The 115343-nt window shown below is 28.5% G+C and carries 86 protein-coding genes and 1 tRNA gene (1 of these 87 running past the window's edge); 27 read left to right on the top strand and 60 right to left on the bottom strand.

Features of this window, described 5'->3' with window-relative positions:
* On the bottom strand, window positions 1-483 hold the 5' portion of the coding sequence (locus CRU95_RS00435) for an HD domain-containing phosphohydrolase (protein ID WP_164969688.1). It extends 1305 nt beyond the left edge of the window; only the first 483 of its 1788 coding nucleotides appear in the window; the start codon lies at window positions 481-483; its stop codon lies beyond the left edge, outside the window.
* A 111-nt stretch (window positions 484-594) separates the two neighbouring features.
* Between CRU95_RS00435 and CRU95_RS00430 the strand changes: the two genes are divergently transcribed.
* The 3 genes from CRU95_RS00430 to CRU95_RS00420 all read left to right on the top strand — a co-directional run bounded on the left by CRU95_RS00430 (window position 595) and on the right by CRU95_RS00420 (window position 4660).
* A complete protein-coding gene (locus CRU95_RS00430) occupies window positions 595-1878 on the top strand; it encodes a M20/M25/M40 family metallo-hydrolase (RefSeq protein WP_129099180.1) in 1284 nt (427 codons plus the stop codon).
* Window positions 1879-1970: 92 nt separating this feature from the next.
* A complete protein-coding gene (locus CRU95_RS00425; RefSeq protein ID WP_164969687.1) occupies window positions 1971-4268 on the top strand; it encodes a methyl-accepting chemotaxis protein in 2298 nt (765 codons plus the stop codon).
* Between the two features lie 2 nt (window positions 4269-4270).
* On the top strand, window positions 4271-4660 hold the full coding sequence (locus CRU95_RS00420) for a PAS domain-containing protein (protein ID WP_129099178.1): 390 nt from the start codon (window positions 4271-4273) through the stop codon (window positions 4658-4660).
* 5 nt (window positions 4661-4665) lie between these two features.
* Here CRU95_RS00420 and CRU95_RS00415 read toward each other — a convergent pair whose 3' ends face one another.
* Both CRU95_RS00415 and CRU95_RS00410 read right to left on the bottom strand, forming a co-directional pair.
* Entirely contained in the window at window positions 4666-5043 is a 378-nt protein-coding gene (locus CRU95_RS00415; protein ID WP_129099177.1) for a DUF302 domain-containing protein, read from the bottom strand.
* A 9-nt stretch (window positions 5044-5052) separates the two neighbouring features.
* Window positions 5053-7236, bottom strand: a complete 2184-nt coding sequence (locus CRU95_RS00410) for a cache domain-containing protein (protein WP_164969686.1) — start codon at window positions 7234-7236, stop codon at window positions 5053-5055.
* Between the two features lie 139 nt (window positions 7237-7375).
* On the opposite strand from CRU95_RS00410, the gene CRU95_RS00405 reads away from it, so the two are divergent.
* From CRU95_RS00405 to CRU95_RS00390, 4 genes are all read left to right on the top strand, one after another.
* Window positions 7376-8374 (top strand): tripartite tricarboxylate transporter substrate binding protein, encoded by a 999-nt coding sequence (locus CRU95_RS00405; RefSeq protein WP_129099175.1) that lies wholly within the window; start codon window positions 7376-7378, stop codon window positions 8372-8374.
* 8 nt (window positions 8375-8382) lie between these two features.
* Complete coding sequence (locus CRU95_RS00400) at window positions 8383-8823, top strand: tripartite tricarboxylate transporter TctB family protein (RefSeq protein WP_129099174.1); 441 nt, start codon at window positions 8383-8385, stop codon at window positions 8821-8823.
* Window positions 8824-8831: 8 nt separating this feature from the next.
* Entirely contained in the window at window positions 8832-10334 is a 1503-nt protein-coding gene (locus CRU95_RS00395) for a tripartite tricarboxylate transporter permease (RefSeq protein ID WP_129099173.1), read from the top strand.
* 143 nt (window positions 10335-10477) lie between these two features.
* A complete protein-coding gene (locus tag CRU95_RS00390) occupies window positions 10478-11476 on the top strand; it encodes a tripartite tricarboxylate transporter substrate binding protein (RefSeq protein ID WP_129099172.1) in 999 nt (332 codons plus the stop codon).
* On the opposite strand, the gene CRU95_RS00385 is transcribed toward CRU95_RS00390, so the two are convergent.
* The 5 genes from CRU95_RS00385 to CRU95_RS00365 all read right to left on the bottom strand — a co-directional run bounded on the left by CRU95_RS00385 (window position 11477) and on the right by CRU95_RS00365 (window position 14914).
* A complete protein-coding gene (locus tag CRU95_RS00385; protein WP_129099171.1) occupies window positions 11477-12841 on the bottom strand; it encodes a sensor histidine kinase in 1365 nt (454 codons plus the stop codon). It lies immediately after the preceding gene.
* Window positions 12841-13500, bottom strand: a complete 660-nt coding sequence (locus tag CRU95_RS00380) for a response regulator transcription factor (protein ID WP_129099170.1) — start codon at window positions 13498-13500, stop codon at window positions 12841-12843. Before CRU95_RS00380 ends, CRU95_RS00385 begins: the two co-directional genes overlap by 1 nt.
* A 19-nt stretch (window positions 13501-13519) precedes the next feature.
* Window positions 13520-14368, bottom strand: coding sequence for a universal stress protein (locus CRU95_RS00375; protein WP_129099169.1), 849 nt, complete (start codon window positions 14366-14368; stop codon window positions 13520-13522).
* A gap of 99 nt (window positions 14369-14467) precedes the next feature.
* Window positions 14468-14543: transfer RNA gene (locus CRU95_RS00370), tRNA-Val, on the bottom strand.
* A 29-nt stretch (window positions 14544-14572) separates the two neighbouring features.
* Window positions 14573-14914, bottom strand: coding sequence for a hypothetical protein (locus CRU95_RS00365; RefSeq protein WP_129099168.1), 342 nt, complete (start codon window positions 14912-14914; stop codon window positions 14573-14575).
* 62 nt (window positions 14915-14976) lie between these two features.
* Between CRU95_RS00365 and CRU95_RS00360 the strand changes: the two genes are divergently transcribed.
* From CRU95_RS00360 to CRU95_RS00350, 3 genes are all read left to right on the top strand, one after another.
* Window positions 14977-15681, top strand: coding sequence for a class I SAM-dependent methyltransferase (locus CRU95_RS00360; RefSeq protein WP_129099167.1), 705 nt, complete (start codon window positions 14977-14979; stop codon window positions 15679-15681).
* A gap of 10 nt (window positions 15682-15691) precedes the next feature.
* A complete protein-coding gene (gene ligA / locus CRU95_RS00355) occupies window positions 15692-17638 on the top strand; it encodes an NAD-dependent DNA ligase LigA (protein WP_129099166.1) in 1947 nt (648 codons plus the stop codon).
* Window positions 17639-17759: 121 nt separating this feature from the next.
* Complete coding sequence (locus CRU95_RS00350) at window positions 17760-18245, top strand: acyl-CoA thioesterase (protein WP_129099165.1); 486 nt, start codon at window positions 17760-17762, stop codon at window positions 18243-18245.
* A gap of 18 nt (window positions 18246-18263) precedes the next feature.
* Here CRU95_RS00350 and CRU95_RS00345 read toward each other — a convergent pair whose 3' ends face one another.
* The 3 genes from CRU95_RS00345 to thiI all read right to left on the bottom strand — a co-directional run bounded on the left by CRU95_RS00345 (window position 18264) and on the right by thiI (window position 23004).
* A complete protein-coding gene (locus CRU95_RS00345) occupies window positions 18264-19853 on the bottom strand; it encodes an ABC-F family ATP-binding cassette domain-containing protein (RefSeq protein ID WP_129099164.1) in 1590 nt (529 codons plus the stop codon).
* Window positions 19854-19924: 71 nt separating this feature from the next.
* Window positions 19925-21421 (bottom strand): hypothetical protein, encoded by a 1497-nt coding sequence (locus CRU95_RS00340; RefSeq protein ID WP_129099163.1) that lies wholly within the window; start codon window positions 21419-21421, stop codon window positions 19925-19927.
* A gap of 110 nt (window positions 21422-21531) precedes the next feature.
* Window positions 21532-23004: a tRNA uracil 4-sulfurtransferase ThiI gene (thiI, locus tag CRU95_RS00335; protein ID WP_129099162.1), complete on the bottom strand. Its 1473-nt coding sequence runs from the start codon at window positions 23002-23004 to the stop codon at window positions 21532-21534.
* A gap of 221 nt (window positions 23005-23225) precedes the next feature.
* On the opposite strand from thiI, the gene CRU95_RS00330 reads away from it, so the two are divergent.
* Entirely contained in the window at window positions 23226-24149 is a 924-nt protein-coding gene (locus CRU95_RS00330) for an AEC family transporter (protein ID WP_129099161.1), read from the top strand.
* Here the strand turns inward: CRU95_RS00330 and CRU95_RS00325 are convergent.
* The 9 genes from CRU95_RS00325 to CRU95_RS00285 all read right to left on the bottom strand — a co-directional run bounded on the left by CRU95_RS00325 (window position 24146) and on the right by CRU95_RS00285 (window position 30200).
* Window positions 24146-24337: a hypothetical protein gene (locus CRU95_RS00325; protein WP_129099160.1), complete on the bottom strand. Its 192-nt coding sequence runs from the start codon at window positions 24335-24337 to the stop codon at window positions 24146-24148. The genes CRU95_RS00330 and CRU95_RS00325 overlap by 4 nt on opposite strands.
* Before the next feature lie 46 nt (window positions 24338-24383).
* A complete protein-coding gene (locus CRU95_RS00320; protein ID WP_129099159.1) occupies window positions 24384-25013 on the bottom strand; it encodes an NAD(P)H-dependent oxidoreductase in 630 nt (209 codons plus the stop codon).
* A 70-nt stretch (window positions 25014-25083) separates the two neighbouring features.
* On the bottom strand, window positions 25084-26004 hold the full coding sequence (locus CRU95_RS00315) for a DMT family transporter (protein WP_258238574.1): 921 nt from the start codon (window positions 26002-26004) through the stop codon (window positions 25084-25086).
* Window positions 26004-27032 carry an NADH:flavin oxidoreductase/NADH oxidase gene (locus tag CRU95_RS00310; RefSeq protein ID WP_129099158.1) on the bottom strand — a complete coding sequence of 343 codons (1029 nt, stop codon included), beginning with the start codon at window positions 27030-27032 and terminating at the stop codon, window positions 26004-26006. The genes CRU95_RS00315 and CRU95_RS00310 overlap by 1 nt, the downstream gene beginning before the upstream one ends.
* 19 nt (window positions 27033-27051) lie before the next feature.
* On the bottom strand, window positions 27052-27354 hold the full coding sequence (locus CRU95_RS00305; RefSeq protein WP_129099157.1) for a putative quinol monooxygenase: 303 nt from the start codon (window positions 27352-27354) through the stop codon (window positions 27052-27054).
* 1 nt (window position 27355) lies between these two features.
* Complete coding sequence (locus tag CRU95_RS00300; protein WP_129099156.1) at window positions 27356-27652, bottom strand: putative quinol monooxygenase; 297 nt, start codon at window positions 27650-27652, stop codon at window positions 27356-27358.
* A 12-nt stretch (window positions 27653-27664) separates the two neighbouring features.
* Window positions 27665-28414 (bottom strand): nitroreductase family protein, encoded by a 750-nt coding sequence (locus CRU95_RS00295; RefSeq protein WP_129099155.1) that lies wholly within the window; start codon window positions 28412-28414, stop codon window positions 27665-27667.
* A 12-nt stretch (window positions 28415-28426) separates the two neighbouring features.
* A complete protein-coding gene (locus tag CRU95_RS00290; RefSeq protein WP_129099154.1) occupies window positions 28427-29605 on the bottom strand; it encodes an MFS transporter in 1179 nt (392 codons plus the stop codon).
* A 13-nt stretch (window positions 29606-29618) separates the two neighbouring features.
* On the bottom strand, window positions 29619-30200 hold the full coding sequence (locus tag CRU95_RS00285; protein ID WP_129099153.1) for an NAD(P)H-dependent oxidoreductase: 582 nt from the start codon (window positions 30198-30200) through the stop codon (window positions 29619-29621).
* A 126-nt stretch (window positions 30201-30326) separates the two neighbouring features.
* Between CRU95_RS00285 and CRU95_RS00280 the strand changes: the two genes are divergently transcribed.
* Genes CRU95_RS00280 through CRU95_RS00270 form a run of 3 tightly spaced genes read left to right on the top strand, consistent with a single transcriptional unit; the run spans window position 30327 to window position 32130 of the window.
* Entirely contained in the window at window positions 30327-30698 is a 372-nt protein-coding gene (locus CRU95_RS00280) for a helix-turn-helix domain-containing protein (protein WP_129099152.1), read from the top strand.
* Between the two features lie 5 nt (window positions 30699-30703).
* Complete coding sequence (locus CRU95_RS00275; protein ID WP_129099151.1) at window positions 30704-31858, top strand: DUF3095 domain-containing protein; 1155 nt, start codon at window positions 30704-30706, stop codon at window positions 31856-31858.
* A gap of 41 nt (window positions 31859-31899) precedes the next feature.
* Window positions 31900-32130 carry a hypothetical protein gene (locus tag CRU95_RS00270; RefSeq protein ID WP_129099150.1) on the top strand — a complete coding sequence of 77 codons (231 nt, stop codon included), beginning with the start codon at window positions 31900-31902 and terminating at the stop codon, window positions 32128-32130.
* A 7-nt stretch (window positions 32131-32137) separates the two neighbouring features.
* Here the strand turns inward: CRU95_RS00270 and CRU95_RS00265 are convergent, their stop codons facing one another.
* Both CRU95_RS00265 and CRU95_RS00260 read right to left on the bottom strand, forming a co-directional pair.
* A complete protein-coding gene (locus CRU95_RS00265) occupies window positions 32138-32791 on the bottom strand; it encodes an MOSC domain-containing protein (RefSeq protein WP_129099149.1) in 654 nt (217 codons plus the stop codon).
* A 15-nt stretch (window positions 32792-32806) separates the two neighbouring features.
* Window positions 32807-33499: an aspartate/glutamate racemase family protein gene (locus CRU95_RS00260; RefSeq protein ID WP_129099148.1), complete on the bottom strand. Its 693-nt coding sequence runs from the start codon at window positions 33497-33499 to the stop codon at window positions 32807-32809.
* A 96-nt stretch (window positions 33500-33595) separates the two neighbouring features.
* Here CRU95_RS00260 and CRU95_RS00255 point away from each other — a divergent pair, with 96 nt between their 5' ends.
* Complete coding sequence (locus tag CRU95_RS00255) at window positions 33596-34537, top strand: multidrug resistance efflux transporter family protein (protein ID WP_129099147.1); 942 nt, start codon at window positions 33596-33598, stop codon at window positions 34535-34537.
* A gap of 40 nt (window positions 34538-34577) precedes the next feature.
* On the opposite strand, the gene nhaD is transcribed toward CRU95_RS00255, so the two are convergent.
* The 8 genes from nhaD to CRU95_RS00215 form a co-directional block, all read right to left on the bottom strand.
* Window positions 34578-35945 carry a sodium:proton antiporter NhaD gene (nhaD, locus tag CRU95_RS00250; protein ID WP_129099146.1) on the bottom strand — a complete coding sequence of 456 codons (1368 nt, stop codon included), beginning with the start codon at window positions 35943-35945 and terminating at the stop codon, window positions 34578-34580.
* A 97-nt stretch (window positions 35946-36042) separates the two neighbouring features.
* The gene (locus CRU95_RS00245; RefSeq protein WP_129099145.1) at window positions 36043-36486 is read right to left on the bottom strand and encodes a GyrI-like domain-containing protein; all 444 of its coding nucleotides are present in this window, start codon (window positions 36484-36486) and stop codon (window positions 36043-36045) included.
* Between the two features lie 96 nt (window positions 36487-36582).
* Window positions 36583-39066 carry a molybdopterin guanine dinucleotide-containing S/N-oxide reductase gene (locus CRU95_RS00240; RefSeq protein WP_129099144.1) on the bottom strand — a complete coding sequence of 828 codons (2484 nt, stop codon included), beginning with the start codon at window positions 39064-39066 and terminating at the stop codon, window positions 36583-36585.
* A gap of 1 nt (window position 39067) precedes the next feature.
* Window positions 39068-39655, bottom strand: a complete 588-nt coding sequence (locus CRU95_RS00235) for a cytochrome C (RefSeq protein WP_129099143.1) — start codon at window positions 39653-39655, stop codon at window positions 39068-39070.
* A gap of 86 nt (window positions 39656-39741) precedes the next feature.
* Window positions 39742-41394: a sensor histidine kinase gene (locus CRU95_RS00230; protein WP_129099142.1), complete on the bottom strand. Its 1653-nt coding sequence runs from the start codon at window positions 41392-41394 to the stop codon at window positions 39742-39744.
* Window positions 41387-43015: an ABC transporter substrate-binding protein gene (locus CRU95_RS00225; RefSeq protein ID WP_129099141.1), complete on the bottom strand. Its 1629-nt coding sequence runs from the start codon at window positions 43013-43015 to the stop codon at window positions 41387-41389. Before CRU95_RS00225 ends, CRU95_RS00230 begins: the two co-directional genes overlap by 8 nt.
* Window positions 43008-43685, bottom strand: a complete 678-nt coding sequence (locus CRU95_RS00220; protein WP_129099140.1) for a response regulator transcription factor — start codon at window positions 43683-43685, stop codon at window positions 43008-43010. Before CRU95_RS00220 ends, CRU95_RS00225 begins: the two co-directional genes overlap by 8 nt.
* A 32-nt stretch (window positions 43686-43717) precedes the next feature.
* The gene (locus CRU95_RS00215; RefSeq protein ID WP_129099139.1) at window positions 43718-44347 is read right to left on the bottom strand and encodes a hypothetical protein; all 630 of its coding nucleotides are present in this window, start codon (window positions 44345-44347) and stop codon (window positions 43718-43720) included.
* A gap of 187 nt (window positions 44348-44534) precedes the next feature.
* Between CRU95_RS00215 and CRU95_RS00210 the strand changes: the two genes are divergently transcribed.
* A complete protein-coding gene (locus tag CRU95_RS00210; RefSeq protein ID WP_129099138.1) occupies window positions 44535-45890 on the top strand; it encodes an SLC13 family permease in 1356 nt (451 codons plus the stop codon).
* Between the two features lie 20 nt (window positions 45891-45910).
* Here CRU95_RS00210 and CRU95_RS00205 read toward each other — a convergent pair whose 3' ends face one another.
* The gene (locus CRU95_RS00205; protein WP_129099137.1) at window positions 45911-46627 is read right to left on the bottom strand and encodes an SIMPL domain-containing protein; all 717 of its coding nucleotides are present in this window, start codon (window positions 46625-46627) and stop codon (window positions 45911-45913) included.
* A gap of 29 nt (window positions 46628-46656) precedes the next feature.
* The gene (locus tag CRU95_RS16530) at window positions 46657-47661 is read right to left on the bottom strand and encodes a GNAT family N-acetyltransferase (RefSeq protein ID WP_164969685.1); all 1005 of its coding nucleotides are present in this window, start codon (window positions 47659-47661) and stop codon (window positions 46657-46659) included.
* A 138-nt stretch (window positions 47662-47799) separates the two neighbouring features.
* On the opposite strand from CRU95_RS16530, the gene CRU95_RS00195 reads away from it, so the two are divergent.
* Window positions 47800-48312, top strand: coding sequence for a hypothetical protein (locus CRU95_RS00195; protein ID WP_129099136.1), 513 nt, complete (start codon window positions 47800-47802; stop codon window positions 48310-48312).
* Between the two features lie 21 nt (window positions 48313-48333).
* Here CRU95_RS00195 and CRU95_RS00190 read toward each other — a convergent pair whose 3' ends face one another.
* From CRU95_RS00190 to dapE, 6 genes are all read right to left on the bottom strand, one after another.
* A complete protein-coding gene (locus CRU95_RS00190) occupies window positions 48334-48813 on the bottom strand; it encodes an ATP-binding protein (RefSeq protein WP_129099135.1) in 480 nt (159 codons plus the stop codon).
* Window positions 48803-49270, bottom strand: a complete 468-nt coding sequence (locus CRU95_RS00185; protein ID WP_129099134.1) for a GNAT family N-acetyltransferase — start codon at window positions 49268-49270, stop codon at window positions 48803-48805. The genes CRU95_RS00190 and CRU95_RS00185 overlap by 11 nt, the downstream gene beginning before the upstream one ends.
* Window positions 49251-50756 (bottom strand): ATP-binding cassette domain-containing protein, encoded by a 1506-nt coding sequence (locus CRU95_RS00180; protein WP_129099133.1) that lies wholly within the window; start codon window positions 50754-50756, stop codon window positions 49251-49253. Before CRU95_RS00180 ends, CRU95_RS00185 begins: the two co-directional genes overlap by 20 nt.
* Window positions 50757-50884: 128 nt before the next feature.
* A complete protein-coding gene (locus CRU95_RS00175; protein WP_129099132.1) occupies window positions 50885-51241 on the bottom strand; it encodes an MmcQ/YjbR family DNA-binding protein in 357 nt (118 codons plus the stop codon).
* On the bottom strand, window positions 51241-51510 hold the full coding sequence (locus CRU95_RS00170; protein ID WP_129099131.1) for a helix-hairpin-helix domain-containing protein: 270 nt from the start codon (window positions 51508-51510) through the stop codon (window positions 51241-51243). Before CRU95_RS00170 ends, CRU95_RS00175 begins: the two co-directional genes overlap by 1 nt.
* A gap of 414 nt (window positions 51511-51924) precedes the next feature.
* On the bottom strand, window positions 51925-53025 hold the full coding sequence (dapE, locus tag CRU95_RS00165) for a succinyl-diaminopimelate desuccinylase (RefSeq protein WP_129099130.1): 1101 nt from the start codon (window positions 53023-53025) through the stop codon (window positions 51925-51927).
* 81 nt (window positions 53026-53106) lie between these two features.
* Between dapE and CRU95_RS00160 the strand changes: the two genes are divergently transcribed.
* Window positions 53107-55710: a DUF748 domain-containing protein gene (locus CRU95_RS00160; RefSeq protein WP_129099129.1), complete on the top strand. Its 2604-nt coding sequence runs from the start codon at window positions 53107-53109 to the stop codon at window positions 55708-55710.
* Between the two features lie 8 nt (window positions 55711-55718).
* Here CRU95_RS00160 and CRU95_RS00155 read toward each other — a convergent pair whose 3' ends face one another.
* The 11 genes from CRU95_RS00155 to CRU95_RS00105 form a co-directional block, all read right to left on the bottom strand.
* Window positions 55719-56537, bottom strand: a complete 819-nt coding sequence (locus tag CRU95_RS00155) for a mechanosensitive ion channel family protein (protein ID WP_129099128.1) — start codon at window positions 56535-56537, stop codon at window positions 55719-55721.
* Between the two features lie 14 nt (window positions 56538-56551).
* The gene (locus CRU95_RS00150) at window positions 56552-58753 is read right to left on the bottom strand and encodes an endonuclease MutS2 (RefSeq protein WP_129099127.1); all 2202 of its coding nucleotides are present in this window, start codon (window positions 58751-58753) and stop codon (window positions 56552-56554) included.
* Window positions 58754-58756: 3 nt separating this feature from the next.
* Complete coding sequence (locus CRU95_RS00145) at window positions 58757-59488, bottom strand: DsbC family protein (RefSeq protein ID WP_129099126.1); 732 nt, start codon at window positions 59486-59488, stop codon at window positions 58757-58759.
* A 55-nt stretch (window positions 59489-59543) separates the two neighbouring features.
* Window positions 59544-60878 carry a DASS family sodium-coupled anion symporter gene (locus CRU95_RS00140; RefSeq protein ID WP_129099125.1) on the bottom strand — a complete coding sequence of 445 codons (1335 nt, stop codon included), beginning with the start codon at window positions 60876-60878 and terminating at the stop codon, window positions 59544-59546.
* Between the two features lie 19 nt (window positions 60879-60897).
* A complete protein-coding gene (gene mog / locus CRU95_RS00135; RefSeq protein WP_258238573.1) occupies window positions 60898-61428 on the bottom strand; it encodes a molybdopterin adenylyltransferase in 531 nt (176 codons plus the stop codon).
* The gene (bioV, locus tag CRU95_RS00130) at window positions 61428-61949 is read right to left on the bottom strand and encodes a pimelyl-ACP methyl ester esterase BioV (protein ID WP_129099123.1); all 522 of its coding nucleotides are present in this window, start codon (window positions 61947-61949) and stop codon (window positions 61428-61430) included. Before bioV ends, mog begins: the two co-directional genes overlap by 1 nt.
* Window positions 61939-63420 carry an AAA family ATPase gene (locus CRU95_RS00125; RefSeq protein ID WP_129099122.1) on the bottom strand — a complete coding sequence of 494 codons (1482 nt, stop codon included), beginning with the start codon at window positions 63418-63420 and terminating at the stop codon, window positions 61939-61941. The genes bioV and CRU95_RS00125 overlap by 11 nt, the downstream gene beginning before the upstream one ends.
* A complete protein-coding gene (gene mtaB / locus CRU95_RS00120; RefSeq protein WP_129099121.1) occupies window positions 63404-64669 on the bottom strand; it encodes a tRNA (N(6)-L-threonylcarbamoyladenosine(37)-C(2))-methylthiotransferase MtaB in 1266 nt (421 codons plus the stop codon). Before mtaB ends, CRU95_RS00125 begins: the two co-directional genes overlap by 17 nt.
* 3 nt (window positions 64670-64672) lie before the next feature.
* Entirely contained in the window at window positions 64673-66328 is a 1656-nt protein-coding gene (locus CRU95_RS00115; RefSeq protein WP_129099120.1) for a mechanosensitive ion channel family protein, read from the bottom strand.
* On the bottom strand, window positions 66329-67363 hold the full coding sequence (aroB, locus tag CRU95_RS00110) for a 3-dehydroquinate synthase (RefSeq protein ID WP_129099119.1): 1035 nt from the start codon (window positions 67361-67363) through the stop codon (window positions 66329-66331).
* A gap of 81 nt (window positions 67364-67444) precedes the next feature.
* Window positions 67445-67813, bottom strand: a complete 369-nt coding sequence (locus CRU95_RS00105; protein WP_129099118.1) for a helix-turn-helix domain-containing protein — start codon at window positions 67811-67813, stop codon at window positions 67445-67447.
* Window positions 67814-68011: 198 nt separating this feature from the next.
* Between CRU95_RS00105 and CRU95_RS00100 the strand changes: the two genes are divergently transcribed.
* The gene (locus CRU95_RS00100) at window positions 68012-68239 is read left to right on the top strand and encodes a hypothetical protein (RefSeq protein ID WP_129099117.1); all 228 of its coding nucleotides are present in this window, start codon (window positions 68012-68014) and stop codon (window positions 68237-68239) included.
* Here the strand turns inward: CRU95_RS00100 and CRU95_RS00095 are convergent.
* On the bottom strand, window positions 68225-68863 hold the full coding sequence (locus CRU95_RS00095) for a Crp/Fnr family transcriptional regulator (protein ID WP_129099116.1): 639 nt from the start codon (window positions 68861-68863) through the stop codon (window positions 68225-68227). The genes CRU95_RS00100 and CRU95_RS00095 overlap by 15 nt on opposite strands.
* An 86-nt stretch (window positions 68864-68949) precedes the next feature.
* Here CRU95_RS00095 and CRU95_RS00090 point away from each other — a divergent pair, with 86 nt between their 5' ends.
* The 3 genes from CRU95_RS00090 to CRU95_RS00080 are packed head-to-tail and all read left to right on the top strand — an operon-like array spanning window position 68950 to window position 70851.
* Complete coding sequence (locus CRU95_RS00090) at window positions 68950-69393, top strand: hemerythrin domain-containing protein (RefSeq protein ID WP_129099115.1); 444 nt, start codon at window positions 68950-68952, stop codon at window positions 69391-69393.
* Window positions 69380-69613 carry a sulfurtransferase TusA family protein gene (locus CRU95_RS00085; RefSeq protein WP_129099114.1) on the top strand — a complete coding sequence of 78 codons (234 nt, stop codon included), beginning with the start codon at window positions 69380-69382 and terminating at the stop codon, window positions 69611-69613. The genes CRU95_RS00090 and CRU95_RS00085 overlap by 14 nt, the downstream gene beginning before the upstream one ends.
* Window positions 69610-70851, top strand: a complete 1242-nt coding sequence (locus CRU95_RS00080; RefSeq protein ID WP_129099113.1) for a hypothetical protein — start codon at window positions 69610-69612, stop codon at window positions 70849-70851. The genes CRU95_RS00085 and CRU95_RS00080 overlap by 4 nt, the downstream gene beginning before the upstream one ends.
* Here CRU95_RS00080 and CRU95_RS00075 read toward each other — a convergent pair.
* The 3 genes from CRU95_RS00075 to CRU95_RS00065 form a co-directional block, all read right to left on the bottom strand.
* Window positions 70844-72277: a mechanosensitive ion channel domain-containing protein gene (locus CRU95_RS00075; RefSeq protein ID WP_129099112.1), complete on the bottom strand. Its 1434-nt coding sequence runs from the start codon at window positions 72275-72277 to the stop codon at window positions 70844-70846. The two genes, CRU95_RS00080 and CRU95_RS00075, sit on opposite strands and share 8 nt — an antisense overlap.
* Window positions 72278-72329: 52 nt before the next feature.
* Window positions 72330-72983 carry a hypothetical protein gene (locus CRU95_RS00070; RefSeq protein WP_129099111.1) on the bottom strand — a complete coding sequence of 218 codons (654 nt, stop codon included), beginning with the start codon at window positions 72981-72983 and terminating at the stop codon, window positions 72330-72332.
* A 63-nt stretch (window positions 72984-73046) separates the two neighbouring features.
* Entirely contained in the window at window positions 73047-73655 is a 609-nt protein-coding gene (locus CRU95_RS00065) for a TetR/AcrR family transcriptional regulator (protein WP_129099110.1), read from the bottom strand.
* A gap of 118 nt (window positions 73656-73773) precedes the next feature.
* On the opposite strand from CRU95_RS00065, the gene CRU95_RS00060 reads away from it, so the two are divergent.
* Genes CRU95_RS00060 through CRU95_RS00045 form a run of 4 tightly spaced genes read left to right on the top strand, consistent with a single transcriptional unit; the run spans window position 73774 to window position 77831 of the window.
* On the top strand, window positions 73774-74229 hold the full coding sequence (locus tag CRU95_RS00060) for a (2Fe-2S)-binding protein (protein ID WP_129099109.1): 456 nt from the start codon (window positions 73774-73776) through the stop codon (window positions 74227-74229).
* Window position 74230: 1 nt separating this feature from the next.
* A complete protein-coding gene (locus tag CRU95_RS00055) occupies window positions 74231-76366 on the top strand; it encodes a molybdopterin cofactor-binding domain-containing protein (RefSeq protein WP_129099108.1) in 2136 nt (711 codons plus the stop codon).
* Between the two features lie 6 nt (window positions 76367-76372).
* Complete coding sequence (locus CRU95_RS00050; RefSeq protein ID WP_129099107.1) at window positions 76373-77266, top strand: XdhC family protein; 894 nt, start codon at window positions 76373-76375, stop codon at window positions 77264-77266.
* A complete protein-coding gene (locus CRU95_RS00045) occupies window positions 77250-77831 on the top strand; it encodes a nucleotidyltransferase family protein (protein ID WP_129099106.1) in 582 nt (193 codons plus the stop codon). The genes CRU95_RS00050 and CRU95_RS00045 overlap by 17 nt, the downstream gene beginning before the upstream one ends.
* On the opposite strand, the gene rlmF is transcribed toward CRU95_RS00045, so the two are convergent.
* Entirely contained in the window at window positions 77828-78778 is a 951-nt protein-coding gene (rlmF, locus tag CRU95_RS00040; protein WP_129099105.1) for a 23S rRNA (adenine(1618)-N(6))-methyltransferase RlmF, read from the bottom strand. The genes CRU95_RS00045 and rlmF overlap by 4 nt on opposite strands.
* A 182-nt stretch (window positions 78779-78960) precedes the next feature.
* Between rlmF and CRU95_RS00035 the strand changes: the two genes are divergently transcribed.
* Window positions 78961-81000 carry a TonB-dependent siderophore receptor gene (locus CRU95_RS00035; RefSeq protein ID WP_129099104.1) on the top strand — a complete coding sequence of 680 codons (2040 nt, stop codon included), beginning with the start codon at window positions 78961-78963 and terminating at the stop codon, window positions 80998-81000.
* Window positions 81001-81057: 57 nt separating this feature from the next.
* Here the strand turns inward: CRU95_RS00035 and CRU95_RS00030 are convergent, their stop codons facing one another.
* The 6 genes from CRU95_RS00030 to CRU95_RS00005 form a co-directional block, all read right to left on the bottom strand.
* On the bottom strand, window positions 81058-83601 hold the full coding sequence (locus CRU95_RS00030; RefSeq protein WP_129099103.1) for an FkbM family methyltransferase: 2544 nt from the start codon (window positions 83599-83601) through the stop codon (window positions 81058-81060).
* 101 nt (window positions 83602-83702) lie between these two features.
* Complete coding sequence (locus CRU95_RS00025; RefSeq protein ID WP_129099102.1) at window positions 83703-84389, bottom strand: SapC family protein; 687 nt, start codon at window positions 84387-84389, stop codon at window positions 83703-83705.
* Between the two features lie 63 nt (window positions 84390-84452).
* Entirely contained in the window at window positions 84453-111923 is a 27471-nt protein-coding gene (locus CRU95_RS16915; protein ID WP_129099101.1) for a hypothetical protein, read from the bottom strand.
* 141 nt (window positions 111924-112064) lie between these two features.
* Complete coding sequence (locus tag CRU95_RS00015; protein WP_164969684.1) at window positions 112065-113015, bottom strand: tetratricopeptide repeat protein; 951 nt, start codon at window positions 113013-113015, stop codon at window positions 112065-112067.
* On the bottom strand, window positions 113002-113580 hold the full coding sequence (locus CRU95_RS00010; RefSeq protein WP_129099099.1) for a hypothetical protein: 579 nt from the start codon (window positions 113578-113580) through the stop codon (window positions 113002-113004). The genes CRU95_RS00015 and CRU95_RS00010 overlap by 14 nt, the downstream gene beginning before the upstream one ends.
* A gap of 14 nt (window positions 113581-113594) precedes the next feature.
* Window positions 113595-115343, bottom strand: a 1749-nt coding sequence (locus tag CRU95_RS00005; RefSeq protein WP_129099098.1) for an EAL domain-containing protein, incomplete at its 5' end; no start/stop codon positions are given.

The raw sequence follows: 115343 nt of genomic DNA, 5'->3' as shown, positions 1-115343 counted from the left end.
TGGTTCATATTTGTCATTAGGAAGTATTTCTTCTTTTTCTAAATTCATATTTTTATCATTATGGGAAAGTGTAACTACTCTTTTTTGTTCATCGTTAAAATAAATCTTTTTCTTTAAATATCCATTTTTATCTTTTAAAAGCATCAAAAATTTTCCATCAGTAGAAGCGTAATAAAGTCCTGAAAAATATTGATTTATAGCCATTTGTTCAAAGAAATAACTAACTAGTTTTTTTTCATTATTCATATTTATTACATGTTTATTTTCTAAGTTTCTAGTCAAATTAGAAGCATCAGTTGCAACATTCATATATGTTTTTGATTTATCAACTGCAAAGTCTGATATATTTTGCATTATCTTATATGATTGTTCTGCCATATTGGCTTTTGTAGAATAATATGACATCATTGATATAATACTCATTGATATAACAATAATAAAAGAAAAAGAAATTAAAAGAAGTGTTTTTAATGATAGTTTCATAGTCATTCCTAAAAATTATATGTTTACAATTATTATATCTTAAAAAGAAATAAAATAATAATGATGTATTTAAATCTTTTTGATATAATTATAAAAAAATAAAGGTCTATTTTGAATTTAGTATTAGATATATTTAAAGAAATAACAACCATACCAAGATGCAGTGGCACACACAATGAATTTATAAATTATGTTAAAAATCACGCTTTAGAATATGATTATGAGTGTTTTGTTGATGAAGTTAATAATATCCTTTGTAAAAAGAAAAACTCAAAATCAAAGATTTGTTTACAATCACACTATGATATTGTTTGTTTAATAGATAACACTATTCCTAAAATAATAGAAGACAATGGCTTTTTTAAGGCAGAGAATTCAACTTTAGGTGCAGATAATGGTATTGGATGTTCTTACATGCTAGCACTTATGGCTGAAAATAAAGATTTAGAGTACCTTTTTACTTCTGATGAAGAAGTTGGCTTAATTGGTGCAAATGACATAAAGCTTGAAATAAAATCTCCTTTTATGTTAAATCTTGATTCAGAAGAAGAAGGAGAAATTTGCATAGGATGTGCAGGAGGTGTTGATATAATAGCTAAACACTCTTCTCATAAATTGATTGCCAATAATGATAAGTTAAAAATGTATGAAATAACTATTTCAAAACTAAGAGGTGGTCATAGTGGTGTAAATATCCATGAAAATATACCAAATGCCTTAAAACTAATTGCAAAATCAATTAAAGAATGTGGTGGTAAATTATTAGATTTAAATGGAGGGGAAAGAATTAATTCAATTCCTGCAAATGCAAAAGCAATAATTGCAGCTAAAACTCCACCACTAATAAACCATGAAAATATGAGCATAACAGAAGTAAAAGATATACCTGAACACTTTAATATATATAGTGATGAAATAATTGATTTCATTTATAATTTTGAAAATGGAGTAAGAGAGTTTAATCCTGAACTAAATGTAGTAGAAACTTCAATTAACTTAGCAATTGCAAAAACTCAACTTAATGAAATAGTTGTCAAGTTAAGTGCTAGATCTATGGATAATGATAAATTATATACTATAAAAAAAGAGACAAAAGAAACATTAGAAAAATATAACTTTGAAGTTGAAACAAAAGGTAAATATCCAGCATGGAAGCCAGATAAAAATGAATTTACACAAACAGTATATGAAATATATAAAAAACATAATGAAAAAGCAGAATTTAGAGCTATTCATGCAGGATTAGAGTGTGCTATTTTTAAAGAGAAATTTCCGCATTTAAAAGTTGCATCAATAGGACCAAATATCTATAATCCACACTCATATGATGAAAAAGTAAGTATTAGTTCTATTAATAATCTATTTCAAATTGTAAAAGAAGTTATTGAATTATAAATTAATTTAAAATAAAATTTTTTTATTAATATAATTATGTAAATATTTATATTATTTCTAATACAATGTCACTTTATAAAAAAGGTGGACTTATGAAAATTAGAAGTAAATCTAATATTTTAATTACGATATTTACTATTGTACTTATTCTTAATGGTGCTGGGTTATTTGTGTCTTTGTCAAAAATAGAGAATGCAAATAAACATTTAATTGAAGGGACAAAACTAACTTCATTATTTAAGGAAATGAAGTTTTTAATAAAAAGTATACAAGAATTAAGTACAGATATTTCACTTATGGGTGACAAAAATGGATTTAAAGAAATAGATATTATTGTAAAGAAATACAGACTTATTAGAGAAAATATTAGTAATAAAAATATAGATGCTAAAAATGATATTTTTTTAAAAAATATAGATAAGGTTTTCGATAATTATGTATTTTCATTAAGGAAAATGGCTCAAAATGGTATATTAGCTGTAGAAAATAGAGATATATTAATAAAAAACTTTTCAAATACAAATGAAATATCACAAGAAGATAAAGAAACTTTTACTAAATTTATAAACTTTTCAATTGATGTTGAAAAAAACATGGAAGATGTTGATACTTTTACAACAACACTTGAAGAAAATCTTGAAAACCTTGTAACTTTGCAAAAAGATAATTTAACAAAATCAATTGAGGAAGATATCGAAATAATTAATACATTTCGATTAGTTTCTATATTTCTATCAATTATTTTTATAAGTTCTGTTATCTATTTATTCTTTGTTATTAATAATATATTAAGAAGTATTCAAAAACTTGATTTGGGAGTTAAAAAACTTGCAAATAGTAATGAAATTACAAAAATTGAACTTCACACAAATGATGAACTTGGCAATATCGCTAATAATTTTAATCTTTATATTAATAAAGTTGAACAAAATATTATCCAAGATAAGCTAGCCATAGACAATGTTAAAGATGTTATTGGAAAAGTTAATGTTGGATTATTTAATGATAAAGTATTAATAAAAGGTGCAACTAGTGAGTTAAATGATTTAATTGATGAAATTAATGGAATGATAGAAACAACAAAAAATAATCTGATTATTTTATCTGATTCCTTAATTGAATTATCAAAAGCAAATTATACTTATAAGATACCAGAAATTCCTAATATAACAGGTCTTGTTTCATCATTATTTGGTGGGACAAAAATTACACAAACAGCTATTAATGAAGTTATCTCAATAATAGATAATTCAACTAAAAGATTAGCCTTTAGTGCAGATGAACTTTCTAGTGCTTCATTTGAATTAAGTAGATCTTCAAATGAACAAGCAGCTGCTTTAGAAGAAACAGCTGCAGCAATTGAAGAGGTAACATCTACAATAAAAAGTGGGAATGTAAATACTTCTAAAATGCTTGAATATTCAGCTAAAGTTGCTAATTCTAGTAATGCAGGTATTGAATTGGCTAAGAAAACCTCTGATTCTATGGAAGAACTTAGTGTAGAAGTAACTACAATAAATGAAGCAATTACAATAATTGACCAAATAGCATTTCAAACAAATATTTTGAGTCTAAATGCAGCAGTTGAAGCAGCAACTGCTGGTGAAGCTGGAAAAGGATTTGCTGTTGTTGCAGCAGAAGTGCGAAATTTAGCAACAAGAAGTGCAGAAGCGGCAAATGAAATTAAAAGATTAGTTGAAAGCGCTAATGCAAAATCAAAAGAAGGTAAAGAAGTTGCCTCTAAAATGATAACTGGTTTTAAAGATCTTAATGAAAATATTGCACAATCTGAAAAAATAATTAACGAAGTAGCAACTTCAACAAAAGAGCAAGAGTCTGCAATGATTCAAATAAATGACACGGTTAATGCACTTGATCAAGCAACACAAAAAAATGCATCTTTAGCTAATCAAATCAATGAAATGGCTGCTAATACAAAATCTTTATCAAAACAGTTACAAGAAGCAGTTGATTCAACAACTTTTGATATAAATGCAAAAAGAAGAGTCTGTGATACAGCTTTTGTATTTAAACTAAATAAACTCAAGACTGATCATGTTTCATTTAAAAATGATGCATTTAGCCAATGCATTTCTGGTGGAGAGAGAATAATTGTTAAAAATCATAATGAATGTGATTTAGGTAAATGGTTGAATTCAACAAAAGAGACACAACTAGCAAAATCTAAAGAGTGGCAAACTTTATATGAAGAACATAAAAAAGTTCATGTTATGGTTCAAGATTCTGCTGATTTATATGCTGGAAATTATAAAAATGGTCAAATCATTTCAGTAGCACAAAATTTAGAAGAATCTATGAAAGATGTATTTACATTAATGGATAAGATGAAAGAAATACATTGTGATAATTTATTTAAGAAAAAGGATTAATTATGGGTTTAAATAAAGAAACTGTATTAAAAGATAATGCTTTTTTAGTAAGTGAAACAGACTCTAAAGGAAACATTATTTTTGCAAATGAAGAGTTTTGTAGTATTGCAGAGTATGAACTTAATGATTTAATTGGAAAACCACATAATATAATACGACATGATGATATGCCAAAAGCAGCATTTAAAGACCTATGGGAAACAGTAAAAAATAATAAAGTTTGGCAAGGTTTTGTAAAAAATAAAACAAAATCTGGAGGGTTTTATTGGGTTTGTGCCACTATTTATCCCTATAAAAATGAAAAAGGAGAACAGTGTTTTATGTCATGTAGAAGAAAGCCTCCTCAAGGTGAAATTACTAAATATGAAGCATTATATAAAACAATGCAATAAAGAGGTTATTTAACCTCTTTAATAAGTTCTAAAATAGTTTTTTGAGTACTTTGTGCTAGATCAATTAAATCTGGATTTATATCATCTACTAATTGAACAATAGAGTTTAATGCAATTATAGTTTGTCCATCTTCTTTATAGATTGAAATTTTACAAGGCATTATTGAACTCAGACTCATATCTGCAGTTAAAAACTCATTTGCAACATTAGGATTACATACATCTAATACTTGACAATCATTCTTAAAATCTATTCCTTTTGAAATCAAAGTCTCTTTTAATTTATGAATATGTTGAACTCCAAATTTATAATTTGAACATATTTCTTGTATTTTATCTACTACTTCTTGTACACTTTTTTCACTTTTTTCAATATATAACATTTTGTCCTCTTATTTAATATTTGTAGGAATAGTAATTATAAATTCTGCCCCAATTAATTCTAGATTTTGATGTGTAAAATTAACATTTTTTACCTCAATAAAACCTTTTAAATGCTTGTTTATAATTTGACTAACCATATATAATCCAATTCCCGTACCCATATTTCTATGTTTTGTTGTAAAATAAGGATCAAATATTTTATCAATAATATTGCTATTAATTCCCCCTGCACTATCTTTTATACAAATTATAAGAATATTTTTTTCTTTATTAAAAGTTGTGCTTAAACTTATGATTTTATTTTTAACAGATGAACTTTCAAAGGCATCTTTAGCATTATTAATTATATTAATAAATAATTGAATTATATCGTTTTCATATGATGTTAATTCAACATCTTCAATATCTTGAAGAATTTCAATATCTTTATTTTTTAATTCTGCTGATAAAAGAACTAAAGTCTTATCCACAACTTCTTTTATGTAAAATTTAGACTTATTTTCACTCGGTTTAAAAAAATCTTTAAAATAATCAATTGTTTGAGATAAATATTGTGTTGATTTTGTAATTGATTCTAATGAATCGTTAAAATAACTATCACTTAGGTTATCAAGTTCTTTTTGAAGTTTAAGACCAGAAGATAATGTACTAATCATACTTAAAGGCTGTCTCCATTGATGTGCAATATTTGCTATCATTTCTCCCATTGAAGCCATTTTTGATTGTTGAAAAAGCAAATTATCTTTTTCTTTTATTTCTGTAATATCAGTAATTGAAAATAAAATATATTTTATTTTATTGTTTTCTTTAAATAAGTTTGCATTAATCAAGATATCTATTTTTCGTTCATCAGCTTTATTTGTGAAAACTTTTTCAAGACTATAATTAGATATTTTTTCTTCTAAAAGCTTATTATAAAAATATAATTCTTTATCGTCTTGCTTTATATTTGACAATTCGTGCCAGAATCTATTTTCAATCTCTTCTGAAGAGTTGTAGCCTAAGATTTCTGAGAATTTTGAATTTACATTTAAGAGTTTACCTGTGCTACTACTTATTGCTAAACCTATATTACTATTTTCAAATAAATTTCTAAACTCTTTTTCTTCATCTTTTATTTTTAATTTGTAGTTTAATAAAATGTCTTCTATATATTTACTAATAAAAATTGAAATAATTAATAAAAGAGTTGTAATAAAAATACCAAAATATAAAATATTGTAATAGTTATTTTTATTCATTATTTGTAACTGTTTATTTGCATCTTCAATTAAATTATTTAATTCATCATCTCCATATCCACTTCCTAATATCCAATTCCATTTTTTAGATATTTTTATAAATGAAGTTTTTTTAAAAGATTCTCCTTCGTTATATTTTTCATAATTAAATAGTCCTTCATCTTTATTAAACATGTCTTTTAATTTCAATGCTAAATCCAGATTAACTTGTTTTCCAACTCTTTTTTCGTCATTACTCGCTAAAATAATACCATTTGAATTTATTATAAAGATGTACTTTTTAATATTTAAATTATGATTTTGTATAGATTTAATAATCTCTTTTTTTAAATTATTTTCAAAAGTGTCTAAGTACTCTCCTTTTCCAATATAGATATTCAAGGGTTCAAATTTTTTATAAAAACTTATTTTTTCAGAAGGTGTTTCTTTAGAATTTTTATAATTAGAATAAGTAATAATTCCTTCTTTATTGTCATTTATGGAGTTTAAAATCATTTTAAGACTTTGAGTATCTTTTATTTTTTCATTTGAAGCTTGTAATAAAAAATGTTTTCCTTTAATAATAAAATATTGACCTTTCCCTATACTTTTAAGAGTAATTTTTATTAACTCAAGAATCTCTTTTTTTGTTCTTCTATTTTTATTATCTGAATAAATTTTTGTTGCTATTGTATAAGCATCATAAACTTGTAGTTTTAAAGATTTTTTTAAATTATCTAAAGCATTTTTATCTTCTGTTTTAATGTACTCATTGACTTTATGTACAATCTGTTTAATTTCATTATTATTATAATCCCTATAAAATTTTGTTATTCTTTTAGTTTCATCATTAAATTGTTTTGTATTTGATTTTTCCACAAAATAAGTAGTAATTAAAAATAAAATTATAATTAAAATTATTGGAGCATATTTGATTGTATCTATTAATTTTTTTTCGTTTTTATAAAACATTATCATCCTGATAGCAGTAGTTAAATTAATTAAGAGTGTGATTATACAGGCAAATTACTTAATCCTAGTTGGTATTTATTGCAAGTTTCATGACAGCTTTGTATGTTAAGATGCTCAAATAAATAAACAAGGAGTAATCATGTATACAAGTATTATGAAGTCAGCAATAAAAATTGCTGCAATTTCAGTATTAGGATTAGGGCTTTTAACTACAAGCTCACAAGCAAAAGAATATCCATCTAAGCCAGTAAACTTAGTAGTTGGATTTGGTATTGGGGGAAGTGCGGATAGGATGGCTAGATCTATGTCAACATTTTTATCTGATGAGTTAGGTGGTATCATAAAAGTTATCAATAAAAAAGGTGCGGGTACACAAATTGCTGCAAATTATATATTAAATAGACCTGCAGATGGTTATACAGTATTTGCTTCAACTTTTTCACCTTATTTAGCTAATACAATTTTAACAGGTGGTGCTAAATACAAAATGACTGATTTTGACTTTATTAATATTCAATGGTTTGATTATGAATTATTTGCTGTTAATAAAAATTCAAAATACAATAATATGGTAGAAGTTTTAAATGCAATTAAAGAACACCCAAAAACAGTAAAAGCTGCTGTGGTTCAAGGTTCTGGTGGACATTTAATTTTAAAATTATTGTTAGAAAAATATAACATTCCTCAAGAAAATTTAAATCTTGTTACATACAGTAGTGGTGGAAAAGCTAGAACAGCAGTTGCTGGTGGACAAGTTGACTTAATAGCAATTTCAGCAGAAGGAAGTGAAAATATTAGAGAATTTATTAAGCCACTTGCAATATTAAAAAATGAAAGAATAAAACAATGGGATGTTCCAACATTAAATGAAGCGGTTAAACCTTTAGGATTCCAGGTTCCAGTATTTAGTGGTTCGATGAGAGGATTTGCTGTTAAAAAAGAGTTTAAGGAAAAATATCCAAAAAGATATACAGAATTAACTGATGCAATAAAAAGAACTTTGGATAATAAAGATGTTCAAAAATTCTTAAAATCAAATCAAATTGGTTATGATTGGACTGGACCAGAAGAATCAAATAAATTAATAGATGAATCGTATCAATTCTTTAAACAATACGGTTACTTATTGAACGACTAGGTTAAGAGATGGCTTTATCAAAAGAAAAAATAGCTAATAGCATAGTAATCCTATGCTTAGCTGCATTTGTACTATGGTATGCATTAAATGCACATAATGCATCTAGTAGCTTAGAAAATATGATTCTTATTCTTCCTATTGCTGCTATTACACTTTGCTTATGCATTTTTGAGTTTTTTACTCAAAAGGAAGATTTAGAAAAAAAAGATGATTTTATTACTGTACTTCCAATAATGGTTCTATTTGCTATATATGTTTTTACTTTAGAATACTTAGGTTTTGACCTTGGAACAGTTTTATTTTTAGCCGTATCTTTATATATACATGGTGAGAAAAGATTACCATGGGTAATTGGTTATAGTTTGGTTTATGGTTTTGTTATTGCATACTTTTTTTCAATGATGCTTCCTTATCCAATGCCTATGACATTTTTGCCAACTGATTATTAGGAAGAAAAATGGATATAGTTAATTTAGATTCAGCGCAACAAGCAGTTGCCCTACTCTTTTCAGAACCTCAATACTGGTTAGTTGTAATACCTGGTATTATCATTGGATTGTTTTTTGGAGCAACACCTGGATTACAAACATCAATGGCAATGGCGATATTTTTGCCAATGACAATGTATATGGATTTTTTACAAGCAATGTTATTTTTAACTGCAATATTTACAGGTAGTGGGTTTGGAGCTGGTGTTCCTGCTATATTGATGAATATACCGGGGACTTCCTCAGCTATTGCTACATCTTTTGATGGTTATCCAATGGCAAGAAAAGGTGAACATAATGAAGCTTTAGGTCTAGCACTTGGGTCTTCTACTTTTGGTGTATTACTTGGATATGTTTTACTTTTCTTTTTAATAAAACCAATGTCTCTTTTTGTTTTAAAATTAGGTCCTTCTGAAATGTTTATTGTTATTTTGTGGGGTCTTACTTTAATTGCCAGTTTAACAGGGAAACATGTTGTAAAAGGTCTTATTGCAGGACTTGTAGGTTTATTAGTTGGTACTATAGGATTTAGTGATAATGGTATTTTAAGAGGAACAATGGGCTTAGAAATCTTAGCAGATGGTATTCCTGTTATTCCAGCAATGATGGGGATGTTTGCAGCTTCTGAATTATTTAAACTTGTTAAATCTGAATTTTTAGTTGAAGATGAAAGCCAAAGAAGAGTAAGAATTTCATACATAGTAAAAGGCTTTAAAAAAGCATTTTCTTATCCTGTTATTTTGATAAGAGGAAGTTTAATTGGTGTAATTATCGGTGCAGTTCCAGGTGTTGGTTCATCAGTATCAAATCTTTTATCTTATATAGAAACTAAAAGAAGAGATAAAGATCCCGATAGTTATGGAAAAGGAAATCCAAAAGGTGTTATTGCTTCAGAATCTGCAAATAGCACATCTGAAGCTGGTTCTATGGCTACACTTTTAGCTCTTGGTATTCCAGGTGGTGGTGCAACGGCTGTTATGTTAGCTGCCTTTGCTATGCATAATATTACAGGTGGTCCACAATTTATTAGAGAACAAATGGATGTTGTATATGCAATTATATTTGCAAACTTTGCACAAGCATTTTTATTAATAATATTAGGACTTTTATTAATACCTATATTAGCATCAATCATTAAAGTCAAGATGACATATCTTGTACCATCTGTTTTAATTTTAGCAACAGCTGGGGCATTTGGATTGACAGGAAATATGTCCGGTCCTGCTACTGTTTTAGTATTTGCATTGCTTGGTTGGGTATTTAGAAGATATAATTTTTCTGTGCCAGCAGCAGTTATTGGTATGTTATTAGGAAAAATGGCAGAAGGTTCACTAGTTCAAACCTTACAGATATCAGGTGGTGATTTTTCATATATTTTCCAAAGACCAATTACCATTGCTATTATAGTTTTATTAATTTTCTCTTTATTTGGTTCTTCATTAATTGAAAAATTAACTAAAAAAGCTAAATAAATATAAACTTTTATTTTGTACAGTTACTTCATGTAACTGTACAAACTCCCCTACTTCTTTCTTTTGTTTATACTAATTTTATATGCAAGTTTCATGACAGCTTTGTTAGTTAAAATTTCTTATACTAATAATAAAGGAGTTACATGTATACAAGCATGTTTAAATCAGCAATTAAATCTGCTTTAATTTTTGTATTAGGAATAAGTTTATTTACTATAAATTTACAAGCAGATGAATATCCTAATAAACCAATTAATTTTGTTGTAGGTTTCGGTATTGGGGGCAGTGCCGATAGAATGACAAGATCAATGTCTACTTTTTTATCAGATGAGTTAAATACTCCCATAAAAGTATTCAATAAAAAAGGAGCTAGTACTCAAATTGCTGCTAATTATGTGTTAAAAAAGCCTGCAGATGGATATACAATATTTGCTTCAACTTTTTCACCATTTTTGGCTAATTCAATTTTAACAGGTGGTGCTAAATTTAAAATAAGTGATTTTGATTTTATCAATGTACAATGGCTTGATTTTGAATTATTTGCTGTCAATAAAGATTCAAAATACAATAATATGGTAGAAATTTTAAATGCAATTAAAAATCACCCAAAAACAGTAAAAGCTGCTGTTTTTCAGGGGTCAGTAGGACAATTACTTTTAAAACTTATGTTAGATAAATATAATATTCCTCAAGAAAATTTAAATCTTGTTGTATACAATAGTGGAGGTAAAGCAAGAACAGCAATTGCAGGTGGACAAGTTGACTTAATAGCAATTTCAGCGCAAGGAAGTGAAACTATTAAAGAATTTATAAAACCTTTGGCTATCGTAAAAGATAAGAGAGTAAAACAATGGGATGCTCCAACACTAAATGAAGCAATTGAACCTTTAGGTTTTCAAGTTCCAGTATTCACTGGTTCTACAAGAGGTTTTGCAGTTAGAAAAGAATTTAAAGAAAAATATCCAGAGAGATATGAGAAATTGACTAATGCAATAAAAAGAACTTTAGCTAGAAAAGATGTTCAAAAGTTCTTAAAATCAAATGACATTGGCTACACTTGGACAGGACCAGAAGAATCAAATCATTTGATTCAAGAATCATATGATATTTTCAAATCTTATTCATATTTAGTAAAAGAATAATTATATAGGGAAAACTATAGAAATAACCAAACCTTCATCATTTGAAGCTTGTACAGTTGCATTATGTAACTGTGCAATTTGTTTAACAATGCTCAGTCCTAATCCATTACCTTTTTTATTTGAATCCACTCTATAAAATCTATCAAAAATATGATTTAAATCTTTAGTATTTAAACCATAACCCTCATCTTTTACATTTAACCAAATAGTATTATTATGTCTTTTTATATTTACACTTATAGTTCCCATTGGATTATTTTTTTCATCAACTGCATAATATAAGGCATTATTAATAATGTTATCTAACATACTTTCTAGTAAAATTGAATCAGCATTAATAAATACATCTTTATCAAAACTCTCATATGCAAATTCAAAACCTTTTGCATAGACTCTTGGCGCAGTTTTAAGACAATAATCCTTACACATTTGAGTTAAATTTATTTTTTTAAATCTATTAATATTTATTGAATTTGGATTTGTTTTAGCATATAAAAGAAGTTGTTCCGTAATATGACTCATAGAATCAATAATTTTCATGAAAGTAATATATTCTTTTTCATCTTTTTTATATAACACTTCTATTTTAACTTTTAATTCTGCTAAAGGAGTTCTTAATTGATGAGAAACATCTGAATTGAAGTGTTCTATGTACTTAATATTGTCTCTACTTCTTTCTAATAAAATATTAATACTATTTAATACTTCTTCAATTTCTTTTGGTGCATTAAAACTTATAGGAGATAAATCTTTTAAATCTCGTTTTTTTATTATTTTTTGTAAATTATATAAAGGTCTAAGTCCTTTTCTAACTGCAATTAAAGATATGATTAGTGTAGAAATAATAACTACACCAATTAAAACAATTAATACTATTAAAATATCATTAATTGCAGAAATTCTTCCTTCTAGAGTTTCTGCAACAGTTATTATTGCTTTATGTTTTTTACCAAAATTATTAATAGATACATTAAAAGATACAGCTCTCAATTGTGCAGCTGCAAATGATGTATTATAAAAAACTTTATCTTTTTTTTCTAAGACTTTTTTATTAACTAAACCTTTATATCCAACAAGCAATTTATTATTTTCATCTACTATAGAGTAAAAAACTGAACCTTCATTATTAGAAGATAATAAATCAATGGCAAAGTAAGGTAAGTCAACAAGTAAATGTCCATTTCTAATGCCAATACTATCTTCCATACTTTTACCAGTTGCATATAGATTATTATCATAAAATTTATTTACTTTTTCATTTACAAAAAAATATATAACAGAAAATAATAAAATAGAAAATATAATTAAAGGAATGGTTAGCCAAATGACTAAACGATAACTAATAGATTGTGTATTTTTAGCCATTATGAATTAAGTATATACCCTAAGCCTCTAACTGTTTTTAAGTTAATAGAATTACCTAGCTTTTTTCTTAGTCTGGAAACATAAGTTTCAACAGCGGTTGGGTTAAAATCATCATCAAAAGATGTAATATGTTCTACAATATTTTCTTTGCTAACTACATTATTTAAATTTAATAACATATGTTCAAAGACATTTATCTCTCTTTTACTTAATTCTATAACAATATCATCTTTAGTTAAAGTTTTTGATAAAGAATTATATTCTAAATCTTTATACTTAATCAACTTAGAGATTTGATTTTTACTTCGTCTTAATAATGCTTGAACTCTAGCGATAACTTCATCAAGTTCAAAAGGCTTACACAAATAATCATCTGCTCCACTATCTAATCCTAATATTCGTTGGTCAAGTTTATCTCTAGCGGAAATGATTAAGATGGGAATATTCTTTTGAGAGTTTCTTAAGTCTTTTATAATATCAATTCCATCTAAACTTGGTAACCCTAAGTCTAAAATAAGAAGATCATAAGTAGAAGTATTTAAAGAGTATAGACCCTCTTCTCCATCATAGAAGAGGTCTACTACATAACCATGTTGCACTAATTTATTAAATATTCCTTTTGCTAATGTTTTATTATCTTCAAGTAATAATATCTTCATAGCAATATTTTACATTAATCTAGTGAGACATAAATACTGGTAAAGTAGAATGTTCTAATAAATATCTAGTAGCACCACCAAACATAAGTTCTCTCAATCCTTTATGACCATAAGCACCTGCAACTATTAAGTCAAAGTTTCCATCAAGTGCAGCATTTAATAACGCTTGACCTGGGATTCTTGTAGTTTCTACAATTTTATAACTTGCATCAATTCCATGAAATTTAAGATATTCAATTAATTGGTTAATTTTTACCATATCACCACTATATTCATCAGAAGATACTATTTGTACTCTTTGAGCTTGTTTTAACAATTCAACAGATGAAGTTATAGCTCGTGATGACTCAACTGTATTATTCCATCCAATAAGTATTGATTTTGTATTAAAAGTTTTCATTTTTCTTGGGAACATAAGAACAGGTTTTCCACTTTTTAAAACTGATGTTTCAAATGTTGCAGTTGCTATTCCAGATGGAGGAGCAGCAGCAATTACTATATCACAAAATTTAGATTCTTCTTCAACTAAAAGGCTTCTATTTCCCTCTTTTACAGTTAAAAGAGCATGAACTTTATTTGGAATTGGAGTAGTTGATACGTCCATCCCAACAATTTTTCCAATTTCTATAAGAGCTTTCTCAAATTCAATTGATTCTTCTTGAGCTTTTAGAGCAATTACATCATCAATTTCTTTCATTATATGACTAGAAATACCCAAATTTTTGTACATTTTTTTGCCAGTATCATGTAAACATTTTAAAATTTCTAAGTTTGCATCAAAATATTTTGCAATTAATAATGCTGCAAATAATCTCTCTTTTAACTCTTCACCACCACCAATAGGAAAAAACATTTTTTTGTAAATCATAAAAAATCCTTTAAGAAAATATATTATTAAATTATAGCACGAAAGACTGTCATAAAACTTGCAAAAAAGACTTTTAAGAAATTTTATAACTAATTTGTATGGTGGCCACAATAGGACTTGAACCTACGACCACCACCATGTCAAGGTGGTGCTCTACCAACTGAGCTATGCGACCATTTTAAAGAATGAGATAATAGCTAAATATTATTTTGATTTAGCTTTTTGGATGTCATAAGAATATTTATAAACCATAAAATCATACATTGTAGTATTTTTATTTCTTGTGAAAAAGAAGAACATTTCTAAAATTCTTAAAGTCATTCTAAAAAATGCAGTAAATGGAACAATATATGAAATACTCACTTCAACTTTTCGATTTGGGTAATATTTATCAAATTCAAATTTTAATTCTTCTAATAATCTAGTTTGTTCTTGTATTACTTCAACATCTGTTGCTTTTATTACTTTTATAGCAAGAAATAAATTAATGACAAACATTAAAGCATTTAAGTTCCAACCCAGTATACAAATATCTAAATAACTCATATTTTCTCCATAGTGCAGAATTATATCAAAAAAAATATTAGTTTAAAATGATATAATTTCTTATGGAATTAATTCAATCAAATATACAACAAGAGTTAAATGAAGATTATCTTATTGAAACTCTGAATTTAAACAATAAAACAATACTAGAATTAGGCTGTGGCAAGGCATCAAAGACTATTGATATTGCTACAAATGGATTTGATAGGAAAATTATCGCTTGTGAAGTAGATAAAATACAACATCAAAAAAATCTTCAAAAATCTTATGAAAATATAGAATTTAAACTCTGTGGTGCAGAAGATATTCATTTGGAAGAGGAAAGTGTGGATATGGTTTTTATGTTTAAATCTTTTCACCATGTACCTATAAATCTTATGCCAAAAGCTCTAAGTGAAATAAAAAGAGTACTAAAACCAAATGGTTTAGCTTATATATCTGAACCTCTTTTTACAGGTGAATTAAGTGACATGATTGCAATGTTTCATAATGAAGAACTTGTTCGAAGTGAAGCTTTTAATGCAATAAAAAAAGCTGTAGAAAATGAAGAATTTAAACTATTCCAAGAGATATTTTTCTATTCATTGGATACATACAGAGATTTTGAAGAGTTTAAATCAAGACATATGAGTGCAACCTTTAACAATTACAATATCACAAAAGAACTTGAAAAAGAAGTTGAAAAGAAATTTAATCAATATGCACAAAAAAATAATCCAATAACATTTAAAAAACCTTTCAGGGTTGATATTTTACAAAAAATTTAAGAAGAGAATAATGACACAAAACGAATACAATGAAAAAATAAATATTTTAATATCGTGGGCAAAAGCCTATTATGTTGATGATAATCCCCAAGCTAGTGATGAAGAGTATGATAAATTATCAAGAGAGTGTTTAGCATATGAGCAAGAAAACCCTACTCTTTCCCATCCAAACTCACCAAATAAAAGAGTTGGTGGTTTTGTTTTAGAAGGCTTTGAAAAAGCTTCTCACCTCTCACGTATGTGGTCACAAGAAGATGTTTTTAATACAATTGAATTAGAAGATTGGATAAAAAGAGCACATAAAGTAAATACAAATCTAGAGTTTTATTGTGAACCAAAATTTGATGGGGCAAGTTTAAACTTAATCTATGAAAACGGGGTATTAAAACAAGCAATAACAAGAGGTGATGGAAGTATTGGAGAAGATGTTACGAATAATGTAAAAACAATACACTCTATTCCCCTACAAATAAAAGAACAATCTCTTATAGAAATAAGAGGTGAAATAGTTATCAAAAAAGCTGATTTTGAAAAGATTAATGAAGAGCGAGCAAAAAATGGTGAACAACTATTTGCAAACCCTAGAAATGCAGCAGCTGGAAGTTTAAGACAATTAGATCCAAGTATTACAGCAAAGAGAAAACTATTTTTTAATGTTTGGGGAGTAGGACAAAACTCTTTAGACTTTACTAAATACTCAGATATGATGGAATATATTTATTCCCTTGGATTTGTTCATCCTCCAATGACTACAAAAACTACAACAGTCAAAGGTATAGAAGAGTTATATCATAAAATAATTGCTTCAAGAAATAGTATTGAAATGATGCTTGATGGAATGGTAATAAAAATCAATGATATAGAAACACAAGAGGAGTTAGGATATACAGTAAAATTTCCTAGATGGTCTTGTGCATATAAGTTTCCAGCTGTCGAAAAAACAACTACAATTAAAGATATCATCCAACAAGTTGGAAGAACAGGTGTTATAACTCCTGTAGCAGTTGTTGAACCTACACTTATAGATGGTTCAACTGTTGAGAGAGCTAGTTTACACAACTATGATGAAATAGCAAGACTTGATTTAAGAATAAATGACCAAGTTATTATTATAAAAAGTGGTGATATTATTCCTAAAATAACAAAAGTCTTTACAGATAGAAGAGATGGAACACAAGAGCAGATAAGTCGCCCTACTTTATGTCCAAAGTGTCAAAGTGAACTTTTAGATGAAGGTACACTAATAAAGTGTCAAAATCTTGATTGCCCTTCAATTATTGTAAACTCAATAATCTATTTTGCAAGTAAGAATTGTATGAATATAGATGGACTTGGAAATAAAATAGTTGAGACTTTAGTAAGAGAAAAAAAGATATATGACATACTTGACTTATATTCACTTAAATATGAAGATTTAGAAAATCTTGAAGGATTTAAAGCCAAAAAGATAAATAACCTTTTAAATGCAATAACAAATACAAAAAACAGTTCACTTCATAGAGTTATAAATGCACTTGGAATTGAACATATTGGAGAAGTAGCCTCTAAACAAATATGTCTAGAGTTTGGACTTGATGTACTAAAAATAGATTTTGATTCTCTTGTAGCTCTTGATGGTATAGGTGAACAAATGGCAAACTCATTTGTTGAATTTATGAGAGTAAATGAAGAACTTGTCACAAAATTAATAGATACTATAAACCCAACAGTTGAAGAAAAAGTAGAAGTAAGTGAAAATGCTTTTAAAGGCAAAACTGTAGTAATAACTGGAACTATGAGTGTAAGTCGTGGTGAGATAAAAAAACAACTTGAAACTTTAGGAGCAAAAGTTAGCTCTAGTGTATCTAAAAAGACAGATTATGTAATATATGGGGAAGAAGCTGGAAGTAAATATGATAAAGCAGTTGAACTCAATGTTAAAACTATAAATGAAGATGAAATGAATGCAATGATTTAAAATATTTATCAAGTGTTACTTTTTAATAAATTTCAAATTTTGCACTCCTTTAAAATAAGTTTTTATAATGTATTTATATATATTTAGTCTATAATTAAAAGATATTTTACAAAGGTTATATATGAGCAATACAGTAAAAGGTGAAAAATCTCTTACAATGACGATGTTGATGACACCAGATAAAGCAAATTTTAGTGGTAAAAATGTACATGGCGGAGAAATTTTAAAAATGTTAGATCATGTAGCATATGCATGTGCTGCAAGATATTCAGGAGGATATGCTGTAACACTTTCTGTTGATATGGTTTTATTTAAAGACCCTATTAAAATTGGTTCTCTAGTTACATTTCATGCATCAGTAAATTATGTTGGAAGAACTTCAATGGAAATTGGTATAAAAGTCATTTCTGAAGATATAAAAGACCATACAATAAAAAACACAAATGTTTGTTATTTTACAATGGTAGCAGTTAATGAAAATTGGGAGCCATTACCAGTTCCAAAATTAGAACCAGTAACTGAAGATGAAAAAAGAAGATATAACGATGCTATCAAAAGAAGAGAGCAAAGAATGTCTTCAAAACATGCATTAAAGACTATTTATTAGTTTTTTTACAAAAGAAGCTTAGGCTTCTTTTGATTCAATATATTCTTCGTAAGTACCTTTAAAATCTACAATAGAACCATCATTTTGAATGGCAATAATTCTATTTGCATAAGCATCAAGTAATTCCCTATCGTGCGATACACAAATTACAGAACCTGGATATTCTAAAAGTCCTTCACCTAATGCAATAATTGCTTCAAGGTCTAAATGGTTTGTTGGTTCATCTAATATCATAAAGTTTGGTTGTTCTAGCATGATTTTAGAAAGCCACATTCTATGTTTTTCTCCACCACTACAAGCACTAACTTTTTTCTCTTGTTCTTGACCATTAAATAACATTCTACCAAGACAATTTCTTATTTCAGAGATATCTGCATCCCTATCAAAATCTCGTAACCAATCGTATAATGTCATTTCACCTTTGATAATATCTGTTGCATTTTGAGGAAAGTATCCATTTTGAATTGTAGCACCCCAAAAAACTTCACCACTATCTGGTTTTACTTTTTCCATCATGATTTCACATAAAGTTGTTTTACCAATACCATTTGGTCCAATAAGTGCAATCTTATCACCTTTTTCAACAGTAAAAGAGATATCATTTAAAACTTGTTCACCATCATATGATTTAGAGATATTTTTAACAGTAAGTAATTCTTTACCCACTTCTCTTTTTTGTCTAAAAATAATAGAAGGGTCTCTTCTACTTGAGACTTGAATAGAACCAACATCTAATTTATCAAGTTGTTTTTGTCTTGATGTTGCTTGTCTAGCTTTTGATGCATTTGCACTAAATCTAGCAATAAATTTTTCTAACTCGTCTTTTTCTTTAAGTTTTTTGTTTACATCAGCTTGTTGTTGTTTAGCCATTAAAGTTGAAGCAATATACCAATCATCATAAGTACCACTAAACTCTCTAATTTGTTTATAATCCACATCTAAGATATGAGTACATACTGCATTTAAGAAGTGTCTATCATGTGAAATAACTACCATTGTACCATCATGGTGTTGCAATTGATTTTCTAACCAACCAATTGTTTCTATATCAAGGTTATTTGTGGGCTCATCTAAAAATAACACATCTGGTTTTGGATATAAAACTTGAGCTAGTAAAACTTTAAATTTATTTCCACCAGTAAGAGTTGACATTAAATCATTGTGAGTTGATGCAGGGAAACCTAATTCTTCTAATATTTTAGTAATTTTAACATCATATTCATATGTTGGGTCTTCTTCACAACATATGATTTCTAGTTCACCTAGCTTTTCACCAATTTCATCAGTATACTCTTCCATATAAAGTTTTTCTTTTTCTTTAATAGCATCGTATAATCTTCTATTTCCAAGTAAAACTGTATCAAATAAACTATATGTTTCATAAGCAAATTGATTTTGACTTAAAGTTCCAACTTTTTTACCATTTTGAACTTGTACTTCACCTTCTGTTGCTTCTTCTTCTCCAGATAAAATTTTCAAGAATGTAGTTTTTCCAGCACCATTAGCACCAATTAACCCATATCTTTTACCAGCATCTAGTTTCAGATTTATTTCTTGAAATAAAACTCTTGCACCAAATGATTTTTTTAAATTGACTGTTTGAACCATATATTTTCCCTACTTGTTGTTTTAGTAATTCGCGATTTTAACTAAAGTAAACTAAACCGAAAGTAAAACGATTAAAGCTCTTGATCAAAAGCTAACTTTAAAAGTTCTTTTTCTGATAGTTCTTTTTCTTTTTCAGTATCACTTGGATTTCGGATACAAAGCACTTTTTCTCTTAAATCATTTAAATTATATTTTGTTAAATTTTTAAGTAAAGTATCTGTTACCATCTCTTTTTTTAATCCATTTGTATTGATTAATCTTGTGATTCCATTATGAAGTTTTTTTCTTGTATTTTCAAAAATTTTCTCTTCATCTGTTAATGTTACATATATTCTATCTAAATATTCACATACCAAATCACCAGAATATTTATAAGTTGTTATTTTATTATAAACAAATTTTTGTGACTTTAAATCAGGAAGTGAAACATTAGTGAAGATTGAACCTTGAACTAAATTTAATCCTTCTAAACTATCTATTGGATTATGAGAACAGATAAAATCATCTTTAACAATTGTTGGTGCATATTTTAAATTTGTAATATTATTTTTTAAAATAACATAATTTCCATGAACTTCTTTAGGTCCACCTTTTAAAGAATAAATTTCATTTTTAAAAGCTAAAAAATCACCTTTTATAATACTTGGGCATCCTTCTAAGGAAGTTAATTCATTATCACTTATATCAAAATCACCATTTATTTCATTAAATTTCAATGGAAGTCTTGAAAGGTTTGCTAATCTATCATTTAATTTAACTCTTCCATTTACTGAAACTGAATTATCATCTGATATTTTATAATCTTTTATGTCATGCTTATGCAACCATCTTGCAATATCTTCTTTGTTTTGTAATGAAACAATTGGTTTATAAACATGCTCAACAACATCTTTACCTTTGTATCTCCAAGTAGTTGTAATTTCATCAAAACTATGTACTAAGTGATTTAATCTAACATCAGTAATTAAATCCCAACCAATTTCATCAGAAATACCATCTAAATCTTGTATTTCATTCCCATTACATATATAATCTTCACCAACAGTTATTGGTCCACCTTTTAATTCTCTTAAGATATTATGAGAACAATCAAAATATAAAGTTACATATTTAGGGCCACCTTTTAAGGTGTGTATCTTGTTTTCAGAACAATTAAAATACCCTCTTACTGTTCGAGGACTTCCTTTTATTGAACTAATTTCATTGTTTGAGCAATCTATATATCCTAATATCTCTTTTGGACAATAAGACAGTGTTGTTAATTTGTTATGAGAACAATTAAAATCAGCAACTGCTATTGGTGAACCATTTAAAGAGTCTATATTATTATAAGAACAATTAAAGTCTCCAGTTACTTTTTCTGGACACCCTTCTAATGAAGTTAATGTATTATGACTAATATCAAAATATCCATCAACAACATCAAACTTTACTGGTAATTTAAATTCTTTTATCTTGCCATTTAAGTTCACATTTCCATGAACAGTTACTTTTAAATCTTTTGAAATAAAATAATTACCAATTGAATGTCTTTCTAGCCATTTTTCAACATCAGCTGAATTTTTCATACTTTACCTTGTCTTTCTTTCTTCTTCTTATTTTATTATTTTTCTTTTTAAAAACGAATTTATATCTAAATATTCTTAATTATGTAATTAATTCTTTTATACATTTTTTATTATTTTATTGGTCTATATACTTTTATATTGTTAAAATTCTTTGCATCTTTTAAATACTGAGCATGTAATTGACTCAATATTCCTTTCTCACAATAAAACAAATATTCTTTATCTTGTGGAAGTTTTTCAAACTCTGTTTTTAATTTATAAAAAGGAATCTTTAAAGTCTCACAAGATGTCTCTATACACTCAGGTGTTTGTCGAATATCAATAATAACATATTTTCCATTTGAAATATCGCTTACAATCTCCATTTCTCCAATATCTTTTATATCTTCGTTAATTTCATCAACATTTATTTGAATAGCATTTTCAATTGCTTTGTCTAAAACTGAATAGTCAAATTTTTTAGATTCTTTTTCCATTCTGTCATAAGAGCCATGAATAGTTGGATTTTTTGAAATCACACCACAATATTCAGGCATAGTTTCTGCAAATCTTTTTGTACCAATTTCATTCGCTATATTTATAATATCTGGTTTATTCATAGTAGCAAGCGGTCTTAAAACTAATTTATTTGTTGATTGGTCAATTAAAGCTAAATTCCTTAATGTTTGACTAGAAACTTGAGCAACACTTTCACCTGTCAAAAGAGCATCTATTTTTAAATCATTTGCTATTTTCTCAGCTGCTTTTAGCATAAGTCTTTTTAGTGTTACACCCATGTATGTTTCATGTGTTGATTTAAATATCTCAGTAACAACATCATCAAAAGCAATAGAAGTAAATGTAACCCTATGGGAAGAACCAAACTTATTCCATAGATATAAAGCCACTTGTTTTACACCAATTTCATGTGCTACTCCACCAAGATTAAAAAATACAAAATGAGTTTTAATTCCTCTTTTCATAGTAAGATAAGAAGCAACAGTTGAGTCAAATCCACCTGACATAAGAGATAAAATTTCACCTTGAGAGCCTAAAGGAAATCCACCAAGACCTTTGTGTCTAAGTGTTATGATATTTAGTTGATTATTTATAAGTTCAAGATTTATAGTAACTTCAGCATTTCTTAAATCAACACCTTTAGTTAAATCTCTATTTTCATTTAACATGTATCCACCAACAGTTTGTTCTATGTCAATAGATTTAAAATCATGCGTTCCTGAACGCTTAACTCTTATTACAAAAGACTTGTTTACTATCTCTTTTGCCATATGTGTATTTACTATCTCTTTTATTTCATCTATTGTATTTATTTTATCAAACTGCAATGCTTCTAAAACTAATTCAATACCTGGAGTATCCAAAAGTTTAATTCTTACTTCTGTTACAAATTCTATTGGACAAACTACTTCTATTTTATCAAAAAATTTTCTAATTGTAATATCTTCTGAAATTCGAGAAAAAAGTCTTTGTAAGTTTCCATGTAATCTAGCTACCATCTGCCTTTTTGCTGATGTTCCTTTTATCATTATTTCTGGAAAAAGTTTTATTATAAATTTTTGCGTCTTTATTGGAGAAATTTCCATTATTAGTTAAACCCTTATTTTTAATTAGTCGCAATTATATCATAAGAATAATAATTGAAAATTAATATTACATAAGAAGTAGATTAAGTAAAAAATATTTAATTATAAATAAACTAAGTGGAAAAGTAGATACTACAATTATAAGTTTTAATTTTGAAAAATTTAACTGTATTACAAGTGTATATTTGATAGCATCTATCATCACAATTGAAGGTCAATAATTGAGCATATTTTTAACCCTATTAGGAAAAATCTTACCCTTATACTTTAGTATTATACTAGGTATTTTAAGTACTTCTATTTTAAAATGTAACAAAGATACCGTTGCTAAAATTTTACTTTTTATTCTAGCTCCCTTGATAGTATTTAATGCAACAATAAATGTAAAACTTATCCCTTCAGTTTTATTTATGCCTATTTTCTTTTTTATTTTAAGTTCTATTATGGCTTTTGCTTTATTGACAATATTTAAAAATATGTGGAGTGATAACACTTCTAATTTATTAGCTTTTAGTACAGCTACTGGAAATACGGGAAATATTGGTATTCCTCTTGCTATATTATTTTTAGAACCAAAATTAGTAGATGTATTTATTTTCACAGTTTTAGCTTCTATTTTATATCAAAATTCTGTTGGATATTATATAACGGCAAAAGGCTCTTTTAGTGCAAAAGAAAGTTTAAAGAAGGTACTAAAACTACCTGTAATATATGCTTTTATTTTAGGTATAACATTTAATCTACTTGATATTAAAATGCCTTTGATGTTTGTGGATTATAGTAACTATTTAAAAGGTGCATATGCAATTTTAGGAATGATGCTTTTAGGTATGGGGATGGAAAATATAAAAACAGATAATTCTCTTGATAAAAAATTTATTACTTATACTTTGGCTATCAAATTCATACTTTGGCCACTACTTATTTTGATATTTATTTTTATAGACAAAAACTTTATACATTTTTTAAATGATGGATTTTATATGGTTATGTTTTTATTTTCTATTGTACCACTGGCAGGGAACACTGTAACAGTTGCTACTTTATTAAATGTAAAACCCCAAAAGATGTCTTTAGCAGTATTTATTTCTACCTTGGTATCTTTATTTTATATACCACTTATGATATTTTTTTATACTAATTAAAAATTTTTTAATAGTTTTGGCATCTCTTGTGCAATTTCGTGAAATCTGTATTTAAATCCTTCAACTACGATATTATACAGTTCATGATTTTTATACTTTTCATGCCATTTTGATTCTTTATTTTCATATAGGTTGTAATATTCAAATCTTAATCTATATGCTTCTTTTTCTAAATTATTTTCTTTCAAAGTACTTTCTTCTTTCCTGTAATAAAAAGCTAGTAAAACTAGCCTTTTATTTTATAAATTCAACTATATCTTCGAATTTTTCTCTTTGTTGTTTTGATTGTTCATTAATTCTATATCCAAAAGGAAGAACACAAGTTAGTTGGAATTTTGAAGTATCAAGACCTAATACACCTTCAACACCCTCTTTATCAAAACCTTCAATAGGACAAGAATCAATTCCTTTTATAGCAGCAGCTGTCATCATATTACCCAATGCAATAAATGATTGTCTTGCTGTCCAAGAGTAGATATTTTTGTCATTGCTTAAAGTCTCTTTTAAATGTTCTGCATAAAGATTTAAATAAAAATCCAATTTTTCTTTAGGCATTTCTCTTCTTGCAAATCTTTTTTCAGGAATTCCACTTTCTGGTTTAACACCTTCAATTCCTGCTAATACAATTACTAAATGAGAACAAGTTGTAATTTGAGCTTGATCCCAACAAAAAGGTTTTAATTTTGCTTTTAATTCTTCATTTGTTATAACTAAAAATTTCCAAGCTTCCATACCAAATGAAGATGGAGATTTTCTACCAGCTTCTAATATAAAGTGCATATCCTCATCACTAATCTTTTTTGTCTCATCAAAGATTTTACACGCATGTCTAAAATCCATAGCTTCCATAAATGTTTTTTCCATATTTTTCCTTTTATATTAAATTAAAACATCTTTAAAAGATGTTATTTTATCTTAAATTATTTAACAATTATTAAACAATTAGTTCTTCTTCTTTTAATCTCATTTTTTCTAATTTACTTTTTTTATTAAATAAAATTACTGCTACGAGAGACAACAAGCAACCAAGAATAGTAGACAAAGCAATTTTTTCATCATAAGCAAAATAACTAGATATAATAGCTCCAACTGGAACTATAAACATAAATACTCCAGTATTATGTGCACCAATTCTGCTTGCACTTGCAAAAAATATTGCCATTGCAAAAGTTCCTGAGAATAATCCTACAAATGATATATTTAACCAGAATATAGAATCATACAACCCTATTTCAAAAGGATGATGTGGTAAGGCGAAAATCATATTTGTAAAGGCAGTTACACCAAAGATTACTAAAGTATAAAACATAGGGTCAACTCTTTTTGACGCCTTTTGTGTTAAAACTGTAACAAAAGACCAAACAATAGCACAGACTAAAAAATATATACTATCAAGATTTAAAAAGCCTAATCCCTCCATTGGAATTTTCAATAATACAATAGCCCCAAATACACCAATACCCAAGGCAAATACTTGCTTAGCTGATACTTTTGTTCTAAATATAAGTATAGACAAAAAATAAGTGATTAAAGGAACCAATGAAGTTACCATAGTCCCTCCATATCCAGCTTCTCCATGGGCAAGACCTGCAAAAAAAAGATAACTAAAAGCTGCACTTAATAATCCTGCCAAAATCATATAAATATATCCTAGAAAGTCAGTTTTTAAAGATCTTTTCATATAAATCATAACTGGTATCATTCCTATAAAAGAAATTGTGTATCTCCAAAATGAAGCTACTTGTATATTTGAGTGTTCGACTGCTGCTTTTCCAGAAGTCCATGCAACTCCCCAAAGTAACATAGCTATCAACATACCAATAAAATATTTGGTTTTATTTTCTTCTTTATGCACTAAAATGCCCTCATATATGAAGAGTTTATTAACTCTTTTTCATTAAATTCATTTGCTGCAAGAAATGCAAAATTAGGAGAACGCAATAATTCTCTACCATATGCAACAAAATCACAATATCTTTCTTCTAAAAGTTTTTCACCCTCTTGTGCTGTTGTAATTAGTCCAACAGCAATCACAGGAATATTTACTTCTTCTTTTATATCTTTTGCAAAATCAGCTTGATACATAGGTTTTAATTCTATTGGTTTATTTGGTTTTTCTTGATTTCCACCAGATGAAACATGGATAGAATCAACTCCAACTTTTTCAAGTTCTTTTGATAGATAAATTGAATCAGCTATATTCCAACCTTCATTCATCCATTCATCAGCACTAAGTCTTACTATCAAAGGTAAATCAACTTTTTCTTTAAGTTCTTTTGCTATTTCTAAAAGTAATCTACATCTATTTTCTAAACTTCCACCATAAATATCATCTCTAAAATTACTTAAGGGCGATAAAAATTCACATATAAAATATCCATGTGCAGCATGTAGTTCGATTGCATCATAATCAGCTTCTTTTGCTCTAAGTGCAGTTTTAACAAATAATTCTTTTATATTTTTTATATCTTCTATTGTTGCAGCTTTTGGCATTTTAAAAGGTTTATTATCACTAAAGGCAATTGCACTTGGTGCAATTGGAGTTTCATCTTCAACATTACATTTTCTACCAGCATGGGCAATTTGAATAGCAGTTTTTGCTCCAAAAGAATGCATTTGTTCATTTAGTTTTTTATGAGCATCAATTAAAGAATCATCCCAAAGACCTAAGTCATTTGCAGATATTCTTCCTCTTGGTTCAATAGCTGTTGCTTCAACAATAATAAAACCAACACCACCAATGGCTCTTGATAAATAATGTCCCTTATGAAAAGTTTTTAATTCACCACTATTATCACTTGAATACATGCACATAGGAGGCATAACAATTCTATTTTTAAGTTTCAAATTCCCTATTTGTCCTTCTGTAAATAGTAAACTCATAAATTTCCTTTAAATCTTTTTATATTTTTACGAAAGAAACATCATCACTTTTTATAAATTGTACATCAAATGTTTCATCAACTACACACTCTCTTAACTTAGGTACATAAACTTTTACATGCTGGGCTTCAAGGTGCAAATCAAGTAATTCTTGAGAACTCCATCTTTCAATGGTAATAAAAGTATCACCATCAATAAATGATTCATATTGTTCACAACCTTCTTCTTTTACTGCATATTCATACTGCAAAATATTTGCTATTTTTCTTAGCTCATCATGTTTATTATTTTTTATTTTTGCTTTTACAATTGCAATAATCATATTAAGCTTCTACTTTTTCTAATTTTTGTATATCCATACTTTCTAATTTTCCATCTACAAACTGGGCAAATTTTAAAAAATGTTCTTTTTGCATATGCTCATCTAAAAGTTTTGCATTTTGCCAAGTTTCTACAAAAGTAAAACTATTTTCATCCTCTAAGTTTTTATGTAAATCATATTGAATACAACCCTCATCATTTTTATGAGTTGCTTCATGTAATTTTACAAGTTCATTATAAACTTCATCTTTAAATTCATATTTTACTTTAACGTTAGCTACGATTACTATATTTTTCATGATATATCCTTTTTAATCTTTAAATACAAAACCTTGTTTTGTATAGTTTTCTTCAATTTTTCTAAAATAGATATTTTTATAATAACCTGCAGTTTGCTCACAATATGATTGTAAATAGTTCATATTATTATCAACTCTGAATTTTTTCATTTGTTTTTCATATAATAAAACACCATCTTTTACTTTTTTATCATCATATTTATCTTCAAAAGCAAAGCTTTCAATTGGAATTCTAGGTTTAAGTGGAGCATCTTTTGCTTCTTTTGTAGGTACTCCAATAGTAGTTCCAACAATTGGAAATGTTTTTGGTGGAAGTCCTAATAACTCAATTATAGCAGCTGGTTGGTTTCTTACAGCTCCAATTGCAGTTGTTCCAAGACCAAGTGATTCTGCACTTATTTGTATTGCATTTAACATGATTCCAGCATCAACGGCACCCACAAGTACACCTTCAGCTGATTTATCAATTTGATGTTCTTCTCCAGTTTGCTCAACTGCAAAAATAGTTCTATTAAAGTCAACACATATAAAAATAAATACATCAGCTGTTGCCACTTGTTGTTGTCCACCACAAAGTTCTGCTATTTGTTTAATTTTATTTTTATCTCTTGTATACACTAAAGATATTTGTTGCCCATTTATAGAAGTGGGACATCTTTGTGCTGTTTTTATGATAAGTTCAAGGTCTTCATCACTTATAATTTCACCTGTAAATTGTCTTATTGATTTTCTATTACTTAATTGTTTTATAATTTCGTTCATAAATTCTCCTTTTTAATTTGTTTGTGATAATACTACTTTATTATTAATCATATATCCAATCCAGATTAAAAATAAAGATGAGAATACAACACCCGATGAAAATAAAATTGTTTGTACTAATCCCATGTTTGTAACTATTGCACCGCCTAAAAATGAAAACAATGAAATACCTACATTAAAAGCAGATATATTAAAACCTGATGCTACATCTACAGCATGAGGTTCATTTATTTTGGCTAATTTTACAACATTTGCTTGAAGAGCAGGACTACTTCCAAAGGCAAAGATTCCCCATAAAATCAAAATTACTATTGTGATATATTGGTTTTGAACAAAAAAATTAAAAGATAAAAGAACCATACTTAAACAAAAGTAAGCTCCAAATAAAACTTTATTTACTCCAAATACATCTGCAAGTTTTCCACCAATAAAATTTCCAACAACAGTTGATAAACCAAAAACTAATAAAATTATAGAAATAATACTAGGTGAAAATTTTGTAATATCTTGTAAAATGGGTACTAAAAAAGTAAAAGCTATAAAAGCTCCTCCAAATCCAAAAATTGTGATTAAATAAGCAATTAATAATCTTGGATTTCCCAATATTTTTAATTGTTGAAAAAATTTTGCAGGAGTTGTCGTTCTAACTTCTTTTGGTATTAAAAATGCCATACCAATAAAGGCAACACTTCCCAAAATAGAAATTAACATAAAAGTCTCTCTCCAACCAAAGTTTTGCCCAATAAAAGTACCTAAAGGAACTCCTGTCACCATTGCAACAGTTAAACCTCCAAACATCACAGCAATTGCACTTGCTTCTTTTTCTTTTGAAACTAAACTTGTTGCAATTGTAGCACCTAAAGAGAAAAATAAACCATGTGTTAGTCCTGTAACAATTCTTGCTATTAATAAAGTAGTAAAATTTGGTGCAAGAGCAGCAACAACATGACCCAAAGAAAAGACAACCATTGCACAAATCAAAATATATTTTTTATTATATTTACTTGTTAATGCTGTTAAAATAGGAGCACCAATAGCTACTCCTAAAGCATACATTGTTACTAAAAGACCAGTTGAAGGAACAGATATATTCAAATCACTTGATATAGTTGGAACCAATCCAACTGTAACAAATTCTGTTGTTCCTATTGCAAATGCACTTAAAGTTAATGCAAATAAAGCTATTGGCATAAAAAATTCCTTTTTATAAAAAGTTTTTAATCAAAACTTTTTCAAATTTTTCTAACTCTAACTCTAAATTTAAATCACCTTTGAAAATATCATGCACTGCATAAGTTTCAAGAGGTGTTAATCCACAAAATTGAAAAGTTTTATGAACTGCAACATGAGCTTCGTCTAAAGACATTCCATCAAATAAACTATTTTTATTATTAAATGCAGATTCAGGACAATTATATGTCAAAGATAGCATATATTTTTTGCCTGTTAGTAATCCACCACTTCCATATAATTTTGAAGCATCTTCTCTACTTCTCCCATCACTTGCATAATGTCGTCCATGAGTAAATGTCTCATCAATATATTTTTTTGCTATCCAAGGAAGGCCCATCCAATAAACTGGATATTGAAATAAAATATAATCAGCCCATTCAAACTTTTCTATCTCTTCTTCTGTTTCGTAGCCTTCTTCTATATTTGTATTTTTAACTTCAAATCCATTTTTAATAAAAAATTCATTTGCTTTATTTATAAAACTATTAGTTAAATTACCTTCTGCTATTCCATCATAATGCTGATGTCCATTTAAAATTAATATTTTTTTCATTTTCTCTCCTTGAGTATATTTGAGAATTATATATGCAATAAACTTAATTTACTCTTACTTACATAAAGTAAAGTAATGGTAATTTATAAACTTTATGATATAATGAAATTTATAAAAGGATTTATTATGTATTATATAAATGACAAAGAGTATAAATGTTCAGTTTCGGTTACTCTTGACATATTTAATGATAGATGGAAATTAGGAATAATTTGGCACCTCTTAGATGGTGACATGAGATTTAAAGATTTACATGAAACTGTATGTGAGATAACTCAAAAAACATTAACTATAAAATTAAAAGAACTAGAAGAGAAAAAGATTATTCACAGAGAGGTATATGCAGAAGTTCCACCAAAAGTAGTATATAGCTTAACAGAATGTGGAAAGAAATTAAAACCAGTACTTGAAGAAATGTACAAATGGGGAATATCATATGTTGAAGAATGTGGTGAGATAACTAGTGATGATCAATGCAAAACAAATCTTTGTAAATAGACTCTATGAACACAACAACTTTTTATAAAGAGATTAAAGAGATAAAAGATTTCTCTTTAATTATGGATAATGATAATTACCATAAAATTCCAGATGATTGGTTTGTAATAGTCTCTGATATTGTTGATTCTACAAAAGCAATAGAAGAAGGTATGTATAAAAAAGTAAATTTTGTGGCTGCTTTAACTATTATTGGTATATTAAATATTGATAAAAATTCAGAATTTCCATATATATTTGGAGGAGATGGTGCAAGTTTAATTATACCTCCCCATTTACTTGATAAGTCAAAAGTTGTTTTAATAGAAACTGCCAAAAAAGCAAAAGAATCATTTGATTTAGACCTAAGAGTGGGAGTTATAAGTATAAAAGAGATTGTTAAAAGAGGCTCTTTTATAGAAATCACCAAGTTTAAAGTTTCTAAAGATTTTACGCAAGCAATAGTTAGAGGAAATGGTCTAGAACTTGCAGAAAATTTACTAAAAAAAGAGTATACAAATTTTAAGATAGATGAAAACTTTACTTATGATTATACACCTGATTTTGTTGGATTAGAGTGTCGCTGGGAAGATATAAAAAGTCCAAAAGATGAAACAAGTTCCTTATTAATCAAAAGTACAAATCCTGAAAAATCAAATGAAATTTACCAAAATTCTTTGAATAAAATACATGAAATAGCAGGTTCATATTCACAAAGAAATCCTATAAAAGAGATAAATCAACTTGTTATTTCTTTTAATCCCATGGTTTTAAATGCAGAAGCTTCAGTTTTTTCTTCAAATATATTTTTTAGGTTTTTTTTAATATTACGATTACTCATTGAAAATTTATTGGGAGTTCTTCTTATGAAGTATTCTAGTGGACAATGGAGTGATTATAAAAATAGAGTTATAAGAACAACTGACACTGAAAAGTTTGATGATATGCTTAGAATGGTTATCTCTACAGATAAAAATCAAACAAAAGAGCTTGAAGAGTATTTAGAACAAGAATATCAAATAGGTAACTTAGCTTATGGTATTCATAAATCAGACTCTGCACTTATGACTTGTCTTATTTTTGAAAGACATGGAAAACATATTCACTTTGTGGATAGTTCAAATGGTGGTTATGCCCTTGCATCAAAAGAATTAAAGGCAAGATTAAAAGCAAAAGAATGAAAAATGCATACTAAATAAATATACTACAAATAAGGATATTTATGAATAAAAAAAGCAAAGCACCTTTTGATCCAAATAGTTTTGATAGTATTACAACTATTGGAAATATAATTGATAATTTTCCAAAGTTACTTTCAATGGACTTTTCAAAAATTAGTCTAAATGATGAACTAACAAGACTCAATTATGAGATAATTTCAAGTGAATATAAAGATTTTGAATATAGCAATATAAAAGAATGTTTTCATTATGAAGTAGATAAAATAGTTTAATACTATTTTATCTTAGATGTTTTGCTAAAGCCTCTTTAAAAGGTGCACCTAATACTTCACAAGATACAGCTTCTTGTATAAAGTCAAGATTATCTTTTGGGTTTGATTTTGCTTTATTTAGTTTTGCAATTGTTAGATTTGGAAATAATCTTTCAACAAGTTCTACATTATCGGTTTGTTTTACAACACCCTCTTCTAAAACTTTTGCATACCAACCTGTATATCCATATTTCATTACAGTTTTTAACATCTCTTTATTTTTTGTATTTATACTTAATACATTACATGGTTCTCTTGGTTGTGTTACTTGAACTATAGCCTCACCTAGCTTTAAGATATCTCCCACACAAATATCATCTTCAGTAATATCTGAGACAAGTATATTTTCACCCAAAGGTGAAATATCTTTATAATCTAGGTTTATATTTAATACTTCATTTACTTTTTCATAAGTTAAAGAAGAGTAAAAAAGTACCGCTTTATTTGGTCCACCATGGTATTTCTTATTAACTTGGTCATCACCTTTAAAACCTATATCTGTAAGATATGATTCTTCTACAGTAGTTTTATTTATAGCTGATTGCATTATTTTTTCTTTATTTATTAACTCTTTTGCTTTTCCAACTTTTAGTGATATTATTTTTGATAATATTTTGTTCATATTTTTCTCCTTATTTTAGTCTAAAGCTAAATTCACAGCTTCTATTGCATGTATTTTTGTAGTATCATAAAGTTTTACATCAGTATCATTTGATGAAATTAACATGCATATTTCTGTACAACCTAAGATAATTGCTTCTGCTCCATTTGATACTAATTTCCCAATGATTTTTAGATACTTTTTTCTTGATTCTTCTTTTATAATACCAAGACACAACTCTTCGTATATAACTTTATGTATGATTTTTATATCTTCTTCATTTGGTACAAGAACTTCTATACCAAAGTTTTCACTTATTCTATTTTTGTAAAAATCTTCTTTCATAGTAAAAGCAGTACCTAGTAAGCCAACTTTTTTTATATTATCTTTTTGTAAAACTTTTGCTGTTGCATCTGCAATATGAATTATTGGTATATTTATCTTAATTTGAATTTGAGGTACAACTTTATGCATAGTATTTGTACAAATCAAAAGAAAATCTGCACTTGCTTTTTCTATATTTTGGGCAGCAGTAGTTAAGATATCAGCTGTTTTATTCCACTGTTCAGTATGTTGTAACTTCTCAATTTCATCAAAATCAACACTATAAATAATTACTTTTGCTGAGTGTAAAGAGCCTAATCTATTTTTTATCTCTTCATTTATCTGTTTATAGTATAAAGCAGTACTTTCCCAACTCATACCACCTAATAAGCCTATTGTTTTCATTTTATAACCATTATCAAATTTTTTAGTACTATAACACAAAAAAGATAAAGTGACATTGTGTTAGACTTCATAAAAATTATTTTCTTGGATATGTTTATGTTTAAATTGATTGTTTTAGGAATTATTGCAGGTGCTTTTTTTAGTACAACTTTTGTTTTAAATGAACTTATGAGTGTATCGGGTGGACATTGGCTTTGGTCTGCAACTCTTAGATATTTTTTTATGATTTTGTTTTTGGCTTTAGTTTTATTATTTCAAGGTGGAATACAAAGAATTATAGATGTTTGTAAATTATATATTTCTAATTATATTTTTTGGACAATAAGTGGAACTATTGGTTTTGGATTCTTTTATGCTTTGATTTGTTTTAGTGCTGACTTTTCTCCTGGTTGGGTTATAGCTGCCACTTGGCAATTTACAGTTGTGGCTACACTTTTTGTATTGATGTTTTTTGGTAAAAAGTTTCCTAAGAAAATTTGGTTTTTTTCTGCACTTGTATTTATGGGGGTTTGTTTAGTAAATCTATCTCATATGGATCACTTTGATTTAAAAGCTCTATTATTAGGTGGTTTTCCCATTCTAATTGCTTCATTTTGTTATCCAATTGGAAATCAACTTGTTTGGGAAGCAAAAAATGGAAATCATAAAAATGTACCACAAATAAAATCAAAGTTATTAAATAATGCTTTTAATAAGGTCTTTTTACTATCTATTGGTTCTTTGCCTTTATGGTTTGTATTAGTAGCAATTATTCAACCCCATGCTCCAAGTGACTCTCAGATTTTTAATACTGCCCTTGTAGCTTTATTTTCTGGTGTTTTTGCTACTTCAATATTTTTATATACTAGAAACATAGCTAAAGATTCAAATGAAATAGCAGCAGTTGATGCCACTCAAGCTAGTGAAGTAGTATTTGCTTTAATTGGGGGAATAATATTTTTAGGAAGTGGATCATTAAATCTTACTTCATTTGTAGGACTCACACTTATTATGGTTGGTTTGTTTTTATTTACAAAATATCAAAATACCATTAAATAATCTATAGTTAAAGCTTTCTAAAAAAGAAAGCTTTAATATATTAATAAATTTTTAGCATCTCAAATTGAAAATACCAAATGCCTATAGAGATGAAATAACCAACTAATATCATCCAAGCATATTTCATGTGACTAGAAAAGGTATATATACCTTTTAGTTTTCCCATTACTCCAACACCAGCAGCACTTCCAAAAGATATTAAGGAACCACCAATACCAGCAGTTAGAGTAACTAATAACCAATTTGATAAATCCATATTTGGATTTGCTTTTAATATTGCAGACATTACAGGAACATTATCCACAATCGCTGATAAGAATCCAACAGCAATATTTGAATAAATAGGTCCTAAATAATTTGGCTCGTACACAATAGAAGCTAAAGTTAACCATCCTAAGAAATATAAAGCACCAACTGCTGATAAAATACCAAAAAAGAACATCAAAGTATTATTTTCAATTCTTGCCATTGAATGAAATACATCAAAGTGATTTTTACCAAATTTTTTTTGCAATTTAAATGAATATGCTTTTAATAATACTAAACCAAACATCATGCCCCACATTGCTGGGAAATCTAACACTTGGTGTGAAATAACTGCCATGACAATAGTTACAGCACCTAAAAAAATAATTGTTTTAGCACCCTCTTTCATTTGAGGAATTTCAACTTCACTATCAAAAGCAGGTTTTGTTTTTGGAACTACTAAAGATAATAAAAATGCCGTTGCTAAATAACCTAAAATAGATGAAGGGAATAAGTATAAAAAGTCTAAAAAGTTACCTTTCCCTGATGTCCACACCATAAGAGTGGTAATATCTCCAAAAGGGCTCCACGCACCACCTGCATTTGCAGCAACAACTATATTAATAGCTCCTGGGACTAAAAATTCTTTTTTATCTCTTTCAATTGTAAAAAGTACAGTTGATAAAATAAGGGCGGTAGTAAGGTTGTCAGCAAAGGGTGATATAAAAAATGATAATAGTCCAGTAAGCCAAAAAAGTTTTCTATAACTATAACCTTTTGATACAAGATTATATTTTAACCTATCAAAAACTCTCATATGTAGTAGTGATTCAATATATGTCATAGCAACAAATAAGAAAAAGAATATTTCAGCAATTTCTAAAATAACATTTTCTGCTTCTTCATGTACTAATTTTATATCTAAATTATTTGTGACAAAATAAATTGCGATTAATAAAAATGTAAAAATACCAACAAACAGTGCTGGAACAGATTTATCAATTCCATATTTTTCTTCATTTGCTATTACATAGTAACCAACAACAAATAAAAATAAAGAGATAATACCAACCCATGTATTTGTTAAATCTGGCTCGCCTAAATTAGTTGCATATGCAACATTTGATAAAAAAAGAGCTAAAATACCAAAAATTTTAAACATTATAATTTCTCCTGGAGTTTTGTGCCGTTATTGTATTCAATATTTATTTAAATAAGATAATACTTAATAAAAAATAATTAAATATTATCTCAAATAATTATTTAATTGAGATATAAATCTCTATTTCATCTTCTTTTACATACTTTTCAAAATCAATACTATATTTTCTCTCATATTCATTATTATTTTCAAAGTATTCCCAAATCTCAACCCAAGTTTCAACTACAACATCAGGTAGTTCACCTTTTTTTGAGAAAACTAAGTATCTTTCATCTTTTATTACTAAAGCATTTTTTGGTTTAGTAACTTCTACACCAACAGTTACTTTATAATCACCTGTTACATCACTTGTATAGTCACTATAAACACCATACATATATTTACTATTTGCTTTATTGAAAGTACTTCCATAAATATTCTTTTCAATATATTCATCCCATAATTGAGGTATTTTACCATTTTCAGATTCAAATTCAAGTTTATTGTTTGTGATTACACTAAGACCTGAAATCATTAAGTTTTTTACTTTTGTTACTTTCATATTCTCTCTTTTTTATTTTTATGAAAAAGATTATATAAAAACTTAACCGCTTTTAACTTGAAGTTAAAAAGTAGAGAAAGAATCTCTACTTTTATTTTAGTTAGGTTGAGTGAAGATTGTTAATTCTGGAGCAGCTTTTGTATATTTTTCAATATTTACTAAAGCTGTATTTGAGCTATTTCCATTAGCTAATTCTGAAGTTGGGATATCTTTTGTTAAAAGATTAGCAGAACCATTTTTACAAAGTGTTCCTTCTTTTCCTTTTTCCATTGGGTCATACCAAGCCCCTTCTTGAACTCTTACAACTCCTTCTATTAGTCCATCAGTTAAAATAGCACCTGTTAAGATTTGTCCTCTTTCATTAAATACTCTTACAATATCACCATTTTTAATACCTTTTGCTTTTGCATCTTTTGTATTAATCCAAATTGGTTCTCTATTAGATATAGCGTATTTTTCTCTTAAACTTGTATTATTAAGTTGAGAGTGTAATCTATGACTTGGGTGTGGACTAATAAGTGCAAATTCTGCTTTTTTTCCTTTCATCCCCAACCATTCTTCTGGTTCAAACCATGTTGGGTGAGCTTTACAATCTTCATAATTCATTTTTTCAATTGTTTCAGAATAAATCTCAATTTTTCCAGATGGAGTTCCAAGTGGATTTAAGATTGGATCTTCTCTAAAATCACCATATCTTATAAATTGTGTATTTTCATATGGAGCTTCAAAAGTTAATGGTTTGTTTTTGCTCCAAAATTCTCTAAAGTTTGGCATTTTAATACCCATTTTTTTTGCTTGTTCTAATGCACTATTATAAAACTCTTCTATCCATTGGATATCTGTTTTATTTTGAGTATACTCTTTATGTACTCCAAACTCTTTTGACAAGTCACTAAATATTTGATAATCATCTTTTGCTTCAAAGTGTTTTTTAACAGCTTGTTTCATAGGAACAATATTTAAATTAGAATAATCACCTGTCATTGTAATATCATTTCTCTCATAACTTGTAGTTGTTGGCATAACAATATCAGCCATTCTAGCTGTTGGTGTCCAATATAATTCATTTACTACAATTGTTCTTGGTTTTTTCCAAGCTTTAATTAATGTATTTGTATCTTGATGGTGAGCAAAAGGATTTCCTCCAACCCAATATATAAAATCGATTTCTGGGTATTCTATTTCTTTTCCATTAAATTGTAATTTTTTTCCAGGGTTTAATAATGCATCTGCAATTCTAGCAACTGGAAATGAATATTTAGCTGCATTTGATAACCATGAAGCACCACCTGTATATTTTCCAGGTTTAACATTAGCAGTTATTCCTCCAACAATTGGACCTTTTGCAGTTGGAACTCCACCATTTGAATAGTGATATGATAAACCAAATCCTCCACCTGGAAGTCCAATTTGTCCTATCACAGAAGCAAGAGTTACTAACATCCAATGAGGTTGTTCACCATGATGAGCTCGTTGCATACCCCATCCAGACATAAGCATTGTTCTATTATCATAAAATAAATCAGCAAGTTCTTTGATTGTAGATGCATCTACTCCACAAATTTTTGATGCCCAATTTACATCTTTAACAACTTTATCCTCTTTACCATACAAATACTCTTTAAATTTATCAAATCCTTCAGTACATTCATCTAAAAAGCTTTGATTGATTTTTTTTGATTCTATCAAATGATGAACCATACCCATCATCATAGCTGTATCTGTATTTGGTATTGGAGATATCCATTGTGCATCTAAATATTCACACGTTTCTGTTTTAAATGGGTCTATACAAATTATTTTTTTACCTGATTTTTTCAATTGTTCAAAATATTTGAAACCATTCTCATCAGTTGAAGTCCAAGAAATTTTTAAAGTAGCAAGTGGATTTGCACCCCAAATTACTACAACTTTTGAATGTTCAATTATAAGTGGCCAAGAAGTTTGTTGTTCATAAACTTCAATTGTCCCTAAAACATGAGGCATGATAACTTGTGATGCACCAGTTGAATAATCACCAACTGTTCCTGTAAAACCACCAGTTGCAGTCATAAATCTATGTAATAAAACTCTTGAGTTATGCATATTTCCACTACTTTTCCATCCATAACTTCCTGCAAAAACTCCCTTTGCACCTTTTTCTTTTCTTGTTTTTTTAAGTTCAGTAGATATAAGTTTTATAGCATCTTCATAAGATACTTTAACCCATTCATCATTGCCTCTTAATTCAGGTTTTGGATTATTTGGATCTTTTAAATAAGATTTTCTTACCATTGGATATTTTATTCTATCTTTTGCATAAATTAAATCATCTGTATAATGTTGTAAAGAATTTTCTATATTTGATGTTTTTTGATATGGTTGTGATTTTATAACTTTTCCATCTTTTATAGTTAGTTTTAACATACCCCAGTGAGCGGCAGTTAATACTTCTCCATTTTGTACAAGATTTGTAGAGAAATTAGCAATAGTACCCGCTACTAGTTCACCTCTTTTAGTAATAGTATCAATAAATGGAACAGCAGCAAATAATGCAGCAACTTTTAATAAACCTCTTCTTTTTTGATCAATAGTTTTCATATTATTTTCCTTTCATATCTTTTGCGTGTTTTTGTAAAAATTGAGTAACTAAATAGTTTTGTTCTTTTGTCATAGCAGTTCTTGAAATCATAGCTTTAATCATACTTGGCCATTGATTAGAAGTAAATTCAGTGGAAGCATGAATTGGATGGCACATAGAACAATTATCTTTGAAAATTTTGTTTGCTTCTTCATATAATACATTTAAATCTTTTGTTAGATTGTCATCAGTTGTATATGCCGTTAAAACAACTTTCTCCCATTGTGTACCATTTTTACCTGTACTTGTAGAAATCGTTTTAATATCAAATTTTCCACTTTTACTAAGTCCAGCAACCAAGATTCTTTTACCTTTTGCAAAATAAAGTGCATTTGAAACACCAGCTTTCATAAAACCTTCAATTTCAACTTTTACTTTGCCATCTTTTTTCTCTATTACTTTTACTTCTGAAGTAGGAAGAAGTCTCCCTTTTGAGGCATTACTATTTGAAGTTTCAAATAGATTTTTGACAGAACTTGTATACATTGTCTCACTTGCATACAAGGATATAGTTAAAAAAACTATACCAAATATAAAACTCTTTTTCATATCATTCCTTTTTTTCTATTTAAAAAATTATATAAGAAAAAAAAGTGCAATTAATTGAAAAAAAGTGTAGAAAAAGTGTGAAAAAATTATTTTACCTTTATTCTAAAAAGTGCCCCTACTTTTGTATTTTTTACATCTATAAATCCATGCATATTATCTTCAATAATTACTTTTGTCATATATAAACCTATGCCAGTACCTCTTTTTTCACCTTTAGTGGTAAAATAAGGCTCAAATACTAAATTGATATCTTTAAGCCTGATTCCTCCAGCATTATCTTCTATTTTAATTACAGTAAACTCTTTACCAACTTTTATGCTTAGAATTATTTTTGGATTTTTAATTTTTCTTGAGATAAGTGCATCTTTTGCATTTGAAATTATATTTAATATCGCATGGGAAAATTCGTTTGAATAACCTTCTATTTTATTATCTTCTTGAATATCAAAAATCAATTCTATATTATTGTTATTTAAAGACGCACTAATAATTGATACAGCTTTTTTACACACTTCTAATACTGAGAATTTATCTTTTTGTTTTGAGGGTTTAAAAAAGTTTTGAAAATCACTTATAGTAGTAGACATATGCTCTGCAATCTCATTACAAGTTTTTATACTTTTTAAAAGATGTTCTTCTTCTAATTTTCCATACCTAGTGATTGTTTCTATTTCCATCAATACTGCATTTATTTCACCAAGTGGTTGCCTCCATTGGTGGGCAATATTTCCTATCATCTCACCCATTGCAGCTAGTTTTGATTGTTGAATCATTAGTTTTTCTTGATTTGTTCTATGATTGATTTCTTCTAATATTTTATTTTCTAGATTTCCTATCATTTCGTTCATAACATTTTTTAAGACATTTAGTTCATTAGATTTTGCTTGCTTTTCTAATCTTTTACCAAATACACCCTCTTTTAAATAATCTAAGGTTAAAGTAGCTTCTTGTATCAACCTATAATCATCTTGTAAATTTTCTTTAATCAATTTTACCTTTGTATTAATAGCTTTTGCCATCAATCCAAGTTCATCTTTACTTTTTATATCAATATGCAATTGCTCTTTATACGCAGTAGGATTTGTTAAATATTTAAAAAACTTCTGTAAACCTTTTTCTACACTTTCAATTTGTTTTATTATTTTTAAAATAACTGTTAGATTAAGGATAAATCCAAAAATACCTATAATCAAAACACCTAAAATAATATATATATTATTTATCTTTATATCATTTTTTAGTTCACTTAGTTTCTTTTCAGACTCTTGTAAATTCTTTTTTTGAATTCTTTTTAACTTATTAATTAAAAAATAAAAACTATCTCTTTCAACAGAAGAAGTATTCATAAAAGCACCCTCATCAAATCCTCCTAAAGAGTATTCTCTAGTTTTTAAAACTAATTTTTTATAATCTTCCCATGCTTTTTTATTATCAGGTATTTCATTTGAAAAATTTTTATCCAATCTTTTTATAATAGGTGAGATTTTTCCATCAAACTTTTTTTTAAAATCATCATTTGGAGATATTACTAAAGATAGAGTTACTTCTCTTAATAAAAAAAGTTCTTCTATATAAAAAGTTTGAATCTCTTGTGTATCTTTAAAATTTACTACAACATTATTTGAATTAGTAAAACTATCTTTATTTATTTTTAATGATAGTAAAGCTAAAAGTAGTAATGAAATAAGAGCAATAAAGCCCAAAATAAAAAACTTCTGTCGTATTTTTAAATTATTCATTTTTAATCCTAATTGGATAAAGGTAATTTAACCTGTCTTTATCTAATTTTTCTTTTCTAATAGACCAATGAAAAGGTGTAATTTTTGCATTCCATAAAGGGAAAGTTGACATCTCTGAAGGATGATAAGATACTTCTTTATTTAATGCAATTACTATATTAGGTGAAGGTAAAACTAGTGTGTAGGCTTTTTCATAACTATATAATAAGATTTTGTTTACCTCTTTTTGAAACTCTTTTGAATTTGTATCTAGTTTAAATAATTTTTCAAACTCGTTTACTAAATAATCATCTTTATCAATTGAACACCAATTAGCTTTTGTGTATAGTGTAAAAAATGCTGTCCAAGGACTTCCATTCCAGTCCTCATTTCCCCAAATTAACAAATCCCAATCATAAATATTCTTCCTATTATTCAAAAGCTTTTCTAAAACAACTTTTTCATCACTAGTTATTGTATAGATTAACTTTACACCATATTTTGATAATTGATACTCAACTCCTTTCCAAACAGACATAAATCTATCTTGGGTGATAACTTTTAACTCTAAACCATTTAAAATATTATGCAACTCTTTTTGAGTAAACCTTGGTTTCTTATTTAAATATTTTTTTGATAATTCTTTTGCAAAATAAGTATTAGAAGACAATAAAAAAGGTGATACCGTCGCTTCATTTTTAAAAGCAAATTTAATTAGTCTTTTTTGATCAATTGCATCATTTAAAGCTTGTCTTACTTTTATATTTTTAAGTTTTGAGTTTTTCTTTATTAGATTCATGTGAACAGTTAAATTTCCATGAGAAGGAGAAATTAAAAGCTTTGCATACTTTGAATTTACTATTTCAGTTTTTTTATTATAAGGAATATAAGCAATATCAAGTTTTCCTTCATGTTTTGAAATATCATCAATAACTTCATGAATTGGAAGCTCTGTGTAAATAGTGATTTTTTTAATATAAGGTTTGTCTTTTTCAAAATAATATGGATTTGCAGTTAAAACTATCTTTTTACTTTGTGTTAACCCTGTAGCATAACCTTGTGCCATAATATATGCTCCTGCCCCATAAAGACCAGGACCTTTAGTATTTTGAGCTGTTAAACTTGGTGTCCAGTTATATCTTTCATAATATTTTTTTGTATAAAAATTTATTACGCATAAATCATTTAATAACATTCCATAAGGTATTTTCAAGTGTATTCTTATTTTATAATCATTTAACTTTTCAACTGAGTCTAATGCATTATGAATATTACTATATAAAAAAGGCCCATCAATAAAATGTTTAAAATTTTCAACTACAGAATCAGCATCAAATTTTGTACCATCTTGATATTTAACATCATCTCTTAACCAAAAGTCATATGTAAGATCATCTTTTTTTTCATGCTTATATGCTAAATAATAATCCCATCCTCTTTTAGAATCACTTAGTTTTACTAAGGTTCCATTAATCAAACTTATTAGATTAAAATATGGAAGAGTTGGCATATAGACTTTTAGTTGGGAATCTTTTGTTATCTTATTTATAAGAATTTTATCGGTTTGATCATGCTTATAAGTTATTGCTTCATTTGAAAATAAAAAACTTACATATAAAAAAATAAAAAAATATTTATGCAACTTTATAGCCAACACCTGATAAATTGACAATGAAGTCTTTTGGCAACTTTTTTCTTAAGTTTCTAATCAAAGAACGCAAAGCATTATCTGTCATAACAATGTCTTGCCAAACAACTTCTTGTAACTCTTCAAATGAAGTTACACTATCGATATTTTTAAAAAGAAGTTCTAAAAATAAAATCTCTTTTTTTGTTAGAGTAATCATTTCATCTTTATGCAATAAGATTTTTTGATTCCAATCATATGTATAATCATCAGGAAGAGTTCTTTTTAAATTAGTAGAATTAGAAAATCTTTTTTGACAATCTTCTAAAGCACTGATTAATTTTTCCAAAGTAATTGGTTTAAGAATATATTTTTCAATATGCATATCAATAAGTTGCAATAAATACTTTTCACTAGTATATGCAGTAACTACTATAATACAAGTATCTTTATCTTCTTTTCTAACTTCATGTATAAAGTCTGCCCCATTCATTTTGGGCATTTCCAAATCAGTGATAATTAAATCAGGAGTAAAATGTTGAAGTTTTTCTAATGCTTCTATCCCATTTGAAGCTGCAATAACTTCACCTACAATATATTCCAAAGAAGAAACAATCTTATTTCTTATAAGATCTTCATCTTCTATAAATAAAACTTTTAAACTCTTCAAAACTTTATTTGACATTTTTCTCCTTCTTTAATTCTTTTTACAATTAATTATTCATTACAAATTTCAATACCCATTTTTAAAAATCCTGTAAAAGCAGCATTGTCAAAGGATAGTGGTTCTGAAACTTTTGATTTGATATTATCTAATACTTTTGAATACTCTTTATAAAACTCATAAGATGGTCTTGGTTTATATATTAAATTAGGAATTTCTAAATATTTTATGATATTCTTAGTTGTTGTTGGTTTAATAAAGTACTCTGTTTGCCTATTAAAACTATAAGGTACAAGAGTTACTAAAGTCCACTTTGCCATACCAAATTCAGCTAAAAATTCTACAAGTCCATCAAAACCATTTTTTTTATTTCCATACAATAATTCATATAACTCAATACTAAGCATATCTTTTTCATAAGAAGTCAAAGTTTTAATTACATCACGAAGTTTTACCTTATCAAAAAGTGATACCATAACGGACTTTTGAATAGTTTTAAAATATGCTTCTGTAATAAAATGTGGATCTGAAAAATTATCTTTTTTAAAAGCTTCTTTTGCATAAGTTTCTAATTTTTCAGGATTGAATTTTTTAATCATACGTATTAACTTTTCATCCTCAAATCCCTTTGGATAGGCATCAAAAAATTCTGATTCTACATCTTTTAATTTTTCTATGTTCATTACAAGAACCTCAATTATATTTAAATATATAAAATTTAACTTTGTATTGTAACAAAAAAAATTAAAACAAAAATAATTAATAAAGAAATACAATAATATAAGAATTATTCTTATTTTTTTAAGCAGATAATGTTTCTTTAATTAAAATAATAATATTCTTATAAAAAAACTTTTTACAAGCAGAAAAATGTCAAAAACTATTTTATTAATCACTATTCCTGTTTTTTTATACTCAATTCTTTCAAATTTTGAAATAGATCAAAATAATTTACTTCTTATAAGTATAGTTTTAACAACTATACTCTTTTGGGCGACAAATTTAGTCCCAGGCTTTTATAGTTCATTACTTTTTCTATTTGCATGCGCTGCTTTTTCATTAAGTTCAAAAGAGCTTATTTTTTCAGGATTTGCTTCATCTGCATTTTGGTTAGTTTTTGCAGGTATGTTAATTGGAACAGCCATAAAAAATGTAAACTTAACACATAGATTCTCAAAAATCTTTTCGAATTTAAAAAATGTAACTTATTTAAATATCATAATCTCAATTACTATCTTCTCAGCTCTTACTAGTTTTGTTATGCCTTCAAGTGTAGGAAGAGTTGTGATGATGGTTCCTATAGCAATAGCAGTTGCTAATAGTTTTGGATTTAAAGAGAATGATAAAGGTTATATTGGTATTTTATTAACTTTTATCATTACAACATCAATGTCTGGGTTTGCAATTCTTCCTGCGAATATTCCAAATATGATATTAACAGGTTTATCTTCACAACTTTACAATTATGATATTTTATATTCTCATTATTTGATTACTAACTTTTTAGTTTTTACTATTTTAAAAGATATTATAATAGTCGTGTTAATTTATAACTTTTTTAATGATACTCCAAAAATTATAAATAAAAATAAAACAAAGCTGAAATTCTCAAAAAATGAATTAATAGTGATTTTTACTATTTTACTTATGATTACTTTTTGGGCAACTGATTTTATACATAAAATTTCTCCTAGTATTATTGCAATATGTGGAATACTTTTTTTAGCAGTACCTTCAATTGGAATAATAAAATCAAAAGATATAAATAGTATAAATTTTTCTTCTTTATTATATGTAGCAACAATCATAGGTCTTGGAACTGTTGTGGCACATAATGATTATATAAAAGAGGTATTATCTAGTTTGATTAACTTATATGTACCATCACAATATCCAATATTAAATTATATGAAAGTGACTTTAGTTATGTCACTAACAGGAATAATCGCTACACAACCAAGTATTCCTGCCATATTTACACCTATGGCAGAACAAATTTCTAATGTAACTGGTTTTAGTTTTGATCAAATACTTATGATGCAAGTAGCAGCTTATTCAAATATATTTTTTGCCCACCAAGCACCACCTTTAATAGTGGGACTTGCACTTTCTAAAATAAAACAAAGACATATTTTAAAAGTATTAATTACTTTGGCTTTATTAACCACACTGTTTTTATATCCATTACAGTATTTCTGGATAGAGTTTTTAAACTCATTTTTATAAAAAGCTTTCTTTATTTTGTATCAATCTGTCAAATAATACTCAACAGTTGATACAACTCTGATTTTTTTTATTTGTGGGTTATTCTTATCCCTTTGAGAGATTGAAAATTGACCTTGTGAAGCTTTTTTTATTTTTCCTAATTTGCTTTTCGAATCAAAGGCAAATTTTTGAGCTACTTCTCTTGCTTTTTTTGTAGCCTCTTCTATCATTTTAGGTTTTACTTCATTTAGTTTTGTAAAAATATATTCAGTACGGCTTCCATAATTATCACCTGAGAATACTATACCTTGTTTTCCAAGTTTTGATAGTGAAGTTTTTACAGCTCGAACTGCATCAATATTTTTTGAATACACAGTTATTGTTTGTCTAGCATTGTATCTATAGTTTATCTTTTCATTTCCATATTGTTGTGCTACTTTATCTGTGATTTCAGGAGCAGAAAAAGTAATCTCGCTTTTTTCTATACCATTTGAAAGCAAGAAATTATCTATTTTTTCATTGTTTTTATCAATCGAATTATATATTTCTTCAAGATTGTTACTTACTTCGGTATAAGTAATAGGCCATATTACAATATCAGCCTTATATTCTTTTTCAGAAAGACCTTTAACATTAACAGTTCTATCAAATTGTTTATACTCTACAATTGCACTTTTAAAAAAATACCCTAAAGTACTTAAACCTAAGAATATAAATATTCCTAAAATCAAAAAACTTGTTTTACTATTTTGTTGCATTGTATTTTCCTTATTTTATATAAGTCTCTTTATATTTTATATACCATTGGTTGGTAATCTAAACCTTTAAAATGCTCTTGTTCTCCACTTTTTTCAAATCCAATAGTTTCATAAAAAGGCACTGCATATAAAGAGGCATTTAACTTCATATTCGATACATCCATATTTGTTTTTACACACTCAAAAAGTTTCTTTGCAATACCTTTTTTATGAAATGCTTCATCAACAAAAAGATGAAATAGTTTGTTTTCTTCTTTTATAGCTATATATCCTACTATTTTCTCACTTATTGTATAAATATAATGTTTATAATTTTTATCTTTTATTCTTTCTATAAAGCCATTTTCACGAATCTCCTCTTCAAACCAAGTTGGAGTTTGTTCAAAAAGATATGATAATAAACTTGTAACTAATATGCTTAACTCTTTTGCATCTTTTAGTTTTACTCTTCTTATAAATTCATTAGTTAAAGGAAGATTTTTTGACATCTTATCGTATCCTTCATAAGATTCTAAACTATCTATTACCAGATCAAGGGGTTTAACATAATTTTGTGCTAAATCATATTCGTTATCTTTTAATTCAAAAGCTAATTTTTCAATAGGTGGGTTAAATTGAGCATCAACACCTTTTTTATTTCCTCTCACATCAACACGATACCAACCATATTTTTCCAAATACACAGTATTTAATCCATGTAAACAATAAATATTTTCTTCATACTCACCACAACTAAGACGTTGATAACAAAATCCTGCAGGAATATTATTTGCTCTTAAAAGTGCTGCAAGAAGGTGAGATTTTGCATAACACCAGCCTGTTTTATGTTTTAATACCTCACTTGCTTTCCAAGTAGTTATATCTGCTTTTATATCACCACTATGAGATATTTCATCTCTTACATAAAGAAAACAGTTCTTAACTATTTGTTCATCTTTTGTACAGCTCTTTGATAGGTTTTTAGCCAAATCTTGTATCTCTTGGTTTTTAAAATCAATAATTGTTGATTCTTCTAAATAATCTTTTAAACTCATAAATACATCCACTTTAAATGAAGAAATTTTTTTATTTTACTTTATCATAATATATTTTAATATTTATCAAGCCTTTTAACCTTCATAAAACATCCATTTAAATAAAATTGTTTTTACTATTTTACTTAAAGGTTCATTATGTTTTCAAAAAATATCAATTTTATTATTGCATTTTTACTTGCTGCTTTATCTGTTTTACTGACAATTTTAGTTCCTGGTGGTCCAATAGAGACACGAGATTTTTCTCACTATAGTGAAACTGTTTTAACTTTGTTTAATATCTTTCTTACAACATTGGGACTTCTGAGCTTTGTTGTAGCTTTTTTGATAGTAAAAAAGAAAAAATATTCTATTGTTTTAAGTGCTATTTTTGCACTACTTTATATTTTTGTATATGTGATTGATTTGTTTAAAATCTTTCCTATAAGTCCTGTAGAGATGTCATCAACCCTATTTTTTATAGAAACCATAAGTACAATAATTGCATTTATAATAATATCTTTATGTATAAAATTCAATAATATTGAAGCTAAAAATAATGAAAACATATCTATAAAATTCTCTTTTTATAAAATAACTTTACTTTTAATAGTTTTATTATTTGCTATAGGAATAGTGATTTTTGCAACAAAATCGGCAATGGGACAATAATTTAAAAAATATTGTCTTATTTTATTCATACTTTATATTAAAACCTTCATTTTTTTTTGGTTCTTGAAAATATTTTGTGATAGCATCAAAAGTTGATTCATCTATCAAAGGTGTATCTTTTGGTAGATTTTCATTTCTTTTTTTCAGTTGCACTTTACACACTTCATCACTTCTTTTTACATAATACATAATATGTTCAACATTTGCTGTTTCAAATATATCTTTAAACCACTCCCTTTGAAAAACAGTATTTGCAGGGAAATCTAAAACAACTTCATTGCCTTTTTTTAAAAGTTGAATAACAAATTCAAACATTGTATCTTTTAATCTTTTTGAATACTTTATATAATCTTCAATGGTTTTTATTTCATTGGGATATAACTTTTTTAAAAGCTCATCTTCACTTAAAAAAATTGCATTTTTTTCATTTGCTATTTTTGTTGATAGTGTAGATTTCCCTGCTGCCATTTTTCCACACATAAAATGTAATCTATTTTTCATTTTCTATCTTTTGCATACTAAAATTAATTAATTCTATATTATTTCTTTTAACTTTATTCTTTTTTACTTCTATAAACCCAAACTTCTCAAAAAATGGTTTTGCAGTGATACTTGCATCTACTTTTAATAAAGTTTGTTTTTTCTCTTCTGCCACTTTAAAAATATGATTTAAAAGCATTTTTCCTACACCACAACCTTGATATTTATAGTGTACATAAAAACAATCAATATAATCCTCATAAAACTCTGCAAATCCTACAAGTTTTTTATCAAGTATTGCCAAATAGGGTTTTGTTTTATTTAATCTTTCTTCCCAAGACTTATAATCAATATTTGGATTTGCCCAAGCATTTAATTGCTCTTTTGTATAATCTTTATTGCATGTTTTATGAATAGTATTTACAAATAGTTTAGGTATTATTTTTTGATATTTTTTATCATATTTTATTAGTTGCATTTAATTCCTTTAACTCATAAAAATCATCTACACCTTTTAAGATAGTGTAAATTCTCGCATTAATATTTTTTATAAAAGTTTTATCATGACTTACAACGATTAAAGTGTTTTGATACTCTTTTAAGGCTTGTTCTAAAGATTGTATTGAATCTATATCCATATGATTGGTTGGTTCATCTAATATTATAAGTTGTATATTATCCAATAAAGCCTTTGCAATAAAAAGTTTTCTAAGCTCTCCGGGACTTGTATTTTGATTGTTTAAAAGATTTTTAGGATTTGAAGATAACCTTTGAATAAGAGTAAAAAGTTCACCTTTTTTTTCATTGTTCAAACTCTTTATTGCTTCAAAAAGATTTTCTTTTTGTTTTAAATCTATTTCTTGGGGAAGATATAAATAGCTTTTAAGGGGTGTTATTTTTGAAATAAGTAGCTTTAAAAAACTGCTTTTTCCTACACCATTGTCACCTATTATGGCTATTTTATCACCTTTATTCAAAGATAGATTTTCATATTTTAAAATCTTTTTTTCACCTAAAGGTAATTGAGCTTTTTGCAAAATAAAAGAAAACTTCTCTTTTTTACTCTTTTCATCTATTATTGAAATACCTTTGTCAAAACTTTTTTCTATTTCATTTTTTTTAGAGGACAACTCTTGGGCTTTTTTAGAAAAACTTGTCACAAGTTTTGAATCAGATTTATCTTTTCCTGTAAGTTTTGCTAAGTTTATTTTCTCTTTTAGACTTTTGTCTTTTGTATTTATGTTTTTTTTGGATAATCTGCTTTTTGATTGGGATACTTTCTCTTTTTGTACTTGAATATTGTTTTGCAATTTTTTCACTTTATTGTTTATATTTTCATTCTCTTTTTGCAAAAAGTTAAAATATAAATCTAACTCTTCTATTGCCTTTTGGAAAGTGGTTTTATAGTTATAGATTTTTTTATTTTTTATAATAACTGTATTATTACACAAAGAGTTCAAAAGTTCTCTGTCATGACTTATTAAGATACCAATCCCTTTAAAGTTTTTCAAACTCTTTATCAATATCTCTTTTGTTTTTATATCCAGATGATTACTTGGTTCATCAAGCAATAAAACATCAGGTTCTAAAAAAAGAGCAATCGCTATTTGTATGCGTTTTCGCTCCCCAAAACTGAGAGTTTCCCACCTATAAAACCACTCATCTTCTATGTGAAGCAACTCTTTTAGCTTAAATGTTTTTGTATTGTATGTATAAATAAACTCTTCAAAACCATTTGGTTTTTCATGAAGTTCTTGTTCACAATAATAGACCAACTCATTGCCAACAATACTACCCTCTTGTGGTTTTAGTATTTTGGCAATGAGTTTAAAAAGTGTGGTTTTACCTGAACCATTTGAGCCAACTAAACAGCTCCAACCCTTTTCAAAACTCAAATTAAGATTTAAAAAAATTTCACTGCTTGTGTATTTAAAAGTAAGATTATTTATTTGTAGATATTGCATATAAATTCCTTGATATATCTATATTTAGTATCAAGGATAAGTTAAATTTTACCCTTGAATTAGAGTAAACTGTTCATTGTTTTTTCCTTTTGTATTTATACGATAGTATATCGTTTTTCATTTTATAATTATTTAAAAAGTAACTCTTCTCTTTGTTTTTTTGTTAGTTTAGATACTATTAAATCATATGATTCATTGACCATATCTTTTACTATCTCTTCTTTTATAGTCCCATCTAAGGTTATAGTATTCCAATGCTTTTTATTCATATGATAACCTGGATTTACACACTCATAAATATCTCTATAGGCTATGGCATCATTTGGATCACATTTCAAATTTATATTTAGTGGAGTTTTTTTCAAACTAATAAGACCAAACATCTTATCCATAACTTTAAAGACCATAGTATCATCACCAAAAGGAAAATCTTTTGTTGCACATTGTTTAGCCATAAATATAGTTTCTATTTGTTCTAGGTTCATTATGTATTAACTCTCTTTTTATTTTTAAATTTATTGGACAGACTTAGAGCATAATCAATGGCATTTTGTACCGCTTTTTTAGCTTGGGGAGAGTTTTTCCAACAACTGCTTCCCAAAATATCTGAAACAATATCCGTAATCTCTTCCACACTACTTTTAGATAAAGCCTCCAAAGAATCAATACCTATTTGCTCAAATCTTCTTATAACGGTTTCACCTACAAACTTTACTTCTAAAAGCTTTTGTTTTTCTTCTTTTGAAGATGGCATTTTTTACCTTTTTAAATAAAACTATATACTCAAAATTATCTAATACTGTTTTTTTATTATTTTGTCAATTAAAACTACAAAAAGAAACATAAATCTAGAATTATGTTACAAAAATACTCAAATATTATTGACTTGTTTTAATTTTTTTTGTATACTTCTTAAAATAAACAAAAAAAAAGGCAAAGTGTACGGACATACACTCTACCTTTTACTTACGAATAATTCGAAAGCTATTTTTACGAATTATATCTAAAGTATTCTTTTTTGTCTATAAATTAGAATTAAAGGAGTTCAAATGATTCAAAGAATCATTGATAATCTAAGTATTATAGTTGAAACAATCAAGTTAATACTAGATGCAGTAGAATACCTACCAAATATAATTTAAAAGATGAAGTTTTCTTCATCTTTTAATTAAAAATTCTTAATCAAGTCCACATAAACATCAGCTAAACCTTCAACCTCTTTAACGGTTGTTCTCTCACCTACAGAGTGAATAGTATCGTTTATAACTCCAAACTCTATGGCTTCTATTCCAAAGGCTCCAAAATATCTGGCGTCAGAAGTTCCACCGTGGGTTGAGTGTTTTGTAGTTACTCCAAGTACTTCTTTTATAGAGTTTTCCATAGCTTTTACCACTTTTGATTCTTTGTTTGTAACAAAAGGAAAAGAACCTTGTGTAGTTCTAAAGTCATAATCTAAACCTTCTAGATTTTTATGTATAAACTCTTCTACAGATTCTCTTGTGGTATTTGTTGAATTTCTTACATTAAACATTAGTTTTAATTCATTTGGAGTTACATTTGTAACTTCCATACCACCTCTTATATCAGTGATTACCATCTTTGATGGAGCAAAGTATTCATCACCATCATCAAGGTTATATCCTGCTAATTTTGGCAAAATCTCTGCAAAATTGTGAACAGGATTTATACACTTTTCGGGATAAGCTGCATGTCCTTGTTTACCTTTTATTGTAATATATCCGTTTATACTTCCTCTTCGCCCTACTTTTATAGCATCACCAAAAAGCTCTTCACAAGTTGGTTCTGCAACAACTGCATAGTTTGGTATAAAGTCTATCTCTTTTAGGTGTTCAAGCATTTTGATAGTTCCGTAAGTCCCTTCACCCTCTTCATCACTTGTCATAAGAATAGAAAGTGTTCCATCAAAATTTTGAGCATGTTTACAAGCGTACAAAAATGCAGCATCTCCACTTTTCATATCTTGAGCACCTCTTGCACTAATTACTCCATCTACAACTTCAGCTGCAAATGGATCTATCTGCCAACCTTGTCCTACAGGTACCACATCAATATGTCCTGCAAAACATAAGTGTTGAGCTTTTTCATTGAACTTTTTATAATAAAACCTATTTTTCGTACCTTCTAAGTCAAGTTTTATACATGTCCATTCCTCACCTAAATACTCTTCTATAAAATCAAAAGCTCCATCATCATCAGGGGTAAGCGATTTAAATCTTAATAATTTTTGAAATAATTCTATAATAGTCATCTGTTTCCTTTAAAGTGGATATTGTAACAAATTTGTTATTTATTTTGCTATAATAGATTAACTAATTAGTTGGAGTTTCCTATGAAAAATAATCTTTTTATCAAAATTTTACTATCAATATTTTTAATTTATTCTCTATTAGGTTTCTTCTTAATACCTTACATTGCAAAAGACCAAATAATAAAAAATCTTGATAATTTACTTATTTATAAAAGTAAGTTAGAAAAAATAAGTTTCAATCCATATACTTTGAATTTAAAACTTTATGGTTTTTCCCTATCAAATAACAATGAAAAATTAATAGGATTCAAAAGTTTTGAAGTTGATTTTTCTCTTTTTAAATCAATACATGAACATCATATTAGCTTTAAGAAAGTTGACCTTATAAAACCTTATGTAAATATTGTTCAAAATGAAAATGGTAATATTAATTTAGCTTCTATTATGAAACCACAAGAAGAAAAAACTGAAGAGAAATCAACAAATGAAAAATCTTCTATTCCATTATTTGAAATTACGAAGATTCAGATTTTAGATGGAGATTTTCTTTTTACTCAAATATTTAATTCAAAAAAAACTACAACAAAAATACATAATTTTAACTATACCTTTTATAACTTAGGTACTTTAAAAAACTCTTTAGCATCTCATAGTCTTAATACAATTATAAATAAAGATACAAAACTATTCATTGAGGGTGGATTAAGACTGATACCTTTTAAAATGTATGGAAAAATCGAACTTAAAAACCTTCATGCCAATGAGTATTTAGGATATTCAAAAGATTTATTAAACTTCACTATTGATAATCCAACTTTAAATTTAAAGTTAGGATATAAACTTGATACAACTAAAGATATAGAACTTTACATAGATAAAGCAAATCTTGAATTAAAAGATTTAAATATTGTGAAAGATAAAGAGACACTAGCAGGACTAAAAAGCCTTGAACTCAAGGACTTAAATTTTGACTATACAAAACAAAAAATAAGTATCGAAAACATAGATTTAAATAAGCTTTTTGCAAATATATCATCAAATAAGAATAATATACTAAATATTGATAATCTAATAAATACTGAACCTAGTATTGAAAAAAAAGAGAAAACAACTAATAAACCATGGTTGGTTGATTTGAACTCTTTTACAATAAACAACTCTTATTTTTCATATGATGATTTAAAAAATAAAACTACAGTAGATGCAAAAAATATAAATGTATTATTGAAAAAATTATCAATTGTAAATAATAATATTACAATTGATGAATCAACTGTTGGAACAAAAAATATAAAAATAAATAACAATTCAGATAATACAAAAATTGAAGCTAAAAATATAGAGATAAATCTTCACAAGTTTTTAAAAGATAAGGACAAAATTAAACTATCAAGTGTAGATATTCCAGATTCATATACTTCAATAGTATTAGGGAAAAATGAAAATGGTAAGGAAAAAGCTGTAAAAGAAGAGATAAATACAAATAATGAGAAATCAAATACTTATTTAGATATAGGTCCTATAAATATCAAAAATGGCCAATTATTATTCGAAGACAGAACTTTAAAAGCACCTTTTAAAACTAATATTACAAAATTAAATGGTAATCTTTCTGAACTTAACTCAAAAAGTTCAAAACCAACACAACTTAAACTTATAGGGAAAATTGATGAATATGGATATACAAAGATTACAGGAATTGTAAATTTAGATGATATTAAAATACTTACAGATGTAAATCTAATATTTAAGAATATAGCCATGAAAAGCTTTACACCTTATTCAGATGAATTTGTGGGAAGAGATATTAAACAAGGAAAATTAAATTTAAATTTGCATTACAATATCACAGAATCAAATTTAAAAGCTCAAAATAGTGTCATTATTGATAAAATTGAACTTGGAAAATTGATTGATAAAAATAAAGGTTCGAATCTACCTTTAGAACTTGGAATCGCTCTATTAGAAGATTCTGATGGCATTATTGATATTGATTTGCCAATTAGTGGGAATTTAGATGACCCACAGTTTTCTATTGCCCCAATAATTTGGAAAGTATTTAGAAATCTTATTATCAAATCAGTTGCATCTCCATTTTCACTTTTAGCTTCTATTTTAGGTGTAAATCCTGAAGAAATGAAAAAAGTTGAATTTGTTTATGGAGAAAGTAATCTAATTGATTCAGAGAAAGAATCGTTAAATAATATTGCTAAAGTTTTTGCAAAGAGACCAAGTCTTGCTTTAAAAGTTGAGCCTGCATATGATAACATCAAAGATAAAATTGCTTTACAAGATATAAGATTAGAAGAGTTAATCTCTAAAAAAAGTGAAAGTATTAAAGATGGTGACAAATATTTATTAGCCTTAGAATCTATTTATAATGGGGGAATTTCCCTTCAAGAATTAAAAGAGAAATCAATGGTAAAACAAAATGATAAAGTGATTCTAGATAAAACATCTTACATATCTAAAATCAAAGCACTTATGTTGCCAAAAATAGATATTACAAAAGAAGAATTAGAAAACTTAGCAAATAGTAGAATATCATCAATTAAAAAATATCTTTTAGAACAACACAAAATTACAGATAATAGGTTATTTATAATTCCTGAAATAAAAGTTTTAGATAATAAAAAAGCAAAATATGTTGAATTTCCTCTAGCAATAGATATTAAAAAGAAGTAGCAAAAAAACTACTTCTTAATAGTATAAGTAGGAAAAGGGATATTGATATTGTTTTCTTTTAAAGTATTAAAAATAGCAAGATTTACTTTGTATTGAGTCTCAAAAAAGTGCTTAGTATGAGCCCAATATCTCAATTCTATATTTATAGAAAAATCACCAAACTCTTTTATTCCAACTTGTGCCTTAGCCTCTTTTGAAATAATTTCTGCATCAAAATCATTTAAAATATTTTCAATTATAGAAATTGCATCTTCAGGTTTGGAATTATAATCAATACCAACAACAGATTCAACTATTCTATACTCAAAAGAGTTGACTAATATTTCACCAATAATGTGTTTATTTGGAATAGTAATTTCTTCACCGTCTTCAGTTGAAAGAATTGTATGTGCTAGTCTTATCTCTTCAACTACTCCAAAAACACCATCTACACTAATAGTATTTCCTACAATAAAAGGACGACCTATGATAATAGAAAGACCTGCACCATAATTTGACAAAGTCCCTTGTAAAGCTAAACCAGCACCTAAAGATGCAGCACCAATACCAGCAATAAAAGGAGTAAGAGTAATCCCTAGTTTTCCAACAGCAACTATTCCAACACCAATGATAATAGAAAACTTGATGATATTTACAACAAACTTAGTTAAAGTAACATCTAGTTCATTTTTATCACAAATCTTCTTAACAAAAGTAGAAACTTTATTTGCAACATACCACCCTAAAAGGAATATGATAATTGCACCAATTAGTTGAAAACTATAATTAACAAAAAATTCTATAATTACATCGTAAAACTTCTGTATACTCTCAAGTTCTTTGTCCATGCCTATTACCTTTTCTATAATTTTACAACCTTAGCACCAAATCCACCTTGACTTGGATGGGCATCAGTAAATGATTTTACATTTGGATGTTTGATTAAAAAATCTTTTACTATTTTAGATAATTTTCCTGTACCAATGCCATGATAAACTAAAACTTCATCAAACCCAGAGATCAAACAATCAGAAATAAACTTATCAAGTTTTTCAACAGCTTCATCCCCTCTTAAACCATGTAAATCAATATTTACATGTCCACCTTGAGGTTTCTCAACATTTATTGTAGTCTTCTTTTTAATTTTAGGTTTAACTTCATTTCCTGACGGTCTTAATTCATCTACATTAACATGCAATCTCATTCCTGCATCTGTTAAAATTAAAGCTTTTTTGCCTCTTATAGATATTATTTCACCTTTTGAGCTTTTATATTTAACCCGATCTTTTTCTTTGAAGTTATAATCTTCTTCTACTTTTTCTACTGTTATATCTTTTACTTTTTTATGTGCAATATTTAGGTGTTGATGAGACTCTTGATATATTTTAGCTTTTATAGCTTTTTTAGCTTCATCTCTTGCATCTTTATACTCTTTGTGAAGTTTTGATTTTTCTATATTTATATGATCATCAAGTTCTTGTTTTGCTTCTTTAAGATTTTTATTTAATTTTTGATGGGTATCAATTTCCATATCAAGTTTAGCTATTTTTTGTTGATACTCCATCTCTAAAGCACTACTTCGTTCTATTAATTCATTTAATCTATCTTGGTCATCACCATAAACTTCTTTTGCTTTTTTAACTACATTGATAGGTATTCCATATCTTTGTGCAGTTTCAAAAGCATATGAACGCCCTATTGTCCCTTGTAAGAAGTCATAGGTCGGTCTTTGGTTTGCTTCATCATAAATAGCTGCTATTAATTCAACTTTTTCATTAGCCGCCATAAGAGCAGCCAATCTTTTATGGTGAGTTGTAATGATGATTTTTATGTTTTTATCTATTAGTTCTTCAATGATTACTTTAAACAAACTAGCTGCTTCATCTGAATCTGTACCAAGTTCTATTTCGTCAACTCCAACAATAACATCTCTTTGAGTAAATAGTTTAGAAAACTCAACCATTCTTCCTGCAAAAGTTGAGATATCATTTTTGACACTTTGGGGGTCATCTAAAACGGCTAAAGCATTTTTAAAATATCCTATAGAAGAGTCTTGACTTGCTCTATAAGGTATCAAATATTTAGATAGTAAAACAGCTGAAAGAATTGATTTAAGCATCATAGTTTTTCCACCTGCATTTACCCCAGTAATCATAATAACTGATTTTGAAAAATCAATAGATATAGGTTTTCCTCCATGAAGAGCAGGATGAACAAACTCTTTTAAAATATTTTTTCCATTTTTTGAAGGAATTATAAAGTTCTTATCATCAATTTTTGCAAAAAATAATCTTGCCAAATAGTGATCAATTCTATCAAACTCTTTATTTATAAATTTTAAAAATAATAAATTCTTTTCAAAAGTTGAGGATATGCTTTTACAAACTTTTAACAAAACTTCTTCTTGCTTATTTTTAAGGTCTGATTCTTTTTGTTTCAGTTCAGAAATAGAGTGTGGGAGGATATAGAAGAATCCAGAACTAGATCTATGTACGACAGTTGCTTTAATAATATTATTAAAACCACCACGCACAAGTAAAGTCTCTTCAGAGTTTACATAATGCACTTGTGAATCAACTAAATATGGTCTTAGTTTGCTATTATTTATAGATTTATGAAGTGCTTGTTTTATAGACTCTTTATTTCTATAAAGGGCATCTTTTATCATGTCTAAGTCTTTATCAATTCCTTCTTTTAAGTTTCCTTTAGAATCAAAGAAATCAACTATCTTTTCAACATCACTTGGTATTAATACTTTATCAATCCATTCACCAAGTTTACCCTCAAAAGTAAATCTTTTTAGATAAAGAAAGTATTTTATTATCTTTATAAACTCATATACATCTTCAACTCTTAAAGTACCTTGTTTTTGAATATGAACAATTTTTTCATCAAGATTTGCAACTTTTTCTGGCTCTTTTAAATCATATTTACTCAACTCATTTATGAGTCTATAATGTAAATTAATATCACCTTCTAAAACAATTGGTTTTTCTCTTGCCAATAGTTTTGAGAATTTTAATAAATACTCTTCTAAATCTAGTTTTTTAAATATCTCTTGCATATATTATTTAACTTCTATCCCATATCTTTCTAAAACTTTTACCCATGAAAGTGCTTTCCCATGGATATCGTATAGTGTTGGAGTTCCTCTTACACCTAGTTTTTCACCCAATTTCATTTGAGCATCAATAACATTTGTTAAAGCTTCATCTTGTACTTTTGTATATTTTTTACTTAAAAACTCTTTCGTAGTAGGAGTTACATTTAATAAGGCATTTACTCTATCTTCATTTGATTTAAATGATAAAACATATTTAGATAAAGGTATTGCATTTTTGTGAAAACTTAAAGGAAAAAAGAAAATTTTAAACTGAACATCATTTTTAATTTGGTCAAAATACGACTCAAACTTTTTACAATATGGACATTCTGGATCTGTAAATAAATAATAAACATCATTTCCCGTACCATAAGTTAAAACTTCTTTGTCTTTTAAAATCGATACATCATTAGGAATTGAAACTTGTTCACCAGATGTAACATTATAAATTTTACCTGCAATTAAATATTTTTTATCAGCAGTTAAAACTAATTCTTGAATATTTTCTTGAATATTTACTCTTAAAAGGTAAAAATTATCTTCTTTATAAGCTTTTAAAACTTTCATTCCAGAACCAAAAAATATTGGAAGCTTACCTATTTCATTAACCTCACTTTTACTTAATTCTGTTGTTGCAAATGCATTCAATGAAATTAACATAGTAAATAAAAACATTAATTTAAAAATCTTTTTCATTCTATTCTCCTAAATTTTATAGATATTAACATATCATTGTTAATTTATTGTGAAACTATATACTATATTGCCAATAAACCATTGCAATAATTGTTATGAAAACTATACCTAAAATATTGAAAATTAATCCATATTTTGCCATATCACTTACTTTTACAACTCCACTACTCATAGCTATAGCATTTGGTGGGGTTGCAATTGGCAACATAAATGCATAAGAAGCACAAATAGTTGCTACAAATAATATTAAGGATAAATCAACTCCTCCTACATCACCAAGTGAATAAAGAATAGGAAGAACAACAGATATTAAAGCAGTATTTGAGGTAATTTCTGTAGTAAAAGTAACTAATGCAGCCACTAAAAGTATGAGTAAAACTACAGGTAATCCTGTTAAAGATAATAAATGATGAGCGATAACATCAGCTAAACCTGTTTTTGAAAAGGCCATTGCAATAGAAAAACCTGCCCCAAATAAAAACATAATTTCATATGGAACTTTTACTGTATCATCCCAAGTTAAAAAACCAATTCTTGGTAAAAACATTAATAATCCATAACCAAGAAGTATTCCTTTTTCATTTAAACCTAATCCCATATAATAAGGTTCTATTTTTGAATTCACAAATAATAAAATTATTAAAGACCCAAGAATATATACTAATCTCTTTTGATCACTAGTTAAAGGTTTAACTTTATGTAAACTAGCATCAATAACTGAGTTTTTTAATCCCAAAGATAAAACATATGGTATAACTATTAACATTGCCATTGCTAAAGGGGCTGTTAATACTATCCATTTAACAAAGGGGATTGCTTCAAGGTGATGTTGTTCCATAAAACCTAAAAGAATAAGATTTGGTGGAGTTCCTATTGGAGTAACAATTCCTCCAATACTTGCCCCATAAGCAATAGCTAATACAAATCTAAGTCTAACTTTTGCATCATCACTTAAATATATAGCAATGGGAATCAATAAAAGTGCTGTTGTTGTGTTTGAAATAAGTGAACTCAAACATGCAGAAGTAATAGCAAGTGAAAAAATAATTCCTCTTGGAGTATTTGGAAATAAAGTCAAGAGTTTATTAGAAATATATTTATGCAATTCTGTCTTTTGTGTAGCAATTGCAATCATAAAACCACCTAAAAACAGAAAGATTATCGATTTTGAATAATTGGAAACCGTTTCATTAGTACTTAATATGTCAAAGGTAGGAAAAAGTAAAATAGGAAGCAAAGATACAACCCCTAAAGCCAATCCTTCATTTGACCATAATACTACAAGTAAAAATATTATTGAGATTAAAGTTGCATGTTGAGTTGAAAAGTAAAAAGTTAAAAGATAAAATAAAATTACAGATAACCCAATTGTTATAATTATTTTTTTCAATTTTTTTCCTATTAATAAATTATTTTTGTTTTGGTCTAAAAGGTTTTATAACCTCTTCATTGCATTCTAAAAAAGGTCCTTCCATCAAATCAATACAATATGGAATTGCTGGAAATACTGCATCTAAACACTCTCTTATAGATTTTGGTTTTCCAGGAAGATTTACAATTAAAGAACTACCTCTAAGTCCTGCTGTTTGTCTTGATAAAATTGCTGTTGGTACAAATTTTAAAGATTCTGCACGCATAAGTTCCCCAAAACCTGGCATCATTCTATCACATACATTTTCTGTAGCTTCTGGGGTCACATCCCTTTTAGCAGGCCCTGTTCCACCAGTTGTTACAACTAGACAACAGTTTTCATTGTCAATTAAATCTTTTAGCGTATTTTCTATTGTTTCTTGGCTATCTTCTATGCATTTATACACTGGTTCCCATTTGCTAGATAAATACTCATTTAATGTATCAATAATAGCCTGTCCAGATAAATCTTCATATACACCTTTGCTTGCTCTATCACTTGCAGTTACAATACCTATTTTTGCTGCCATTATAATCCTTTTAAAATATGTCCATGATTTTTCATAAAATAAACAGTTGAAAAATCTTTAAAAAACTCATAGGCTTTTTTTGAGTCTATGATTTTATCTTCTTTACCTAAATAAACTTCTATTTTAGTACCTTTTTCTAAAAGTTTATTTATTTTCTTTATATCCCACTTATAACAAAGAAGAGATTCTAACTCTTCTAAAGAACCTTCCTTGAAATACTTTGATACATCAATACTTGAAGGATAAGATATATTTTTTAAAAAATTTTCACAATAACTCTTTGAGTCTTTTTTAAAAAACATTAATTGCATTCTTACAAATTTTTCATCTTGTGTTTGAAAAAATGCAGGTGAAAAGAGTTGAATCAAATCAACTCTTTTATCACTATTTAAAGCCTCTTCAAATACCTTTATAGCACCATAAGAAAAGCCAGAAAGTGTAAAATCATTTTCTATTAAATACTCATAAAAGAGTTCTTTTTCATTCTCTAAACAAAAACCACTGAAGTAATTAGATTTCATTTTTTTCTATTACTTCATTTTCTACCATGATTTTTGACAACCTAGTTATTTGCTCATAGTTTTCATCAAAAATAGTTTTTAATTCAACTTTAGTTTGATCAATTAACTCTTTATAATCTTTAGCCATTGCAAATTTATCAACCATTTCTTTGGCTAATTTATCTGCTTTCTCTAAATCTTCTTCAAAAATAGCATACTGTTCATCTTTTAATACTTCAATTCCAATACTTCCAGCTAGATATTTTTTAAGTTCATTTTTAAGTTCATTTTTTGAAGGGAATACACTATTTATTTTTGTGCTATTTTCATCAAATAATGAAACCTTTTGTTTGGTTATATATGCTTTTGAAGCTTGATAAATAGATAATATCTCTTTTTCAGTATCTGATAAAATAAAATTCTCTTTTTTCCCAAATTCTAATTTATTTTTTGCTATTTCTATGTGTTTTTGTTCAAGTACTTTGTCATTTGATTTTATCATATATAACATGGCTTCATTTATAAGTGTTGAAATAGAAGCAGAAGAAAATCCAGAAAGATTAGTAGTAAGAGTCTCTATATCAATATTGTGCTTGATTGATTTTAAATATAATTTTAAAATTTCTCTTCTATCATTTATATTTGGAAGTGTTATTTTAACCCTCCTATCAAATCTACCAGCTCTTAAAAGTGCATCATCAAGCACTTCTATTTTATTGGTTGCTGCTATTACTATTACACCATTATCACCTTCAAATCCGTCCATTTGAGTTAGAAGTTCATTTAATGTTGATTCTCTCTCATCATTTGATTTTCCACCTCTTTGTTTTCCAATTGCATCAATTTCATCAATAAATATAATCGAAGGAGCATTTACTTTTGCTTTTGCAAATAATTCTCGAACTCTTTTTGCACCCATTCCTACATATATTTGAACAAAACTTGCACCACTTTGATAAAAGAATGGAACATTTGCTTCACCTGCAACTGCTTTTGCAATAAGTGTTTTACCAACACCTGGAGGACCATAAAGTAAAACACCTTTTGGTAATTTGACTCCATATTTAAAATATTTTTTAGGATTATGTAAAAACTCAACTATCTCTTCAAGTTCTTCTTTTACTTGTGCTATACCTGCTACATCTTTAAAAGTAGTATTTGGTTTTACAACTTCAATATGGGAATTTTCTTCATTTGGAACTTCTTCATTCACAGCTTTTCTTTTTTCAAGTTCTTGTGCAAAGATTGAGTTTTTTACTTTATTTTTATTGATAAATTCTTGAATTTTATCTTTTTTTAATCTTGCAACTACTGCAAAAATTAAAAGAATTACAATAAAAACTAATCCGAAGCTATAAGTACTAGTTTGTATATAAGAAGAACTTTTATATATAGTATAAAAAAATAGTACAACTAATGCTATACCTGATAAAAGCATCAACTTTAAATTTTTATCTCTATTGTTTTTCATATCATTAGAATTTTGCAACATTGATTTTATCCTTTGCTTCATAATTCTCAATATAAACCCAATCACCAACTAAATCAGCATCACTTTGGATTTCTATTTGGTTAAAATGTTGATCTAACCCTATATATTTTCCATTTTTTTCTTGTTCAATTAGAACTTCTAAAGTAGTTTTATTATTTTTTCTAAAATCATAATTTTTTTGATCAATAATTGAAACAAGTTCATTATATCTAGCTTTTGCAATATCACCTTTTACTTGCTCACTCATAGTAGCACTTGGAGTGCCATCTCTTTTTGAGTAAGTAAAAGCATGAACATGAGTAAGTGGGAATCTATGCAAGTTTTCAATTGCTTCTTTCCATAACTCATCTGTTTCACCTGGATGACCTACTATAAAATCTGTTCCAAGGGCATAACCTTTATCTTTTAATAATTCAAAAAGTTCAAGGTCTTTTAATACTTTGTTTCTTCTATTCATAATCTCAAGCATCTTTTTAGAAGTATGTTGAAGTGCTATGTGTAGATGTCTTGCCATAAAAGGTTCATCAATTATCTCTTTAAACTCATCATCTATTTGAATAGGTTCTATACTTCCCATTCGTATACGTCTAACACCTTTTATTAAAGAGATTTTTTTAAGAAGCTTAGCCAATGAAGTATGTTTTTTCTTACCATAAGAGCCAACATTTGTACCAGTTAAAATAAACTCTCCAAAACCATTACTAGCTAGTGTTGTAATTTGCTCTAAAATTTTATCTTCACTATAACTTCTAGCATCTCCTCTTACATAAGGAATAATACAATATGAACATCTAAAATCACATCCTTCTTGGATTTTGATAAAGGCTCTACTTTTACCTACAAACTCTTCAACAATAGTTTCATCTATATGTTCTAAATCACCAGCATTAAAAAATCGTTCTTCATTTTTAAGCAGTTCATTTATATTTTCTTTTTCACTATGCCCAAATAAAGAATCAACTTTTTCTTCCTTAAATAAGTTTTCACCTTTTGTCCAAACTCCACAACCTGTAAATACAACCCTTGGTTTGTTTGGAAGTTTATTTAGTGAGTTTATATAACCTCTTGCTGTACTATCAGCACTATTTGTAACAGTACATGAGTTTATTACAACTACATTTGCACTCTTTTCATCTTGTGTAATTTCAAAATCTTTTAGATTACTCATCATAACTTGAGTATCAAAAACATTTGTTCTGCAACCAAAAGTTTTAAAATATACTTTTGGTTTCGTATTTGTAAAATTCATATTCTATGGAGCCTCTGGTAAATCTGCAGGGGGAACTCTTTGCGCTTGATTCTCCCCTAAATTAATTTGTTGTGTAGGATAAGCTATTGTAATATCATCCTCTGCCATAAATGCCTGCAAAATTTCTGGAGACATTGTGCTTCTTAAAACTAATGCTGCGTAAGAGTTTGTAAGATACCAAGAAGAAATAACAATCCCATAAGGCTCAACAAAAGTATAAACTCTGGGTTCTACTCCTGTAGCTCTTAGGTTGTATTTACTTCTCATTTTAGATAACTGTTTTCTTGTAATATCTGTATAGCCTTTTGAATAATGTTTTAATATCTCTTTTGCTATATGTTGTGCTTTTTTATAATTTGAATCAAAAGTAATAGTAATATCAATACCATCCCAAACAGTTCGTAGTCCTGAATGGGTATAGTTAGCAATCATTTCTGAAAATACATAATTGTTTGGTATAAAAAATATTCTTCCTGTTCTTCTATTTACACTGTACGAAGTTAAAGTGATATCTTCTCTAATAGTAATTTTAAATAAAGAGATATCAAGTACATCACCAACTGCTTCAACACCACCTCTTGTAACTTTTATTCTATCTCCCACTTGAATAGAACCAGAAGTTACAATTACCATCCATCCAAAAATAGACATAAACCAATCTTTTAAAGCAATAGCAATACCAGCAGATGCAAACCCTAAGATAGTAATTACATAAGAGACATTATCAATATATGAAAAAAGTACAATTAACACAATCAAAAGAACTAAAACAAAATTTATAACTTTATTTGCCATATAAAAATTTTCATTTTGAGAAAAATACTTTTTAAGGGCAAGTTTTACTAAAAAAGAGAAGATAAAAACAACAGCAATTATTGAAAATATAATAAATGATTTTGAGATTTGTTCTGCTATTTGATTATCAGTTTCTAAAACAACTTGTTCTATTTTTCTAGTATATACTTCACTTGTAGTAGATAAAATTTCTAATACTAAATTAAAATCTTTTTTCTCATTGTCTAAAAAGTTGATTTTCTTTTCATACTCATCTTTTGGGTCTAAATTATATAAATCAAGATATAAAAGCATCTTTTCATCTAATAAAGTAATTAATCTTGAAACATCATCTATGATTTTATTAAACTCTTTTTTATGATCTTTCATCTTCTTTTTATAAGAAAGAGCATTTATAATACCAAAAGGATTTGTTATAGCTTCATACTTTTCTATTTCAGGAGGATCAATCAACTTTCCAATAGGTGAATCTTTGTATTCAGAGATAAGTTCTAACTCATTTTTTTTAATTCTAATTTTATTTTCTACTTTATATAATAAATCTCTATTTTTTTTATTTACATCAGTTAATTCTTCTTTTAAAGAATGCAACTCTTTAGAAATACTTCTATATGCAATATAATTAGAGTATCTTTTTAATAAAATATCATCTTCTAATAAATCATTTATTTTTTTAATTCCCAAAAGATAGCTATCAATTTTAGCTTTAACTTCAGGAGTTGGTTCTAACACAACTAGTTTAGACTCTTCATTTGTGTTTATATTTTCATTTATAACAGTAGATTCTTTTGCATTTTCGATTTTTGCAGCACTTAAGTTTAGTGTAAATACAATAGTAAAAATCAGAAAAAATATTCTTCTCAATTAAAATCCTTTTAAAACTTCAATAACATCAGTTTTAGATACTTCATCAGTAATTTTACAATCACCAATACCAACAGGCAAGATAAATTTTATTTTATCGTCAAGACTTTTTTTATCTAAGAAAAAATGTTCATAAAAATCTTCCACATCATTTATTTTATAAGTTGTTGGAATATCATATTTTTCTAAAACATTTTTTACTCTTATAGTATCTTCTTGGCTCATAAGTCTTATTTTTTTAGCAACTTCATTTGCCATAATCATACCAATACCTACCGCTTCACCATGTAGATATTTTGAATATTTTGTTTCATTTTCTACTACATGTCCAAAGGTATGTCCATAATTTAAAGCAGCTCTTATTCCATTTTCTTTTTCATCTTGAGATACAACCCAAGCTTTTGTTTCAACAGATTTCTTGATGGCTACTTTTATATTTTCAACATTTGTTAAATCATTTTGTTCAATCCATTCAAAAAAATCTTTATTGAAAGTTACTGCCATTTTTATTATTTCTGCAATCCCAGCTGAGAATTCTCTTGGAGGTAAAGTAGTCAAAAAGTATGGGTCAATATATACAGCTCTTGGTTGATGAAAAGCTCCAATTAAGTTTTTCCCAAACTTATTATTTACACCTGTTTTCCCTCCAACACTTGCATCAACTTGTGACAATAGTGTTGTGGGTACTTGTATAAAATCAATACCTCTTTGGTAAATTGCTGCACAAAATCCAGTCATATCCCCAATTACACCCCCACCAAATGCAATTAACAAAGATTTTCGATTTAGTCTATTTTCAAAACAATGATTTAAAATCATATCAATGGTTTCCATGTTTTTATACTCTTCACCATCGGGTATAGTTACTATGCTTAAGTTATTACATTTTATTTTATTTTTTAAATATTCTAAATGGTATCCACTAACAGTTGGGTTTGTTACAACTACAACTTTTCTATCAAAAGTTAACTCTTTTAATTCATCAATTGTTATGTCATATGAAATATTATTTGGTAGTTTTATATTTACAATCATTTATTAATTTCCAGCTTTATAAAGTGGATAGATTATATCTAAAAAGATTTAAGAAAAGATAATGTTTTTATTACAAGGTTTTTATGTATTTATATTAGTATTTTCTTTTATTTCAATTTCCAAAACATCTGATTTTATTTTATGATAATAATATTCTTGTTGTTTGTATGGCAAAAGTTCTAAATATTGTTTTATTAACTCTATATAATCTTTTTCTTCATTATTCCTATTTTTTTTAAGAAACATTTCGCCCTCTCCTGTTATTAACCATTCAATTGAAATGTTATATCTTAAATTTAACTTTTCAAGAAAGGTATGAGGTATATCTTTTACTTTCGCTTGCTCGTAACTTTGATAAGTTCTACTTGGCATACTCAAGGCTTCTGAAAAATCTTTTTGTGAAGAGAAATTCAAAGCTTCTCTAACATGTTTAATTCTCTTATAAATCAATATTATGTTTCCTGTGCAACAAATTAATGTATTTTTTACTTGACATTAAACATTATATTGTGATATTATCAACATTATAATGTTATATCTGTGTTTTTATTTATATTATAATTTATAAGAATACCGAAAAATCGTTTATTAATCAAATAAAAATTTACAAAATAATTATTATTTTAAATGTATACGTTAGGAAATGAAATGCTAAAAATAAAATTTAATTCGGATACTAAAAAATTTGATTTGTATAAAGAGACTATTGAGAATAATGAAATAAAAGAAGTTTTTAAAGAGAGTTTAACCCATGAAGAGATGAATGAAAAAATAAAAGAATATAGTGCCCAAATATCTAATATAACAAATAATATAAATATCTTCTACTTAGCTGTACAAAAATATCCTTCTAATCAAGTTCTAAAATTGGAATAACTCTTTTAACTTTTTGTGATCTAATATTTTAATATGCCCCTTATTATTTTCAATAATTTTATCTTTTTTAAGTTTTGATATTTTTCTTGATAAAGTCTCAGGAGTTATGTTTAATATAGAAGCAATTTTTACTTGTTTTAAATTGGAAAGGATATCTTCATTTTCATATAAAAATTGTGTAATCTTTATATTGCTATCTGCTGTTATGTTATAGTTAATAAAGTTTTCTAAAGCTTTTATTTTTTTAGTAAGTGATTTAATCAGCATCATTGAGATTTCTGGTTTATATAAAAAGTTTTCTTTAAATTTATTATATTCAATTACATAAACTTCTGAATCCACTTCAAAAGAACAATTTGCAGGATAAGGTATTTCTTCATAATTTGCAATTTCTGCTATAAATGTAGGTGATCTTAGATTATGAATTATTATTTCATTATCTTTATAATCATGTTTATAAACTTTTACTATTCCACTTACTAAAAGATATAAATATTTTGCTTCATCACCTTTATAAAAAAGTATTTCATCTTTTTTATAACTTTTTTTTCTACTTATTTTTTCTAGTTCTTTTTTCTCTTTTTCATCTAAAGAATCAAAGAAGTAATATTCATGTATATTCATTATTTATCTTTGTATTGATTGGTATCAATTTAATTTCTTTGATTTTATGCAAAGATTACAAAATTTAAAATTAATCGGAGAATAAAATGACAATTAAAGAGTATATGACACATAATCATAAAGAGTGCGATGAACTACTAGCCCAACTTGAAAATGAAGTAGAAAATGCAAATTGGGACAAAGTATTAAAGTTAAGTGATGAGTTTAAACATGAGACTTTAAAACATTTTGATATGGAAGAGAGTTATTTGTTTCCTATGTTTGATGAAAAGTCTTCAACTGGTGGGTGTGGACCAACAAAAGTTATGAAAATGGAGCATGACCAAGCAAGAAGTATATTCCCCAAAATAGAAGAAGCCATAAAAGATAAAGATAGTGATAGGTTTTTTGGCCTTAGTGAATCATTGATGATACTTATTCAACAACATAATTCAAAAGAAGAACAAATGCTATACACAATGATACAAAATATCTTCAATAATGATAATGATACTATTGTAGAAAAATTACAATCTTATGAATTCAAATAAACCTATTATCTTAGATGTAAGTGAGCTTGAAGCTCCTTACCCTCTTTTAAAAGCTTTAGAGGCTATACATGAACTAAAAAATGATGAAACACTTACTTTCATACATAGAATGTCTCCTTGTAAGCTTTTTGAAGCATTAGAAAAAAATAGTTTAGAATATAAAGTTATAAAAGATGAAGAAAACTATTTTGAAATGAAAATTTACAAGGTCACCAAATGAAAATGCAAGGTTTATCACTAGATCAAGCTCCACCTTATAAAATACCGATGATATATTACATTATTGCTAGCTTTTATTTAATATCTTTTTGTTTTAGTATATTAAGTTATGCAAATGGTATAGAAAGTAGATATTATTATGAATCTATTGCAATTACTCATATACTAACACTTGGTTTTTTTACCCATGTTATGATTGGTTCATTATTTCAAATGATTCCTGTGATTATTGGAATTGCATATAAAAAAGTAAATATTCAAGCAATATTAGTACTTCTTTTTTTAAATATCGGAACCATATGTTTTATAACAGGTTTTTTAACTTCCAAGAAAATTTTTATGCATTTATCTAGTTTATTCTTGATTTTAGCACTTGTATTTTTTGCAGTGAGTACTTTCTTTACTATTTTAAAAACTGAAGATAAGAACCCCACAGTTAAGACATTTATAACAGCACTTAGCTTTTTATTTTTTGGAGTTATTTTAGGAATAATAACATTAATAAATCATGGCAGTGGTTTTACTTCTAAAAACTTTGCAGATGTACATATTAGTATTATCTTTTTTGGTTGGTTAATTATGTTAATAAGTGGTGTTTCATACAAAGTTGTTCCTATGTTTTATGTAACAAAAGAGTATCCACTTTTTATAAAAAATCATTTTTATTGGATAATTTCATTGATTCTAATTTTCTTATCATTATTTATTATTACTGATTCAAAGTTTGTGCCATTATTTAAAACTCTTTTAGCTGTATTTACATTAATCTTTTCACTTACTACTCTACATTTATTAAAAAATAGAAAGAGACCAAGAAGAGATACAACAATAAATCTTTGGTACTTTGCAATGATTAATCTATCTTTTGCCTCTGTTTTTTGGATTATATCTATTTGGATTAAAGTAGAAATTGATTTTTTAATTTCAATTGTTTTTGGTCTTGGTTTTGCATACTCTTTAATAAATGGAATGTTATATAAAATAGTTCCATTTCTCACATGGTTTCATCTTAGTTCAAAAATGATATTTGATGCAGAAATGTCCCAAGTGATTCAAAATAATTATATGAAACTTCAATATAATATTTTTATTGTTAGCTATTTTATGTTTTTATTATCACTTTTATTTAAATCATTTATTTATGTAGCGATAGTTTTATTTTTGATTTCATCATTAATTTTATGTTATAACATCATAAGTGCTTATACATACTACAAAAGACTAAACAAAACTATTTAGAATAAAAAGAGATTCCTTCATCAAGTAATCTCTTTACTACTTTTTGACTTATTTGAGATTTTAATTCCATAATTTGATGATAAGGTGCTACATACCAAATACGAAGAGTAAAAAATGGCTCTTTAGAATCAGGTATAAGATGAATTCTTGGTCTAAATTCCCGTGAACGCATATCATATCGCCTTTTCATACTTTGAAACTGTTTATTAGCTACTTCCATATATTTTTCAGTCATTTCATAAGCAACTTCAAAAGATATGGTTTCTACTTTGTATGTATCAGCACCAAAAGGAATACTTAGCTCTATCATGTCATAGACATTTTTCATCTTATCATGGGTATAGTTATAAACATAATTATTTACAAAAACATTATTTGCTATAAATATTATTCGGCCAGCAATTTTTATTTTTGATGAAGTAGTATTATTTATACTTTCATATAAACTTACTTTAAATAGTGATATTTCAATAACTTCACCAATTACAGGATTTCCATCAATATTAACTAATATTCTATCACCTATTTGAATCTGGTTACCAAGTATCAATTGAAGCCAAGAAGCAATACTTTGTAAATACTCTTTCATAGCAATAGTCATTGCAGCTGCAATCACACCAATAAGAGTTGCGGCATAAATTATATTATTAATATTAAAGGCAATTGCGACTAAAAATATTATTATAAAAAAAGTGATATTTAAAACTTTTTTCACTTTAAATAGTTTTTCTTCATTATCAATTTTTTTGATAATAAAATATTTTATAATATAAAAGACTATAAAAAGTAAAATTATAATTGATAAATTTAAAAGATGAGTTACAAATTGGGTCTCTCCATACTCTTTTAAAGAGTTGTAATATAAATCTTTTGTACGATTTAAAACCTCTTCTTTACCCTCTAATAATCCCTTAGCATTCTCAAAATATGCTATTTCTTTTTGTAATTGTTCTTCTTTTTCAAGATTTTTACTATCTTGTGAAAGAGTAAGTTTAAGTTCATTTTCTAAATATTCTACTGCTTCATCGTACTGACTTTTTAAAAAGTTTAACTTTTGAGTTTGAGCAGCAAACTTTATCTTTTTACTTGCAAAAAGATATTCTATTAGATTTATATCTTTAACATTTGTATTTATTGTCACTTTATCTAGCATACTATTAAAACTTTTTGGTAATTCATCAAGAATTGCTTTTTTACTCTCTTGAAGACTTAACAATTGTTTTAATTCTGCTTTTTTTTGTGGATTAGCTTTTCTTATATCTTTTTCTAATTGTCTAATATTTTCATCAAGAGCTTGTGATTTTTGTAGATTATTATAAACTTGAAGCCAACTATTATTATCTTTATCTATAATATTCAACTCTTCTGCAAAAATGCTTTTTACTAATATACAAAATACAAATATAATACTTAATAGTTTTTTCACAATATCCCCATTATTTTTTATAAATGTATATTAACATAATCCTCTTTTTAATTTATAATCTAAACTTCTCAAATAGTTCTTTTTTATCTTTTTTTATCTTTATAGTTGCCCCATAAATTCTTTTTTTAAATTTATTATATAGTTTTATTTGTAATAAAATTCCTAATACTCCTAAGATTGTTAAATAGCATAATAAAATCTTTAAATCAGAAGAAAAGTAATCAAACAACATAGCACTAGCACTTCCTAATACAATTGCTGCTGAAATCATAAAAGACCTTATCATCAAATAATCTTTTAAATGTACCTTTTCTTCTTGCATAAAATCTACTGTATGGATTCTTGATACTTCAAAAGTAATACCTTGAATAGTAAATATTGTCAAAATCACATAAGTAAAGGTCAAAATTGAGGAAGAAAATACAAGATAAGAAAATATTTGAATAACATCTAAAATTATTGCAAACATATAAATCTTATATATCTTTATATTTTTAAATAAAGGTTGTATAAAACCATCCAATGCTCCAACAAGCATATAAAAACTAATCATAAACACAGGAAGATAAGTTCCTTCTAGTTTTGTAACAAATGGAATCAAAGTCCAGTCAATATAAGTGGTTAAAAACAATGTTAATGATTGTACTTTTAAGAAGCTACTACTTCTTATCTCTTTAAATATAGGGGCATAGTTTCTAAATGCCATGTGTTCGCCTTTGAAAAAACGAATTATACAATGGATTTTGTATTTTTTATCAAAATTAAATATTTATTTTTTATACAATACTTTTATCATATTAACTGCTTGTTTTAAAAGGTTTTCATGCTCTTCTTTTGGTAGAGTTGGAGCACCATAAAATTGTTGATATAATACAAAAGATTTTATCATACCAATAAATTGTCTTGAAACAAAAGAACTACTTTCAAAATCTAATTTTCCATCTTTTTTAGCATCATCAAACCATTGGGCAACTGTTATCATACAATCATCCTTTACTGTCTCTAAAACTTTTAGTCCAATTTGATTCTTTTGAATCATTACAATTGTTGCAATCTTTATTAAAGTAATATTTTCTTCATCGATCAAGAAGTCTAACTCTTGTTTACCCATTTCATATAGTTGTTCTTCTATTGGCTTATCTTTATTATAAGTGTATTTAAAACTCTCATAAAGTCTATCTTTTAAAATCTCAGTAATAGCTATAAACAACTCTTCTTTATTTTTAAAGTGATTATAAACAGTAGCTTTAGATACATTTGCTTCCTTAGAGATTGTATCCATGCTAGAGCCTTCAAATCCTTTTTCATAAAATTCACTTATGGCAGCTTTTAGTATTGCTTTTCTTTTCTCTTCATTTAATGGTCTATTTTTTTTCATAAATGAATTGTATCTAAAATTATATAAATAAATATAAAATAAACTAAACTGTATAGTTTATTTTAAATTAAGGATTTTATATTAGAATTCTTCTTATAGTTCAAAATAAGGAAAAAAAATGTCTTTCAAAATAACAGTTGATGAAAAAAAATATGATTTAGATATAAATCCGGAAACACCATTACTTTGGGTGCTAAGAGATCATTTAAATCTTACAGGTACAAAGTTTGGATGTGGAGTGGGACAATGTGGAGCCTGTACCGTACTTTTAGATAATAAGGCAGTACGAGCCTGTCAAACTCCTATTAATACAATAGGAAATAAAAAAATAACTACTATAGAAACACAAACAGATAAAACTGTACAAAAACTACAAAAATTTTGGGTACAAGAAGATGTTGTACAATGTGGATATTGTCAATCAGGACAAATCATGAATGCAGCAAGTCTAGTAAAAACAAATCCAAAACCAAGTGAAGAAGAGATAATAAAAGCTATGGATGGCAATATCTGTAGATGTGGAACATACAACAAAATAAAAACAGCTATAAAAGCTGCAACAGCGGAGGTGTAAGATGAAAAGAAGAGATTTTTTAAAAACAACTACAGCTGTAAGTGCAGCATATGTTATTGGATTTTATATTCCAACTAAATCAAGAGCTAGTGAAACTAAAAAAGATGAAAAAGCATTAGAACCAAATGCTTTTGTTGAAATAACACCAGATAATAATATTAACTTTATTGTTGGACAAGTTGAGATGGGTCAAGGTACATATACAACATTGGCTATGTGTATAGCAGAAGAGTTAAATGTAGATTGGAAAGATATCAATATTTTACCTGCAAAGATAGCTCCTGTATATAATAGCATTTTTGGACCATTGATGATTACAGGTGGTTCATCATCTGTATTCAGTAAACAATTAGAGATGAGAAAAATAGGAGCAGCAGTTAATGAAATGCTAATTACTGTAGCTGCTAAAAAATGGAAAGTAAGAGCTTATGATGTTTATACAAAAGACTCAAAAGTATTTAATAAAAAGACAAAAGAGAGTTTTAAATTTGGTGATTTAGTAAGTGATTTATCATCGATGAAAGTTCCTACTAATCCTAAAATAAAAGAGTTAAAAGATTGTAAATTTGTAGGGAAACCACACTCAAGACATCCAAAAGAGATGTGGGAAAAAGTTACAGGAAAAGCAGAATTTGGAATAGATGTTAGAATTCCAAATATGAAATATTCAGCAGTTTATCACCCTACTGTTTTTGGAGCAAAAGTAAAAAGTTTTGATGCAAGTAAAGCCTTAAAAAAAGAAGGTGTTATAAAAGTAAAACAAATCCCTTCAGGAATCGCAGTTATTGCTGAACATTGGTGGATAGCAAAAGAGGCATTATTAGATATTGATGTTGTTTGGGATAAAGATGAGTTCAAAAACACAAGTGATAAAGAACTAAATGAGCAATACTCAAAAGCGATGGAAAAAGATGGCTCATCTATGAGAAAAGATGGAGATTCTAAAAAAGCTTTTGCAAGTGCTGATAAAACAATCGAAGCTGAGTATGACTTTCCATTCTTAGCCCATGCTCCAATGGAGCCATTAGGAATAGTAGTTCACCATGAAAAAGATAAAGCAACAGTTTGGTCATCATCACAATCACAAACTATGGCTTTAGGGGCTATTACAAATGTATTAGGTGTAAAAGGTGAAAATGTTACATACCATACTCCATATTTAGGTGGAGGGTTTGGAAGAAGAGGATCTATTAATGGAGACTTCGTTTTAGATGGAGCTTTTGTTTCAAAAGATGAAGAGTTCCCAATTATGACTTTATGGACAAGAGAAGATGACATCAAAATGGGTAACTATAGACCAAAATATAAAAACAAAGTAAAAGTTGCCTTAGATAAACATGGAGATATAACAGCTTTTGATGCAAAAGTAACTTCACAATCTATTTTCAAAGGTTCTCCTTTTGAAGCCTTTGGATTTAAAAACGGAGTAGATGGAGCACAAAAAGAGGGATTGGTAGATCACCCTTATGATATAGATAGTCATGATATGCAAGCCTTTACAATGGATTCTCCAATACCCGTATTATGGTGGAGATCAGTTGGTCATACACAAAGTTCACCAACAGTTGAAGGTATAGTTGATGAAGCAGCATTTGCAGCTGGCGTTGACCCTATTGAATATAGATTAAAAATGCTAAAAGATCATAGATTTATAAATGTATTAAAAAATGTAGCTAAAAAAGCAAATTGGGCAAATAGAAAAAAAGAGAAAAATGTGGGTTATGGTGTAGGTATTCATGAGTCTTTTGGAACTATTTGTGCTCAAATTGCAAAGGTAAGAGTTACAAAAGATGATTTCAAAGTGGAAAAAGTGTGGGCAAGTGTTGATTGTGGATTTGCTTTCAATCCTCAAAATGTAGAAAACCAAATATCAGGTTCTATTAACTTTGGTATTGCAGCACTTAAATATAGTGAAATAACGATAAATAACGGAGAAGCACTACAAAATAACTTCTACGATTATACAGTAAGTAGAATCTCAGATTCTCCTGAAATAGAAGTAAATATCATAAACTCAGGAGAAAAAATAGGTGGAATAGGAGAACCAGGTGTTCCTCCAATCTTAGCAGCAGTACCAAATGCACTATTTGATGCAACTGGGAAAAGATACCACTCTATGCCAATTAAAATAGGCTAATAAATTATGTTTGAAAATAAACAATATTTAAAATTTATTCAAAAAAGTAAAAAAGAAGGTCTTGACTTAGTAGGAGTTAGTGTTATAGAAACACTAGGTTCTACATATGCAAAGGCTGGAAACCTTATGCTTATAAACTCTAACTTTGAGTTTGTAGGTGTTTTAGGAAGTAAACACTTACATAAACAAATATTAGAGTATGCAAAAACTGCCTTTAAAAATAAAAAATCACACTACTTTGAAAATATCCCAAAAGATGAATCCTCAGGACATGGAACTAGCAAATATTTTCTTCAAGTATTTTCAAAAAAAGATGATTATGGAGTACTAAGCATTGCTTTAAAAAGTATTGATAAAACACTAATTAGAAATATAAAAAATGATGATTTTGTATTTACAGATAGAACTACAGTAACAAAATTTGAAGATGATAAATTCTATCAAGAAATCAAAATGCCCTACTCTATTTTAATATTTGGTTCAGGTGCTCATGTTACATCTTTTATAAGTATGGCTAACCTAATGGGTTGGAATACTACACTTATGGACATAAACATCAATAAAGATTATGTAAGTGAAGTAGATGAAATCATAGAATTAGAAAACTTTGAAGATATCTTAACTATGGATTTAAGTGAATATAATGCTTCAGTGATATTAAGTCATAGTCCAAAAACAGATGATACTTATCTAAAAGCACTACTTAATTCAAAAGTTGAGTACATAGGTATTATGGGAAATAAAGTAAGTATGAGAGATAAAAAAGAGAAATTCAAACTTGAAGATGACAAAAGATTCTTTGCCCCAGTTGGTATTGAAATAGGTGGACATACTCACCAATCAATAGCCCTATCAATATGTGCCCAAATAGAAGCTAGAAAAAATGGAAAAATCCATTAATCTAGCTGTTTTAATACTAGCTGCTGGAACTTCAAGTCGTCTTGGAGAGCCAAAACAACTATTAAACCTAAAAGGTAAATCTTTAATAAATATTGCAATTGAAAAAGCTCTAGAATTAACTTCAAATGTGACTGTTGTCTTAGGTCATAAAAATGATGAGGTAAAAAAAGAGATTGAAAATAAGAATATAAATATAATAATAAACCCAAACTATGAAGATGGTATGGGAAATACTATAGCCTTTGGAGTATCAAATATAAAAGAGGAAAAAGTTTTAATAATGCTTTGTGACCAACCTTTGATACCAATAAAACATTATGAAAACCTAATAAAGCTATCAAATGAAAATAAAGATAAAATAATCTGCTCACAATATAAAAATCAACATGCAGTACCTACAATATTTCCTAAAAAATATTTTGAAGAATTAAAAAAACTAAAAGGAAATAAAGGAGCAAAGCAACTTTTTTTAAAATATGAACCTATAAGTATTGTCTTAGCTGATAATTTTTCTTTCGATGTGGATACAAAAGAGGATTGGCAAGAGTTACTTAAAAACTCTTAATCCTTCCACTTTGAAGCCCACTGTTTTTGCTCTTCTTTTGTAAGAAATGTCCAAATAACTATTCTACTTATCTTTTGCCCATGTTGCATCTCTATGGTGTCATATTCTGTAGGTTTCACATAATCAATAGTGTCATAGATAAATTGTAGATTGTCTTTTTTTGATACGATTGTACTAAACCAAAAACAGTTTTTAGCATATTTTTTACTCTGTTTTATCATAGCTTTTACAAAGGCTACTTCTCCACCTTTGCACCAAAGTTCATTACTCTTACCACCAAAGTTCAAAGAAGCTTTATTTACTACTTGTTTTGTAAGATTTTGAACCTTTCTTTTACTTCCAGCTTGAGCTTCTTCTTGGGATTTGTGGAAAGGAGGATTACACAAAGTAAAATCAAATCTATCATCTTCTTTTATGATACCAGTAAAGATACTGTCATGGTTTGTTTGTAATCTACACTCAACATTACCCTTTAAAGAGTCATTATCTTCTATAATCTTTTGAGATGATTCAAGAGATTCTTTTTCTATGTCACTACCTACAAATGACCAACCGTAAACACTATTTCCAACGATAGGATAGATACAATTAGCCCCTATACCAATATCAAGCCCTTTTATTTTAGAACCTTTTGGTATTTTTCCACCATGAAACTCAGCTAAGATATCAGCAATATAGTGAAGATAATCAGCCCGTCCTGGAATTGGAGGACATAAATAGCCCTCAGGTATCGACCATTTTTTGATATTATAAAAGTGTGAAAGAAGTGCTTTATTTAATGCCATAACAGCCTTTGCGTCTGCAAAATCAATTGATACTTCATCATACTTATTTTTAAAAACATAATCTGCAAGTTTTGGTAAACTTTTTATAAGTTTTGGGAAATCATATCTTTTGTTGTGAGGGTTTCTTGGATGTAAACCTTTTTTGTGTTCTTTATGTGCCATTATATTTATCTTAGTATTTTATTTTCCGTATTGTACTTGTTTCTTCTTAGAATAACAAATTTTTATCTTTTTTTATACATATTCATATATAACTTATTTATATGATTTAGATAATCGTTATTAATATTAGTATAAGAATAAATCGTTAATATTCCATTCATTATATTTACAAAAGGAAAAAGATGAAAATATCACATGCGGTTGCATTAATACTTTTAGCAAATACTATATCTTATGCGCAGACAGAAACTACTCAATTAGAAGATGTACAAGTGCAAGGAAGTTGGTTAGGAGATGCATCAACACAAACGGTTAAAAAATATGTAGGTTCAAGAACTGTTCTTGACTCTGAGTATTTAGAAAAAACTCCAGCGCTTAATTTAGAAGAAGCTTTAAGAACAGTTCCAGGTATTCAAATTCAAGATGAGACAGGGACAGGTGTACTTCCAAATATATCAGTTAGAGGTTTAAAACCTGGAAGAAGTGACTACTTAAATGCATTGGTGAATGGTATACCTGCAACTTTGGCCCCATACAGTCACTCTAGTTTGTCTTTGTTCCCAGTTACAATGGATACAGTAGAAAAGATTGATATAGTAAGAGGTGGAGCAGCTGTTCATTATGGACCAAATAATGTTGGTGGAGTTATAAACTTTATTACAAAACCTATTACAAATGAAGTAAAAACAACTTTAAAAGAGACCTTAACAACATCAGATGAAGGAAATCTTCTAAGTGATACTTATCTAAGAACAGGTGGATTTGTAAAAGATGACTTAGGATTGCAATTACAATATAATGGTATCAATGGTGATTCATATAGAGATCATTCTGATACAGATATTAAAAATGTAATATTGGATGCTGAGTATTATCCTACAGATAACAGTTCTTTAAAATCAACTCTTCAATACTATAAAGCAAATGCTGATTTACCAGGAGCAATACTTCCAGAAGATTATGAAAAAGATAGAACTATTTCTCAAAGAAAAAATGACAACTTTGAAGGAAGTACGAAAAGAGCTTCTTTAACATATACATTAAATCCTACAAATAACACTGAATTTAGTCTTATAAACTTTGCCCAATCAAGCAAAAGAAAATTTACATGGGGATGGAATGATGCTCAAAAAAAAGGCTTTACACCACTAACAGAAGACTCTATTCGAGCTGCTGATAGAAAAATAGATGTGTATGGAATAGAGCCAAGATTTACATATTCAACACAAAATCAAAAAATAACAGTTGGTGCAAGATATGTAAATGAAGATATTGATTATTTCTTATATCAAACAAAATTTAATGATAATATAAAAAATACTGTAAGAGATTGGAAAATAAAAACTAGTGCTTATGCAGGATATATTAGTGATACTATAAGTTTGATGAATGGTGATTTTACAATCACACCAGGAGTAAGATTAGAAAAAGTTAAAATGAGATTTAAAGATAACATAAATAATACCAATGAAACTAAAGATATGAGTGAATATCTACCTGGTCTTAGTGTTGGATATCAAGCAACAAATGAGTTGTTTTTATTTACAAATGCCCAAAAATCACTTAAAACACCTCAAGTTGCACAAGTGACAAAAGAAGGTGAACTAAAACCAGAATTGGCTTGGAATTATGAAATTGGAGCTAGATATACACCAAATGATATCTTTAGTGCTACAACAACTTTATATAGAATAGATTATGATAACCAAATTGAATTTGTAAGAGCAGAAGATGAGTTTAAAAACTATAAAAAAACTTTACATCAAGGTATTGAAACTCTATTAAGTCTAAAAGCGACTGATCATACAAAATTTACTCTTGGATATACTTATTTAGATACAGAACAAAAATCAGGAGAAAATGAGGGTAAAAAACTTCCTTGGGTATCTAAACATCAATTTAGTCTCGCTACTGATTATAATATAAGCGATTATGATTTAAACCTTACAGGAATATACTTAAGTAAAACTTTTTCAGATACGGCAAATACAAAAAAAGAAAATATGACAGGTAGCACAGGTGAAAATCCTGCTTACATGTTATGGAATACAAAAATCTCAACAAAAGTTAAAATAAATGACAAACTAAATGCTAAGTTTAGTTTTGGAATAAATAACTTGTTTGACAAAGATTATTACTTTAGAGGAGTAGATATAAGTCCAATAGGAAGAATCCCAGGACAAGGTCGAACATATAGAGTTATGGCTCAGTTTGATTTTTAGGATATTTAAACTTTATATAAATATCAAGAATTATATTTTAATAAAGAGTTTAAAGTATTATAACTTTACTTTAAACTCTTTTTGAACTTTATCAAACAAAGATTGAAAAACTGTTTCCCAATTTCTATCATGTTTTTGTCTAATCAATTTCATAGAGTCATACATATAAGACTTTTCACCTTTATTTTCCCATCTCCAGTCTGGAAATTTTTGCAATAAAGTCCATGTTTTTACGCCTATTGCACCACAAAGATGAGCAACACTTGTGTCTGAAGTTATAACTAAGTCTAACTTTTTTGCAAAAATTGCAGTTTTTTTGAAATCAGTTAAAGAATCTGTTATATCAATAATTTTATCTGTAAAACAATTTTCTTCAATATCATTTTTTCCATCACCAACTTGTAAAGAATAAATATTAAAATTTTCGCTATTTATTAAAGGTTCAAAGTATTTTAAATCAAAAACTTTACCTTCATAACTCTCACCTGTTACACTTGCACTCCAACAAATCCCAATATTATATTTTTTATTTTCTTTTTGTATAGCTAAAGTTTTATCATCTTCTAGATTATTTATATATGCACTTGAACTAAAATCTTTATAATCTTTAATACCTAAGACAAAAGCTGCACTCATAATAGGAAGATGAAAATCAAATTCTGGTGTTGGTTTACTTCTATAATAAACTTCATCAATATCACAATTATTTTTAAATAGTTCCACAAGTTCATCCCGTGCTTTAAATATAATTTTACAAGAAAATTTTTCTTTTATTTGAGGTATAAATCTTGCAAACATTATACTATCACCAAATCCTTGCTCACTATGTATTAAAACAACTTTATCTTTTGCATTAGTATTTTTTGTAAGCATTGGTTTTGAAAATATCTCTTTATATTTTACAATATGAGGAATCATTTCATCTTTTTTAAATCTCCATTCATATTCAAGAAATCCCTCTTCAAACTCACCCAAAGTTAATAAAGCAGTAGAAAGATCAAAGTGTGCATTTACAAAACTTGGTTCATAAGTGATTGCTTTTCTATAAGAGTCTATAGCTTTTTTAACTAATCCTTGGTTTTTTAAAGATGAGGCTAAATTTGCATATGCATTAGAACCTTTTGGTTCTAGTTTGATAGATTTTTTATGAAGTTCTTCTGCTTTTTTGTATTCAAATAATTTATTATATACATTCCCAAGATTTGTATAGGCCCCTGCACTTTTAGGTAGTTTTTCTATGGCTGTTTCTAAAGCTTTTATTGACTCACCATATCGTTTTTGACGATTAAGTGCAGCTCCTAGATTACTATACACTTCCACATAATTAGGGTCTGTTTTAAGAGCTAACTCAAACATATCACTAGACTCTTTGTATCTTTTTTGTTTATATAAAATTACTGCAATATTATTAATTGCTTTTGCAAACTTTGGATTAACTCTAACAGCATTTTTATATGCTTCAATGGCGTTATTATCGTCTCCCAAAGTCTCATAAACCATTCCAATGTTATTATGTAAATTAAAATCTTTTGGATATTTTCTCACACCCATAACATAAACTTGCAAGGCATCTTTATATCTTTTTAGGCCCTTTAGTAAGGCTGCAAAATTAAAATAACTACTTAAATAATTTGGGTCAAGTCTTAAAGCTATTTGATAAGAATCAACTGAATCCTGCCATTTTTGAAGTTTACTATATAAAAAACCTAAATTATTATAAATCTCTCCATTTTTATATCCTTTTTCTATCAAAGAAGAAATAATATTTAAAGCTTTTTGATAATCTCTATTCCTATAAGCATCTTCATATTCTTTTAATTTGACTTTATACTCTTTTTCTTTTTCTAGCTTTTTTTGACTCATAGGATGAAAAAGTGCATCAGTTATCTCTTTTAAATTGAACTCATTTAAATCAAAATCATATTTCAAACTTTCATGAATACAAAACATATTTACAGAAACTATATTTTCAAAAATATTATTACTATTGCTAAAAAAATTATCTAAGTTATACAAAGGTGGTAAATGCCAATATAGTTTATAGCCCATCGACCACATTAGTTTGATTAATTTTTCTGATTTTTCTTGTCGGTCATTTTCTAAATAGATAATTGGTTTGAATTTTGATACAATCTTCTTAGCCCCAAGAAGAACATCTATTTCCATGCCTTCCACATCTATTTTCAAAAAATCTAAATGACTTAATTTATTAATAAATTCATCCAAAGTTCTTTGATAAACTTCTTTACCATTTTGTATATTTTGTAAACTTATTCCACCAAAATTATTACTTTTTGAATAATCTAAATCAGGTACATTTATTTTATCAATTTTTTGACCAACTGCTTGGTTATAAGCATCTACATTTGTAATACTATTGATTGCCAAGTTTGCACAAAGGGTTTGGAAAGCTAATCTTTGAGGTTCAAAGGCGATAACTCTACCTTTGTTAGTTACTATTTGAGATAGTATTTGAGTATGGGTTCCAATATTAGAACCCACTTCAAAAACAATATCACCTTCCTTACAAATCTTTTCAAATAAATTTGCTTCATGGATTGAAAATTCACCATACTCTTCTATTGATTTGCCAATGTACATATCATTATGATTATAAAGGCAATAACCATTTTTACCTTTTACTAATCTATTAAATCCATTATTTTCTAATAAATTTTCTATCGTAATCTCCGCTAGTTTAATTATTTATTTGATTCTAAAACTTTTTTAAAATTAGCAATAGATTTTACATGAGCATCAAATATACCCATCCAACCTTTTCTAGCCCAAGTAGCTAATATTTTATCATCAAGTTTAACAAGTTTTTGAATATCAATAATATAAAACTCTTCTAAAATTACTTTTTCTTCTTCTTGTACTTTTACATTTAAATCTTTTTTAACTAATAAATCATGCTCTTTTAGTTCTAAAATTATCTTTCTTGAAACTTCTCTTTGTCTATTTAATTCCCGTACTAATTCAATCTTATCATTTGCTTCTTTTGAAATATTTTTATCTTTATCTATTATAGATATCTTTTTATTTTTTGCTACAAATTGTGGGTTTTTATCTATCCCTATAACACTACTAGCTTCATTTTTTTCATTTCTAACATCCATATTTAAAAAAGGATATGTTCTTATAAATGCTGGTAGATAAACATTTTCTTTATTGAAAATAGTAACTTCGTTTGTAACTCCACAAAAAGCTAAGAATTCAGCATTTTCACCAGCACTTATTATAACAGCACAATCATGACTTGCATTCCAAATTTCTGTAAAACCAAGAGGTATAAGTCCGATATTTTTACCAACTTCTTTTGCTTCTACTTCCGTAAATTTTATATCTTTAAATTTTTCTTTATCCAAAACTTCTATATTTTTATACATTTTTATCCTTTTATATTTAAATTATTTTATCTCTTATTTCTTTTTAAAGCAAGAACCTTTGTTTTATGATACAACATGTATTGTTAAATCAGTAGATGGAGTACTATTATCTGTATCTATATAGTATGTACCGGCTCCCGCATCACTAATATCAGTATTATTCCATGTTGTACCATCAGTTGACCAACTATAGTTATTATCTGTTGTCGTAATATTTAAAGTATCATCCCCTGCCCCACTTATTGTAAATTCATTAGATGTACCATTCCAACTATTAATTACATCTGCATCAATTGTAAATGTTCCACCAGAATCAGACAAGTCTAATTTTTCCATACTATTAAATACATTATTAAGTGAACTTTGAGCATCTTGACCGTTATATCCATGTAGTGTAATAGTATCACTTCCCGCAGAACCATCTACTTGATAATCCTTTTCACTAATTCTACTAAAGTCAAGTACAAATTCATCATTTCCTATTCCACCATTTACACTTACAGAAGATGAAGTATCTGCATTTAAGTCAGCTGTATTTGTTCCATCTCCTAAATTTAATGTTCTAATACCAGTAGTATATTCATCACTTCCAAAAGTTACAGAATCATCATTGTCACTAAAATTCAATGTTTCAAGATTTGAAACATTGCTAAAATCTAAATCACTTGTTACAGCTGAAGAGAAATCAAACTCATCATTTCCGTTATTTAAATCAATATTATTAAATTTATTAGTAAAGTTATCAAAACTTGAACTATCTGTAAAAGAGAGTTTATCATCACCAGTAGCAAAATTTAAATTATCAATATCACCATTATTTATATTACTAAAGTCAGTAACACTATCAAAATTACCTGAAGTTGATAAATCTGCTGTATTACCAGATAAATTAATAAATCCTGATTCTCCATATAGGCTATTAATATCTGATAAAGTTCCTTCAATATTAGTTACATTTGATGCATCAACATTACCTGTAGTATAACCATTTATTTCAGATAAATTTCCTGCTGATATAGTTGTATCACTTACTGTTATAACTTCATTACCTAGTCCACTAAAACTTCCAGCATTTGTCACATATAAACTGTTTAAATCACTATAGCTTCCAGTTACATTAGTTGCATTTACTATTACATCAACTGATGTTTTGCCATCCAATATATTTAAATCTGATGCTGCTGCACTTCCTGTCACTGTTAAGGTTAAAGCATCATTTGCAGATGCATCTGTTAAGTTTGAAACTAGTGCAGCTGCTGTATCTGCTGTTACTACTGCTGTTAATACTCCTGTTGTTACTTTTGCTACTATATTTACATCACTTGCATTAACAGAAGTATCTGTTAAGTGAATTGTTCCAGTATGTTCTGTAATATTTCCTGCAAATGCAGCTTTTACATCTGATGAAAGACCTGAATAATCTGCACTTATTGATTGAGCATTTAATGTAATATCTCCACTGGTTGCATCATTAATTGCTTTTAATTGGGCTAATGTTGCCACTGTCGTTCCTGTAATTTCAACATTTACATTTGCAGCTGTATTTATACCAGTTGATTCAAGCACTGTTTTTAACTCTGCTGCACTTCCAGTTATTGTTGTTATGTTTGTATTTGTATCAATTGCAACTGATGTTTTGCTATCTAAAGTAATTAAATCAGAAGCTGATACTGTTGTTCCACTTATAGTTAAACTATATGCATTTACTTGTGAACCACTATCTTCTAATGCTGCATTTAATGCTGAAGCGCTATCTGCTGCTACTGTTGCTGTTACTATTCCACTTGTTGCATCTGCTATTATATCTGCTTGTGTTGCGCTTACTGTTCCTGTAATTGTTACTGCTTCATCACCCTCACCATTATATTGCGCCGCATTTGTTACATATATATCATTTAAATCACTATATGTACCACTTACACTTGTTACTGCACTCATTGTAATAACTTGGTTAGTGTCTCCATTTAAAGACACAAGGTCTGCAGCAGATGTAGTTGCTCCACCAGTTTCTGCATTTACTGTTATTGTTAATACATCATTTGTATCTGTATTTGTTAATGCACTTGCCAATGTTGATGCAGCTGCTGCTGTTACTACTGCTGTTACAACTCCTGTTGTTGCAGCTGATATTGCATTTACATCACTTGCTGCTAAAGAACCACCTGTTATTAGAACTTTTTCTGTATTTCCCGTAATATTTAATGCATTTACAACTTCTGTTGCAGCATTTACTGTATTATAGGCTTCTGTAATATCTGTAATTGTATCTACACCAAATGTATCAACTTTTGCATTTAAGTCAACTAAATCGCTTGCATCTACAGTTGTATCAGTTGTAGTAAATGTAATATTATCATTAGCATTTACATTTGTGATTGCGTCTAATGTTGTTTTTACTTCTCCAGTGGTTATAGTTGTAGTTAATACTCCATCGATAGCATTTGCGACAGCATCTACATTACTTGCATCCACATTTGCATCAGAAAGAGTTACATTACCTGCACCACTTAACACATTTGTTTTCCCAGATAATTTATCAAAAGTTGTACTTAATGTAACTGCATTGCTTACTACAATATTTGAATTAGCAAAATCTCCAGTAAATGTTGAGTTTGCTGTAAATTTAACTGTCCCATTTGTAGGGGTATCAAGTGTTAGAATAGAGTTATAATCTTGATTACTATCAGCACTTATTTCTACAATGGCACTTCCTGCCCCTGATATAGTTTTCCCAATAACTTGAGATTCACCTAATGTTAAAGTACCATTTGTTGTAGAATATGTATCAAAAATATTGTTTAGATTTTTTGTTGTTAAATTAACTGTTTCATTTGAAATCAATTGAGCCGTAGCACTTGTTCCTTTTGAAACTGTAATTCCACCAAAATCATGGTCATTAGGATTACCTGTTGCTATTACTTCTAAAGTAGCACTATTTCCAAGTGTAATAGTCATAGTTTTATCATCTAAATCAGTGGCACTAAGAGTTAGAGTATCTCCAGCTGCAACAGTAATAGTATCAAAATTTAATAATGTCACAGAAGATAGGTCAAGATTACTTCCACTTAATTGAAGTTCATTTGTTCCAAGTCCGCCATCAAGGGTATCTATATTTGTTACATCTGACACAACAAATATATCATCTCCAGATCCACCAATAATTTTTTCTACATTTTGTAAGGTATCTGTGCTAGAACCATCTGTAACAGTTGCACTTATATTTCCATTTGCAACTGTTACTGTTAATGCCGAACTTGTATTTGAATAATCAACCTCATCACTTAATGAATTTCCGCCATCAATAGTACTTCCATATACATCACTTAGATTTATTGTATCTGCATTTGAAGAAAGGGTATAGTTTTCAAATCCTGTAAAATTATCATTTCCATCACCGTTAGCAGTTCCCACACCATTAGCTGTAACATTTACTGTTACACCACTTGAAGCACCAGAGAAACTTAAAGTATCTGTTCCAGTTCCACCTTGTAAAGTATTATCAAATTGGTCACCTTCTACTGTATTTGTTCCATTTGCCATTTTAATATGTCTAATTTGAGTTATGCTATCACTTTGTGCTCCATAAGTAGCTTCACCACTTCTTAGACTTACATTTATATTTGTAGTTCCTAAATCAGTATAATATAACCAGTTCTCAGCAGTATTTCCACCTATTATTTCATCGCTTCCACTACCTGCATAAATTGTATCAATTCCATCACCACCATCAAGTCTATTATCACCACTTACACCTTTGATAATATCAGTTTGATTTCCACCAATTAAAGTATTATCCATATTATTACCAGTAAGATTATTTGAAACTGTTGAGGAACCTGTTATTGCCTCTATATTTGTAAGTTTATCAGTATAAGCATTTCCACCAATTGTATGTTCTAAATTAGTTTCAGCTCCACTATCTCCAAGAGTTACTGTAATACCTGTAGAACTTGAAGAATAATCAACCATATCAATTTCTGTAGAACCATCTATGATATCATTACCTTGGCTTGCATAAATATAGTCATTGTTTGAGCCTGAATTAATTACCTCAACTCCAGTTCCTCCATAAATCACATCATTTCCTGAACCAGTACTTATGCTATTAGTATCACTGTTTGCCCAAATTGTATCATTACCTCCACCTGTAACTACATTTTGGATATTTGATAAGATATCTGTCATAGTACTTGTAAGCCCTGTCATAGAAGCTATACCATTATGTGTTGAACTATCAAGATTTACTTTTACATTTGCAGTATGGCTATGAGTATAATCAACACTATTATTACCAGCTTCTCCATTTATAATATCATTACCTGTTCCACTATAAAGAGTATCATTACCTTCTCCTCCTAATAGTGTATTTTCACCAGAGATACCATAGATTTTATCATCTCCACTATTACCATCTAATATATTATTTGAAGAATTACCAAGGATATCATCATTTTGAAGAGAACCTTGTATATTTTCAATATTTGTAGTAACTTGATTATATTGTGTTGCAGAGACATCAAATCTAACTCCTATTGGTCCTGTTCCACCACCAAGATTTATACTAGCTCCACTATCTGTAGTTATTAAACTAATATCTAACCAGTCACCAGCTGTATTAGTACCACCATCAATATTATCATTTCCTAAACTTGCAAAAATATAATCATCACCTGCACCAGCATTTAATGTATTTACAGAATCACTTCCTCTAATCGTATCATTAAAGTCTGTACCATCTACATTTTCAATTCCGCTTACTGTTCCTGTTTGCTCACCATTTGAAGCATCTTTCCAACTAGATATAAATTTACCAGCTGTTATTGTTGTACTATCATAAGATAAAACATCACTTCCTAAGTTTACAACAACTCTTGTATTGGCACCATCAAATTTTAATGTATCTTCCCCACTTCCCCCATCTATATCATCAACACCTTTTCCTGCATATATAATATCATCATTGGCTCCAGCATCTATATTATTTGTACCAGCTTTTGCATATATAGTGTCATTTCCTGATTCACCATATATATTATCATTTCCTGTTCCACCAAAAATAAGATCATTTCCACCATTACCATTTAATACATTATTTCCAGAAACTCCAAAAATTGTATCTTCATCAGATCCACCTGAGATATTATCGTTTCCACCATTTGCCCAAATAGTGTCATTACCATTATTACCTGAAACAACTTCTGATAAATTACTACCACTAAATATATCTGCTCTTGAACCTAAACTATAATTTTCAAAATCAGGATTTGAATTATTTATATCAAAAGCATTTGCTGGATTAGATGTGGCATATAGATAATCAGTATATCCTCTACCATCTGTTATTTGATAAAACCAATGTTCACCATCTGTAATACTTCCAACACCATTTAAATCAACAGTTAATTTACTATATTGCACTGTTTTGTCTGTAATGCTTAAACTTCCAAGTCCAGTAGCTAAATTATTATAATCAGCTGCTACTATGTTATTTAAAATAGTTATAGAACCTTGATTAGAACCATAATTTCCCCAATAATCTATTGTATCAGTTCCAGCGCCACCTATTAAAGTATCACTTCCATAGTTTGAATAAACTCTATCATTACCAGCACCCATATCATATACATCTGAACCATTTCCACCAAGTGCTGTATCATTTCCATCAAATAGAATAAAAGTATTATCTACATTTCCACCCCATACAGTTTCAGATTGGGCACTTGAGCTTCTACCTAATACATTAGCTACATTGTGAATCTCTACATTTCCATTTGATGTACCTGCTAAATTATTATCTAATCGAATAGTTCCTCTATAGTTATCTTCCAAACTAAGCCAATTAGAACCACCTTCTCCATCAATATAATCACTTCCAGCCGAATCTAAATAAATAACATCATCACCATCACCAGCTAAAATAGAGTTATTATTACTATCACCTTTTAAAGTATCAATATAATTACTTCCTTTTATATACTCTATACCTTTTATATAATCAAAGTTTGTAGTTGAAGCTCCTGTATTATCTAACTCGTATATTTTGGAATAATCACTATCATAATCACTTCTATCAGAATCTGTACCTGTAAAAGTAACAGCAGAAACAGTAGATAAATCTATATTTACTCCATAGTCATGAGTACTTGTATGAGAACTATAATCAAGCCAATCCACGCTTATATCTGTGTAAGTTACAGTTCCACTATTATTTACAAATTGACCACCAATTAATAAATCCTTGTGGAAAGACCCTACTAATCTATCTGTTGCTTCTCCACCTAAAGCAATATCTCCTCTATCACTTCCTGTTTTTGAAGTAGCAGTATAAATAGTATCATTACCAGTACCACCTGAAAGTGTATTTTCACCACCTATTCCATAAATAGTATCTAATCCACCAAGTCCACTTATAATATTTGACTCATTATTTCCTTTTAATATGTCATCATAATTTAGTGTTCCTGTTATATTATTTATATTTCTAATATATGTTTCAACATTATGATTTGAAGAGCCATCATCTAAAACTCTTCCAAAAGTACCATCACCATTGTCATAAGCTAAATCAATATTTACAGCATTATTTGCATCATAAAAACTAATTGTATTTGTTCCATGATTTGAGCTTCCTGCATATAAAACTGAATCATCTGTTGAAACTAAAGATTCATTTCCTCCATCATATCTATCAATACCAGTTCCACCTTCTAAAGTATCATCACCTTCTCCACCTATTAGGAAGTTATTTCCTGCTGTTCCATATATTGTATCATTACCTTCATTTCCATGAAGAGTGTTATTATTACTATCCCCTCTTAATATATCAGCTAATTTTGTACCAAAAAGGTTCTCTATTTCAACTATATTTGGAGTATATCCACCAAAAGTAATAGAATTTGCACTCATTGTTGCATCAAGTCCATTTGTTATTTCATCAAAGCTTAACCAGTCTCCACCTTTTGTTATAGCAGTACTGCTACCTTGTGAACCATCTGTTGTTGTATGGTTTCCACCATATATTTCATCATTACCAGCTGTTGCAATAATCCAGTCATCGCCATCACCAGCTACAATTCTATTAATTCCTGAGTTACCTTTTATAACATCATCATGATTTGAACCTGTAACATATGCGATATCATAGATTTCATCACTTGAACCAAATCCATTATCACTAGCTTGGTTTGTACTTAAATCTATGTTTACACTATTTGTTGCATTTATATAACTTAAAGTGTCTGTTCCACTTCCCAAATGTCCTATAATATTCCCCGAACCATCTAGGGTTGCATTTCCACCATAATATTTATTTGTCCCACCATTTGCATAAATAACATCATTTCCATCTCCACCATAAATAGAATCATTATGGGCAATACTTGCTGTTATTGTATCATTTCCACCATAGGCTAAAACTGTATTGTCACCTCTACCATCACTTAAGTCTATAGTATCTTTATAATTTGTAGCAATAATTCTTTCAAAGTGAGTTTTTAAAATATCTGTACCATCTGTAGAACTAACAATTGTCCCATCTTCTCCATCTGCTTTAAGAGTAACTGCAATTCCTGATTGACTACTTGCATAATAAAGAGTATCTACTCCTGTTCCACCTATAAAAGTATCATCACCTGTATCACCAATGAAAGTATTATCACCATTTAAACTACCATCAAGTAAGTCATTACCTGCATCACCACTTAAAGTATCATTTCCACTTCCACCATAAATAGTATCAGCTCCTGATCCTCCAGATAATTTGTTGTTTCCAGAAACACCATAAATAGTATCATCACCTTCTCTACCATCTACAAGGTCATTTCCTGCTCCACTTACAAATATATTTCCATAAGAGCTTCCATAAAGTGTATCATCATAATTAGTAGCTATTACTTTTTGGATATTTATTAAATCATCTTCTACTACAGTATTTGCACCACTTGGATCAAGGTGATACCCATTGTCAGTTGCTTTACTAAGTCCTAAATCAACTACAATTTTTGAACCTCCATTAGCAGAATCAACACTACTATAATCAACACTGTTGAATCCTAATCCTCCATCAAAATAATCACTTCCTTTTGAAACAATAAAACTATCATCCCCTTTGTATCCTAAAAGTGAATTTATGATATTAAAATTATCATCTCCTTTTAGTGTGTCATTATTTGAAGTACCAACAACATTTTCTATATGAGTTAAAGTATCTGCATTAGCACTATTTCCTACTTCACTTACTTGATTAGACCCTATTGATAAATCAACATTAATAGCTCTTGTATCTGTAGGAGTAATATAACTATAATCAACCCAATCTGATCCACTATTTGTAGCAGTTGTTCCATCAAATGTACCACCATAAATAGCATCACCACTTAATAATCCTAGAATAGTATCATCACCTGCACCACCTATTAAGGTATTAGAACCTCCAAATCCAAATAAAATATCATTGTTAGCTCCACCATCTATTACATTGCCAACAGATGATCCAATCAAGGTATCTGAACCACTTCCTCCAACTACATCTTCAACATTATAAATTGTGTTTTTTCCATAACCAATTGAAGTTCTTGCATCAAGGGTAAGTGTAGTTTCATTTATATAGTTTATATCAGTAGTCGCACTTAAATTTAATGTAACAGAAACACCAGCATCACTAAAATCAATTTTATCCCTTGCGTTTGCAATTTCAAATGCACTTTCAGTTCCAGCTCCACCTAGTGATACATAACTTTCACCATAAATTATATTATCACCTATTCCACCTCTAAATACATCACTTCCTGCACCACCTACTAATATATTATTAGCACTTATTCCATAAAGTGTATCTGTACCTTCGTTTCCAAATAAAGTATTATTTTGCCCATTACCTTTTATGAAATCATCTTCTTTGGTTCCGACTACATTTTCTATATTATAAAGTCTTTCTTTATTGCCATATCCATCATTTTGTACAGCCCAAGTAGTGTTATCTCCATTATTTTGAGTTGCACCAAGGTCAATGATAACTCCAGCACTTACATCACTTCTTGCATAATCTACTGTATCAGAACCCTCTTCTCCATCAATATAATCACTCCCTTGTGAAGAGTAAATAGTATCATTATTACCACCAGCTAATATTGAGTTATCATTATAATCACCTATTATAGTATCTGATAATGCTGTTGCTTTTACATGCTCAATACCCATTAATGTAGTTTGATAACCTGTTATAGTAGATGTACCTTGGCTACCATTTGAATTATCTCCATCAGTATCAAGTACTATTGTAGCACCTGAAACTACTATATCATCAAAATATGCCCAGTCTTCATCTGCTCCTCCATCAAGAACATTTGCACCTAAACTTCCTTTTAATGTATCATTTCCAGCACCACCTACTAATGAGTTGGCATCTCCATTTCCAAAAATAATATCATCATAACTAGTACCTATTACATTTTCAATGCTATCAAGATATTTTGCACTTCCAAATCCATCATCAATTACTCTATAAGTATCAGCACTTCCTAGAGTTTGATTTTTATTTAAATCAACATTTACTCCACCAATAGTAGTACCATTTCTTCCCGTATCACTGAACTCAATAGTATCTGTTCCAGTTCCTCCAAGAATAGTATCTATATTTTGTCCTAGAACAAAATAATCATTTCCACCTTTTCCATCAAGAATATTAATTTCATCATTTCCAATAATATGGTCATCTTTTGTAGAACCAATAACATTTTCAATTCCAGAGATAGTATCGCTACCATAGTTATCATGTATTCTTTGAGTATTAGAATCTGTTAAATCAACTTTTACACCACTATAATAGATTCCATTAACTTGACCATTTGTTGCATCGTCATCACCAAATGATGTACCTGTTAAATAACTATAATCAACTGTATCACTTCCAGCTCCACCATCTATAACATTATCTCCACTACCTGAGATTATAGTATCGTTATCAGCTCCACCTTGTAGATTATTATTACCACTTAATCCATTTATTGTGTCATTACCAGCACCACCAATAAGAGTATTTGACTCAGCCAAATTTCCTACTATCTCATCTGCTAAAGCTGTACCAGTAACATTTTCTATACCAAATAATACATCAGCATTTCCTGTTGCACTAACTATTGCTAAGTTTGAATTCAATCTTGCAATAACACCACTTCCAACAATATTTTCATAACTTACAGTGTCATTTCCACTATCACTATGTGTTTGAGTAGCTACAATATAATTTCCACCATAAATCTTATTACTTCCAACACCAGCATAAATAAAGTCATCACCAGAACCACCATAAATAGTGTCACTTCCCAATGCAGTATGAATTGTATCACTACCACCACCAGCATAAATTTTGTCGTCACCAGTTCCTGCATAAATTAAATCACTATTTCCTACAACATCAGCTTCACTACCATCAACTTTATCCCCATAAATAGTATTATTACCTGCTGTTCCTTTAATAGTATCCCTACCTGTTTCACCTACTAATGTATTATCTCCACCATCTCCATTAATAATATCATTAACAGTTGTTCCTATAATATTTTCAATATTGACAATAGTATGAGAATTGCTGTCATTTATAGTTACCGTAGTATTTGTATCGTTTGATAAAGTTAAATCAACACCTTTTGTAAAACCAGTTGTATCTAATAAACTATAATCAACAGTATCACTACCTCTTCCAATAAAGTTATTAGAACTATCTAGTTCAGTTCCACCATCTATTACATCTCCTGCAAAACTTGAGGCACTCGTTGCTCTAAAGATATCATTACCTGAAGAACCAAATAATTTATCTGCTCCTGTTCCACTATAAATTGAGTCATCACCTGCTCCACCATCAATATAATTTGAACCAGCAACTCCATAAATAGTATCATTTCCACCCATACCATAAATAGTATTATCAGAATCATTTCCATAAATAGTATCAGAACCACCACTACCTTTGATATTTTCAATATTTTTTATCTTATCAGTAGAACCATTGCTTACATATACACTTGCATATGTACCATCATTAATTGCTCCTACTCCATAATAATCAGTAGTATGAGAAACATCTAAATCAAGAACTATATTTGTTGTACCATTTGTACTATAATCTATAGTATCTCCATTTGATCCTTGGTCTCCTGCATCAATAATATTTGCTTCATTTATTTTTGTTACAAAATTATCATCATAACTAGTTCCAACTATATTTTGAATATTTGATAAAGTATCAGTAAGATTTGTATTTCCAGTTACTATTTTATCTACTGTTCCTGCTTGTAAATTTACAGATATACCTGCAATTAGAGCAGTATATGTATATAGTGCTGTATTATTACCTGCAAATCCATTTAAGACATTTGCATTTGAATTTCCTTTGAAAGTATCATTACCACTTGTTCCAATAGCACTATTAATATAAAAAAGTGCATCAGTTTTTTGAACTGTTAAAGTACTGTTATCCCTTATTTGAACACTACCATTAGTCAATCCCAAATCTACAAATACATTATAATTGTTGTCAATGACTTGGTAATCTACAAGATCACTACCAGCAAGTCCTGCAGTAGTACCATCCCAAGTACCACCATAAATAGTGTTATCTCCTCCAAATTTTTCATCGGCATTTGTTCCTGCTGCATTGTAATAGGTTTTAAAAGTATCATCTCCACTATCACCTACCATAACATCTGCACCATGACCTGCAAAAATCAAGTCATTATTTGCTCCACCATCTAAGTAGTTTGCTCCATCAACTCCATATAAGGTATCATCTCCACCATGTCCCCAAATAGAGTTAGTAGAACTATTACCTCTTATAGTATCACTCTCTAAATCACTACCTCTTACTTGTTCGATTCCATAAAGTAGATTAAATCCTTGATCTTGACTATAGGCAAAACCATTATTATTATATGTTCCTATAACATTTGCATCATATGTAGCTTCATTGGCACTATTTATATTTGTTTTTCCACTTAAATCAATGGTCATACCTTTGATAGCTAATCGATAATCAACCATATCAAGAGTTCCATTATCGCTTGTTTCATCTCCACCATAAACAAAGTTTGTCATATTATCAGCAGCTTCAAATACAAAAGTATCATTCCCTGCTTCACCATAAACAATATCTTCACCTATTCCACTTCGAATAATATCGTCATTGGCTCCAGCGAAGATTGTATCATTTCCTAAGCCACCTCTTAAATCATCGGCACCAGCAGCTCCATAAATAGTGTCATTACCACTTCCACCTTGAATAAAATCACCATCTGATGAGGTAGAGTTTCTCTCTTGTGAACCACCATAAATAAGATTATTTCCAGCAATTCCATAGATACTATCAACTCCATCTAATCCAACAAAAGTATTAACCCCATCACTTCCTGTGATTGTATCATCTTGATTTGTTCCAACTATATTTTCTATAGAGGTGATTGTGTGATGATTTGATGTATTACCCACTTGAACATCTACATTGGTAACACCTTGCATATTAATTACAACTCTTTGATCTAATCCACTATAATCAACTAAATCAAATCCAGTTCCACCATCTACAAAGTTTGATGCTGAATTAGCAACACTTTGCATATAAATAGTATCATCACCAGCTTCACCATAAATTATATCTGCTCCACTTCCCGCATATATAATATCGCTTCCAAGTCCAGCATGAATTGTATTAACTCCTGCTCCACCTGTAATAGTGTCTGCAAAAGATGTACCTATAACATTCTCTATACCAAAGAAAGTATCATCTTTTGTACCACTTGCAAAATTATTATTTGCTAAATCGACTTTAGCTGTTTGAGAAGTAAGATTTACAATAACTTGATTATTATAAGAACTATAATCAATACTGTCTTGTGTACTTGTATCTGTATGAGTTGAACCATCCCAATTTCCAGCATATACTGTATCACCAATTTCACCCATCATAACAAATTTATCGGCACCATCTCCACCAATCAATGTATTTTGTGCACCACTTCCAGTGATTGTATCTGAACCAGCTCCTCCAATGGCATTTTGAATATTTCTAATAGTATCGCTGTATCCACTACCTACTACATTTGCAGTTTGATTTGTCAAGTCAACTACTACATTATTGGAACTTCCAACATATCCATAACTTACATAGTTACCTAAACTTCCATCTCCACCATCAAGATAGTTATTTCCACTTCTACCCATCAAGAAGTCGCTTCCACTTCCACCAATTAAAGTATTGTTTGTAGAGTCTCTTCCTATTAAAGTATCATTTCCAGCAGTTCCAGTTACATTTTCTATACTTTTTAATAAATCATCTGAAATATTTGAATCTGTAAAATCAACTGTAGCAAAACCATTTGTATCTAAGGTATTTAAATCAACTGAAATACTATTTGTATTATCACTTAAAACACTATAATCCATAGTATCACTGTCTGAGCTACTCTCAGTTCCAGTTATTCCATATCCATCAATTGTATTACCACCAGTATATGAAGAGCTACCAGCTTTTACAATATCACTTCCACCAGAAAGGTAAATAGTATTTATTTGGGTATCCCGAAGTGTTACAATATCATTGTTTGCACTAGCAATAATATTTTCTATACCAAAAAGACTATCTGTACCTGTTGCAATACTTGTAGCATAACCTGTAGCTCCTGTAAATACTCCTGAAATACTACTTCCACTTAATTTATTTAAATTTACAGTAACACTAGCTAGAGCATCTTGAAAACTAACCCAATCTTTTTCTGTACCTATAACATCAGCAGTTCCACCATAAATGGTATCGTCTCCACTTCCACTTGAAATAGTATCAGTACCTGTTCCACCATAAATAATATTTGCCCCAGAGTTTGCATAAATAACATCATCATCCAAACCACCATCAATGAAATCATCCCCCGTACCAGCTGTTATTGTATCAGAACCTTCATCACCATAAAGAGAGTTTAATCCAGCATTTCCATTGATAATATCATCACCAGCTCCACCTCTTAGGATATTACTATTTCCATCTCCTACTATGTTATCAGCACCAGCTCCACCAATAATATTTTGTATATTTTTAATAGTATCATTTGATGCATTTGTAATAATTACTGTTCTATAATTTGCACCATCAAGAGTTACGGTAATGCTTTGATTAGAAGCGGCATTACTATAATCCATAGTATTATTCCCACTATTACCATCAAATTGATTTGCTGCAGTAAAATTGGTTTTGAAAGTATCATTACCTTCTCCACCTTTAATATTTTGAATATTAATTAATGTATCAAAGTCTCCTGTTACAACTTCTTGAGAAGATTGTGTTCCTAAATCAACATTTACCCCTGCTGTATAGTATTCATAACTAACAAGATTACCACTATTACTATTCCCATCAATAATATTAGCAGTTACTCCTGTAGCCATTTTAAATCTATCTTGACCACTTCCACCTATTGCATTTTGGATATTTACAAGAGTATCTTGATCTCCTGTATTTACATATCCTAATCCAACTTTAAAATCAACTTCAACTCCACCAGTCGTATAGTTATAATTTACAGTATTATTACCAGATCCACCATCTAAATAATCATTACCATCTCGTCCCATAAGAGTGTCATCACCAGCACCACCTCTTAAAGTATTTGATCCACTATCTCCATAGATAGTATCATTTCCATCGGTTCCTGTTATATTTTGAATATTAGTATAACTATCTGTTGCACTTAATGCCCCATCAATATAAATTAAACCATTTCCAGTTAAATCAACTTTTACAAAATCTTCTGTTTTATTATCAACTACTAATTCACTATAATCAACTGTATTTCCATTTGAGTCAATACCATATCCATCAAAACTATTATTTCGTGTAAAATGTGATTTAAAGGTATCATCAAAATTACTTCCAACAACATTTTCGATACCAACTAAAGTATCTAAACCCATTCCTCCACCAATGTTTTGTGCTGTCTCAATGCCTAAGTCTACATTAACAGCAGCAATTGCTTGAGAATAGTTTACTGTATCTGTACCTGTTCCACCATCTATTAAATCATTTCCAGTACCACTAAAGATAGTATCATTATCAGCTCCACCAAAAAGAGAATTGTTTCCAGCTGTACCATAAATAATATCGTTACCTAAACCACCTTTTAGTGTATTATTATTTGTATCACCTGTTATAGTATCAACACCTGCTCCACCTGTAACATTTTCAATATTTACAATAGAATCATTTTGTGCATTTGCAATGTTAACAGCAACTGCTGTACTACCATTTAATGTTACATTGATTCCTTGATTTGAAGCTAATGTTGAATAATCAATTGTATCACTACCTGCTATTCCATCAAAAGTATTACTAACTGCTGTATTTGTTTTAAAAATATCATCACCAGTTCCACCTATTGCTTTTTCAATAGAGATTAAAACATCATTATCACCAGTTGCAACAGCACCAGCTCCCAAGTCAATAGTAAGCCCTGAACTATAATATTCATAACTAACCGTATCAAATCCATCACTACCATCAATAGCATTAGCAATACTTTCCAAAGCTCCGGCAGCTGTTCCCATTTTAATAATGTCAGAATTTTTTGTACCAATTACATTTTGAATACTAACAAGTGTATCTTCATCTCCAATAGATACAATACCTGTATTATCTTTCATATCAACTACTACACCACTTGTTGTTGTTACATATGAATAACTTACAGTATTACTTCCACCTTCACCATCAATATAATCATCCCCTGAAGCTCCACTTAAAGTATCATCTCCCAATCCACCTTTTATAGTATTATCAGCGGCATTTCCAAAGATAGTATCATTTCCTGCACTTCCAATAATATTTTCAATATTTATAAAAGTATCTGTAATAGTTGATGTTCCAGCTGTATCACCTGCACTATCACTTGAAACTGTAATATTTGAGAAATCAGTAGTTACTATTTTATCAATTGTTGCATCATCTACATTTAAAGAACTATAATCAACTGTATCTCCACCTTCTGAATCAACTACTCCACCATCAAAAGTATTATTACTACTATAATTTGTTTTGAAAGTATCAGCATGACTTGAACCAATAACTTTTTCTATACTAATTAATCTATCATTACCTTGAGAAGTACTTATATTTTGATCTGTATTTGTAATATCTAAATCAACAGTAACTGCATCTGAAGAGACACTATAATCAACCGTATCAAATCCATCTCCACCATCTAGAGTATCATCACCACCTGCACCAGATAGTATATCTGCACCCAGACCACCTTTTAAGGTATTATCTTCACTATTACCAAAAATAGTATCATTACCAGCTGTTCCAATAACATTTTCAACATTCTTAACTAAATCGTTATCTCCACCAGTAACATAAAGAGTTGCATTAGTATTTGCCTCTTCTAAAGTAACTTTAATAGAATTTGCACTTCCTAATTTACTATAATCGATTGTATCACTATTTGCTCCACCATCAATAGTGTCAATTCCATCTGAGGCACTTGTAGCAATAATAGTATCATCACCATCTCCACCTAAAAGATTATCAGCTCCACCTTTTCCTTCAAGAATATCATTTCCTGCTTTTCCACTTAATTTATTACCTTGACTATCTCCAATAAGCGTATCTGAATTGTCACTACCATTTATATTTATAATTCCATAAAGTTTATCAGTAGATTCTAAATATGGATCTGTAAATCCATCTGCTGTATTAAAACTATTTGATTTTAGTGCTTGAGAATATACATTACCATCTGCATCTGTTAATTTTGTACTTAAATCAACATATACTTTTTCAGCATTGGCATAATCAACTTTATTATACTCTCCACTTGCAACAATATGATTGCCATTTGCATCTACAACTCCACCATAATATATATCTGCCCCATTTGTTGCAATGAAATCATCATCACCTAAGCCACCAATAATAGTATTTGATTGGACATTTCCTGTAATTGTATCATCATAATCTCCACCAATCACATTTTGGATTGAGCTTAAGGTATCTGTTCCCATACCTCCTGATACCACTTGTGCATTTGTATCAGATAGATTCACAGTAATATTACCAATTGCATCTTGATAACTTACAGTATTATTACCAGTCCCACCATCTATAATATCATTTCCTCTACCACTAATTAGTAAATCATCTCCTGCTTCACCATAAAGTTTATTATTTCCTGCACTACCTTTAATAGTATCAGAACCAGCACCACCTTTTAAGATATTATCTTGATTATTACCTGAAATTGTATCATCACCCATTCCACCTGTAATATTCTGAATATTATTTAAAGTATCTGTTCCAAAAGTTGTATTATCTAATTTTTTAGTAACTGTTGAACTACCACTATCTTGTAAATCAACTTCAATATTTCTATTACTTGCATAAGCACTATAATCAACAGTATTAGAACTTCCACCAACACCATCAATTAGATTACTTCCATCATTACCATCAATAGTTGAATCATCTGATTGTAAGATTCCTGCTTTAAAAGTATCACTTCCATTACTACTTCCTAGAAGTGTATCATTCCCTGCACTTCCTACAAGAATATTTCCATCACCTCTAAAAGCATCAAGTATATTATTAGAACTATTCCCACCAATAAAATCTGCTTGGATAGTACCTTTGATATTTTCAACTCTTATTATCCTGTCTTTTTCTGCACCAAAATCTGCTGTTGAATATCCACTACCATCAACATCTGACATATTTAAATCAAGTGTTAATAATTTTTGTGAGTACCAAACCCAATCTCCGTTTGCATTATTATTTCCACCATCAAGAATATTATTTCCACTTACACTTACTAAAGTGTCGTTTCCTTCTCCACCATAAAGTTTATCATCTCCTGAAGCACCATCAAGAATATCATCTCCCAAACCACCATACAATTCATTAGCACTACCATCACCTTTGATAGAGTCATTTCCACTAGTTCCAACTATATTTCTTATATTTTTTATAAGGTCATATGTGTTTGTAATAAGTGAGCTTCTATCATCATCAATGTAAATAGAAACTTGTGATTCTTCTTCTCCATCCAATGTTACACTAATTGAACCCGTAGTAATTAAACTATAATCAATAGTATCAGCGCCACTTTCACCATCAACTTTATTTATATAATCATTTCCACTACCAAAGAAACCACCCATTAAAAAGCTATCTGAACCAGTTCCACCTTTTAGGACATTATTCCCTTTTCCACCATATATTACATCATTACCATTAGAACCATCAATTGTATTAGATAAATCACTACCTATTAAAATATCATCATGACTTGAACCTAAAATATTTTCAAAAGCTTTAACAGTACTTGTATTAGAACCTAGTTGTGAGCTATTTGCTGTATATGTTATACCAGCTATTACAATATCTGATGAACCAATATTTACACTAATTGAATTTGAAGCACTTACAAAAGATACCGTATCTCCTTTTGCATCATTTGTTCCACCATCTAAATAGTTAGAACCATTTCCTCCATCAATGGTATCATCTCCAGCTTGTCCCAAAATTGTATTATTTGAATTATTACCAGTGATAGTATCACCTGCTGTATTTGAACCATAAATATTTTCTATATTTTTAATAGTGTGATCAGAATCTGTTCCTCCAACTTTTACAGTTGTAGTATCACTTCCATTTTCTAATGTTAAAATAATTTTATCTACAACATTACTATAATCTACAGTATCACCTTTTCCAGTATATGCATTTGTAGCACCTTGTGTACCATCTGCTAAGATTGTATGATTAGAACCATCAATTGAAGAACCAGTAAATGAACTACCACTAAAAGTATCATCACCACTTCCACCAATAAAGCTATAAGTACCAGTAGTTGTTATAAAATTATCATCACCTTGACTTCCCTCAAAGGTAGTGATATTTTTAACATAATCGTTATCTCCACCATTGATAGTGATTTGATATACTGTTTGAGAATTGCCATTTTCATCGTTAAAAGTTGTTGTAGTACCTAAATCTACAATGATACTATTAGCACTAAGTAAAGTGCTATAATTAACTTTATCATTTCCACTTTCACCATCAATAAAATCGCTTCCTAGAACTTTTCCTATAAAGGTATCATCTCCTAATCCACCATATAAAAAGTTAGCTCCTCCAATTCCATATATGCTATCAGAACCATTACCACCTTTTATAATATTTGAATTACTATTTCCTTTTAATATATCATCATTACCAGACCCAATTAAATTAGCAAAATTTAATAAAGTATCTGTACCATCACCTAAAGTATTTTGAGCCCCTGTTATTCCTAAATCAACAGTAACACCAGCTACTGCTCCATCATAACTTACCGTATTTACTCCACCTGCTCCGTCAAGAATATTATCAGCGTCATTCCCTTGAATAGTATCATTTCCAGCACTTCCAATAACATTTTCTATACTATAAAGTTTATCAGTATAAGTTGTACTTGAGTAATTGACATTTCCTGTACCGTTTGTTGTACCTCTTAAATTTACAATTACACTATTGGCATCAAAATAACTAACTGTATCTGTTCCTTCTCCTCCATCAATAGAGTCATTCCCTTCTCCACCTGCAAGAGTGTCATTTCCATCTTCACCAAAAAGCTTATCATCACCAGCAGCACCAAATATAAAATCTTGCCCAATTCCACCATAAATGATATTTTGAGCAGAACTACCAATTAATGTATCATCTCCACTTCCGGCTTTTATATTTTCGAAATTTGTAATAGTATCGCTACCTATTGTAGTACCTACTGCTTGATTAGCAATATATGTAGCATTTGCAGTTGGTGCATTTGAAATTGTAACTTCAGAACCAATATTTACTACTACTTTTGCACCTGCATTTTCAAAACTTACAGTATCACTTAAGCCTGCATTTCCATCTAAAGTATTATTAGTACTATCACCTTCAATAGTATCATTACCTTGTGAACCAACGATATTATTGATATTTCTAATACTATGATTATTTGCATTAACGCCTAAGGTTACGCCACTATATGTAGAATCCATCAATCTTAATGTTACTCCATCAGTTAAAGCACTATAATCTATTGTATCACCATTAGTTTGAGAAGTATTTCCTCCATCGATAATTGTACCAGTGCCATCAACTCCATTTTCGAAAACAAAAATATCATCTCCCGCTTCTCCATATAGTCTATCTGCTCCAGCACTAATTAAAATACTATCATTACCTTCTCCACCTTTTATGGTGTTTTTATTCATATCACCTTTTAAAGTATCGTTACCTGCACCACCTGTTAGATTCTCAATATTTGATATAGTATCTGTTTTAACTACGGAATCATCACTTGTCAATTTTACAGAAATAGTTCCAAGGGATAAATCACCATCAACATAATGTGCTGTATCAGTAATACCACTATAATCTACAGTATCACCATTTGTTTCATTAGTTGTTCCACCATAATATACATTATTTCCATCATCATATGAACTTATAAATAAATCTTCACCTGCTTCTCCATAGAAGGTATCATTTCCAGCTCCACCAGTGAAAGTATCACTTCCTCCTCCACCTTTTATAGTATCAGCACTATTACTTCCTACAAAAGTATCAGAATAATTTGTTCCCCAAATCTCTTCTATGTCTACTAGTTTATCTTTTCCACCTGTATATCCATTATAATATACTTGATAGTTTGGATCTTGTGTTAAAGATAAATCAACTTTTATTCCACTTGTATTATCACTATAATCTGCAATATCTACAAAGTTTTTAGTATCGGAAGTTACATTTGAAACAGTTCCAAGGCTTTGGTCTGTTTCAAGGTATAGTTTTGCACCATCATTTATTAGATTTGAACTTGTTATATTATTATTAGTTTTTAACAAAATAAAAGCATCTTCTAAATTATCAAGTACAGTAGTTAAAGTATCAGTTGCATTTGCTGTATATGAAATAGTTTGTCCCTCAATGACAAAACTATAAGTTGTACCATTTGAAATAGCTCCAAGGCTTAATTCATAACCATTCATTCCACCTTTTAACTCATTGATTCCACCTAGACCACTTAAAGTATCAGCTCCATATCCTCCCTCAAGTATATTGTTAGAGTTATTTCCTTTTATTGTATCATTACCAGCACCACCGGTAATATTTTCCATACTAATCATTGTAATTAAATCATTTGGATCAGTAGTATAACTTTGTTCATTTATATTTGATAAATCAAGTGTAATATCTCTAGAAGTATAAGCAAAACTTACAAAATCACTTCCTATACCACCATCAATATAATCCTGCCCACCAAAACCTAAAAGAGTATCATCTCCACTTCCACCAATTAAAGTATTTTTTCCACTATTACCTGTAAGTGTATCATCTTCACTACCACCAACAATTCCATTAATATTTGTAAATTCATGAGTACCATAAAATGAATTTATATATTTAGAACCATCATTTATATCTATTACAAGTTTAGTTGTTGCTCCACTATAATCAACAGTATCACTACTAGTTGCTCCACCTTCATAATAATCAGCTCCTGCAGAAGCTACAAACCAATCATCTCCTATACCACCAATAAAGGTATCAGCTGATAAGTCACTTCCTTTAAGAGTATCTGAGTAATTACTTCCTATAATAGTGTCTATATTAATTAACTTATCTCTACCCAATAAGCCATCATCTGTAACTTGGAAATTTGTTTGAGTTAGATCTACTTTTATACCATCAGTAGAAGTTTCATAACTAGCAACATCACTACCTGTTCCACCTTTTAAAGTATCATCACCTGCTCCACCAATAAGAGTATTATTTCCAGCAAAACCACTTAAGATATTATTATTTGCATCACCTGTTATTGTGTCATTGTAAATTGTACCTATAACATTTTCTATGCCTGTTAATTTATGTGAAGCAACATCATTTAAAGTAGAAGAAGCTTCACTATTACCATTTAAAGTTACTTCTAAACCTTTTGTTGTCAATCCTGTTATAGCACTAAAATCAACTGTATCACTACCAGTTCCACCTAATAGTTGATCTTCTCCATGGTCTTTTGATGAAATAATAAATAAATCATTATCAGCTCCACCATCATAAACATTAGTACCAGCACTACTATAAAATGTATCATTACCAATAAGACCTCTTAGAGTATTGTTGTCACTATTCCCTTTAAAAGTATCTGCATAAATACTTCCATGTACTTCATCAATATCAATTAAAGTATCACTTCCTAAATCACCATCTCGAACTACTTGTTTACTCTGAGTCATATCTACATAAATTGCAGCACTTGCTTGAGTATAATAAGCAATATCTTTCCCTGAACCACTCCCTATAAGAGTATCATCTCCACCATCACCATATAAAGAGTTTGTACCAGCAGTTCCACCATCTAAAATATTATCAAGAGAATCACCATACAAGGTATTATCTGAACTATTCCCTACGACTTTTTCTATATCATAAAGCGAATCTTCCTCATCATTATCATCAAAACTACCATTATTGTTTGTATCAATTTTAGATCTATTTTCAGCTAAATTTACAAATACTTTTCCACTTCTACCACTTAAGTCAAAAGTATCAGAACCATCTCCCCCATAAATAGTGTCATTCCCTGTACTACTAAAAATAGTATCATTATCTAAACCACCATAAATAGTATCAACACCTGTACCACCAGTTATACTATCATTTCCACTTCCACCACTTAAGATATTATTCCCAGCGGTTCCAAAAATAGTATCACTTCCACCACTTCCATCTAAAATATTATCGAAACTATCACCTGTAAAAGTATCACTATTTTCAGTACCTATGATATGAGATACATTTTGAATTGTATTTGTATTTCCACCAGATAATGTGATATTAACTGTATTAGAACCATTTAAAGTTACATTCAATCCACCAGTTTCTTCTTTGCCATCACTATCTAGAATTTGACTATAATCTATTGTATTTATTCCACTTACACCATTGAAGCTATCATTTCCATTACTAGATAAGGTATCACTTTGAGCTACGATAAAAGTATCATTTCCACTACTTCCAATAACTGTATCACTTCCACTACCACTATAAACTGTATTATTGTATGTAGTATAATCATCAGAGCCTTCTATTTGTCTTGATGTATAAATAATATTATCTTGATTCCCACCACGAAAAGTGTCATTTCCTGCACCTAATTCAAAAGTCATCTTATCTGTAGTAGTTCTTGCAGCATCGATGTAATCATCATTTTTAGTAGCTATTATTTTTTCAATATCGATTAAGGTATCTTTACCAGAGTTTCCATTATCTTGAACTTGTTGAGTTCCTAGGTTTAAATTTATATCTAAACCATTTAAAGTCGTAACTGCACTATAATCAGCAGTATCAAAACCTATTCCCCCATCAAGAGTATTATTTCCTGCCCGACCAACTAAAGTATCATCACCTGCTAATCCAGTAAGGGTATTACTAGTACTATTTCCATATAGTTTATCAGCTCCACCACCACCTTCTACATTTTCTACATTTAGTATTTGAACATTACCTTTTCCAGTATTTTGTACACCCAAATCAGCTAAATCTAAAGTAATACCTGTATTAGCATCACCAAAATTAAAACTTACAAAATCTACTCCAGCTCCACCATCAATAACATCTAATCCACTATTACCACTACCATTTGGAAGTAAAGTATCATCTCCATCTCCACCTATTAGTACATTTGAACTACTTGTTCCAGTAATAGTATCATTTCCACTACCACCAATAGCACCTTCAATAGATATGAAAGTATCATTACCGTATCCAGTACCTATGTTAACAGGAGTTCCAGAAACACCTAAATCAATATTTAAATTTTCAGTGGCAGTTGTATAACTAGCAACATCAATACCATCTCCACCATCTAAAATATCATCTCCACCACTTCCAACAATAGTATCATCACCTAATCCACCAAAAAGTGAATTATTTGAACTACTACCAGTGATAATATCTTTGTTATTACTTCCAATTACATTTTGAATATTTACTAAAGTATCTTTTACTGTAGTGGCACCTTGTGCATAAACTTCTTGAAGAGATGTTTTACTTAAATCAACTGTAACATTACTTGAAGCACTACTATAATCAACAGTATTAACTCCAGTTTTACCATCAAGATAGTTTGTTCCAGCTCCACCGCTTAAAGTATCATCTCCAGCACCACCTAGAAGTGTATTATTTTTACTATTACCAGAAAGAGTACTATCCAAATCACTTGCAGTTATATTTTCAATATTATAAACAGTATGTGTCAAAGTTTTAGAATCACCTTCTTTTACCCTAGAAGCACTACCATCTTCTGCTAATGTTAACTCAATTTTTTGGTCAATATTAGAAAAATCAATAGTATCACCTAAAACTTCACCAGTACTTCCTCCATCAATAAAATCATTTCCACTACTTGCGATAATTGTATCATCACCTGTTTCACCATATAAATAGTCATTACCACTTCCACCATCTAGTGTGTCATTACCTAGTCCACCTTTGAAAGTATTTGACATGTTATTAGTATCACTTGAAACCAAGGTATCTGAATAGTTTGAACCTATTACATTTTCTATAGATTCTAAAGTATCAGTTTGTGATCCTATTATGGCACTTCCATTTCCACTATTATCAAGTGATAAGTTTACTCCAAAACTTGCACCACTATAAATTACAGTATCAGAACCACTACCACCCTTTAAAGTATTATCTCCCCCATTACCAGTAAAAGTATCATCACCTGCACCACCATCTAAAATATTAGCAAAATTATTACCTATGAAAACATCTTTTCCATCAGTTCCAATAATATTTTCTATACTTATAACTTGATCAGGTGAGCTTTTTCCTTTATCAACAGTTCCATCTATTAAGTTTGCAGATATTCCTTGGTCGCTATTTGTTCTAGTTAGGAAACTATAATCAGCAGTATCATTTCCACCAAGTCCATCTAGTATATTTATATCATTTGCTGTACCACCAAGAGTATCACTAGAAGTTGTTCCCTTAAGATTTTGTATATTTTTTATTGTGTCATTTCCAGCATTTGCTGTATTTTGAGAAGAGGTATCACTTAATCTTACTGTTACACCACCTGTTGTTATATCTTCAAAAGAAAGAGTATTATTTCCAGTGCCTCCATCAATAATATCATCTCCAGTACCATTAAAAATAGTATCATCTCCAGCGCCTGCATCTAAGATATTATTGCCACCAACTCCTTTGATGATATCATTTCCAGCCATACCATAAATAGTATTCCCAATCGTAGATGAACCAACAATTGTATCACCAAAAGCCAATAAATCAGTACCTCTTATAGCCTCAATTTTTTTTAGAGTGTCTGTTCCTTGACCTAAAACCCAACCTTCTTCTAAATTTGCATTTATTGCATTTGAAGTATATAAACTATAATCAACAAGATCACTTCCTTCATTACCATCAAAAGTATTGTTTGTATTATCTGCTCCACTAAAAGTATCATCGTAATCGCTTCCAATAACATTTTGAATGTTGATTAATTTATCAACTCCTGTATTTGAAGTAGCTTCTCCCCAAGTTTCACCTAAGGTTACGGCACTTGGACTTAAAAGTTTTACATTTACTCCAGAACCTAAACCACTATAATCAACAGTATTTGTTCCAACTCCACCATCAATATAATTATCACCAAACCCACTTTTTATAGTGTCATTTCCTGCATCACCTAAAAGTGTATCATTTCCTAATTTTCCATCAAGTGTGTCATTTCCTGCACCACCATTAATTATATTTACACTATCATTACCGGTAAGAGTATCTCTAAAACTACTTCCAATTATGTTTTCTATGCTAATTAAAGTATCATTTCCAGAACCAACTGCTTTTTGTGCGACTAAATCTACTTCAACTCCAGCTCCTGCATTTGAAACAGCTAAATTTGAATAAGAAACAGTATCACTACCCTCACCACCATCAACTGTATCATTACCAAGTCCAGGGGCAATAGTATCATCACCTTTATTTCCATAAAGTGTATCCGCACCACTTTGTGCAAAAATTGTATCAGTAGTACTACCACCTATTACGGTAGTATCTATATCACCTGTTCTAATAATATTATCATTTAAATTTGTAGCTAAAACAAATCCATCTGAACTATCACCAACTTGAGAATATCTATAACTTAATGGAGAATCAGGATCAACTTCTTTAATATTAACACCATAACTATTTTCAAAGGTAATACTAGTTACAACTGGTTGTTCAGCATCAGCTTTTAAATTATCAGGAAGATTCTCTAAACTCCATTGAGATTCAGCTTCTATTGTCATCTCAAAATTTTCAGAGCCTACAATATTTGTATTATATTTTATTGCAAAATTAATCTCACCATTATTTGGATTAACTGTAAAACCAGCATTTATTGCGTCAGCTTTATTGATAAGCCAAACACCACCACCTTTAGAAGTACCTCCTACAATTGAAACATCACCTGGTAGACCACTTATTTTTATTACTGTTACTCCAAATCCTGCAGGTTGAGATGGAGATAATTTTACTAATCTTGAGGTATAACCCTCTCCAAAAAAGTCTTCATTATCGGCTCTTATTACAGATTGTTGTGCAATACTATTTGTAACAGAAGAGTAGTCTAAATCCTCGGCATTTGTCTGTTTTTGAAGTTCACTTAAAGCAGGAGAGCTTGGATAGTCATTGGCATAAAGAGAACCTCCACCTCCTATAACAGATAAAAGAGTATCTGTACCAGTACCAGTTATTTCTTGAGTACCTTCAATGTGTTGAATATTAATATCAAAAGTAAGAGTAGGTAATACACCCTCTACTTCTGCATTTTCTCCAGGAGTTACGATTGGATTGCTAGGATTATCATCTGAATATTCATTTTCTTCAGGTTCTTTAGGAGGAGTAGGAGGTTCTTCATAATCAAAATGAGAATCCTTATCATATTTATTTACATCTTCATCCATAATCTCTTGTTGTACAATAATTTGATTGACTTTTTCAATTTTTTCTTCTAGTTCTTCAACAATTTTTTTTACATTATCTTCACGCTGAATATCAGCCTCAACAGGTAAAGAGTTCATTGGCAAATCATTTATCTCTTCAACTTGAGAGAGAACTTGTCCCAAAGAAAAACTTTGCCCGCCTACTCCTTTAAAAGATGGAGGGTTTTCACTATAACCCATTAAAGCCATGGATACAAAAGTTAAAAGTCCACCCTTTGGCAAAGTAACTACAATATCGCCACCAACTAAACGATAATCTAATTTATCAATATTAAGACCATTGATATTATAATCGACTTCATCTCCAGGACGAACATAAACAGCTACATTCTCACCTTTATTGGGCTGTTCTTTAATAATAACCTTATCATTTTTGTAGTCTAATATATCTTTATTATTTAGTGAGACATCACTTGTTTGGGTATTAACATTTTGAGTTGTTTGTGTTGATTGATTATTCGTTGCCAATTTTAAAACCTCTACTCTACTTTATACTTTATTATAACAGAGAGAAACTAAAATTTGAATTTTATATAAACTTAAGAATAACTTTCTTTAAATAAAAAAATTATTTTATTTAAAGTACCTATATCAGTGAAGTATGAGAGATTATTCAGGATTATTTTTTAATCTTTCTAAAAAGGATTTTGCAAATACATAATTTTGATTTTTTGATTTTTCCATCCAAAAAAGTCCTGTGCCTTTATCTTTTTTTACACCATGACCTTCATAGTAAAATAAGCCCACATAATACTGTGCTTTGGCATAACCATTTGCAGCTGCTTCAAAATACCAAAAGAAAGCATCTTTATAACTTTGATTAAGTATTTCACCTGCTCTATAAAAGTCTGCCAATTGAGTTTGAGCAAATTTATTACCATAATTTGCAGATATCTTTAGCCAATAGAGTGTTTTATCATAATCTTTTTTTGTCCCCTCACCATTATAATACATCAAAGCAAGGTTAAAAGCAGCAACATCTTTATCAACTTTAGCAGCTGTTTTATACCAATAAAATGCCTTATCTAAATCTTTCTTTACACCTTGTCCAAAATAATACAATCTTGCTAAATTATTTTGTGCAGGAATAAAACCTTGTTTTGCAGATTTTTTGTAGAAGTTAAATGCTTTTTTTAAAAACTCTTCATTTGTATTAAACTCTTCATATAACATTGCCAAATTAAACTGGGCAATAGCATAACCTTCATTAGCAGATTCTTCATACAATTCCAAGGCCATTTTTTTATTTTTGCTTGTTCCTAATCCTCTTTCATAATAGTATGCTAAATTATTTAAAGTCTTTGGATCTTTGGAAATAGAAGATTTATCTAACCAATAAAAACTCTGAAAATAATTTTTTTCAACTCCCCATCCATTCTTATACATTTGAGCCAAATTAAATTGTGCTTTATAATTATTTTCATTGGCTAATTTATAAAATATAGTGTAAGCTTTTGAATATTCTTTATTTTTGTAAAAATTTATTGCATCATCAAATTTCTCAGCTTGGAGAAAAGTAAATAGAAATACAACTATTAAAATAATTTTATTTATTTTCATTTTCTTCATCTATTTTATCTTTTATAACACCAAAAGCAAATTCATTTTTAATCACACAATTACTCATATCTTTTGTAGGTTTGATAATCTTATTATTAGATATATTTTGGACATAATTAATAAACATTTTATCTAATCTTTTATCTTTAGTAAGTTTTTTACCATCAGCAAGAACTTCATCTTTTTTGCCTAAAAAATAATCTATTCTGTCCCAAACTTCATTATGATCATCAATATCATCATATTGTGAATTTTTTCCATCTGAATCACTTGTTTTTAACTCTAAAGTTGCACTTGTACCACAGTTATCTTCATCAACTTTTAGTATATATCCTTTTTTCTTTAAGATATTATAGAATAATTCTATTTTAGTAACTTCAAGTTTATTTCGGTAGGAGTCAACAATATATTCACTATTTGGAACATCTTTGAAAGCCAGTTTACTAGCGTTTAAAATTTCATCTTTTGTATATGCTTTAAAATATCTATTTGTTACTAATTCTTTATTTGCACATCCATTAAATAATAGAAATATTAAAACTGTACCTAGATAAAAAAACTTCATATTTAAACCTTTCATTAATAACTACTATTCCCATCAATACCCATAGCAAAACAGATTTCTAAATCATTTAAATCTTTTATATTATCACCTAAGATAAGAGTATTATTTGCTTGCCCAAAGTTAACTATTGATCTTAAAAAATGTTTTTTATCTCTATCATTTGAAACATTTGTTGTATAGTCTTTATTAATTCTTAAATAATCTAATTTAAAACTTTTCAACTCATCAAGGGAAAAATCATTTGAACTATATCTTTTCAAAATAACTTTTGCTCCAAATCTATGAACCTCACTTACAAAGTTTTTAAATACATCAATATTAGTTGAAACATTATAAGAAGTTAAACTAAATACCAAATACTTTGTAATCTCTTTATCTAAAATTAACAGTGAATGTAACCAATTAATAAACTCCTTATCTCTTAATGAAAAAAGTGATAAGTTTATAGCTACAACATGACTTATTTCATTTGACTTGATATATTGAACAACCCTTTGAATAACTAATTTATCAAAATCAACTGCCTTATCAATTTTTTCACAAATTGATATAAAAGTTCCAATTTGAAATCTCTCTTGATTTTCATCATATATTATAGGAATAACTTCCCTCATGATAGTTTTTTCACCAAATCCATTACTTTTTGTATCTAGCCCAAAAGTAATTTTAAAAGAGTTATTACTAATTATATCTCGAACAGTTTGTTCTAAAAATAAAAACTTATCTAATACTTCTGAAGAGTTAACAATATTGAAAGTTTCTCCACTATCTTTTACTTTGTTATAAGATTCTGTCATAGATTGAAGAATAGAGTTTATTGTTCCATATTTATCAAATGGAATAAAACTATAATAAGCTAACTTATCTTTTATCTCATATCTTTCTTTAACTTCGTTAAATTCATCTTCTAAATCAGTACAATAGTCTTTTACTTTATCTTCACTTTCATCTTTTATTATTATTGCAAACTCTGAACCAAAAAATCTATAAAAAGTAGATTTACTAAAGCCGTGTTCTGAAAATTTATTTTGTACTGTATTAGAAAATTCCTCGATTAAGTGGTTAGCTAAAGCGGAACCATTATCTTTTGTAAAAGAGCCTAAACAATCAAGTTTGATTAAGCCAATATAGCCACTAGAAGCTAGTATAAACATGTTTTTTAAGTCTAGTTCAAAAACTTTTTGGTTTGGTAGTCCTGTTAAATCATCTGTAAAAACTTTTCTTTCTAGGATGTCTTTATTTATATTAAGTTCACTTAAAACTGCTGAATATTTTTTTAATATTTTACTCAATAAGTCTATTGATTCATCAATATTAGCATCTCCACTTTTTTCCATTGGTTTATTTGACATATTAGTATCTAAAACCTCTTTTAAATACTCTTTAAACATAATAACATTTTTTAAAGTTACACTTTTAGAAAAGTAATAATAAATCAAATAAATAATTATAATCATCAAAAAAATGGCAATAATAGAATATAAAAGATAATCATCATATAGTTTTAATAATTTCTTTTCTAGTACACTTTCATCTAATAGATAATCAATTCTACCTAGTTTTCTATCAAAAAAATAGATATTTGAACTAGAAATAAGATTTTCATCAATACTTTTTAAATCAAATCCTTCTCTAGCTTTTTCATAAAAAAAGTGCAGTTTAGAAATAGCATTTAAAGTCTTATCATCTTTATATAAAAAGAATTTAAGAGATAAAGGTTCTTTTGAATTAAAATTTATACTATTACTTAATTTATAATAATT

The sequence above is a fragment of the Arcobacter sp. F2176 genome, assembly GCF_004116465.1.
GTDB classification, from domain to species: Bacteria; Campylobacterota; Campylobacteria; order Campylobacterales; family Arcobacteraceae; genus Arcobacter; species Arcobacter siniprincipis.
Note: the sequence above shows the minus strand (reverse complement) of the source record. Positions and strands in the feature narration are given on the sequence as shown.

Coding starts and splice junctions, on each gene's coding strand:
- CRU95_RS00425 (WP_164969687.1), top strand. CDS start 1,971: ATGAAAATTAGAAGTAAATCTAATATTTTAATTACGATATTTACTATT.
- CRU95_RS00420 (WP_129099178.1), top strand. CDS start 4,271: ATGGGTTTAAATAAAGAAACTGTATTAAAAGATAATGCTTTTTTAGTA.
- CRU95_RS00415 (WP_129099177.1), bottom strand. CDS start 5,043: ATGTTATATATTGAAAAAAGTGAAAAAAGTGTACAAGAAGTAGTAGAT.
- CRU95_RS00410 (WP_164969686.1), bottom strand. CDS start 7,236: ATGTTTTATAAAAACGAAAAAAAATTAATAGATACAATCAAATATGCT.
- CRU95_RS00405 (WP_129099175.1), top strand. CDS start 7,376: ATGTATACAAGTATTATGAAGTCAGCAATAAAAATTGCTGCAATTTCA.
- CRU95_RS00400 (WP_129099174.1), top strand. CDS start 8,383: ATGGCTTTATCAAAAGAAAAAATAGCTAATAGCATAGTAATCCTATGC.
- CRU95_RS00395 (WP_129099173.1), top strand. CDS start 8,832: ATGGATATAGTTAATTTAGATTCAGCGCAACAAGCAGTTGCCCTACTC.
- CRU95_RS00390 (WP_129099172.1), top strand. CDS start 10,478: ATGTATACAAGCATGTTTAAATCAGCAATTAAATCTGCTTTAATTTTT.
- CRU95_RS00385 (WP_129099171.1), bottom strand. CDS start 12,841: ATGGCTAAAAATACACAATCTATTAGTTATCGTTTAGTCATTTGGCTA.
- CRU95_RS00380 (WP_129099170.1), bottom strand. CDS start 13,500: ATGAAGATATTATTACTTGAAGATAATAAAACATTAGCAAAAGGAATA.
- CRU95_RS00375 (WP_129099169.1), bottom strand. CDS start 14,368: ATGATTTACAAAAAAATGTTTTTTCCTATTGGTGGTGGTGAAGAGTTA.
- CRU95_RS00365 (WP_129099168.1), bottom strand. CDS start 14,914: ATGAGTTATTTAGATATTTGTATACTGGGTTGGAACTTAAATGCTTTA.
- CRU95_RS00360 (WP_129099167.1), top strand. CDS start 14,977: ATGGAATTAATTCAATCAAATATACAACAAGAGTTAAATGAAGATTAT.
- ligA (WP_129099166.1), top strand. CDS start 15,692: ATGACACAAAACGAATACAATGAAAAAATAAATATTTTAATATCGTGG.
- CRU95_RS00350 (WP_129099165.1), top strand. CDS start 17,760: ATGAGCAATACAGTAAAAGGTGAAAAATCTCTTACAATGACGATGTTG.
- CRU95_RS00345 (WP_129099164.1), bottom strand. CDS start 19,853: ATGGTTCAAACAGTCAATTTAAAAAAATCATTTGGTGCAAGAGTTTTA.
- CRU95_RS00340 (WP_129099163.1), bottom strand. CDS start 21,421: ATGAAAAATTCAGCTGATGTTGAAAAATGGCTAGAAAGACATTCAATT.
- thiI (WP_129099162.1), bottom strand. CDS start 23,004: ATGGAAATTTCTCCAATAAAGACGCAAAAATTTATAATAAAACTTTTT.
- CRU95_RS00320 (WP_129099159.1), bottom strand. CDS start 25,013: ATGGAAAAAACATTTATGGAAGCTATGGATTTTAGACATGCGTGTAAA.
- CRU95_RS00310 (WP_129099158.1), bottom strand. CDS start 27,032: ATGAGTTTACTATTTACAGAAGGACAAATAGGGAATTTGAAACTTAAA.
- CRU95_RS00305 (WP_129099157.1), bottom strand. CDS start 27,354: ATGATTATTGCAATTGTAAAAGCAAAAATAAAAAATAATAAACATGAT.
- CRU95_RS00300 (WP_129099156.1), bottom strand. CDS start 27,652: ATGAAAAATATAGTAATCGTAGCTAACGTTAAAGTAAAATATGAATTT.
- CRU95_RS00295 (WP_129099155.1), bottom strand. CDS start 28,414: ATGAACGAAATTATAAAACAATTAAGTAATAGAAAATCAATAAGACAA.
- CRU95_RS00290 (WP_129099154.1), bottom strand. CDS start 29,605: ATGCCAATAGCTTTATTTGCATTAACTTTAAGTGCATTTGCAATAGGA.
- CRU95_RS00285 (WP_129099153.1), bottom strand. CDS start 30,200: ATGAAAAAAATATTAATTTTAAATGGACATCAGCATTATGATGGAATA.
- CRU95_RS00280 (WP_129099152.1), top strand. CDS start 30,327: ATGTATTATATAAATGACAAAGAGTATAAATGTTCAGTTTCGGTTACT.
- CRU95_RS00275 (WP_129099151.1), top strand. CDS start 30,704: ATGAACACAACAACTTTTTATAAAGAGATTAAAGAGATAAAAGATTTC.
- CRU95_RS00270 (WP_129099150.1), top strand. CDS start 31,900: ATGAATAAAAAAAGCAAAGCACCTTTTGATCCAAATAGTTTTGATAGT.
- CRU95_RS00265 (WP_129099149.1), bottom strand. CDS start 32,791: ATGAACAAAATATTATCAAAAATAATATCACTAAAAGTTGGAAAAGCA.
- CRU95_RS00260 (WP_129099148.1), bottom strand. CDS start 33,499: ATGAAAACAATAGGCTTATTAGGTGGTATGAGTTGGGAAAGTACTGCT.
- CRU95_RS00255 (WP_129099147.1), top strand. CDS start 33,596: ATGTTTAAATTGATTGTTTTAGGAATTATTGCAGGTGCTTTTTTTAGT.
- nhaD (WP_129099146.1), bottom strand. CDS start 35,945: ATGTTTAAAATTTTTGGTATTTTAGCTCTTTTTTTATCAAATGTTGCA.
- CRU95_RS00245 (WP_129099145.1), bottom strand. CDS start 36,486: ATGAAAGTAACAAAAGTAAAAAACTTAATGATTTCAGGTCTTAGTGTA.
- CRU95_RS00240 (WP_129099144.1), bottom strand. CDS start 39,066: ATGAAAACTATTGATCAAAAAAGAAGAGGTTTATTAAAAGTTGCTGCA.
- CRU95_RS00235 (WP_129099143.1), bottom strand. CDS start 39,655: ATGAAAAAGAGTTTTATATTTGGTATAGTTTTTTTAACTATATCCTTG.
- CRU95_RS00230 (WP_129099142.1), bottom strand. CDS start 41,394: ATGAATAATTTAAAAATACGACAGAAGTTTTTTATTTTGGGCTTTATT.
- CRU95_RS00220 (WP_129099140.1), bottom strand. CDS start 43,685: ATGTCAAATAAAGTTTTGAAGAGTTTAAAAGTTTTATTTATAGAAGAT.
- CRU95_RS00215 (WP_129099139.1), bottom strand. CDS start 44,347: ATGAACATAGAAAAATTAAAAGATGTAGAATCAGAATTTTTTGATGCC.
- CRU95_RS00210 (WP_129099138.1), top strand. CDS start 44,535: ATGTCAAAAACTATTTTATTAATCACTATTCCTGTTTTTTTATACTCA.
- CRU95_RS00205 (WP_129099137.1), bottom strand. CDS start 46,627: ATGCAACAAAATAGTAAAACAAGTTTTTTGATTTTAGGAATATTTATA.
- CRU95_RS16530 (WP_164969685.1), bottom strand. CDS start 47,661: ATGAGTTTAAAAGATTATTTAGAAGAATCAACAATTATTGATTTTAAA.
- CRU95_RS00195 (WP_129099136.1), top strand. CDS start 47,800: ATGTTTTCAAAAAATATCAATTTTATTATTGCATTTTTACTTGCTGCT.
- CRU95_RS00190 (WP_129099135.1), bottom strand. CDS start 48,813: ATGAAAAATAGATTACATTTTATGTGTGGAAAAATGGCAGCAGGGAAA.
- CRU95_RS00185 (WP_129099134.1), bottom strand. CDS start 49,270: ATGCAACTAATAAAATATGATAAAAAATATCAAAAAATAATACCTAAA.
- CRU95_RS00180 (WP_129099133.1), bottom strand. CDS start 50,756: ATGCAATATCTACAAATAAATAATCTTACTTTTAAATACACAAGCAGT.
- CRU95_RS00175 (WP_129099132.1), bottom strand. CDS start 51,241: ATGAACCTAGAACAAATAGAAACTATATTTATGGCTAAACAATGTGCA.
- CRU95_RS00170 (WP_129099131.1), bottom strand. CDS start 51,510: ATGCCATCTTCAAAAGAAGAAAAACAAAAGCTTTTAGAAGTAAAGTTT.
- dapE (WP_129099130.1), bottom strand. CDS start 53,025: ATGACTATTATAGAATTATTTCAAAAATTATTAAGATTTAAATCGCTT.
- CRU95_RS00160 (WP_129099129.1), top strand. CDS start 53,107: ATGAAAAATAATCTTTTTATCAAAATTTTACTATCAATATTTTTAATT.
- CRU95_RS00155 (WP_129099128.1), bottom strand. CDS start 56,537: ATGGACAAAGAACTTGAGAGTATACAGAAGTTTTACGATGTAATTATA.
- CRU95_RS00150 (WP_129099127.1), bottom strand. CDS start 58,753: ATGCAAGAGATATTTAAAAAACTAGATTTAGAAGAGTATTTATTAAAA.
- CRU95_RS00145 (WP_129099126.1), bottom strand. CDS start 59,488: ATGAAAAAGATTTTTAAATTAATGTTTTTATTTACTATGTTAATTTCA.
- mog (WP_258238573.1), bottom strand. CDS start 61,428: ATGGCAGCAAAAATAGGTATTGTAACTGCAAGTGATAGAGCAAGCAAA.
- bioV (WP_129099123.1), bottom strand. CDS start 61,949: ATGAAATCTAATTACTTCAGTGGTTTTTGTTTAGAGAATGAAAAAGAA.
- CRU95_RS00125 (WP_129099122.1), bottom strand. CDS start 63,420: ATGTTGCAAAATTCTAATGATATGAAAAACAATAGAGATAAAAATTTA.
- mtaB (WP_129099121.1), bottom strand. CDS start 64,669: ATGAATTTTACAAATACGAAACCAAAAGTATATTTTAAAACTTTTGGT.
- aroB (WP_129099119.1), bottom strand. CDS start 67,363: ATGATTGTAAATATAAAACTACCAAATAATATTTCATATGACATAACA.
- CRU95_RS00100 (WP_129099117.1), top strand. CDS start 68,012: ATGCTAAAAATAAAATTTAATTCGGATACTAAAAAATTTGATTTGTAT.
- CRU95_RS00095 (WP_129099116.1), bottom strand. CDS start 68,863: ATGAATATACATGAATATTACTTCTTTGATTCTTTAGATGAAAAAGAG.
- CRU95_RS00090 (WP_129099115.1), top strand. CDS start 68,950: ATGACAATTAAAGAGTATATGACACATAATCATAAAGAGTGCGATGAA.
- CRU95_RS00085 (WP_129099114.1), top strand. CDS start 69,380: ATGAATTCAAATAAACCTATTATCTTAGATGTAAGTGAGCTTGAAGCT.
- CRU95_RS00080 (WP_129099113.1), top strand. CDS start 69,610: ATGAAAATGCAAGGTTTATCACTAGATCAAGCTCCACCTTATAAAATA.
- CRU95_RS00070 (WP_129099111.1), bottom strand. CDS start 72,983: ATGGCATTTAGAAACTATGCCCCTATATTTAAAGAGATAAGAAGTAGT.
- CRU95_RS00065 (WP_129099110.1), bottom strand. CDS start 73,655: ATGAAAAAAAATAGACCATTAAATGAAGAGAAAAGAAAAGCAATACTA.
- CRU95_RS00060 (WP_129099109.1), top strand. CDS start 73,774: ATGTCTTTCAAAATAACAGTTGATGAAAAAAAATATGATTTAGATATA.
- CRU95_RS00055 (WP_129099108.1), top strand. CDS start 74,231: ATGAAAAGAAGAGATTTTTTAAAAACAACTACAGCTGTAAGTGCAGCA.
- CRU95_RS00050 (WP_129099107.1), top strand. CDS start 76,373: ATGTTTGAAAATAAACAATATTTAAAATTTATTCAAAAAAGTAAAAAA.
- CRU95_RS00045 (WP_129099106.1), top strand. CDS start 77,250: ATGGAAAAATCCATTAATCTAGCTGTTTTAATACTAGCTGCTGGAACT.
- rlmF (WP_129099105.1), bottom strand. CDS start 78,778: ATGGCACATAAAGAACACAAAAAAGGTTTACATCCAAGAAACCCTCAC.
- CRU95_RS00035 (WP_129099104.1), top strand. CDS start 78,961: ATGAAAATATCACATGCGGTTGCATTAATACTTTTAGCAAATACTATA.
- CRU95_RS00030 (WP_129099103.1), bottom strand. CDS start 83,601: ATGTACATTGGCAAATCAATAGAAGAGTATGGTGAATTTTCAATCCAT.
- CRU95_RS00025 (WP_129099102.1), bottom strand. CDS start 84,389: ATGTATAAAAATATAGAAGTTTTGGATAAAGAAAAATTTAAAGATATA.
- CRU95_RS00015 (WP_164969684.1), bottom strand. CDS start 113,015: ATGAAAATAAATAAAATTATTTTAATAGTTGTATTTCTATTTACTTTT.
- CRU95_RS00010 (WP_129099099.1), bottom strand. CDS start 113,580: ATGAAGTTTTTTTATCTAGGTACAGTTTTAATATTTCTATTATTTAAT.